103 protein-coding genes and 1 tRNA gene (2 of these 104 running past the window's edge) are annotated in these 113,924 nt (G+C 71.0%); 39 read left to right on the forward strand and 65 right to left on the reverse strand.

Features of this window, described 5'->3' with window-relative positions; translation table 11 throughout:
• Positions 1–839, reverse strand: the 5' portion of a protein-coding gene (pyk, locus tag MJ607_RS07995) for a pyruvate kinase (protein WP_243075032.1). It extends 592 nt beyond the left edge of the window; 839 of the gene's 1,431 nt are visible here — the first part of the coding sequence; the start codon lies at positions 837–839; its stop codon lies off the left edge, out of view.
• A 325-nt stretch (positions 840–1,164) separates the two neighbouring features.
• Between pyk and nirB the strand changes: the two genes are divergently transcribed.
• Genes nirB through MJ607_RS08015 form a run of 4 tightly spaced genes read left to right on the forward strand, consistent with a single transcriptional unit; the run spans position 1,165 to position 6,555 of the window.
• Positions 1,165–3,744 carry a nitrite reductase large subunit NirB gene (gene nirB / locus MJ607_RS08000; protein ID WP_243075033.1) on the forward strand — a complete coding sequence of 860 codons (2,580 nt, stop codon included), beginning with the start codon at positions 1,165–1,167 and terminating at the stop codon, positions 3,742–3,744.
• On the forward strand, positions 3,741–4,181 hold the full coding sequence (gene nirD, locus MJ607_RS08005; RefSeq protein WP_243075034.1) for a nitrite reductase small subunit NirD: 441 nt from the start codon (positions 3,741–3,743) through the stop codon (positions 4,179–4,181). The genes nirB and nirD overlap by 4 nt, the downstream gene beginning before the upstream one ends.
• Positions 4,178–5,410, forward strand: a complete 1,233-nt coding sequence (gene cobA, locus MJ607_RS08010) for a uroporphyrinogen-III C-methyltransferase (protein WP_243075035.1) — start codon at positions 4,178–4,180, stop codon at positions 5,408–5,410. Before nirD ends, cobA begins: the two co-directional genes overlap by 4 nt.
• Positions 5,407–6,555, forward strand: coding sequence for a uroporphyrinogen-III synthase (locus MJ607_RS08015; protein WP_243075036.1), 1,149 nt, complete (start codon positions 5,407–5,409; stop codon positions 6,553–6,555). Before cobA ends, MJ607_RS08015 begins: the two co-directional genes overlap by 4 nt.
• Before the next feature lie 64 nt (positions 6,556–6,619).
• Here the strand turns inward: MJ607_RS08015 and trmD are convergent, their stop codons facing one another.
• Complete coding sequence (trmD, locus tag MJ607_RS08020; RefSeq protein WP_243075037.1) at positions 6,620–7,294, reverse strand: tRNA (guanosine(37)-N1)-methyltransferase TrmD; 675 nt, start codon at positions 7,292–7,294, stop codon at positions 6,620–6,622.
• Between the two features lie 165 nt (positions 7,295–7,459).
• On the opposite strand from trmD, the gene MJ607_RS08025 reads away from it, so the two are divergent.
• The gene (locus tag MJ607_RS08025; RefSeq protein ID WP_243075038.1) at positions 7,460–8,878 is read left to right on the forward strand and encodes an MFS transporter; all 1,419 of its coding nucleotides are present in this window, start codon (positions 7,460–7,462) and stop codon (positions 8,876–8,878) included.
• Positions 8,879–9,209: 331 nt separating this feature from the next.
• Here the strand turns inward: MJ607_RS08025 and MJ607_RS08030 are convergent, their stop codons facing one another.
• The 4 genes from MJ607_RS08030 to rpsP form a co-directional block, all read right to left on the reverse strand.
• Complete coding sequence (locus MJ607_RS08030; protein ID WP_243075039.1) at positions 9,210–13,331, reverse strand: bifunctional nitrate reductase/sulfite reductase flavoprotein subunit alpha; 4,122 nt, start codon at positions 13,329–13,331, stop codon at positions 9,210–9,212.
• A gap of 106 nt (positions 13,332–13,437) precedes the next feature.
• A complete protein-coding gene (rimM, locus tag MJ607_RS08035; protein ID WP_243075283.1) occupies positions 13,438–14,001 on the reverse strand; it encodes a ribosome maturation factor RimM in 564 nt (187 codons plus the stop codon).
• Positions 14,002–14,083: 82 nt separating this feature from the next.
• Positions 14,084–14,314, reverse strand: a complete 231-nt coding sequence (locus MJ607_RS08040) for an RNA-binding protein (RefSeq protein ID WP_243075040.1) — start codon at positions 14,312–14,314, stop codon at positions 14,084–14,086.
• Positions 14,315–14,318: 4 nt separating this feature from the next.
• Positions 14,319–14,744, reverse strand: a complete 426-nt coding sequence (gene rpsP, locus MJ607_RS08045; RefSeq protein WP_243075041.1) for a 30S ribosomal protein S16 — start codon at positions 14,742–14,744, stop codon at positions 14,319–14,321.
• 242 nt (positions 14,745–14,986) lie between these two features.
• Between rpsP and MJ607_RS08050 the strand changes: the two genes are divergently transcribed.
• Positions 14,987–16,147, forward strand: coding sequence for a glutamate--cysteine ligase (locus MJ607_RS08050; RefSeq protein WP_243075042.1), 1,161 nt, complete (start codon positions 14,987–14,989; stop codon positions 16,145–16,147).
• Between the two features lie 276 nt (positions 16,148–16,423).
• Entirely contained in the window at positions 16,424–17,263 is an 840-nt protein-coding gene (locus MJ607_RS08055; RefSeq protein WP_243075043.1) for an endonuclease domain-containing protein, read from the forward strand.
• A 98-nt stretch (positions 17,264–17,361) separates the two neighbouring features.
• On the opposite strand, the gene ffh is transcribed toward MJ607_RS08055, so the two are convergent.
• Both ffh and MJ607_RS20185 read right to left on the reverse strand, forming a co-directional pair.
• Positions 17,362–18,936, reverse strand: coding sequence for a signal recognition particle protein (gene ffh / locus MJ607_RS08060; RefSeq protein WP_243075044.1), 1,575 nt, complete (start codon positions 18,934–18,936; stop codon positions 17,362–17,364).
• Between the two features lie 89 nt (positions 18,937–19,025).
• Positions 19,026–20,066 carry a TetR family transcriptional regulator gene (locus MJ607_RS20185; RefSeq protein ID WP_243075045.1) on the reverse strand — a complete coding sequence of 347 codons (1,041 nt, stop codon included), beginning with the start codon at positions 20,064–20,066 and terminating at the stop codon, positions 19,026–19,028.
• An 89-nt stretch (positions 20,067–20,155) separates the two neighbouring features.
• Between MJ607_RS20185 and lipB the strand changes: the two genes are divergently transcribed.
• The gene (gene lipB, locus MJ607_RS08070) at positions 20,156–20,794 is read left to right on the forward strand and encodes a lipoyl(octanoyl) transferase LipB (RefSeq protein WP_243075046.1); all 639 of its coding nucleotides are present in this window, start codon (positions 20,156–20,158) and stop codon (positions 20,792–20,794) included.
• On the forward strand, positions 20,791–21,825 hold the full coding sequence (gene lipA / locus MJ607_RS08075) for a lipoyl synthase (RefSeq protein ID WP_243075047.1): 1,035 nt from the start codon (positions 20,791–20,793) through the stop codon (positions 21,823–21,825). The genes lipB and lipA overlap by 4 nt, the downstream gene beginning before the upstream one ends.
• 24 nt (positions 21,826–21,849) lie before the next feature.
• Here the strand turns inward: lipA and MJ607_RS08080 are convergent, their stop codons facing one another.
• From MJ607_RS08080 to smc, 6 genes are all read right to left on the reverse strand, one after another.
• A complete protein-coding gene (locus MJ607_RS08080) occupies positions 21,850–22,350 on the reverse strand; it encodes a DUF2004 domain-containing protein (RefSeq protein ID WP_243075048.1) in 501 nt (166 codons plus the stop codon).
• Positions 22,351–22,418: 68 nt separating this feature from the next.
• Positions 22,419–23,291 carry a signal recognition particle-docking protein FtsY gene (gene ftsY / locus MJ607_RS08085; RefSeq protein WP_243075049.1) on the reverse strand — a complete coding sequence of 291 codons (873 nt, stop codon included), beginning with the start codon at positions 23,289–23,291 and terminating at the stop codon, positions 22,419–22,421.
• A 65-nt stretch (positions 23,292–23,356) separates the two neighbouring features.
• Entirely contained in the window at positions 23,357–24,040 is a 684-nt protein-coding gene (locus MJ607_RS08090) for a hypothetical protein (RefSeq protein WP_243075050.1), read from the reverse strand.
• Positions 24,040–24,711 carry a hypothetical protein gene (locus tag MJ607_RS08095; RefSeq protein ID WP_243075051.1) on the reverse strand — a complete coding sequence of 224 codons (672 nt, stop codon included), beginning with the start codon at positions 24,709–24,711 and terminating at the stop codon, positions 24,040–24,042. Before MJ607_RS08095 ends, MJ607_RS08090 begins: the two co-directional genes overlap by 1 nt.
• Positions 24,712–24,788: 77 nt before the next feature.
• Complete coding sequence (locus MJ607_RS08100; protein WP_243075052.1) at positions 24,789–25,421, reverse strand: hypothetical protein; 633 nt, start codon at positions 25,419–25,421, stop codon at positions 24,789–24,791.
• Positions 25,418–28,933, reverse strand: coding sequence for a chromosome segregation protein SMC (gene smc / locus MJ607_RS08105; RefSeq protein WP_243075053.1), 3,516 nt, complete (start codon positions 28,931–28,933; stop codon positions 25,418–25,420). The genes MJ607_RS08100 and smc overlap by 4 nt, the downstream gene beginning before the upstream one ends.
• 488 nt (positions 28,934–29,421) lie before the next feature.
• On the opposite strand from smc, the gene MJ607_RS08110 reads away from it, so the two are divergent.
• The 3 genes from MJ607_RS08110 (at position 29,422) to MJ607_RS08120 (ending at position 34,081) form a co-directional block, all read left to right on the forward strand.
• Positions 29,422–30,510, forward strand: coding sequence for a GNAT family N-acetyltransferase (locus MJ607_RS08110; protein ID WP_243075054.1), 1,089 nt, complete (start codon positions 29,422–29,424; stop codon positions 30,508–30,510).
• Positions 30,503–31,597 (forward strand): GNAT family N-acetyltransferase, encoded by a 1,095-nt coding sequence (locus tag MJ607_RS08115; RefSeq protein WP_243075055.1) that lies wholly within the window; start codon positions 30,503–30,505, stop codon positions 31,595–31,597. The genes MJ607_RS08110 and MJ607_RS08115 overlap by 8 nt, the downstream gene beginning before the upstream one ends.
• 147 nt (positions 31,598–31,744) lie before the next feature.
• Positions 31,745–34,081 (forward strand): glycoside hydrolase family 5 protein, encoded by a 2,337-nt coding sequence (locus MJ607_RS08120; protein ID WP_243075056.1) that lies wholly within the window; start codon positions 31,745–31,747, stop codon positions 34,079–34,081.
• A 6-nt stretch (positions 34,082–34,087) separates the two neighbouring features.
• On the opposite strand, the gene mutM is transcribed toward MJ607_RS08120, so the two are convergent.
• The 6 genes from mutM to MJ607_RS08150 all read right to left on the reverse strand — a co-directional run bounded on the left by mutM (position 34,088) and on the right by MJ607_RS08150 (position 39,285).
• Positions 34,088–35,002, reverse strand: coding sequence for a bifunctional DNA-formamidopyrimidine glycosylase/DNA-(apurinic or apyrimidinic site) lyase (gene mutM / locus MJ607_RS08125; RefSeq protein ID WP_243075057.1), 915 nt, complete (start codon positions 35,000–35,002; stop codon positions 34,088–34,090).
• Positions 34,995–35,720, reverse strand: a complete 726-nt coding sequence (gene rnc, locus MJ607_RS08130; RefSeq protein ID WP_374238039.1) for a ribonuclease III — start codon at positions 35,718–35,720, stop codon at positions 34,995–34,997. The genes mutM and rnc overlap by 8 nt, the downstream gene beginning before the upstream one ends.
• 16 nt (positions 35,721–35,736) lie before the next feature.
• A complete protein-coding gene (gene rpmF / locus MJ607_RS08135) occupies positions 35,737–35,946 on the reverse strand; it encodes a 50S ribosomal protein L32 (RefSeq protein ID WP_243075058.1) in 210 nt (69 codons plus the stop codon).
• A 42-nt stretch (positions 35,947–35,988) separates the two neighbouring features.
• A complete protein-coding gene (locus tag MJ607_RS08140; protein WP_374238040.1) occupies positions 35,989–36,516 on the reverse strand; it encodes a DUF177 domain-containing protein in 528 nt (175 codons plus the stop codon).
• 75 nt (positions 36,517–36,591) lie between these two features.
• Positions 36,592–37,086 (reverse strand): pantetheine-phosphate adenylyltransferase, encoded by a 495-nt coding sequence (coaD, locus tag MJ607_RS08145; protein ID WP_243075059.1) that lies wholly within the window; start codon positions 37,084–37,086, stop codon positions 36,592–36,594.
• 42 nt (positions 37,087–37,128) lie between these two features.
• Complete coding sequence (locus MJ607_RS08150) at positions 37,129–39,285, reverse strand: ATP-dependent DNA helicase RecG (RefSeq protein ID WP_243075060.1); 2,157 nt, start codon at positions 39,283–39,285, stop codon at positions 37,129–37,131.
• A 50-nt stretch (positions 39,286–39,335) separates the two neighbouring features.
• Here MJ607_RS08150 and rsmD point away from each other — a divergent pair, with 50 nt between their 5' ends.
• The gene (rsmD, locus tag MJ607_RS08155) at positions 39,336–39,929 is read left to right on the forward strand and encodes a 16S rRNA (guanine(966)-N(2))-methyltransferase RsmD (protein ID WP_243075061.1); all 594 of its coding nucleotides are present in this window, start codon (positions 39,336–39,338) and stop codon (positions 39,927–39,929) included.
• Here rsmD and MJ607_RS08160 read toward each other — a convergent pair.
• Entirely contained in the window at positions 39,896–41,275 is a 1,380-nt protein-coding gene (locus tag MJ607_RS08160) for a serine hydrolase (RefSeq protein WP_243075062.1), read from the reverse strand. The genes rsmD and MJ607_RS08160 overlap by 34 nt on opposite strands.
• Positions 41,276–41,321: 46 nt before the next feature.
• Positions 41,322–42,317 carry a thiamine-phosphate kinase gene (gene thiL / locus MJ607_RS08165; protein WP_243075063.1) on the reverse strand — a complete coding sequence of 332 codons (996 nt, stop codon included), beginning with the start codon at positions 42,315–42,317 and terminating at the stop codon, positions 41,322–41,324.
• A 71-nt stretch (positions 42,318–42,388) separates the two neighbouring features.
• Here thiL and MJ607_RS08170 point away from each other — a divergent pair, with 71 nt between their 5' ends.
• A complete protein-coding gene (locus MJ607_RS08170; protein WP_243075064.1) occupies positions 42,389–42,883 on the forward strand; it encodes a DUF3515 family protein in 495 nt (164 codons plus the stop codon).
• Here the strand turns inward: MJ607_RS08170 and MJ607_RS08175 are convergent, their stop codons facing one another.
• The 7 genes from MJ607_RS08175 to MJ607_RS08205 all read right to left on the reverse strand — a co-directional run bounded on the left by MJ607_RS08175 (position 42,884) and on the right by MJ607_RS08205 (position 50,524).
• Complete coding sequence (locus tag MJ607_RS08175) at positions 42,884–43,975, reverse strand: D-alanine--D-alanine ligase family protein (RefSeq protein ID WP_243075065.1); 1,092 nt, start codon at positions 43,973–43,975, stop codon at positions 42,884–42,886.
• Positions 43,875–45,008 (reverse strand): NAD(P)H-dependent glycerol-3-phosphate dehydrogenase, encoded by a 1,134-nt coding sequence (locus MJ607_RS08180; RefSeq protein ID WP_243075066.1) that lies wholly within the window; start codon positions 45,006–45,008, stop codon positions 43,875–43,877. Before MJ607_RS08180 ends, MJ607_RS08175 begins: the two co-directional genes overlap by 101 nt.
• On the reverse strand, positions 44,998–45,768 hold the full coding sequence (locus MJ607_RS08185) for a 1-acyl-sn-glycerol-3-phosphate acyltransferase (RefSeq protein ID WP_243075067.1): 771 nt from the start codon (positions 45,766–45,768) through the stop codon (positions 44,998–45,000). Before MJ607_RS08185 ends, MJ607_RS08180 begins: the two co-directional genes overlap by 11 nt.
• A gap of 3 nt (positions 45,769–45,771) precedes the next feature.
• Positions 45,772–47,142, reverse strand: coding sequence for a UDP-N-acetylglucosamine 1-carboxyvinyltransferase (gene murA / locus MJ607_RS08190; protein WP_243075068.1), 1,371 nt, complete (start codon positions 47,140–47,142; stop codon positions 45,772–45,774).
• Between the two features lie 82 nt (positions 47,143–47,224).
• On the reverse strand, positions 47,225–47,821 hold the full coding sequence (gene leuD, locus MJ607_RS08195) for a 3-isopropylmalate dehydratase small subunit (RefSeq protein WP_243075069.1): 597 nt from the start codon (positions 47,819–47,821) through the stop codon (positions 47,225–47,227).
• 1 nt (position 47,822) lies between these two features.
• The gene (leuC, locus tag MJ607_RS08200; RefSeq protein WP_243075070.1) at positions 47,823–49,286 is read right to left on the reverse strand and encodes a 3-isopropylmalate dehydratase large subunit; all 1,464 of its coding nucleotides are present in this window, start codon (positions 49,284–49,286) and stop codon (positions 47,823–47,825) included.
• Positions 49,287–49,447: 161 nt separating this feature from the next.
• On the reverse strand, positions 49,448–50,524 hold the full coding sequence (locus MJ607_RS08205) for a TerC/Alx family metal homeostasis membrane protein (RefSeq protein ID WP_243075071.1): 1,077 nt from the start codon (positions 50,522–50,524) through the stop codon (positions 49,448–49,450).
• Between the two features lie 266 nt (positions 50,525–50,790).
• On the opposite strand from MJ607_RS08205, the gene MJ607_RS08210 reads away from it, so the two are divergent.
• Complete coding sequence (locus MJ607_RS08210) at positions 50,791–51,345, forward strand: RNA polymerase sigma factor (RefSeq protein ID WP_243075072.1); 555 nt, start codon at positions 50,791–50,793, stop codon at positions 51,343–51,345.
• Positions 51,342–52,520 carry a DUF4349 domain-containing protein gene (locus MJ607_RS08215; protein WP_243075073.1) on the forward strand — a complete coding sequence of 393 codons (1,179 nt, stop codon included), beginning with the start codon at positions 51,342–51,344 and terminating at the stop codon, positions 52,518–52,520. Before MJ607_RS08210 ends, MJ607_RS08215 begins: the two co-directional genes overlap by 4 nt.
• 59 nt (positions 52,521–52,579) lie before the next feature.
• Here MJ607_RS08215 and MJ607_RS08220 read toward each other — a convergent pair.
• From MJ607_RS08220 to MJ607_RS08230, 3 genes are all read right to left on the reverse strand, one after another.
• Positions 52,580–52,664 (reverse strand) — tRNA-Leu (locus MJ607_RS08220).
• A gap of 70 nt (positions 52,665–52,734) precedes the next feature.
• Positions 52,735–53,832: a VIT1/CCC1 family protein gene (locus MJ607_RS08225; RefSeq protein WP_243075074.1), complete on the reverse strand. Its 1,098-nt coding sequence runs from the start codon at positions 53,830–53,832 to the stop codon at positions 52,735–52,737.
• A gap of 128 nt (positions 53,833–53,960) precedes the next feature.
• Positions 53,961–55,802, reverse strand: coding sequence for a DEAD/DEAH box helicase (locus MJ607_RS08230; protein WP_243075286.1), 1,842 nt, complete (start codon positions 55,800–55,802; stop codon positions 53,961–53,963).
• A gap of 168 nt (positions 55,803–55,970) precedes the next feature.
• Between MJ607_RS08230 and MJ607_RS08235 the strand changes: the two genes are divergently transcribed.
• Entirely contained in the window at positions 55,971–56,831 is an 861-nt protein-coding gene (locus MJ607_RS08235) for an SGNH/GDSL hydrolase family protein (protein ID WP_243075075.1), read from the forward strand.
• A 23-nt stretch (positions 56,832–56,854) separates the two neighbouring features.
• Here MJ607_RS08235 and MJ607_RS08240 read toward each other — a convergent pair whose 3' ends face one another.
• Positions 56,855–57,661, reverse strand: coding sequence for an RNA methyltransferase (locus MJ607_RS08240; protein ID WP_243075076.1), 807 nt, complete (start codon positions 57,659–57,661; stop codon positions 56,855–56,857).
• A 75-nt stretch (positions 57,662–57,736) separates the two neighbouring features.
• Between MJ607_RS08240 and MJ607_RS08245 the strand changes: the two genes are divergently transcribed.
• The 3 genes from MJ607_RS08245 to MJ607_RS08255 are packed head-to-tail and all read left to right on the forward strand — an operon-like array spanning position 57,737 to position 59,622.
• Positions 57,737–58,588 (forward strand): Sir2 family NAD-dependent protein deacetylase, encoded by an 852-nt coding sequence (locus tag MJ607_RS08245; RefSeq protein ID WP_243075077.1) that lies wholly within the window; start codon positions 57,737–57,739, stop codon positions 58,586–58,588.
• Between the two features lie 46 nt (positions 58,589–58,634).
• Complete coding sequence (locus MJ607_RS08250) at positions 58,635–59,240, forward strand: histidine phosphatase family protein (protein WP_243075078.1); 606 nt, start codon at positions 58,635–58,637, stop codon at positions 59,238–59,240.
• Between the two features lie 10 nt (positions 59,241–59,250).
• Positions 59,251–59,622, forward strand: coding sequence for an iron chaperone (locus tag MJ607_RS08255; RefSeq protein ID WP_243075079.1), 372 nt, complete (start codon positions 59,251–59,253; stop codon positions 59,620–59,622).
• A 6-nt stretch (positions 59,623–59,628) separates the two neighbouring features.
• Here MJ607_RS08255 and MJ607_RS08260 read toward each other — a convergent pair whose 3' ends face one another.
• From MJ607_RS08260 to MJ607_RS08270, 3 genes are read right to left on the reverse strand one after another with little or no spacing between them, the layout of a single operon-like run.
• Positions 59,629–60,438, reverse strand: coding sequence for a CoA ester lyase (locus MJ607_RS08260; protein ID WP_243075080.1), 810 nt, complete (start codon positions 60,436–60,438; stop codon positions 59,629–59,631).
• The gene (locus MJ607_RS08265) at positions 60,435–60,983 is read right to left on the reverse strand and encodes a MaoC family dehydratase (RefSeq protein WP_243075081.1); all 549 of its coding nucleotides are present in this window, start codon (positions 60,981–60,983) and stop codon (positions 60,435–60,437) included. The genes MJ607_RS08260 and MJ607_RS08265 overlap by 4 nt, the downstream gene beginning before the upstream one ends.
• A 10-nt stretch (positions 60,984–60,993) precedes the next feature.
• Entirely contained in the window at positions 60,994–62,148 is a 1,155-nt protein-coding gene (locus MJ607_RS08270; protein WP_243075082.1) for an acyl-CoA dehydrogenase family protein, read from the reverse strand.
• A gap of 117 nt (positions 62,149–62,265) precedes the next feature.
• Here MJ607_RS08270 and MJ607_RS08275 point away from each other — a divergent pair, with 117 nt between their 5' ends.
• Positions 62,266–62,862 carry a TetR/AcrR family transcriptional regulator gene (locus MJ607_RS08275; protein ID WP_243075083.1) on the forward strand — a complete coding sequence of 199 codons (597 nt, stop codon included), beginning with the start codon at positions 62,266–62,268 and terminating at the stop codon, positions 62,860–62,862.
• A gap of 25 nt (positions 62,863–62,887) precedes the next feature.
• A complete protein-coding gene (locus MJ607_RS08280; protein ID WP_243075084.1) occupies positions 62,888–64,717 on the forward strand; it encodes an alkaline phosphatase family protein in 1,830 nt (609 codons plus the stop codon).
• Positions 64,718–64,759: 42 nt separating this feature from the next.
• Here MJ607_RS08280 and MJ607_RS08285 read toward each other — a convergent pair whose 3' ends face one another.
• The 3 genes from MJ607_RS08285 to pdhA are packed head-to-tail and all read right to left on the reverse strand — an operon-like array spanning position 64,760 to position 68,315.
• Positions 64,760–66,175 (reverse strand): dihydrolipoamide acetyltransferase family protein, encoded by a 1,416-nt coding sequence (locus MJ607_RS08285; RefSeq protein WP_243075085.1) that lies wholly within the window; start codon positions 66,173–66,175, stop codon positions 64,760–64,762.
• Positions 66,172–67,182, reverse strand: coding sequence for an alpha-ketoacid dehydrogenase subunit beta (locus tag MJ607_RS08290; protein ID WP_243075086.1), 1,011 nt, complete (start codon positions 67,180–67,182; stop codon positions 66,172–66,174). The genes MJ607_RS08285 and MJ607_RS08290 overlap by 4 nt, the downstream gene beginning before the upstream one ends.
• Positions 67,179–68,315, reverse strand: coding sequence for a pyruvate dehydrogenase (acetyl-transferring) E1 component subunit alpha (gene pdhA, locus MJ607_RS08295; RefSeq protein ID WP_243075087.1), 1,137 nt, complete (start codon positions 68,313–68,315; stop codon positions 67,179–67,181). Before pdhA ends, MJ607_RS08290 begins: the two co-directional genes overlap by 4 nt.
• A gap of 167 nt (positions 68,316–68,482) precedes the next feature.
• On the opposite strand from pdhA, the gene MJ607_RS08300 reads away from it, so the two are divergent.
• The gene (locus tag MJ607_RS08300) at positions 68,483–68,956 is read left to right on the forward strand and encodes an Lrp/AsnC family transcriptional regulator (RefSeq protein WP_243075088.1); all 474 of its coding nucleotides are present in this window, start codon (positions 68,483–68,485) and stop codon (positions 68,954–68,956) included.
• On the opposite strand, the gene MJ607_RS08305 is transcribed toward MJ607_RS08300, so the two are convergent.
• Positions 68,928–69,902 carry a DMT family transporter gene (locus MJ607_RS08305; RefSeq protein WP_243075089.1) on the reverse strand — a complete coding sequence of 325 codons (975 nt, stop codon included), beginning with the start codon at positions 69,900–69,902 and terminating at the stop codon, positions 68,928–68,930. The two genes, MJ607_RS08300 and MJ607_RS08305, sit on opposite strands and share 29 nt — an antisense overlap.
• Before the next feature lie 70 nt (positions 69,903–69,972).
• Between MJ607_RS08305 and MJ607_RS08310 the strand changes: the two genes are divergently transcribed.
• The gene (locus MJ607_RS08310; protein WP_243075090.1) at positions 69,973–70,527 is read left to right on the forward strand and encodes a CGNR zinc finger domain-containing protein; all 555 of its coding nucleotides are present in this window, start codon (positions 69,973–69,975) and stop codon (positions 70,525–70,527) included.
• On the opposite strand, the gene MJ607_RS08315 is transcribed toward MJ607_RS08310, so the two are convergent.
• Complete coding sequence (locus MJ607_RS08315) at positions 70,487–71,386, reverse strand: alpha/beta fold hydrolase (protein ID WP_243075091.1); 900 nt, start codon at positions 71,384–71,386, stop codon at positions 70,487–70,489. The two genes, MJ607_RS08310 and MJ607_RS08315, sit on opposite strands and share 41 nt — an antisense overlap.
• 91 nt (positions 71,387–71,477) lie before the next feature.
• On the opposite strand from MJ607_RS08315, the gene MJ607_RS08320 reads away from it, so the two are divergent.
• Complete coding sequence (locus MJ607_RS08320) at positions 71,478–72,194, forward strand: exonuclease domain-containing protein (RefSeq protein WP_243075092.1); 717 nt, start codon at positions 71,478–71,480, stop codon at positions 72,192–72,194.
• Between the two features lie 67 nt (positions 72,195–72,261).
• Here MJ607_RS08320 and MJ607_RS08325 read toward each other — a convergent pair whose 3' ends face one another.
• The 3 genes from MJ607_RS08325 to glgA form a co-directional block, all read right to left on the reverse strand.
• Positions 72,262–72,516: a type B 50S ribosomal protein L31 gene (locus tag MJ607_RS08325; RefSeq protein ID WP_243075093.1), complete on the reverse strand. Its 255-nt coding sequence runs from the start codon at positions 72,514–72,516 to the stop codon at positions 72,262–72,264.
• A gap of 125 nt (positions 72,517–72,641) precedes the next feature.
• A complete protein-coding gene (locus tag MJ607_RS08330) occupies positions 72,642–73,430 on the reverse strand; it encodes an ABC transporter ATP-binding protein (RefSeq protein WP_243075094.1) in 789 nt (262 codons plus the stop codon).
• Positions 73,431–73,439: 9 nt separating this feature from the next.
• Positions 73,440–74,633 carry a glycogen synthase gene (gene glgA / locus MJ607_RS08335; protein WP_243075095.1) on the reverse strand — a complete coding sequence of 398 codons (1,194 nt, stop codon included), beginning with the start codon at positions 74,631–74,633 and terminating at the stop codon, positions 73,440–73,442.
• Between the two features lie 77 nt (positions 74,634–74,710).
• Between glgA and MJ607_RS08340 the strand changes: the two genes are divergently transcribed.
• The 3 genes from MJ607_RS08340 to MJ607_RS08350 are packed head-to-tail and all read left to right on the forward strand — an operon-like array spanning position 74,711 to position 77,382.
• Positions 74,711–75,955 (forward strand): glucose-1-phosphate adenylyltransferase, encoded by a 1,245-nt coding sequence (locus tag MJ607_RS08340; protein ID WP_243075096.1) that lies wholly within the window; start codon positions 74,711–74,713, stop codon positions 75,953–75,955.
• A 57-nt stretch (positions 75,956–76,012) separates the two neighbouring features.
• Complete coding sequence (gene serB / locus MJ607_RS08345; RefSeq protein WP_243075097.1) at positions 76,013–76,654, forward strand: phosphoserine phosphatase SerB; 642 nt, start codon at positions 76,013–76,015, stop codon at positions 76,652–76,654.
• 32 nt (positions 76,655–76,686) lie between these two features.
• On the forward strand, positions 76,687–77,382 hold the full coding sequence (locus MJ607_RS08350; RefSeq protein ID WP_243075098.1) for an alpha/beta fold hydrolase: 696 nt from the start codon (positions 76,687–76,689) through the stop codon (positions 77,380–77,382).
• Between the two features lie 24 nt (positions 77,383–77,406).
• On the opposite strand, the gene fabG is transcribed toward MJ607_RS08350, so the two are convergent.
• The gene (gene fabG / locus MJ607_RS08355) at positions 77,407–78,117 is read right to left on the reverse strand and encodes a 3-oxoacyl-ACP reductase FabG (protein ID WP_243075099.1); all 711 of its coding nucleotides are present in this window, start codon (positions 78,115–78,117) and stop codon (positions 77,407–77,409) included.
• A 111-nt stretch (positions 78,118–78,228) separates the two neighbouring features.
• Between fabG and MJ607_RS08360 the strand changes: the two genes are divergently transcribed.
• From MJ607_RS08360 to MJ607_RS08375, 4 genes are read left to right on the forward strand one after another with little or no spacing between them, the layout of a single operon-like run.
• A complete protein-coding gene (locus tag MJ607_RS08360; protein ID WP_243075100.1) occupies positions 78,229–78,705 on the forward strand; it encodes a DUF4190 domain-containing protein in 477 nt (158 codons plus the stop codon).
• Between the two features lie 60 nt (positions 78,706–78,765).
• Positions 78,766–79,155, forward strand: a complete 390-nt coding sequence (locus MJ607_RS08365) for a DUF3099 domain-containing protein (RefSeq protein WP_243075101.1) — start codon at positions 78,766–78,768, stop codon at positions 79,153–79,155.
• Positions 79,152–79,370, forward strand: a complete 219-nt coding sequence (locus MJ607_RS08370) for a hypothetical protein (RefSeq protein WP_243075102.1) — start codon at positions 79,152–79,154, stop codon at positions 79,368–79,370. The genes MJ607_RS08365 and MJ607_RS08370 overlap by 4 nt, the downstream gene beginning before the upstream one ends.
• Positions 79,367–80,236, forward strand: a complete 870-nt coding sequence (locus MJ607_RS08375) for an SURF1 family protein (RefSeq protein ID WP_243075103.1) — start codon at positions 79,367–79,369, stop codon at positions 80,234–80,236. The genes MJ607_RS08370 and MJ607_RS08375 overlap by 4 nt, the downstream gene beginning before the upstream one ends.
• 93 nt (positions 80,237–80,329) lie before the next feature.
• On the opposite strand, the gene MJ607_RS08380 is transcribed toward MJ607_RS08375, so the two are convergent.
• Positions 80,330–81,928 carry an ABC-F family ATP-binding cassette domain-containing protein gene (locus MJ607_RS08380; RefSeq protein ID WP_243075104.1) on the reverse strand — a complete coding sequence of 533 codons (1,599 nt, stop codon included), beginning with the start codon at positions 81,926–81,928 and terminating at the stop codon, positions 80,330–80,332.
• Positions 81,929–82,113: 185 nt separating this feature from the next.
• Between MJ607_RS08380 and MJ607_RS08385 the strand changes: the two genes are divergently transcribed.
• Both MJ607_RS08385 and MJ607_RS08390 read left to right on the forward strand, forming a co-directional pair.
• Positions 82,114–83,430 carry a hypothetical protein gene (locus MJ607_RS08385; protein ID WP_243075105.1) on the forward strand — a complete coding sequence of 439 codons (1,317 nt, stop codon included), beginning with the start codon at positions 82,114–82,116 and terminating at the stop codon, positions 83,428–83,430.
• A gap of 3 nt (positions 83,431–83,433) precedes the next feature.
• A complete protein-coding gene (locus tag MJ607_RS08390) occupies positions 83,434–83,751 on the forward strand; it encodes a PAAR domain-containing protein (protein WP_243075106.1) in 318 nt (105 codons plus the stop codon).
• Between the two features lie 24 nt (positions 83,752–83,775).
• On the opposite strand, the gene MJ607_RS08395 is transcribed toward MJ607_RS08390, so the two are convergent.
• The 8 genes from MJ607_RS08395 to MJ607_RS08430 are packed head-to-tail and all read right to left on the reverse strand — an operon-like array spanning position 83,776 to position 91,410.
• The gene (locus MJ607_RS08395) at positions 83,776–84,486 is read right to left on the reverse strand and encodes a hypothetical protein (protein ID WP_243075107.1); all 711 of its coding nucleotides are present in this window, start codon (positions 84,484–84,486) and stop codon (positions 83,776–83,778) included.
• A complete protein-coding gene (locus MJ607_RS08400) occupies positions 84,483–85,046 on the reverse strand; it encodes a phage tail protein (RefSeq protein WP_243075108.1) in 564 nt (187 codons plus the stop codon). The genes MJ607_RS08395 and MJ607_RS08400 overlap by 4 nt, the downstream gene beginning before the upstream one ends.
• A gap of 1 nt (position 85,047) precedes the next feature.
• Positions 85,048–87,000, reverse strand: a complete 1,953-nt coding sequence (locus tag MJ607_RS08405; protein WP_243075109.1) for a putative baseplate assembly protein — start codon at positions 86,998–87,000, stop codon at positions 85,048–85,050.
• A complete protein-coding gene (locus tag MJ607_RS08410; RefSeq protein ID WP_243075110.1) occupies positions 87,000–87,407 on the reverse strand; it encodes a GPW/gp25 family protein in 408 nt (135 codons plus the stop codon). The genes MJ607_RS08405 and MJ607_RS08410 overlap by 1 nt, the downstream gene beginning before the upstream one ends.
• 8 nt (positions 87,408–87,415) lie before the next feature.
• On the reverse strand, positions 87,416–89,224 hold the full coding sequence (locus MJ607_RS08415; RefSeq protein WP_243075111.1) for a VgrG-related protein: 1,809 nt from the start codon (positions 89,222–89,224) through the stop codon (positions 87,416–87,418).
• Positions 89,211–89,969, reverse strand: coding sequence for a peptidase M23 (locus MJ607_RS08420; RefSeq protein ID WP_243075112.1), 759 nt, complete (start codon positions 89,967–89,969; stop codon positions 89,211–89,213). The genes MJ607_RS08415 and MJ607_RS08420 overlap by 14 nt, the downstream gene beginning before the upstream one ends.
• Positions 89,970–89,972: 3 nt before the next feature.
• Positions 89,973–90,410, reverse strand: coding sequence for a phage tail protein (locus MJ607_RS08425; RefSeq protein WP_243075113.1), 438 nt, complete (start codon positions 90,408–90,410; stop codon positions 89,973–89,975).
• Positions 90,411–90,420: 10 nt separating this feature from the next.
• Complete coding sequence (locus MJ607_RS08430; RefSeq protein ID WP_243075114.1) at positions 90,421–91,410, reverse strand: hypothetical protein; 990 nt, start codon at positions 91,408–91,410, stop codon at positions 90,421–90,423.
• A gap of 283 nt (positions 91,411–91,693) precedes the next feature.
• Between MJ607_RS08430 and MJ607_RS08435 the strand changes: the two genes are divergently transcribed.
• Positions 91,694–92,770 (forward strand): hypothetical protein, encoded by a 1,077-nt coding sequence (locus MJ607_RS08435; protein ID WP_243075115.1) that lies wholly within the window; start codon positions 91,694–91,696, stop codon positions 92,768–92,770.
• A 260-nt stretch (positions 92,771–93,030) separates the two neighbouring features.
• On the opposite strand, the gene MJ607_RS08440 is transcribed toward MJ607_RS08435, so the two are convergent.
• From MJ607_RS08440 to MJ607_RS08490, 11 genes are all read right to left on the reverse strand, one after another.
• A complete protein-coding gene (locus MJ607_RS08440) occupies positions 93,031–93,186 on the reverse strand; it encodes a DUF6760 family protein (protein WP_243075116.1) in 156 nt (51 codons plus the stop codon).
• On the reverse strand, positions 93,183–93,608 hold the full coding sequence (locus MJ607_RS08445) for a hypothetical protein (RefSeq protein ID WP_243075117.1): 426 nt from the start codon (positions 93,606–93,608) through the stop codon (positions 93,183–93,185). Before MJ607_RS08445 ends, MJ607_RS08440 begins: the two co-directional genes overlap by 4 nt.
• 4 nt (positions 93,609–93,612) lie before the next feature.
• On the reverse strand, positions 93,613–94,059 hold the full coding sequence (locus MJ607_RS08450; RefSeq protein WP_243075118.1) for a phage tail protein: 447 nt from the start codon (positions 94,057–94,059) through the stop codon (positions 93,613–93,615).
• Between the two features lie 44 nt (positions 94,060–94,103).
• Positions 94,104–95,657, reverse strand: a complete 1,554-nt coding sequence (locus tag MJ607_RS08455) for a phage tail sheath subtilisin-like domain-containing protein (protein ID WP_243075119.1) — start codon at positions 95,655–95,657, stop codon at positions 94,104–94,106.
• A gap of 144 nt (positions 95,658–95,801) precedes the next feature.
• Positions 95,802–99,107 (reverse strand): hypothetical protein, encoded by a 3,306-nt coding sequence (locus tag MJ607_RS08460; protein WP_243075120.1) that lies wholly within the window; start codon positions 99,105–99,107, stop codon positions 95,802–95,804.
• Between the two features lie 14 nt (positions 99,108–99,121).
• Positions 99,122–99,847, reverse strand: a complete 726-nt coding sequence (locus MJ607_RS08465) for a DUF4157 domain-containing protein (protein ID WP_243075121.1) — start codon at positions 99,845–99,847, stop codon at positions 99,122–99,124.
• Positions 99,848–99,980: 133 nt separating this feature from the next.
• Positions 99,981–102,029, reverse strand: coding sequence for an ATP-binding protein (locus MJ607_RS08470; protein WP_243075122.1), 2,049 nt, complete (start codon positions 102,027–102,029; stop codon positions 99,981–99,983).
• Positions 102,026–102,649 (reverse strand): DUF4255 domain-containing protein, encoded by a 624-nt coding sequence (locus tag MJ607_RS08475; RefSeq protein WP_243075123.1) that lies wholly within the window; start codon positions 102,647–102,649, stop codon positions 102,026–102,028. The genes MJ607_RS08470 and MJ607_RS08475 overlap by 4 nt, the downstream gene beginning before the upstream one ends.
• A 10-nt stretch (positions 102,650–102,659) precedes the next feature.
• On the reverse strand, positions 102,660–106,916 hold the full coding sequence (locus MJ607_RS20190; RefSeq protein WP_243075124.1) for a choice-of-anchor L domain-containing protein: 4,257 nt from the start codon (positions 106,914–106,916) through the stop codon (positions 102,660–102,662).
• A 109-nt stretch (positions 106,917–107,025) separates the two neighbouring features.
• A complete protein-coding gene (locus tag MJ607_RS08485; RefSeq protein WP_243075125.1) occupies positions 107,026–107,649 on the reverse strand; it encodes a LuxR C-terminal-related transcriptional regulator in 624 nt (207 codons plus the stop codon).
• Positions 107,650–107,752: 103 nt separating this feature from the next.
• The gene (locus tag MJ607_RS08490) at positions 107,753–110,305 is read right to left on the reverse strand and encodes a LuxR family transcriptional regulator (RefSeq protein ID WP_243075126.1); all 2,553 of its coding nucleotides are present in this window, start codon (positions 110,303–110,305) and stop codon (positions 107,753–107,755) included.
• Between the two features lie 216 nt (positions 110,306–110,521).
• On the opposite strand from MJ607_RS08490, the gene MJ607_RS08495 reads away from it, so the two are divergent.
• The 4 genes in view from MJ607_RS08495 to MJ607_RS08510 are tightly spaced (at most 2 nt apart) and all read left to right on the forward strand, a layout consistent with a single transcriptional unit that may run on beyond the window.
• Complete coding sequence (locus tag MJ607_RS08495) at positions 110,522–111,565, forward strand: iron-siderophore ABC transporter substrate-binding protein (RefSeq protein WP_243075127.1); 1,044 nt, start codon at positions 110,522–110,524, stop codon at positions 111,563–111,565.
• Between the two features lie 2 nt (positions 111,566–111,567).
• Complete coding sequence (locus MJ607_RS08500; RefSeq protein ID WP_374238045.1) at positions 111,568–112,608, forward strand: FecCD family ABC transporter permease; 1,041 nt, start codon at positions 111,568–111,570, stop codon at positions 112,606–112,608.
• Entirely contained in the window at positions 112,605–113,630 is a 1,026-nt protein-coding gene (locus MJ607_RS08505; protein ID WP_374238041.1) for a FecCD family ABC transporter permease, read from the forward strand. The genes MJ607_RS08500 and MJ607_RS08505 overlap by 4 nt, the downstream gene beginning before the upstream one ends.
• Positions 113,627–113,924 carry the 5' portion of an ABC transporter ATP-binding protein gene (locus MJ607_RS08510; RefSeq protein ID WP_279234431.1) on the forward strand. It continues 545 nt past the right edge of the window, so the window shows 298 of its 843 coding nt (coding positions 1–298); the start codon lies at positions 113,627–113,629; the stop codon falls past the right edge of the window. Before MJ607_RS08505 ends, MJ607_RS08510 begins: the two co-directional genes overlap by 4 nt.

The raw sequence follows: 113,924 nt of genomic DNA on the forward strand, positions 1-113,924 counted from the left end.
GACTCGAGCATCTGCGTCGCGACGATGACGGGCTTGGCCCACCGGCGGCACAGTTCGACGGCGCGCTTCTGCACGATCGGCACCGCCTCGAGCGGAAGCTCGACGCCGAGATCGCCGCGCGCGACCATGACGCCGTCGAACGCGTCGATGATGTCCTGGAGCCGGTCGACGGCCTCGGGCTTCTCGATCTTCGCGATGATCGGGATGCGGCGCCCCTCTTCCGCCATGATGACGCGGGCGCGCTGGACGTCCTTCGGGTCGCGCACGAACGACAGCGCGATGAGGTCCGCTCCGAGGCGGAGCGCCCAGCGCAGGTCGGCCTCGTCCTTCTCGCTGAGCGCGGGCGCGCTCACGGCGACGCCCGGCAGGTTCAGTCCCTTGTTGTTCGAGACGGCGCCGCCGACGACGACCTCCGTGCGCACGCGCACGCCGTCCGTCTCGAGGACGCGCAGGCGCACCTTCCCGTCGTCGACCAGGATCGTGTCGCCTTCGACGACGTCCTGCGCGAGCTGGGGGAACGTCGTGCCGACGAGTTCCTTCGTCCCCGGGACATCCTCCGTCGTGATCGTGAAGATGTCCCCCGGCGCGAGCACGTGCGGGCCGTCGGCGAAGCGCGCGAGCCGGATCTTGGGCCCCTGCAGGTCCACGAGCACTCCGACGGCGCGGCCCGTCGCGTCGCTCGCGCGGCGCACGTTGGCGTACGCGAGCTCGTGCTCGGCGTACTCGCCGTGGCTGCGGTTGATCCGGGCGACGTCGAGCCCGGCCCGCACGAGCGCTTCGATGGTCTCGTAAGCGGCGGTGGCGGGGCCCAGAGTGGCGACGATCTTTGCGCGGCGCACGATGGCGCTCCCTTCTTCGAGGACCGCCAGTCTCGCCCGCCCGCGCGTCGGGGCGGTTTCCCCCCGGTAACGCTTCGGTGTCGCTCGATCTCACAGCGCAGCGGAGGCCTCCGTGAGCGAAACGTTCGCTCGGAGTAATGGAAGTCCGCCGGGCGACGAAACACCCCGCTTCTAGCGTGTTGGGCATCCAGAGCCCGCTTCGCAGATCGGAGACGTCATGACCGAGGCATCACCCCGAGGCGCGAGGTCCGTCGCAGGACGAGCCGTCGACAACCCGAAACAATCCGCTGACAGCGGCGCAACATCGGCCGCGTACGGTGTCGCCATGACCAGCATCCCCGCAGCAGGCTCCCACGTCGTGGTGGTCGGTGCGGGCATGGTCGCCCACCGCTTCGTCGACAGCCTCCTCAGCCGTGCCGAGGACGACCTGCGCGTCACGGTGATCGGCGAGGAGCCGCGGCATCCGTACGACCGTGTCGGGCTCACGGGATTCTTCGCGGGGGCGTCACCCGACGACCTCACGCTCGATCGCGACGTGCTCGACGATGCGCGCGTCACGTTCCTCCGCGGCGACGCCGTGACCCGCATCGACCGCGCGGGCCGCGCGGTCAAGACGGCGAGCGGCCGCGTCGTCGCGTACGACCGGCTCGTTCTCGCGACGGGTTCATACGCGGCGAAGCTCGCGGTCGACGGCTTCGGGCACGAGGGATGCTTCGTCTACCGCACGCTCGATGACGTCGAGCGGCTGCGCTCGTTCGTCGAGGCCCGCTCGCGCGAGCTCGGGCGCCCCCTCACCGGCATGGTGATCGGCGGGGGACTGCTCGGCCTCGAGGCCGCCGGTGCGCTGCAGGGGCTCGACGTGTCGTGCACCGTCGTCCAGTCCTCCGAGCGGCTCATGTCGGCGCAGCTCGACCTCCCCGGCGGCAACGCCCTCCGCCGCCTCATCGAGGCGCGCGGCATCAAGGTCAAGACGGGCGCCATCACGACGCGTCTCGACGCCGACCGCGGCGGGCGGGTCGTGGGCCTCGAGTTCCGCGACGGCGACTACGCGCCAGCCGACGTCGTCGTCTTCACGGTCGGCGTGCGTCCGCGCGACGAGCTCGCCCGCGAGGCGTCGCTCGACGTGCACCCGCGCGGCGGCGTGCTCATCGACGCGGGCTGCCAGACCTCCGACCCGCACATCCTCGCCGTCGGCGAGGTCGCCAACTTCGACGGCCTGGCCGTGGGCCTCGTCGCACCCGGCTACGCGATGGCCGAGGTCGCCGCGACGCGCCTGCTCGGCGGCGACGCATCCTTCCCCGGCTACGACCTCTCGACCAAGCTCAAGCTCTCGGGCGTCGACGTCGCGAGCTTCGGCGACGCGTTCGCCGAGACCCCCGGTGCGCTCGACGTCGTCTACGTCGACCCCGTCGCGGGCGTCTACAAGAAGCTCGTCCTCTCGGACGACGCCAAGACGCTCCTCGGCGGCATCCTCGTCGGCGACGCGTCGGCGTACGGATCGCTGCGTCCCCTCGTCGGCGGCGCGCTCGGCGGCGACCCGGCCGCCTACCTCATGCCCGAGGGCGGCGTCGCCGCCCCGACGGGCGAGCTGCCCGACGAGGCGCTCGTGTGCTCGTGCAACAGCGTCACGGCGGGCGCGATCCGCACCGCCGTCCACGACGAGGGCTGCACCGACGTCACGAGCATCAAGGCCTGCACGAAGGCCGGAGCCGCGTGCGGGTCGTGCGTCATGATGGTCAAGAAGATCGTCGGCACGGAGCTCGCGAAGTCGGGAGCCGCGCTCAGCAACGCCCTGTGCGAGCACTTCGAGATGTCGCGCCGGCAGCTGTTCGACGCCGTCCGCGTCTCGGGACTCACGACCTTCAGCTCGGTCATCGAGCGGTTCGGCGTCGGCCGCGGCTGCGACATCTGCAAGCCCGCGCTCGCGAGCATCCTGTCGACCCTCGTCGGCAAGCACGTGCTCGAGGGCGAGAACGCGACGCTGCAGGACACGAACGACCACGTCATGGCGAACCTGCAGAAGGACGGCAGCTACTCGGTCGTCCCGCGCATCCCGGGCGGCGAGATCACCCCCGAGGGTCTGCTCGTCATCGGCCAGGTCGCCCAGGATTTCAACCTCTACACGAAGATCACCGGCGGCCAGCGGATCGACCTGTTCGGCGCGCGGCTCGAGCAGCTCCCCCAGATCTGGAAGCGCCTCGTCGACGCGGGCTTCGAGTCGGGTCACGCGTACGGGAAGTCGCTGCGCACCGTCAAGTCGTGCGTCGGGTCGACGTGGTGCCGCTACGGCGTGCAGGACTCGGTCGGCATGGCCGTGCAGCTCGAGCTGCGCTATCGGGGCCTGCGCTCGCCGCACAAGATCAAGCTCGGCGTCTCGGGCTGCGCGCGCGAATGCGCCGAGGCTCGCGGCAAGGACGTCGGCGTGATCGCGACCGAGGCCGGCTGGAACATGTACATCGGCGGCAACGGCGGCTTCACGCCGCGCCACGCCGTGCTCTTCGCCGAGGGGTTGAGCGACGAAGCGCTGCTCACGGCGATCGACCGCTTCCTGATGTACTACATCTTCACGGCCGACCGCCTGCAGCGCACGGCGCCGTGGTTCGAAGACCTCGACGGCGGCATCGAGGGCCTGCGCTCCGTCATCTTCGATGACAGCCTCGGCATCTGCGCCGACCTCGACGCAGCGATCGCGACCCACATCGACGGGTACGAGGACGAATGGAAGGCGACGATCGAGGACCCCGAGAAGGTCCGCCGGTTCGCGTCGTTCGTCAACGCCCCCACGACCCCTGACCCCTCCCTCGCCTATACCGTCGAGCGCGGCCAGCCGCGCCCCGCGACGGTCGACGAGCGCGAAGGCGGCCGGGTCCTTATCGCCGGAACGACACTGGAGGTGCGCCGATGACACTCGCCGACACGGAACGCGCGCTGATCGGCCCCACGCCCACTCCGGACGGCGCTGACGCGCCGTCCGGAGCCTCCGGGCGCGTGGACCCGACCGCCACCTGGGTGCTGATCTGCGCGGTCTCCGACCTCGAAGTCGAGCGGGGGCGCGCCGCGCTCCTGGGCGACGACCAGGTCGCGCTCTTCCTGACGCACGAGGGGCGCGTCTTCGCGGTCTCCAACCTCGACCCCTACAGCGGTGCGCACGTCATCTCGCGCGGCATCGTCGGGACGAAGCAGGATGCCCCGACCGTCGCATCGCCCATGTACAAGCAGGTGTTCGACCTGCGCACCGGTGCGTGCCTCGACACCCAGGGCAAGGACGCGAAGTCCCTCGCCGTGTGGCCCGTCGCGGTGCGCGACGGCGACGTCTACCTCAAGGCCGGCGCGCAGTCATGACCACGATGCTCGGAGTCGCGCTGACGGGTCGCGAGGTGCTGCTGGTCGGCGCGGGCCCCGTCGCGGCGCGGCGGCTGCACCGCTTCCTGGAGGACGGCGCGCGCGTGCGCATCGTGGCGCCGGAGCTCTGCGACGACGTCCGCGACCTCGTCGAGCGGCACGACCTCGAGTGGACGCCCCGCGCCGCACTCGACTCCGACATCGACGGCGCATGGCTCGTCCACACGGCGACGGGCGACCCGCGCGCGGACGCCGCGATCGCCGCCGCGTGCGAGCAGCGCCGGGTCTTCTGCGTCAACGCGTCGGACGGCGCGCACGGCTCGGCCCGCCTGGCCGCCGAAACGCGCTCGGGCGATGTCGTCGTCGGCGTCGTCTCGGACGCCGGCGTCGACCCGCGGCGCGCGGGGCGGCTGCGGGATGCCGTCGCCACGCTCCTGCGCGAGGGCCGGCTCCCCCTCCGCCGCCGTCGCGCGACGGTCTCCGGCCGCGTCGACCTCGTCGGCGGCGGCCCCGGCCCCACCGACCTCATGACGATCCGCGGCCGGCGACTGCTCGCCGAGGCCGATGTCGTCGTGGCCGACCGTCTCGGCCCCACCGACGTCCTGGACGACCTCGACCCGGATGTCGAGGTCATCGACGTCGGCAAGCGGCCTGGACACCACCCGGTCCCGCAGGACGAGATCAACCGGATCCTCGTCGAGCACGCCCGCGCCGGCAAACGCGTCGTGCGGCTCAAGGGCGGCGACCCGTTCGTGTACGGCCGCGGCGGCGAAGAGGTCGCGGCATGCCTCGCCGCCGGCATCGCGGTCGACGTCGTCCCCGGGCTCACGAGCGTCGTGTCGGTCCCGCAGTCCGCCGGCATCCCCGTGACGCACCGCGGTGTCGCCGCGGGCCTCCACGTCATCAACGGCCAGGCTGAGACGACCGCCTCGGCCGCGGCCGTCCTGGCCGACCCCGCCGTCACGACCGTCGTCCTGATGGGCGTCGCGGGCCTCCCGCGCCTCGTCGAGACGGCGCTCGCCGCAGGCGCGCCGAACCAGCGTCCCGTCGCGATCGTCGAGAACGGGCACACGCCGCGTCAGCGGACGACCCGCACGACCCTCGGAAGCGCCGTGGCGGATGCCGCGGCCGCGGGTGTGAGCAATCCCGCCGTCATCGTCATCGGCGACGTCGCCGCGGCCGATCTGCTGCTGCCCGAACGGGTGCGGACGGGTGACGCCGCACGGTGACCGAACTGCCCCCTCGCCCCACCCTGTCGTCCGCTCTGGACGGCTGCACCATCGTCATCGCCGTCGACCGCCGCTCGGGAGAGCTCGCCGCCGCCCTCGAGCGCCACGGAGCGACGGTGCGACACGCGCCGGCGCTCACGATCGTGCCCCACATCGACGACGAAGCGCTCATCGCCCGCACCCGCGAGCTGATCGCGCATCCGCCCGAGGTCGTCGTCGCGACGACCGGCGTCGGCTTCCGCGGCTGGATGGAGGCTGCCGACGAGGCAGGCCTCCTCGACGACCTGCACGCCGCCTTCGCGGGCGCCCAGATCATCGCGCGCGGCCCGAAGGCGCGCGGCGCGATCCAGCAGGCGGGACTCACGGCCGACTGGGTCGCCGAGTCCGAGACCTCGGCCGAGCTCGGCGAGTACCTCGTCGCCGAGGGCGTCGCGGGCCGGCGGATCGCCGTCCAACACCACGGCTCGGGCGCCGACGGGCTCGACGAGCTTTTCGAGGGCGAAGGCGCCGACGTCGTGAGCCTCACGGTGTACCGCTGGGGACCCCCGCCGGATGCCGAAGCCGTGCGCCGCTCCGTCCTCGCGACGGGAGCCGGCGAAGTCGACGCCGTCCTCTTCACCTCCGCGCCGGGCGCCGAGGAATGGGTCGCTGCGGCGCGCCGGGAAGGCGTCCTCGAAGACATCCGCGCACTCGCACAGGACGAGCGCGTCCTGATGGCGGCCGTCGGACCGATCACGGCAGGACCCCTCGACCGCGCGGGCCTCGTGCCGCTCGTCGCCGACCGGGGCCGCCTCGGATCACTCGTCCGCGCCGTCGTGACGCACTTCGGCGGCGGTCGGGCCCCTTCGCTCGACACCTCGGCCGGTCGCATCGAGCTGCGCAGCTCCGGCGCCGTGCTCGACGGACGCTTCATCCCGCTCTCGCGCACGGGCGCCGATCTCCTCGGCGTCCTCTTCGACGCGGGCGGCTCGGTCGTCTCACGTCAGGCGCTGCAGGGTGCACTCCCCCGCTCGGGGGACAACACGCACGCCGTCGAGATGGCCGTCGCGCGCGTGCGCGAGGCACTCGGCATCCCGGATCTCATCAAGACCGTCGTCAAGCGCGGCTATCGCCTCAACGTGCTCGAGCCCGTCGGCGCGGACTGACGCGCCGCCTGCTGCAGCGGGACGGCCGCGCGAAAGGATGCGCCCGCTCGAACCGGTGCGCCCGCTAAAGCAGGTCCGGGCGGCGCTCGCGCGTGCGCTCGAGGCTCTGCGCGCGGCGCCACTCGGCGATCGCGCCGTGGTTGCCGCTCAGCAGGATCGCGGGCACCTCGAGTTCGCGCCACACCGGCGGCTTCGTGTAGCTCGGGTACTCCAGCATCCCGTCCTCGTGCGATTCCTCGACGAGACTCTCGGGGTTGCCGACGACGCCGGGCACGAGCCGCGAGACGGCCTCGATCATCGCCATCGCAGCGACCTCTCCCCCGTTGAGGACGTAGTCGCCGAGACTCACCGAGCGCACCCGCCCTCGGCTCGCGTAATGGTCGATGACGCGCTGGTCGATGCCCTCGTAGCGCCCGCACGCGAAGACGAGCTGCTGCTCCAGCGCGAACTCCCTCGCGAGACGCTGCGTGAAGAGCTCTCCGGCCGGTGACGGCACGATGAGCAGCGCATCCTCCGACAGCACTCCGTCGAGCGCCTCACCCCACGGCTCGGGCTTCATGACCATGCCCGCGCCGCCGCCGTAGGGCGTGTCGTCGACGGTGCGATGGCGATCGTGGGTCGAGTCCCGCAGATCGTGCACCCGTAGATCCAGGATGCCGCGTCCCCGCGCCTTCCCGATGAGCGAGACGTCGAGCACATCGAAGAAGGCGGGGAAGATCGTCACGATGTCGATGCGCACGGCTTCGAGTCTAAGCAGGAGGGCGTGTTTCGCGTCTGTGACGAAGGCCTAACCCGCGGTCGCGGCACGGCGTGACGGACATGTGATGAAGAGGTAACCGGACGGGCAGGAGCGCGGAAACACGCGGTCCCTAGCTTGTAGTCACACCCTCCCGAAGGAGATGCGATGACATCGACCGTGACACCCACCGTCGGCGCAGACGCCGCCGCCACCGGCTCCACCTCCGTAACACTCACCCGCCGCCCCGGTCGCTGGATCGACGGCTGGAATCCCGAGGACTCCGCCTTCTGGCAGTCCGAGGGACGCCCGATCGCCCGCCGCAATCTCGGCTGGTCGATCTTCGCCGAGTTCCTCGGCTTCATCATCTGGCAGCTCTGGAGCATCGTCGTCGTGATGCTGCCGGCCGGCGGATTCACCTTCACGAGCTCCGAGGCCTTCTGGCTCATCTCGCTGCCGAGTCTCGTCGGCGCCACGATGCGGTTCCCGTACACCTTCGCCGTCGCGAAGTTCGGCGGCCGCAACTGGACGATGATCTCGGCGGGCCTGCTGCTCATCCCCGCGATCCTCCTCGGCATCGTGGTGGGCAACCCCGAGACGCCGTTCGGCGTCATGCTCGCGGTCGCGGCGCTCGCCGGCTTCGGCGGCGGCAATTTCGCGAGCTCCATGGCGAACATCACCTACTTCTTCCCGCAGAAGGAGAAGGGCTGGGCGCTCGGGCTCAACGCCGCCGGCGGCAACATCGGCACGGCGGTCGCGCAGTTCGCCGTCCCGATCGTCGTCACGATCGGCGCCGCTGCGACCCTCAACCTCTCGCTCGCGGGCTGGATGTGGGTGCCGTTCATCCTCCTGGCGATCTGGGGCGCATGGCGCTACATGGACAACCTCGGCAACGCGAAGGCCGACGTCGCGGGTTCCGCGGCGGCGCTGCGCGAACCGCACCTGTGGATCATGGCGCTGCTCTACATCGGCACGTTCGGCTCGTTCATCGGCTTCGCGAGCGTCTTCCCGAAGCTCATCGCCGACCAGTTCCCCGAGTACTCGACCATCCAGGTCGGAGGGGCCGCGATCACGCTCGCGTTCCTCGGCGCGCTCGTCGGCTCCCTCGCCCGTCCCTACGGCGGAAAGCTCGCCGACAGGATCGGCGGCGCCCGCGTCACGGTCGGCGCGTTCTCGGTCATGGCGCTCGGCGCGTTCGCCGTCATCGGGACGATGCAGCTGCAGAACTTCTGGGTCTTCCTCGCGTGCTTCCTCGTGCTGTTCGCGGCGACGGGAGTCGGCAACGGCTCCACCTACCGCATGATCCCGAGCATCTTCGCAGCTCGCGGCATCGCGACCGGGGCACTGCCGGGGACCCCCGCAGGCACCAAGATCCAGCGCAAGGCGGCCGCTTCGCTCGGCCTCATCTCGGCGATCGGCGCGTACGGCGGGTTCGTGATCCCGCAGGTGCTCAACCTCTCGCAGACGACGACCGGCGCCTACACGGCGGCCTTCTACGGCTTCATCGGAGCGTATGTCGTGCTCATGCTCGTGACGATCCTCGTCTACATCGTGCCGCGCAAGTCGCTCGCCGGGCAGCGCATCTGACCGTCTGAACGAAGAAGCGGGCCGCATCCTCCGGGGTGCGGCCCGCTTCTTCGTGTGCAGGGCGGTGCGGCGTTCGGGATGCCGCGCGCGAAGCTCTCCGCCGGGCATGAGTTCGGCAATGCTTCGGGATGCCGCCACGGCGCCGCACGCCCCGTACCTGCCGAGCTCGGTTCGGGATGCCGCGCCGAGGTCGCACGCCGGGCGCCGGCACCCCGCCGCAATGTCGGAGATCTGCGCAGCGCAGGGTGTCCGTGGCAGGGGTGCTCCGACGAAACGGCGATCTGCGGCGCTGTGGCGCGCGAGAACGGTGCGGACGGGCCGGGCGCGCGGCTCAGTACACGTCGCGGACGTAGCGCTTCTGCGCGACGAGGCTCTTCTTGAACTCGACGGCGTCCTCCTCCGACAGCCCGCCGTGGCGGCGGGCGATGGTCGTGAGGGTGTCGTCGACGTCCTGGGCCATGCGGCTCGCATCGCCGCACACGTAGAAGTGCGCGCCGTCCTGCAGCCAGCGCCAGAGCTCGACGCCGTGCTCCAGCATCCGGTCCTGCACGTAGATCTTCTGCCGCTGATCGCGCGAGAACGCGACGTCGAGGCGGGTGAGGAAGCCGTCCTCGTGCATCGCGGTCAGCTCGTCGCGGTAGTAGAAGTCGGTCTCCTCGTGCTGCTCTCCGAAGAAGAGCCAGTTGCGGCCCGTGTGGCCGTCGGCGCGACGATCGTGCAGGAAGCCGCGGAACGGCGCGATGCCCGTGCCGGGACCGACCATGATCATGGGCGCATCGGAGGCAGTGGGCGGCCGGAAGTGCGACGACTTCTGCAGGTACACGGGTGCCGGCGACTCGGCTCCCGCGTCGGCGAGGAACGTCGAGCACACACCGCCCCGGCGCAGGCCCGTCTCGGTCTCGAATCGCACGACCGAGACGGTCAGCTGCACTTCGCGGGGGCTCGTCTTGGGGCTCGACGAGATCGAGTACTGGCGAGGCTGAAGGCGCTTGAGCACCGAGACCCATTCGTCCGCGTCGGCCCGCACCGGGAACTCGCGCAGGACGTCGACGGCCTGCATGCTCCACAGGTACTGCTCGAGCTTGGCCTTGTTCTCGCGGCGCAGCAGCCCCGCGAGCCGCGAGTCCGCGCTGCGCTCGGCCACGAACGTCAGCAGATCGGACGACACCTTCGTGATGTCGAGGTGCGCCTCGAGGGCGTCGTCGAGGAAGCGCTCCTCGCCCTCGAGCTCGATGACGGTGCGCGGGGCGAGTCCCGTCGCGTCGAGCCACTCGGCGACGACGACGGGAGAGTTGACGGCGACGACGCCGAGCGAGTCGCCGGCCTCGTACGTGACGCCCGCGTGCGAGAGGTCGAAGCCGAACTGGCGGACCTCCTTCGCCGACCCCGCGCCGCTCAGGAGCGTGTTGGTGACGAGCTCGGCCCGCACGGGGTTGGTGCGCGTGAAGAGTCGGCGCGTCGCGGGTGCCGCCGGCAGGGCCACCGGCTCAGCCGATGCGTCGAGCTTCGCGATGATCTGCTCGAGCCACGCCGCGGCGGGCTCGGCGTAGTCGGGCTCGCAGTCGACGCGCGGCAGGAGCGCCGTCCCTCCGAGGTCGCCGAGGCGCGTGTCGATGCCCCGGCCGTGGCCGCAGAAGTCGTCGTAGCTCGGGTCGCCGATCGCGAAGACGGCGTAGTCGAGCCCGTCGAGCGCGGGCACGTCGTCGCCGTTCAGGCGGTCCCACAGGTCCGCGGCGTTGTCGGGCGGACCGCCGTCGCCGAACGTCGAGGTGACGACGAGCAGCCGGCGCACCGCGGCGAGCTCCGCGACCGACATGTCGATCATGTTGACGGCACGGGCCGGGATGCCGCGGGCCGTCAAGGTCGCGACCGAGACGGCCGCGAGATCCTCGGCGTTGCCCGTCTGCGACCCCCAGAGCACCGTCACCTCAGCCTGCGCGGCGTCCCCGCCCGTCGAGGTCGCAGCGCCAGGCGCCGCGAGGGCCGTGCGCGAGTAGAGCCCCGCGAGGATCCCGTCGAACCACGCGCGCTGCAGCTCCCGCAGCGGCGCCGCGGCGGGCAGCAGCGGCACGGTGCCGGTCGCGACGGGAGCCGTCTCGAGCGCTGAGAGGAAGCCCGAGACGTAGGCGCCCTCGGTCTCGCTGAGCGCGGGCGTGGGCGAGCCGTCGAGGCCGGCCTGCGCGAGCACACCGCGCACGGCGGCGGGCTGCGGCATCCCGCTCTCCGTGTCCTCTTCGACGCGGGAAGCGGGCCCGACGCGCCGCAGCGCGACGGCGGCGAACTTGAACTCCGGCTGCAGCGACGCCTGGTCGACGGCGTCGCTCGTGACGGCGTTGACGGTGAGGTACTCGCCCTGCTCGTCGTTCCAGTGGAACGGTGCGAAACACCCGCCCGGCTGGACGCGGTCGGTGACGACGGCGGGCAGCACGACCCGGCCGCGCCGCGACGAGATCTCCACCTCGTCCCCTTCGGCGATCCCCTGCGCCTCGGCGTCGAGCGGGTGGATCTCGACGAACGGCTTCGGGTTGAGCTTGACGAGCTTGCCGACCTTGCCCGTCTTGGTCATCGTGTGCCACTGGTGCTGAAGACGCCCCGTGTTGAGGATCCACGGGTAGTCGTCGTCGGGCAGCTCGTGCGGGCCGAGATGCGGACGCGCGAAGAACTGGGCGCGGCGTGACGGCGTCGCGAACGCGAGTCGCGGCGTCGCGCCGTCGACCTCACGGTGCAGCGACTGGCTCACGCCGTCGTTGACGTAGCGGATCGGATGCCGGTCCTCGGCGTCGCCGGGAGGCGCGGGCCACTGCACGGGCCCGACGCGCAGCCGATCGTACGAGACTCCCCGGATGTCCCAGCCCGTCTGCGGATTCCAGAACCGGCGGATCTCGTCGAAGACCTCTTCGCTGCTCTCGAACGAGAAGCCCTCCTCGTAGCCCATCGCCTGCGCGACGCGGCAGATCGTGAGCCAGTCGGGCAGGGCGTCGCCGGGCGCCTCGGTCGCCTGCGGGACGAGCGTCATCGTGCGGTCGCTGTTGACCATGACGCCCTCCGCCTCGACCCACAGCGTCGCGGGCAGCAGGATGTCGGCGTACGCATTGGTCGCGGTGTCGGTGAAGACGTCCTGGGCGATCACGAGCTCGGCGGCCTCGAGCCCCGCGATGACGTTCCTGCGGTTCGCGACGGAGGCGACGGGGTTCGTGCAGATGATCCAGGCGGCCTTGATCTCGCCCGCCGCCATCGAGCGGTACATGTCGACAGTCCCGGTGCCCGCCTCGGCCCGGATCGCCCCGGGCTCGAGCCCCCACACCTCCTCGACGAAGGCGCGGTCGGCGGGGCTGAAGACGGCGCGCTGGCCGGGCAGCCCTGGTCCCATGTAGCCCATCTCGCGGCCGCCCATGGCGTTGGGCTGACCCGTGAGGGAGAAGGGACCGCTGCCCGGACGGCAGATCGCGCCCGTCGCGAGATGCAGGTTGCAGATCGCATTGGTGTGCCACGTGCCCTGCGTGGACTGGTTGAGCCCCATCGTCCACAGCGTCATCCACTCGCCGGCCTCGGCGATCCAACGGGCCGCCGTGCGGATGTCGTCCTCGGGCAGCCCCGTGACCTCCGCGACGCGCGCGGGCGGGTACTCGGCGAGGAACTCGCGCATGCCCTCCCATCCGTCGGTGTGCGCCGCGATGAACTCCTCGTCGATCGCGCCGTCTTCGACGAGCAGATGCAGGATGCCGTTGAGCAGCGCGAGGTCCGTGCCGGGCGCGATCGGCAGGTAGAGATCGGCGCGGTCGGCGGTGGCCGTGCGCCGCGGATCGACGACGATGAGCTTCGCGCCCTGCTTGAGCCGGTCGGCCATGCGCAGGAAGAGGATCGGGTGGCAGTCGGCCATGTTCGAGCCGATGACGAAGAACAGATCGGCGCGGTCGAGGTCTTCGTACGAGCCGGGAGGACCGTCCGCGCCGAGCGACTGCTTGTAGCCGGTCCCCGCCGAGGCCATGCAGAGCCGCGAGTTCGACTCGATGTGGAGGCCCCGCAGGTAGCCCTTCACGAGCTTGTTCGAGAGGTACTGGGCCTCGATCGACATCTGCCCCGAGACGTACACCGCCACGGCGTCGGGTCCGTTCTCGTCGACGATCGCGCGCAGGCGGGCGCCCGCCTCGGCGATCGCGGTGTCGAGCGGTGCGGGAACGGCCGTCTCGCCGCGCGCGGGGCGGATGAACGCCGTCGACATGCGCCCGGGGGCGTGCATGAGGTCGACGTGCGTCGCGCCCTTCGTGCACAGGCGGCCCGCGTTGGCGGGGTGGAGCCGGTCGCCGACGGTCTTCGAGACGCGCGTGCCGTCCGGCCCGTCGGCGGTCGAGACCGCGATGCCGCAGCCCACTCCGCAGTACGAGCACACGGCACGCAGGTCGGTGGCGGGCGCGTCGGGTCGCGTCACAGCCGGATCCGCGAGGAGGCTCATGCTCCGATGATCCCGGACGCATGTTCCGCGACTGGTCCTGGCGTGTTACCGCTCGATCACAGCAGACTCACGCTCTCCTGGGAGGAGGTGTGAGCGGCGGGGCGGGTCAGTCGCCTTCGACGGGCTCCGTCGGCGCGTCATCCGATCCGGGCAGCTCTTCGAAGAGCCCCGCGGGCGGCGTCACGACGACGCGGCCGGCGGCGATGTCGACCTCGGGCACGATCGCCTTGACGAACGGCACGAGCACCTCGGTGTCATCGGCGGGAGTCCGCACGATGAGCAGGTCCTGCGCGGGGAAGTGATCGACGCGGATGACGCGTCCCACGACCTCGCCGTCGCGGACGACGTCGAGGCCCACGAGCTGGTGGTCGTACCAGGCGTCGTCCTCGTCGGACACGGCCGCGGCATCCTGATCGATCCAGAGGATCGCGCGGATCAGGCCCTCGGCGGCATCCCGGTCATCGACGCCCTCGAAGAAGGCGACGGGGTGGCTGTTCATCCAGCGGAACTCGCGGACGGTCAGCGGCTTGCCGTGCCAGGGCGAGGCCTCGGGCACCTGCAGGGTGAACGTCGCCCCGGGCACGAAGCGGCCCTCGGGGTCGTCGGTGTACAGCTCGAGCTTGATTGCGCCCTTGAGCCCGTGCGCCTTCACGAGGCGGCCGACGCGCAGCTGCGCCTTGGCGGCCTTCGAAGCGCGCGTCGTGTCGTTCGCCGTCTCCTCCGCGGAGTCCGGCGTCACGTCGTCGGACACGTCAGTCGTCCGCGACGTCGACGCGCACGCGGCGGCCGTCGGCGAGCGCGGAGATGAGCGTGCGCAGGGCCTTGGCCGTGCGTCCGCCGCGCCCGATCACGCGACCACGGTCGTCGGGGTGCACGTGCACCTCGAGGACGTCACCGCGAGGCGACGTGGAAGAGTGGATGCGGACGTCGTCCGGGTGATCGACGATCCCCTTGACGACGTGCTCGAGCGCGGCGGCCAGCACGGAATTACTCGGCGTCTTCGGCCGGAGCGGCCTCGGCCTCGTCAGCCGAAGCCTCGGCGACGGGCTCTTCGGCCTTCTTCTCGGCCTTGGGCTTGACGACCGACTTCTTGGCGGCGTCGACCTCGAAGTCGACCTTGGTCTCCTTCGTGCGAACGGTCGAGACGGCGTCGGCGTCGCCCTGGAACTTGCCCCAGTCGCCCGTGAGCTTGAGGATGGCGGCGACCTGCTCGGTCGGCTGCGCGCCGACGCTCAGCCAGTACTGCGCACGCTCGGAGTCGACCTCGATGAACGAGGGCTCCTCGGTGGGGTGGTACTTGCCGATCTCCTCGATGACACGACCATCGCGCTTGGTGCGCGAGTCGGCGACGACGATGCGGTAGTACGGCGCGCGGATCTTGCCCAGGCGCTTGAGACGAATCTTGACAGCCACGATTCTCCTGAATGTGTGGGAAGTGAACGAACCGGTCGCCTGGAGCGTGGGGTGCACACCCGGCGGAAGCTCAAAGAGTGGACCTCGCCTCTGGATAGAGGGTCGAGAAGCTGGTCCGACCCACAATTATCCCATACCGCGGGCGGCACCGCGAACACCGCCGCCCCGGGCGCATTGCGTCGTGCGGCGGCAACCGGCCCGGCAGAGGTCGGCGCCCCGCCCCTGCGTGCCACAATGTGCGGATGACGGTGCCTTTCGCGACATCCGCCCGCTCGACGGTCGGTCTCGAGTGGGAGCTCATGCTCGCCGACGGCGAGACGGGCGATCTGGTGGGTCGCGCTCCCGAGATCCTCCCCACGCTCGAGGAGCGGACGGCGCTCGAGCGCTACACCGTCACGGGCGAGCTCCTGACGAACACCGTCGAGGTCACGAGCGGCATAGGCGACACCGTCGAGGCCGCGGTGGAAGACATCGCGGATGCGATCGCCGCGGTGCGCGAGGTGTCCAACCCCCTCGGGATCGAGCTGCTCTGCGCGGGGAGCCACCCGTTCGCGCAGTGGTACGACCAGCAGGTCACCGACAAGACGAGGTACCACACGCTCATCGAGCGCACGCAGTGGTGGGGTCGCAACATGATGATCTGGGGCATCCACGTGCACGTGGGTGTCGACAACGTCGACAAGGTCTTCCCGATCATCCACGCCCTGTCGGCGTACCTCCCGCACCTGCAGGCGCTGTCCGCTTCCTCCCCTTTCTGGGCCGGTGAGCGGACCGGCTACGCCTCTAACCGCGCCCTCGTCTTCCAGCAGCTGCCGACGGCGGGCCTGCCCTGGCCGCTGCGCGACTGGTCGGAGTTCGAGCAGTACCTCGACGGCATGGTCCGCACGGGCGTCATGGCCGACGCGACCGAGGTGCGGTGGGACATCCGCCCCGCTCCCCGCTGGGGCACGATCGAGGTCCGCGCGTGCGACGGCATGTCGACGCTGCCCGAGCTCGCCGCCGTCGCGGCGCTCGTCCAGGTGCTCATCGAGCACTTCTCCCGCGAGCTCGACGAAGGTCGCGAGCTCCCCGTCCTGCCGCCGTGGTTCGTCCGCGAGAACAAGTGGCGCGCCGCCCGCTACGGCCTCGACGCGCGCATCATCGTCGACGCCGAGGGCAAGCAGGAGCCCGTCCGCCAGCACCTGCGCGAGACGATGGAGCAGCTCGTCGACATCGCGGTCGAGCTCAAGTGCGCGCGCGAGTTCGCGGGCCTCGAGACGACGCTCACGCAGGGCGCCTCGTACGCCCGGCAGCTCGTCGTGGCGGATGCCGCGGACGGCGACCTGCGCGAAGTCGTGCACCACCTCATCCGCGAGTTCCGGGCGGGCCCGACGCTGCGCGAGCACCTCGCCCAGCTCGGCTGACCTCCCTCTCGCGTGGCTGCGCCATTCCCGCCCGGCGCGCATGGTCGGATCAGGTGATCTCACGGGGACAGGCCTGTGCGGCGCCAAATCTCCTGCCCCGGTGAGATCACCTGATCCCGCGACCGCGGCGAGGAGGGATGACTCACCGCCCACTCCTCCCCCGAGACCCCTCGCCCCGCCGCAGCCCACAGGCTTGCGCGTTCGCATCCCGCCACTCCCGAGCTCCGCGAACCTTGCACGATGGCAACGAACCGCTGGTCACAACCTCGCACCCGGATGCCCGTCACGACGTGGATCGATCAGCGGGACGGCGTCGCGCACTCGTCGCAGCTCCTCATCGCCGGGTACACGTATCGCGAGATCGCTGATGCTGTCGCCGCGACGGATCTGCGCCGGGTGCGCCGCTCCTGGCTCGTCCGACCCGACGCAGACGCGCGGCGGGTGAAGGCAGCAGAGGTCGGAGGGCGAGCCACCTGCATGAGCGCGGCCGGTCTGCAGGGACTCTGGGTTCCCGAACACACCGGCACTCACGTGGCCGTGCAGGCGACGGCATCCCGTAACGCCGCGAAGGGGATTCACCTGCACTGGGCGTCCGGGCCTGCCCCCGTCACGCGCACGATCGTGGAGGAACCCATCATCAACGTGCTCTTCCATGTTGCGCGTTGCGCCCCTCCACATGATGCCCTCGCGGTGTGGGAATCTGCGATTCGCAAGGGAAAGGCTCACACCGAGACGCTCCGACGCGTCGCCTGGCGGAGCACCGCGGCTGCGCGATTCGCTCAGGTCGCCGGCGAGCTCTCCGATTCGGGGCTCGAGACACGGTTCGTCCGCGGCATGCGAGAGGTCGGAGTCATGGTGCGGCAGCAGGTGACCATCGACGGGCACCCCCTCGATGGCCTCATCGGCGAAGCGCTGCTCGTCCAGCTCGACGGCTTCGAGTTCCACTCCTCGGCCGCGGACAGGCGCCGCGACATCGAGGCGGACGCCCGGCTCGCGCTCCGTGGCTTCACCGTCTTGCGCTTCGACTACTTCCAGATCTTCTTCGACTGGGACTACGTCGCCGAGACCGTGCTGACGGCGATCGCCCAAGGTCTCCACCGTCACCGGATCAGGTGATCTCACCGCTGCAGGACGATCATCGGCCGCAAGACCTGCAACCGTCAAATCACCTGATCTCGTCGCGATAAGAGCAGGGGCCGGATGCCCGGCCGGCGTCAGCCGTTGCCGAGGAGCTTCTGCAGCTGAGCCAGATCCTCGGCCGACGGGGCGCCGGTCTTCGCGGCGCCGCCGCCACCCAGGCCGAAGCCCGAGCCCGTAGGAGCCTCGATGGCCGCCTGCGACGCGACACCGGCGTTCTCGGCGGCGCGCTTGGCGGGGTTGCCCGAACGCGATCCGGCGCGCGACTTGACCTGCTTGCCGCGCTTGGCCGAGGCGCCCGGCCTGCTGCCGGGGATGGGACCCATGCCGGGGATGTTGGGCACACCGCCGCGAGCGACGGTCTTCATCATCTTGGCGGCCTGCTCGAAGCGGTTGACGAGCGCGTTGACGTCGGTGACGGTCATCCCCGAGCCGCGCGCGATGCGCAGGCGGCGCGAGCCGTTGAGCACCTTGGGGTTGCGACGCTCCCCCGGGGTCATCGACCGGATGATGGCCTCGGTGCGGTCGATCTCGCGCTCGTCGAAGTCGTCGAGCTGCTGCTTCATCTGGCCCATGCCCGGGAGCATCCCGAGCATCTTCTTCATCGAGCCCATCTTCTTCATCTGCTGAAGCTGGTCGAGGAAGTCCTCCAGCGTGAACTGGTCCTTCGCGAGCTTCTCGGCGACCTTCATCGCCTCTTCCTCGTCGAAGGCCTGCTGGGCCTGCTCGATGAGGGTCAGGATGTCGCCGAGGTCGAGGATGCGCTTGGCCATGCGGTCCGGGTGGAACGCCTCGAGGTCGTCGAGGCCCTCGCCGGTGGACGCGAAGATGATGGGCCGGCCCGTGACGGAGGCGACCGACAGGGCCGCGCCGCCGCGTGCGTCGCCGTCGAGCTTCGAGAGCACGACACCCGTGAAGTCGACGCCGTCCTGGAACGCCTTGGCCGTGTTGACGGCATCCTGACCGATCATCGCGTCGATGACGAACAGGACCTCGTCGGGGTTGGTCGCCTTGCGGATGTCGGACGCCTGCTTCATGAGCTCGGCGTCGACGCCGAGGCGGCCGGCGGTGTCGATGATGACGATGTCGTGCTGCTGGCGGCGGGCGAGCTCGACGCCGTCGCGTGCGACCTGGACGGGGTCGCCGACGCCGTTGCCGGGCTGCGGCGCGTAGACGGCGGCACCCGCCTGCCGTGCGACGACCTGCAGCTGGTTGACGGCGTTGGGTCGCTGGAGGTCGGCAGCGATCAGGAGCGGCGTGTGGCCGTCCTTCTCGAGCTGCTTGGCGAGCTTGCCCGCGAACGTCGTCTTTCCCGAGCCCTGCAGACCCGCGAGCATGATGACGGTCGGCGGGTTCTTCGCGAACTGCAGTCGTCGCTGCTCGCCGCCGAGGATCGCGACGAGCTCCTCGTTGACGATCTGCACGACCTGCTGCGCGGGGTTGAGGGCGCGGTTGACCTCGTCGCCGAGCGCGCGCTCGCGCACCTTCGAGGTGAATTCCTTGACGACCTCGAGGGCCACATCCGCTTCGAGCAGGGCGCGGCGGATCTCGCGCACCGTCCCGTCGATGTCCGCGGGCGTGAGCTGGCCCTTCTTGCGGAGGTTGCGGAAGGTCTCGGTGAGCCGATCGCTGAGTGTGCCGAAAGTCGCCATGATCCCCCGATTCTACGGGAGCGGATGCGGGAGCCCGCCGTGAGCCGCAGACCCCCGCGCCGTCCCTCAGCCAGCGACCGGGGGGCGGGCTATTCGGGTCCCAGCTCCTGGAAGAGAGTGACCTGCATTCCCCCCGGCGCGCGCAGGCGCGAGTTGAGGGAGCGCCAGGGTGTCGGACGAGCGGATGCCTCGAGCCCCGCACCACCCGCGACCAGCCGGTCGGTCGCCGCGGCCGAGTCGCGCACTTCGAACGCGATGCGCACGGGGTCGCTCGGCGCGTCGCCGTCGGTCTCGACACGGTCGATGAGGGCGACCTGTCCCGCGTTGGAGAGCTCGAGGGTCGCCTCCCCCGCCGCGAGGATCACGACGCGCGCATCGCCCTCCCCCTGGTACGACTCGCGTTCGACGAGCCCGAGGGCGTCGCGGTAGAACGCGAGCGCCTCGTCGAAGTCCTCGACGCGGGCGACGACGCGCAGCTGCCGGACGGCGGTCGGCAGCGTCGGCCGTGCGGCCTCGAGCGCGGTGTGGAGCGAGCGGGCCAGCGGTGCGCGACCCGCGCCGGCGCGCGCCCACGCGTCGATCGCGGCGAGCACGGCACCACCGTGCGCGGCGCCCGCGACATCGGCCGCGATGCCGTCCGCGCCGTCCGCGCGAAGGCGCGCCGAGACGGCGGCCGCGATCCTCGAGCGGCGGACGGATGCCTCCCGCTCGAGTTCATCGTCGAGGCCCATCGCCGTCGTGTTGACGAGGGCGAGTGCGAGGCTGTCGGGTGCGAAGTCGTCGCCGAGCGCCGCGAGCGCGGCATCCACGGCGGGTGCGGCCGGGCCCACGCGCCCGGAGGCTCCGGACGACGCGCCAGCGGCGTCTGAAGGGGGCGTGGGGCCTCGGCCGTCCTGCTCACCGAGGTGCTCCTCGAGCACCGCGATGCGCTCGTCGAGCGCCGCCCAGAGCACGTCCGACTTCGACGCGAAGTAGTTGAAGAAGCTCGAGCGGCTCACGCCGGCGCGCGAGGCGATGTCGGCGATCGAGGTCTGCTCGAAGCCCTGCTCGAGGAAGAGCTCGCACGCGGCCTCGGCGAGCGTCTCGCGCGAGGACGCGCGGGGCCTCCCGGTCCTCTGCTCGCGACTCACCCGCCCAGCCTATTGAGCGAGCCCTCGGAACCGGCGTGGGGCGTATTGTTGGACGCAATCCAACAACTCGCCACGAGCGAAGGAGCACTGTGCTCGACATCGTCACTCCCGGGTTCTCCCCCGACTTCGTCCCGTACCACGACGGCTGGGCGCTGCAGCGCAGCATCCATGCCGAGGTCGTCGCGGGCGAGCGGTCCGACACGCTGATCCTGCTCGAGCACGAGCCGGTCTACACGGCCGGCGCGCGGACGGCCCGTCACGAGCGGCCGACCGACGGCACTCCCGTCGTCGACGTCGACCGCGGCGGGAAGATCACGTGGCACGGACCGGGTCAGCTCGTCGGCTACCCGATCCTGCGGCTGCGCGAGCCGATCGACGTCGTCGCCCACGTGCGGCGCCTCGAGGGCGCGCTCATCGACGTGCTCGCCGGGTACGGCGTCGAGGGCTACCGCGTCGAGGGACGCAGCGGAGTATGGGTGCGCCGGCCGCTGTCGGAAGACAAGGTCGCCGCGATCGGCGTCCGCGTCCAGCGCGGCGTGACGATGCACGGCTTCGCCCTCAACTGCGACAACACGCTCGCGGGCTTCCGGGGCATCGTCCCGTGCGGCATCGAGGATGCCGGCGTCACGACCCTCAGCGAGCTCGTCGGCGCCGACATCCGCCCCATCGACGTCGTCGACTCCGTCGTCGCGCGCTTCCAGGCCGAGTACGCGGAGGTCGCGGCATGAGCGCCTGTGGCACGCCCGCCGCGGCATCCGGTCCCGCCTCGGCTCCTGAGGGTCGCAAGCTGCTGCGTCTCGAGATCCGCAACGCCGAGACGCCGATCGAGCGCAAGCCGGAGTGGATCAAGACGAAGGCCCGGATGGGACCGGAGTATCAGGCCCTGCAGACGCTCGTGAAGGGCGAGGGGCTGCACACGGTGTGCCAGGAGGCCGGCTGCCCCAACATCTACGAGTGCTGGGAGGACCGGGAGGCGACGTTCCTCATCGGCGGCTCGCAGTGCACGCGCCGCTGCGACTTCTGCCAGATCGACACGGGCAAGCCCGCCGACTACGACACCGACGAGCCTCGCCGCGTGGCCGAGAGCGTCGTGCGGATGCAGCTGCGCTACGCGACAGTGACGTGCGTCGCGCGCGACGACCTGCCCGACGGCGGAGCGTGGCTCAACGCCGAGACCGTGCGGCGCATCCACGCCGAGAACCCGGGAACGGGCGTGGAGCTGCTCGCGACCGACTTCAACGGCGAGCCCGCACTGCTCGCCGAGGTCTTCGACGCGCGCCCCGAGGTCTTCGCGCACAACGTCGAGACGGTGCCGCGCATCTTCAAGCGCATCCGCCCCGCCTTCCGCTACGAACGGTCGCTCGGCGTGCTGACGCAGGCGCGCGACGCGGGCCTCATCACGAAGTCGAACCTCATCCTCGGGATGGGCGAGGAGCCCGAGGAAGTCGTCCAGGCGCTGCAGGACCTGCACGACGCGGGCACCGACATCATCACGATCACGCAGTACCTGCGTCCGACCCCGCGTCACCTGCCCGTCGCGCGCTGGGTCAAGCCCGACGAGTTCGTCGAGTTCAAGGCCGAGGCCGAGCGCATCGGCTTCCTCGGAGTGCTCGCAGGGCCGCTCGTGCGCTCGTCGTACCGCGCGGGGCGGCTGTGGGCGCAGTCGATGATCTCGAAGGGCCGCGACATCCCGCCGCATCTCGCCCACCTCGCGCAGGACATCGCGCAGGAGGGGCTGCAGTTCTCGCAGGCGGTGTGAGCCGCACCGCCAGGGCGAGGTGGGTCAGTCGGCGCTCGTGACCGACAGGATGTCGCCGTCCGAACCGAGATTGACCAGCAGCACGTCGTCGGTCGCGTCGGGGTCGAGCGCGTACTCGAGCACCGCGAACGGGTCGGCGCCGCCGTGCTCGTCGGCGAGGATCGTCATGCTCATGAGCTGCAGCGACCGGATGATGTCGATGTGGGTGTCGCCCGACACGTCCACGAGGAGCTCTTCCAGCTCTTCGCCGAGCGACTCCTGCTGCTGGAGGATGTACTCCGTCACTTCGCTCGTGCGGTCGTCGAGCTCGGTCACCATGGCGTTGCGCGCATTGATGTCGATCGCCTCGAGCGACGACACGAGGCCCGCGGCGACATCGAGGGCCGCCTCCGACACGTCGTCCTGGTCGGGTGCCGTGAGATCGACCGTGACCGTCTGGTCGCCCAGCTCCACCGATTCCGACCAGAAGATCGAGCCGTCCGGTCCGGACTCCAGGAGCCCGAAGAAGTCGTGTTCGATCGCCATATCCCCATGAAACCAGCACTGCGCCCTCGGCGGTAGCCCGAAGCGCCGGGATGTCGGTGACTCGCGCGTCACTCCACCAGCGAGGCGGCGAAGACGTGCGGTGTGAAGCCCGTGAGGTCGCCGATCCCCTCGCCCTGACCCAGCAGTTTGACGGGGATTCCGGTGCGCTCCTGCACGGCCAGGACGAACCCGCCCTTGGCCGATCCGTCGAGCTTCGTGATGACGAGCCCCGTGACCCCCGCGTGCTCGAGGAACGCCTGCGCCTGCATGACGCCGTTCTGCCCCGTCGTCGCGTCGAGCACGAGCAGCACCTCGCTGATGGGGGCCTGCTTCTCGACGACGCGCCGGATCTTGGAGAGCTCGTCCATGAGGCCCTCCTTCGTGTGCAGCCTGCCCGCCGTGTCGACGATCACGATCTCGGTGCCCGTGCGCTTGGCGTAGTCGATCGTCTGGAAGGCGACGGATGCCGGATCCTGGCCCTCCTGCTGCGGCCGGACGATCGCGGCTCCCGCGCGCTCCGCCCACGTAGCGAGCTGGTCGACGGCGGCCGCGCGGAACGTGTCGGCCGCTCCGACGACCACCGAGCGGCCGTAGCGCTGCAGGAACTTCGCGAACTTGCCGATCGTCGTCGTCTTGCCGACTCCGTTCACGCCCACGACGAGCACGACGGCGGGGCGCTCGGTGAGCTTGAGGGTCGTGTCGAACTTCGAGAAGTGCTCCTCGAGGCTCTCCTTGAGCATGCGGTGCAGATCCTTGGGATCGGTCGTGCGATACCGGTCGACCTTCTCGCGCAGGTCGTCGATGATCCGCTCCGTCGTGGCAGGACCGAAGTCCGCCGTGAGCAGCGCCGTCTCGAGGTCCAGCCACGTCACCTCGGTGATCTCCGGCGCGGCGAACATCGTGCGGAGGGCGCGCACAAGGGACCAGGGGCTGTCTGCCATGCTCCCAGCCTAGGAGGGATGTCGCACTGCGACGGCCATCCGACGGGCTCGTCCGGCCTGCGAGCTCAGTCCTGACGCTCGCCGACGACGAGGCTGAGATGGTGGGCGGCAGCCAGCGTCTGGATCTCGTCCCTGCTGTTCGCGGTCGCCGGGCATGTGAGGAGGAAGAGCACCGCGACGTCGATCGCAGGGAATGCCCGCGCTCCCAGGATCGCGTTGGACCCATCCTCCCAGGCGGCCACGGCCAGCCGGATCGCCACCTCGCCGCCTCCGTCCCGATCGACGAAGCTGTCGCCGATGTAGGCGTCGAGTCCCTCGCCCGACCCCGGTTCCAGCTGGTCCGACAGCCAGCGAACGCCGTCGTCGGACGCTTTCCGAGGATCGTCGTCCGCAGAGAGCTCGGGGAGCACCTCGATGAACTCCGTCACGCACTGGCTGGCTTCGTCGCGATAGCTGCCGCGAGCGCCGAACCTCCCCGGCTCCGACGAGAAACCCTCAGCGTCGGCGAGCGAGTGGCCCCACTCGGCGGAGACGATGCGCGGGCTGTCGGCCGCCGCATCGAACGGGACGTCGCGGTCGTCGGCGTCACTCTGCTCCGCGGCAATCAGTGTCGGTGAAGGCTCCGACCCCGCGGCGCTGCCGCTCTGAGAGGTCGGTTCTGCCTGGCCGGTTCCCTGCGAGCATCCCGCGAGAACCAGTACGACGGCGGCGGCGAGCAGAACCGACGATCGGAACGTCGGCGAACGCATCACTCCCCCGCGGCTTCGGTCACGTGCATGCGGAGCCCCACCGGCCCGACCACCCGGTCGTGTTCGTCGTACGCGCTCACGCCCGCGGGGCACTGGATCGTGACGTATTGGATCGATCCGATGGCGTTGAAGAAGCGCGCCGAGTCCACCCAGCTCGACCCATCCGTCAGGTCGGCGCCGAGGCCCCAGAGCGACACCTCACCACCCTCCTGCGTCTGCTCGACCGGGAAGTCGTCGCCATAGGTCTCGACGATCTCCGCAGTGATCTGATCGTCCTTCGCCGCCGCGATCGCCGCGATGGCCGAGATCGTCGATGCCTCGTCGGTGGGTTCAGGGGCGAAATCCGTCAGCGTCCCCTGATAGAAGCCGACCGTGCATCCGTTGGTGTCGTCCGTGTACGACCACGAGCCGTTCCCCTCGTCGGGCGAGAGGAGGGAGAAGTCCGGATTGTTCGCGAAGGGATCGGTCCATTCGGCCGCGATCGACCCGGGTTCCAGGGCGTCTCCTTCCTCGAAGGTGAGCTCGAGGGGGATCGCTGGTTCGACGACTTCCGCGGCCGGCTCCTCGGTGGCGTCGGGCGGATCCGGCGACCCGGTGGGCTCGGACGCTCGACTGCCCGACGATGCGGCGCAGCCGGTGAGCAGGAGAAATGCGGTGGCGAGGGCAATCACGCCCACGCGCCTTTGCGCGGAGTGATACATGGCCGGATCATAGACCCGCGCATCTCGCGGCGATATGGCGTCGCTGATCAGCCCGCAGCGAAGACGAGGTCGAACGCGTGCTGCACCATGCCGAGCTTGGCCCATTCCACCGCGACGTTCTTGTCAGCAGGGCATTCGAGGGTCGCGACGAAGCCCGTGCCGAGCGCCGTGAAGGCGCGTGCCGCGATGAGGTACGTCGTGCCCGCGTCTGCGTCTGCGCCTGCGACCGCGCGTGTCTCGACGAGCTCAGACGGGGTGCGGAAGGGGCCGGCGTTCTGGTCGGCGTACGCGCCCAGCTCCTCAGGGGTCGCCCCGAACTGAGCGGCGAGCAGCGCATCGGAAGCTGCCGAGTCGCCGGACGCGGCATCCGTCTCGGCGAGAGGTCCGTGCCAGTAGCCGATCGTGCAGCCGGTGTCCTCGGCGGTGTACGACCAGGAGCCGTCGCCCTCATCCGTCGTGAGGACGGTGTAGCCCACCTGACCCGCGAGCGGGTCCGCCCATGCGGCCTCTTGCGACGGGTCGAGCAGATCGCCGTCGTCGAGCGTGATCTGGACGGTGGGCGTCGCATCCGACGTCGGGCTCGGGGACGACCCGGCACCGGAGGCCACCGGGCCCGCGGTGCAGCCCGTCACGAGCACGAGGAAGGCGGCGACCATTCCCGCGAGCGCAGCCTGCCTCACGACGCGACGCGCTCCCCCACGCGCTGGCCCACGACCGCCGAGACGCCGTCCTGGCGCATCGAGACGCCGTAGAGCGCGTCGGCGATCTCCATCGTGCGCTTCTGGTGCGTGATGACGATGAGCTGGCTCGACTCGCGGAGCTGCTCGAAGACCCCGAGGAGACGCCCGAGGTTGGCGTCGTCGAGCGCTGCCTCGACTTCGTCGAGGATGTAGAACGGGCTCGGCCTGGCCTTGAAGATCGCGGTCAGCAGTGCGACGGCAGCGAGCGAGCGCTCGCCACCCGACAGCAGCGAGAGCCGCTCGATCTTCTTCCCGACGGGCCGCACCGCGACCTCGATGCCCGTGGTCAAGGGGTTCTCGGGGTCGGTGAGCGAGATGCTCCCCGTTCCGCCCGGGAACAGCACGGGGAAGACCTCGCCGAACGCGACCTTGGTGTCTTCGAACGCCGCGAGGAAGATCGTCTGCATCCGCTCGTCGAGCTCCTCGATGATCGTCAGCAGATCCTTGCGGGTCTGGGTCAGATCGGCGAGCTGCTCGGTGAGGAACTTGTGCCGCTGCTCGAGCGCCGAGAACTCCTCGAGCGCGAGCGGATTGACCCGTCCGAGCTGCGACAGCTTGCGCTCGGCATCCTGCAGACGCTTGCGCTGCTGCGCACGGTCGAAGGGGACGGAGGATCCGGATGCCTCGTCCTCGCCGCCTTCGACGGGGATCGGCTGCGCGGGACCGTACTCGGCGACCAGGACCTCTTCGCCGAGTCCCAGCTCGGAGCCGACCCGCTCGAGCAGGCTCGTGACGTGGAGGCGCTTCTCGTGGATCTGCAGCTCGAGGCCGTGGACGCTCTCGGTCAGCCCCGCGAGCCGCTCGCGGACGGCCGACTCCTGCGCGCGGAGGCCGGCGAGCTCCTGCGTCAGGGCCGTGCGCGCCGACTCGGCCGTCGCGAGCTCGAAGCGCGCCTGCGCCACCGAGCGGTCGACGGAGTCGAGCAGCGCCGGCACCTGCCCCGCGACCTCGGCCGCGATCTCCCTCTGCGCACGGCGGATGACGGCGCGGCGCGCGGCTTCCGCGGCCGCCTCACGCTCGCGTTCGCGCTGCTTCTCGAGCTGCACGACGCGCGCTTCGCCCGCCCGGACGCGCTCGCGGAGCGTCTCGACGTCGAGGCGCGTGCGCATCTCGGATTCCCGCGCGACCTCGAGCGACGCGAGCAGTCCCTCGCGAGCCGAGGCGTCGAGGATCGGCCGCGGCGCTTCGAGCGCGACGGTGAGCTGGTCCTCCGCGACGCGCGCCGAGCCCTCCGCGTCGGCGACGGCGGCCTGCGCCTGCGCGACGCCCGCCGCGAGCCGGTCGCATTCCGCGATCGCCGCTTCGTGCCGGACTGTCGCGCGATTGACCTGCTCGGCATGCGCGGCCGCCGCGGCGTCGTGCGCGCGCAGTGTCTCGAGCGCCGTCCTGGTGTGCCGGCGCGCCGTCTCGAAGCCCTGCACGCGCTCGGCGAGCGCTTCGCGCAGCGAGTCGGCGACGACGACGATCTCGGCGAGACGTTCGGCGGCGGCATCCCGCTCCGCCGCGAGTTCGAGACGCGAGCGGCTCTGCCCCGACCCGGCGCGCACGGTCTGCGCCGTCACGATCTCGCCCGCGCGCGTCACGATCGTCGCCCCCGCCTGCGCGGCGGCGCGGCGCACCGCGCCTGCCGCGGCGAGGTCCTCGACGATCACGACGCGGCCGAGCAGCGCGAGGATGCCCTCGGGCGCCGTGACGACGTCCTTCGCCGCGACGGTCCCCTCGAGGGCGGGCATCGCGGGCTGCGCGTCACCCGCGTCGCCGATCGCGATGTCGACGACACCGAGGTCGCCGTCCCGCGCGATCTCCGCGACGGCGAACGCGTCGTCGTGCGAGCTGACGAGCACGCCCTCCGCGAGCGGGCCGAGGACGGCGGCGATGGCGGCTTCGTGGCCGGGCGTGACCTTGATGGCATCGCCGATGAGCCCGCGGACGCCTTGGCCGCCGCGCGCGACGATGTCGGCGGCGGCGTTGCGGACGTCGAGGGCGCGCGCGAGGGCGCGAGTCTGCGCCGTGAGCGACTCGACTTCGCGCTCCGCGGCGTGCAGGCGTTCACGGATGCCGCCGACGGCGGACTCCGCCTCGGTCGCCTCGCGCTGCGCACGCTCATACGCCGCCGAGTGCTCGGCCGAGGACTCCTCGGGCACGAGGTCGGGATCGATCCCGGCGAGCGTGTGCTCCGCCTCGGCGCGGCGCTGCAGGGCGGCATCGAGGGCGCGCTGCTGACGCTCGACGGCGGTACGGACGGCGGAGAGAGCGGATGCCGCGGCCTCCGCGGTGCCCCGCAGAGCCGTGATCCGCATGTCGTGCTTCGATACGAGCGCGCTCTGCGCTGCGATGTCGGCGTCGAGCGCATCGAGCTCGGCACGTGCGCGCATGACCTCGCGCGCCGCCTCGGCTGCGGCATCCTGCGCATCGCCCTGGCCCGCCGCGATCTCGTCGATCTCGTCGCGGACCTCGTCGATCATCGCCTGCGAGACCGTCGTGCGCCCCGCCGATTCGTCCTGGTCGTTGTCTTCGAGGAGCGCGAGGCGCTGCCCCGCGAGCGTGTAGAGGCCGCGGATGCGCTCCTGGACGCGCTCGAGCCCGAAGGCGACGCTGCGGGCGCGATCGACGGCTTCGGACCGCTGGTCGGACTCGAGCTGCTCGATGCGCCGCCGGTGGGCGTCGAGGTCGTCCTGCAGCACGACGCGCTGCGCCTGGCGCTCCTGCTCGCTGCGCGTGTGGTTCGCGAGCTCGGTGCGCAGCCCCACGAGCTCGTCTGCGTAGAGTCGCGCCTTGGCGTCGCGCACGACGGCGGCGATCGTCGCGGCCTCGCGCGCGATCTCGGCCTGCCGGCCGAGGGGCTTGAGCTGCCGCCGGAGCTCGCCGGCGAGGTCGCTCAGGCGCATGAGGTTCGCCTCCATCGCCTCGAGCTTGCGGAGCGTCTTCTCTTTGCGGCGGCGATGCTTCAGGATGCCGGCGGCCTCTTCGATGAACCCGCGCCGGTCTTCGGGAGAGGCCTGCAGAACGCTGTCGAGTCGGCCCTGGCCGACGATGACGTGCATCTCACGGCCGAGGCCGCTGTCGCTCAGGAGCTCCTGCACGTCGAGGAGGCGGCAGGACTCGCCGTTGATCGCGTACTCGCTCGCGCCGTTGCGGAACAGCGTGCGGCTGATGCTCACTTCGGAGTACTCGATCGGCAGAGCGCCGTCGGAGTTGTCGATCGTGAGCTGCACCTCGGCGCGGCCGAGGGGCCCGCGCGTCGCCGTGCCGGCGAAGATGACGTCTTCCATCTTGCCGCCGCGGAGCGTCTTGGCGCCCTGCTCACCCATGACCCAGGCGAGGGCGTCGACGACGTTCGACTTGCCGGAGCCGTTGGGTCCGACGATGCAGGTCACGCCGGGTTCGAGCGCGAACGTCGTCGGCTGCGCGAACGACTTGAACCCTTTGAGCGTGACGCTCTTCAAGTGCATGAGCGCGCCTCCGAGATGGATGTCCCGTCCACGGTAGCGGACGGGACATCCTAAGCTCCGGCGGCGGGCCGGGGCGGACTCACACGCCCGCGGCGGCGCTGGATCCCACGATCTCGACCATGGACGATCCCGCCGATCCCTTGACGCCGCCACTCCGCCTGCGCTAGCGTCACTGATCGCATCTGAAGTCGAGAGGAGGTCGCCATGATGACGAAGACCCGCACGCAGCCCACAGCGCTCGCGTTCCCGCGCATCGTCTCCGTCCCGGCGACCCGCTCCTTCTGCGCACTCTCCCACGCGGTCCGCTGATCCGCGCGTAGGAGGACTCTGCCCGCAGGCAGGAGCCGTCCGGGCATCCGTGCCGGACCGCCGCCCCTCCCGGGCATCCCTTCGCGCAGGCCGTGCGGGCATCATCCCCCGCCGCCGTCGCATGACGGCATCCGTTCGAATTCCGAACCCCCTCACTCGCCTCTGACAAGAGAGCAGAAATGAACACCACGACACTCACCGGGATCGAGTTCCGACCGCTCACGATCCCGGCGAACCTGGAATCCGCAGACGCACCCGACTTCATCGCGATGGTCGACGTGCGCAACCGCATCTATCGCGAGGTCGCCGGTCACGACGACCACTCGATGACGGCGGCCGAGATGATCCCCGTCTACCGGCCCGACGAGTACGAGCTCCGGCTCCTCTGGCTCGTCGTGCAGGACGGCGTCACCGTCGGACGCATCGGCGTCGACATCCCGTTCGAAGAGGGCTCGAAGGCCGCCTACTGGCTCGTCGAGCTGATCGAGAGCGCCCAGGGTCAGGGCATCGGCACCGCCGCCTATGCGCTCGTCGAGGAGACGGCGCGGAAGCACGGCAGGTCGGTGCTGCAGTCCTGGGCTCAGCACGACGCCGACGGAGAGCGCGTCATCGTGCCGCCCACGGGCTTCGGTGCGCTGCCGGACGACCGCCCCGCGCGCTTCTATCGCGCGAACGGCTACGCGCTCGAGCAGGTCGTGCGCAGCAGCGCCTTCGACCTGCAGGGAACGTTCGACGAGGTCGAGCGTCTGCTCGACGAGGCGCGCCGTGCCGCCGAAGGCTACCGCGTCCTGCAGTGGACCCTGCCGACGCCGGCCGAATACGTCGAGGGCTATGCGTGGATGAAGTCGCGCATGTCGACCGACGCACCCTCCGCCGGGCTCGAGTTCGACGAGGAGGTGTGGGACGCGGCACGTCTGGCGATCCACGACGCCTCGTACACGGACGCGGGACGCCACCTGCTCGTGACCGCCGCGCAGCACATCGAGAGCGGCGTGCTGTGCGCCTTCAACGAGCTCGTCATCGGCGAGGACCGCACTGCAGCATCGCACCAGGAGGACACCCTCGTGCTCAAGGAGCACCGCGGCCACAAGCTCGGGACTCTCGTGAAGTGCGAGGGCCTGCTGTCCTGGCGCGGCATCGCGCCCGACTCGCCCCGCATCATCACCTACAACGCGGAGGAGAACCGCCCCATGCTCGACATCAACGAGGCGATCGGCTTCGCGCCGATCGCCTACGAAGGCGCCTGGAAGAAGGTCCTCGATGACTGACATCGCACTGCCGCACCTCACCGTGAGCCGCCTGACCATCCCGGAGAGCCTGGACGCCCCCGACGCGGGAGCGTTCCTCGACTTCATCCGGATCGCGAACGCCGCCTGCCGGCGGGACGCGGGACACTCGGACCTCGACTATGAGGCCCACGGGGAGCTCGCGTGGTGGCACGACGAGAGCGACTGGGGGCATGCGGGCTTCGCCGCCGAGCGTGACGGGGTGATCCTCGGCTTCGCGAAGCTCGTCTATCCGAAGGAGGAGGACGCCGAGACTGCCGAGTTCGAGCTCTGGGTCGACCCTGACCGCTGGGGCGAGGGTGCCGAGGAGGCCCTCCTGCAGGCCGTGGAGGACGAGGCGCGCGCCATCGGCCGCGGCACGATCCAGATCTTCACGCTCCACCGCGCCGAGGCGAGCGGTCCGCCGCTCGTGCCGTCGACGGGGTTCGGTTCGGTCCCGGCCGAGGACCGGCAGACGGTATTCCAGCTCGAGAACGGCTACACGCTCGAGCAGGTGGAGCGCACGAGCGCCTTCGATCTGCAGGGATCGTTCGACACCGTCGAGCGGATGCTCGAGACGGCGCTCGCGAAGGCCGGCGCCGACTACCGGCCCATCGCGTGGACGTCGCCGACGCCCGAGCCGTATCAGGAGGGTCTCGCCTACGCGATGTCGCGCATGTCGACCGACGTCCCGCAGGGCGGACTCGTCGTCGACGAGCAGAAATGGGATGCCGAGCGAGTCCGCCGTCGCGACGCGCGCCTTCAGGCGGAGGGGCTCACGGTGTCGATCGCCTGCGTCGAGCACGTCCCGACCGGCACGATCGCGGCGTACAACGAACTCACGATCCAGGCCGATCACACGGCGGCGAGCTCGCAGTGGGGCACTCTCGTGCTCGCGGAGCACCGCGGTCATGCCCTCGGCACGATCGTGAAGTGCGTGAACCTCCTGCGCTGGCGCGAGCTCGTGCCGGAGTCGCCGCGGATCACGACGTTCAACGCCGAAGAGAACGAGCACATGCTCGCGATCAACGTCGCGCTGGGCTTCACGCCCGTGTCGTACGCGGGCGCCTGGAAGAAGATCCTGGATTGAGAAGACGGATGCCGCTCCCCGCCGCTCGCGCGGGGAGCGGCATCCGCTCCTCAGCGCTCGGCACCGAGTGCCACTCGGTTTGACATCGGGTTCCGGATCGCGGATGCTGTGCAGGCCCGAAACACCCTCTTGTCACGACGGAGTGCCATGAAGCCTGTCCGCCGCGCCCTCGTCGCCGTGTCCGCGACGGCGATCCTCGTCATCGCGCAGGCGATCCTCGACCCGACGGGACTGCTGGCGCTCGTGGGCTGGTCGGGCGCCGTGCCCTCGCTCGAGGCGGGCATCTGGCCGTTCGCCGCTTACGTCGTGTTCGTCCCCGTCCTGCTCGGGGTCGTGGCATGGGTCGCCGTGCGGGCGGGCGACCGGTTCTGGACTCTGGTGCCGGGCATCGTGCTGGCGGTGCTCCTCGCGCAAGCCGCCGCGTGCTTCGTCATGACGTGGAACCTCGGAGTCTCGGCGTGGGCTGCCGGGTACGTCACGGCCAAGGCGGTTCCGGCGGCACTCATCGTCGCGGCGGCGACGCGACTGCTCGGCGGGCGTTCCGTGCGTGAGCGACACGCGCGCGGAGCGGTGTGGATTCCTGCGATCGTGTTCGCCGGTCTCGCGCCGCTGCTCTCGGGACTGTGGTGGACGAGCGTCGCGTACGCCCCGGGAGTTCCGGCGCCGGCGTCCCACCGCGACCCGATCTCGATGATCCTGGGCATGCTCGTCCTCGCCGGAGCGACGGTTCTCTGCCTGCGGTGGATGCGACCGCGCGTGCGCGGCATCCTCGGCGGCTGGCTCGCCGCCGTCGCGGCCGGCGCGGGGCTCGGCCTCGTGCAGGCGATCGTCGGATTTGCCTTCGACCGCGGCGCGACGGGCGAGCTCTGGCCCCTCATGAACGCCTACGTGGCCGTCGCCGACGGCGCATCCTTCGGAGCCTGCCTCGGATGGATCGTCGGGGTGACCGCGGTGGTCGCGGACCGTGCGACCTCCCCGCGCGCAGCCCAGGCGCTTCGGCTCGCCGCCGCGCTCGTCGTCGTGGCGGCGACCGCGGCGGCCGTCATCCTGCCGTCGTCGACGGCCGCCGCATCGTCCGGCGCCGCGCAGCCCGCCCCGCCCGCCGGATACCTGCGCGCCGACGGCGGGATCATCACCGACGGCGAGGGCGATCAGGTGCTCCTGCGGGGCGTCAACGTCAATCAGCTCGTCGACTTCTTCCAGCCCGCTGCCAACCTTCCGGCCACGCGCCCGCTGACGGAAGACGACTTCGCCGGCATCGCCGAGCAGGGATTCAACGTCGTGCGCCTGGGACTGTCGTGGTCCGCGCTCGAGCCCGAACCCGGCACGATCGATGAGGCGTATCTCGAGAAGATCCAGGATGCCGTCGGCTGGGCGAAGAAGCACGACATCTACATCGTGCTCGACATGCACCAGGACGGCTGGTGGGCGGGCAACACGACAGCCGGCACGGTGTGCCGGCCCGGCACCGACCCGATGTGGGGCTATGACGGCGCGCCCGCATGGGCGACGCTGACCGACGGCGCTCCGCGCTGCTCCTTCACAGGCCGCGACATCTCGCCCGCCGGCGACCGCGCCTTCCAGAACTTCTACTTCGACACCGACGGCGTGCAGAGCGCACTCGTCGACACGTGGGGGAAGCTCGCCGCCGTCTTCAGCGACGAGCCGACCGTCGCCGGCTACGACCTGCTGAACGAGCCCGGCTTCGGCGAGACGGCGCCCGTGACGACGTCGCACCTGCTGGGGCGCTTCTACGGCCGTGCGATCGACGCGATCCGCGCAGCGGATGCTCCGCAGATCGTCTTCATCGAGCCGAGCATCTTCTGGTCGGGGCTGGGCTTCGACAGCGGGCCGACGCCGGGCTTCACCGATGACGACAACCTCGTATACTCCCCCCATCTGTATGCCGAGTCGATCACGATGGATCGCTCCCTGGGCCTGCCGCCCATCGTCGGCATCGAGGGCCAGTTCGAGCTCGCCTCCCGCGCCGCCGACGCCTACGGCATGCCGCTGTGGTCGGGCGAGTACGGCTACTGGGGCGACGACGCCGACCGCGTGGCCCGCCTCACCCGCTACGCCGCCGCGGAGGATGCGCACATCCTCGGCAGCGCCTACTGGGTCTGGAAGCAGGCGTGCGGCGACCCGCAGGGCTTCTCCACCGATATCAGCGACGCGCTCCAGCGCGAAGAGTGCGCGACCGGCAGCGCCGCCGCTCCGCGCGACGACCTGCTCGCGATCCTCAGCCGCGCATACCCGCGATCGGCGCCGGGCGCGCTGACGTCGCTGAAGGCGGACGGTGCGCGGGTCGAGCTCGCCGGCACGACCGAGGACGAGGGATGCGGTCTCGAAGTGTGGGTGCCGGGTTCTGCCGCGCCGGAGATCGACTCGTCGGGGGTCACCGCGCTCAAGACCGCACAGGTTGCGGGCGGGTGGCTCGTGACCGGCTGCGCAGAAGGCGACTACTCGCTCTCGACGGAGGGGTAGCCGCACTCAGCGCGGCCGCGGCGCCTTCTGGCAGTGCGGGCAGAAGTGGCTCGAGCGGTTCATGAACGAGACGCGGACGATGGGTCGGCCGCAGCGGGCGCACGGCTGCCCCGTCCGGCCGTACGCGTTGAGGGAGTGCTCGAAGTAGCCGGCCTGCCCGTTGACGTTGACGTACTGCGCGTCGAAGCTCGTGCCGCCCTCGGCGAGGGCCTTCTCGAGGACGGCGCGCACTTCGGCGAGCAGGCGCCCCGTTGCGCGGCTCGAGAGCGTGCGGGCGATCGCCTGCGGATGGATGCGGGATGCCCACAGCGCCTCGTCGGCGTAGATGTTGCCGATGCCGCTCGCGACCGTCTGATCGAGCAGGACGCGCTTGATCTCGGAGTCCTTGCGCGCGAGGACCGCGCGGAACTCCCGGTCGGAGAAGGCGGGGTCGAGCGGGTCGCGCGCGATGTGCGCGACCTGGCTGGGGACGGTCGGCGCCGCGGTTCCGCGGCCGCCGGGAGCGGCATCCCGTGTCGGAACCAGCCGGTCGACGGCGAGCGAGCCGAAGGTCCGCTGATCCGCGAAGACGACCGAGAGCTCACCGTGATCGGGATGCTGCAGATCGAGCCGCACGCGCTCGTGGCGCTCGGCGGGGGCGCCGGGTGCGCGGACGAGCAGCTGGCCGCTCATGCCGAGGTGACCCACGACCGCCTCGTCGGCGCCGTCGCCCCGAGGCGCGAGCGGAAGCCACAGGAACTTGCCGCGGCGGGCGGCTCCCTCGACGACGCGCCCCGTCAGGGTCGCCTCGAAGTCCGCCCCGCCGCCCTCGTGTCGGGTGAGGGCGCGTTCGTCGTGCACCGTGACCGCGACGATCATCGCGTGCGACACGGCCGGTTCGAGCCCTGCCCGGACGACCTCGACTTCGGGAAGCTCAGGCACGCCCGCTGAGTCCGCGCCACGCCGCGAGGGCCGCCGCGGCTTCCGCGTGCTTCTTGCTCGTGCCCGCGCCTTCGGCGCTGACATCGCCCACCGTCACGGTCGCGGTGAAGCGGCGATCGTGGTCGGGTCCTGTCGAGGTGACGGTGTAGACGGGCGCGGGAGACTGCCGGCGCGCGGCGAGCTCCTGCAGGCTCGTCTTGGGGTCCATCGCGGCGCCGTATCTGTCTTGGTCGGCGAACAGCGGCTCGATGAGGCGCAGCACGAGGGCCGTCGCGGCATCCGCCCCCAGAGAGATGTACGTCGCGCCGATGATCGCCTCGAGCGTGTCGGCGAGGATCGAGTCCTTGTCGCGGCCGCCCGTGAGCTGCTCGCCGCGCCCCAGGAGCACGTGCTCGCCGAGGCCGATGCGGCGCGCGACGTCTGCGAGCGCCACGGTCGACACGACGGCGGCGCGACGCTTCGCGAGCGAGCCCTCATCGAGGTCGGGATGCTCCGTGTACAGGCGCACCGTCACGGCCTGCCCCAGCACGGAGTCGCCGAGGAACTCGAGGCGCTCGTTGTGCGGGATCTGCCCGTGCTCGTACGCGAACGAGCGATGCGTCAGGGCGAGCGAAAGAAGCCCGGCGTCGATGTCGACGCCGAGCTCCTCGACGAGGGCAGTGCGGGGGGCCGGCTCGACCGGCCCCTCGGCAGTGCGCCCGAAAGTGACGTCCGTCACGTCGCCGTACCGGCGATCAGACGTCGGCGACCTTGCGGCCCTTGTACTCGAGGAACAGCTCGGTGCCCTGCGAGTCGGTGACGACCTTCGCCTGGTGCGGACGGCTGTAGACGACCTTGCCGTTCTCGATCGTGGTGGTCAGCGTGATGGGCGCTGCCTTCCACTGGGCGCGGCGCGAACGGGTGTTGGAGCGGGAGACCTTCCGCTTCGGGGGGTTACCTGCCATGGCATGCTCTCTTCTGTGTTCCGGGCGACGAGGCGCGTTGCTTCAGTCGTCGTGGTCTGGGGTGTAGTCCTGGAGCGCCGCCCAGCGTGGATCGAGGGGCTCGCGCTGCTCTGACCCGGTGCTCGCGGTCAGCCTCTCGCCCGTGACCGGATCGAGGCCGGGGCAATCCGGCTGACACACCGGCTGAAACGGAAGCGACAGGACAATCGCATCTCTGACCAGAGTTTCAAGATCCACGTGGTCGTCTTGAACCTCGAAGTCAGCTGCTTCCTCTCCAGGATACGCGAAAAGCTCCTGAAACTCGACTTCGAGCGGCTCGGCCACGTCGCGCAGGCACCGCCCGCACATTCCCGTGTACCGCGTGTCGACCTCGCCCGTGACGAGGATGCCCTCGTGGACCGATTCGAGCCGCACCTCGAGTGCGACGGGCTCGCCCTCGGCGATCGCGACGAGGCCCTCGCCCCATTTGGCGGGCGCGGGCAGCGCGAAGGAGTGCTCGCGCATCTCCCCCGAGCGGTGGACGATGTCGCGGACGGGGATGTCGAACGGTCCGGCGTGGCGATTCCTCACGGTCGTCCATGCTACCCGCGGGAGCCTGTGCACCCGCCGCGTGCGCGCCGGTGCGGGTCGCGTCGGAGGGCTTCGTCAGATGGCGGCGGGCGTACCGAGGAAGCGGGCGACGGCGGGCGGGACGAAGGGCGACACATCGCCGCCGAGCGCCGCGACCTGCCGCACGAGCGAGCTCGACACGAGGGCGTGCGCGGGGTCGGGCAGCAGGAACACGGTCTCGACGTGCGCGAGATGCCGGTTCACGATGGCCATCGGCGTCTCGTATGCGACGTCGACCTGCGACCGGATGCCCTTCACGAGCACTCCCGCTCCCACGTCGGTCGCGTAGTCCACGAGCAGCCCGACACTCCAGGACGCGACGACGACATCGCCCTCGACATCGCCTTCCGCGATCGACTGCTCGAGGAGGGCGAGCCGCTGGGCGATGGGCAGCATCGCCTCCTTGCCCGGGTTGTGGACGACGAGCACGTGAAGGCGGTCGTAGAGCTTCGCGGCCCTCCGGATGACATCGAGGTGCCCGAGGGTCGGCGGGTCGAATGATCCAGGGACGACGGCGATCCTGCTGCTCATGCCGCTCAGCCTAACGGCGGCCGACTATGACCCAGCCCTGAATCAGGTCTTCGCGAGCGCCGCGCGCTCTTCGACGCCGACGCGCCGCTCGATCGCCGCCGCGAGCCCCCTATGGCGGGCGAGCGCGGGGTCGTCCTCGAGGACCTGCTCGGCGGCATCCCTCGCCTCGGCGATGAGGTCGGCGTCCTTCACGACGCGCAGCAGGCGCAGCGACGAGCGCACGCCGGACTGCGCGTCGCCCAGGACGTCGCCCTCGCCGCGCAGCTCGAGGTCGACCTCGGCGAGGGCGAAGCCGTCGAGCGTCGCCGCGACGGCCTCGGCGCGCTCGCGCGCGGGGGTGCCCGCCGGCGCCTCGGTGACGAGCAGACACAGACCCGGGATGCCGCCACGGCCGACGCGCCCGCGCAGCTGGTGCAGCTGGGACACGCCGAAGCGATCGGCCTCGATGATCGCCATCGTCGAGGCGTTGGGCACGTCGACGCCGACCTCGACGACGGTCGTCGCGACCAGGACGTCGATGTCGCCGCGCGCGAACGCCTGCATGACGGCATCCTTCTCGTCCGACGGCATGCGGCCGTGCAGGATCTCGACCCGGATGTCGGCGAAGGCGGGCTGACGGGCCAGCAGCTCGGCGATCTGCACGACACCCCACCGCGTGCGCGTCGCGGCATCCCCCTCGACGGGCTCGTCGGCGGTGTCGTCCTTCGTCAGCGTCTCGGCGTCGATCGCGGCGCACACGACGAACGCCTGCCTGCCCTGCGCGACCTCCTCGGCGATGCGATCCCACACGCGGCCGAACCAGCCGGGCTTCTCGGCGAGCGGCGCGACGAAGGTCTGGATGCCCGCCCGCCCCGCCGGCATCGTGCGGATCGTCGAGACGTCCAGATCGCCGAACACCGTCATCGCGACAGTCCGCGGGATCGGGGTCGCCGTGAGGACGAGCGCGTGCGGCGAGGATCCCTTCGCGCGGAGGGCCTCGCGCTGCTCGACGCCGAACCGGTGCTGCTCGTCGACGACGACGAGGCCGAGGTCGGCGAACGTCGTCGAGGCGCTCAGGAGGGCGTGGGTGCCCACGACGATGCGCGCCTGGCCCGAGGCGACCCGCAGCGCCGCCTTGCGCCGCTCGGCCGCCGTCAGCTGCCCCGTGAGCAGCGTCGGCATGAGCTCGGGCGCGAGCTGCGGGCCCAGCATGCGCGCGATCGACCGCAGGTGCTGCGCCGCGAGCACTTCGGTCGGCGCGATGAGGGCGGACTGGCCGCCGCTCTCGGCGACCTGCAGCATCGCCCGCAGTGCGACGAGCGTCTTGCCCGAGCCGACTTCACCCTGGACGAGGCGGTTCATGGGCCAGTCGCCCTGCAGATCGAGCTCGATCCGGTCGCCGACGGAGATCTGGTCGGGCGTGCGCGCGAACGGCAGGGCCTCGTCGAACCGCGCGAGCAGAGCCCCCGGGGAACGCGTGGTCGCCGAGAGGGCGCGCACGAACTGTCGCTGCTGAAGGAGCGCCGCCTGCAGGACGAACGCCTCGTGCCAGCGCAGCGTCTCGCGCGCCTGCTCGATCTGGTCGTCGAAGTCGGGACGGTGGATGCGCTCGACGGCCGTGCGGGCATCGAGCAGGCCGTGCTCGGCGCGCAGCGCGTCGGGAAGCGGATCGTCGAGCGGACCGAGCCCGTCGAGCACGAGATCTGCGATCTTCTTGAACTGCCAGCTCGCGACGGTGCTCGTCGCGGGGTAGATCGGGATCGGCAGGTTCGAGTACGCCTGCGCGTTCATGCGCGCCGTGTCCTCGTCTTCGAAGAGCTCGTAGTCGGGGTGCGCGAGCTGCTTCGCCCCGCGGTACTCGCCGACCTTGCCTGCGAAGATGCCGCGGCGACCGGGCTGCAGATCCTTGATGCGCCACGACTGGTTGAAGAACGTCAGCGACAGATCGCCCTGCCCGTCGCTGATGACGACTTCGAGCAGCGACCCCTTGCGGTTCTGCATGCGCCGCTCGCTCGCGCGCCGCACTTCGGCCACGATCGTGACGGGCTCCCCGACGGGGAGCGACGAGATCAGCGTGAGCTCTCCGCGTCGCGCGTACCGGCGCGGATAGTGCGCGAGCAGGTCGCCGACGGTCTTCATGCCGAACGCGCGTTCGAGCGCCGACGCGGTCTTTCCCCCTACAGCGCCGTCGAGGCGTGACTCGAGAGCGAAGCCGGGCATGCGTCCACTCTAGACACGGCCTCGGACGCGGCGGTTTGTAGTGTGGACGCGTGACGCGCATCATCGGGGGTCGGGCAGGGTCCATCACGCTGGAGGTCCCGGACGCGGGTACGCGTCCGACGAGCGATCGGGTGCGGGAGTCGCTCTTCGGCGCTCTCGAGTCCGCCGACGCCCTCCGAGGCGCGGCGGTCCTCGACCTCTACGCCGGATCGGGGGCGCTCGGGCTCGAGGCCGTCAGCCGAGGCGCCGCGAGCGCCGATCTCGTCGAGAAGGCGCCGCGCGCGGCATCCGTCGTCCAGCGCAACGCGGCGCGGGTCGCGAAGTCTGTGGGACGGGATGCCCGCATCGACGTGCACCGGACCGCAGTCACGGCGTATCTGGGCGCTCGGCGGGGCCCGTTCGACATCGTCTTCCTCGATCCGCCGTACGACGTCTCGGAGACCGACCTCGCCGCCGTGCTGGAACTCCTCGTGCCGTGCCTCGCGCCCGAAGCTGTCGTGATCGTCGAACGCGCGGGCCGCTCCCCCCAGCCCGTGCTCCCGGCTGGACTCGTCGCGGGTCGATCGAAGCGCTACGGGGATACGACGCTGTGGTGGTCGAGCCCGGCGACTTACGAGGTGGAGCCCGAGGCCGAATCGGACTGATTCGGCGGCGGCGCCACGGGATCGCCGTCCCACACGTCGGCGCCCTCGAATCCGACATCGCGCGTGATCGTCAGGTGCCCGGTGGTGCCGAGCTCGAGACGGAAGGTCACGACATCCTCGAGCGCGCGAACCTGCGCGATGAACACCGGGCCGCGCCAGCCACCGGACACCGCGACCCGCGCGCCGAACACCTTCAGGCGCCGCAGCAGAGGCTCCGCCGACTCCACGACCCACGCGTCGGGCGCGAACGGCAGCGCGACGCCGTTGAGATCGAGCACGCCTCGAGCGAGGCCGAGGCGACGGATCGGTCCCTTGTAGGCGAAGGACGCCTCCGTGTCGCGCGCCTCGCCGCCGCTGGGCGCGATGGGGCGCGGCGCGGGAATCGCCGCGGCATCCTCGACGGTGTCGAAGGCCGGCAGCAGAGTGTTCCATACGGCGTCCAGAGCGGCGGCCATGTCGGACGTTCCACTCGTCATGGTGACGACAGCGTCCTGCGCAGGCAGGACAACGACGAACTGGCCGAACGCCCCGTCGGCGCGGTACGCGCCGTGCCGACACATCCAGAACTGGAACCCGTAGCCCTGACTCCAGTCGGACGCGGCGGACGGGTTGCCGTTGGCGATGTGACGGCTGGTCGCCTGATCGATCCAGTCAGCCGGTACGAGTTGTCGGTCGTGCCAGCGACCGCGCTGGAGCAGCAGCTGACCGAACACGGCGAGCTCCTCTGCGCGGAGCGAGAGTCCCCACCCCCCGGCGTCCACACCGGCGGGGCTCTGCAGCCAGGTCGGAGCGGCGAAGCCGAGCGGGTCGAACAGCCGCGGCGTCAAGTAGTCCAGGAGCCGCTCGCCCGTGCGCGTCTGCACGATCTGCGACAGGAGGTGCGTCGCGGGCGTGTTGTAGAGCCAGCGCGTACCCGGATCATGCGCGAGGTCGACGGCGAGGACGCCGCGGCTCCAGTCGCCCCGGCCGTCCGCCCACGGCTCCCTGTCGTGCCCTGTCGACATCGTGAGGAGGTGACGCACGGTGAGCGCGGCGAGCCGCGCGGACGGATCGGCCGGCGCGAAGTCGGCGAGCAACTCGACGACGCGGTCGTCGAGACTGAACAGTCCCTCCTCGATCGCGAGCCCCACGGCGATCGACGTGAAGCTCTTGCTCACGGAGTAGAGGGCGTGCGGGGCGTCCCGCGCATAGGGCTCTCGTGCGAACTCGGCGACGACGTGGCCGTGGCGCACGACGGTCATCGTGTGGACGTGCGGGATGGCATCGAGCGCATGCACGAAGCGGGCGATCGCAGCGGAGGGCAGGCCCTGGTCCTCGGGACGGGAGCGGCGAAGCAGGTGAGTCATCGCCGCCAGCCTACGGGCGTGCCAGCACGGCGCGCGGTCAGAGGGCTCAGCCGCGTCGGGCGTCCCAGTCCTGATAGGGGTCCCACCCGCCGCGACCCGCAGGCGGGACGCCGTCCACGAGGACGGGCGCCGCTCCGGATGCCTCGACGCGGCCGATGACGCGGAACCCCGGTGGAAGCGTCGTGTCCGCGGGGAACGTCGCGAGCAGCCCGTGGTCCTCTCCCCCGCTGAGCGCGGGTTCGGGGCCGATGGTCGCCCCGTCGAGGCTGATCGTGACTCCGGATGCCTCGGCCATCCGCGTCGCGTCCAGCACGAGTCCGTCCGACACGTCCATGAGGGCCGTCGCTCCCACATGGGCGGCGATCGCGCCGAGCGCGATGGGCGGCGCGGGCCGCAGCTGCGCCGCGAGATCCTGGGCCTCGGCGGCGCTCAGTGCCGCCGGATCCACCGGGATCGGCGCGCCTGCGGCATCCCGGAACCTCCCGAACAGGATCGCGAGCCCGCGCGCGGAGCGGCCCAGGTCTCCCGAGACGGCGACGACGTCGCCGGGGCGCGCGCCCGAGCGGAGCACGGGCTCCCGACCGTCGAGCGATCCGAGTGCCGTGACGGCGACCGTGAGAGTGTCGGAGACGGTGAGGTCGCCGCCCTCGACGGCGCAGCCCGGGGCGAGGGCGGCGCACGCGGCGGCGAGCCCCTCGGCGAGCCCCTCGACGAATGAGAGGCGGGTGTCGTCGGGCATCGCGAGGGCCACGAAGAGGGCAGTCGGACGCGCCCCCATCGCCGCGATGTCGGCGAGGTTGACGGCGGCGGACTTCCACCCCAGGTCGAACGCCGTCGACCACGCAAGCCGGAAGTCGGGACCGTGCACGAGGGTGTCGGTCGTCGCGACGACGCGCCCGTCGGGCGCCGCGACCACCGCGGCGTCGTCCCCCGGGCCCACGATCGCGACGGACGCGCCCAGCCGCGCGCGGATCGCCCGCAGGACGGCGCCCTCGGAGAGCGTCCCGACGGTGGGATCGGCGTCGGAGGGGCGAGCGGTCATCCCTCCAAACTAGCCGCCCGCCCGCACGGGCCGCGTCCGTGGACCGCCGTCGGCGCGGTTAGCCTGGAGGGATGACCGCGCCCCGCAGACTCCTCGCTGCGCTGCTCGCCGTCGCCGCGGCGGGAGCGCTTGCGGGCTGCAGCAGCAACGTCGCGCTCACGCCCGCGGAGCTCGCGAACGACCCGGCCTGCGCGGACGTCGTCGTGCGCCTCCCCGACACGGTGGACGGCCAGGAGCGGCGCTGGACTGATGCGCAGGCGACAGGCGCGTGGGGCGACCCCGCCGTCATCCTCCTGACGTGCGGTCTCGAGCCTCCGGGGCCCTCGACGCTGCGCTGCATCACGGTCGGCGGAGTGGACTGGCTCGTCGACGAGTCGGAGCCGCCGAGATACCGCCTCACGAGCTTCGGGCGCACACCCGCCGTCGAGGTGTACGTCGACAACGATGTCGTCTCGCCGAACGTCGTGCTCGATCAGCTCTCGATCGCGATCTCCCAGCTTCCTGAGACCTCCCAGTGCACGGCGCCCGAGGCGCCGATCACGGAGCAGGACGACGCGACGGGCTGATCAGGCCGTGCGCTCGAGCGCCGTGTCGACGAGCTCCGAGATGAGCTCGGGGTAGGTCATCCCGGATGCGAGCCAGCACTTCGGGAACATCGAGATCGGCGTGAAGCCGGGCATCGTGTTGAGCTCGTTGACGTAGAGACCCTCGGGCGTCAGGAAGAAGTCCACGCGCGCGAGCCCGCGCCCGCCGACGGCGTCGAACGCCTCGACCCCGAGCCGCTGGATCGCCGCGATCTCGTCGTCGGTCAGATCGGCGGGGCACACGACCTCGGCGCCGTCCCCGCCGAGGTACTTGCCCTCGAAGTCGTAGAACTCGCGCGTCGTGAGGACGATCTCGCCCGGCAGCGACGCGCGGGTCGCTCCCCCGCCGCGACCCTCGAGCACGGCGACCTCGACCTCGCGGCCCACGATCGCGGTCTCGATGAGCACCTTGTCGTCCTCGGCGAACGCGAGAGCGAGGGCGTCGTCGAGCTCGGAGGCGTCGTGCACCTTCGAGACGCCGACGCTCGACCCGGCGCGGGCGGGCTTGACGAAGACGGGCTCGCCCAGAGCCGCGGCATCCGCCCGGATCGCTTCCGGATCGGCAGCCCAGCGCGCCCGCGTGACCGTGACCCACGGCGAGACCGCGACACCGGCCGCCTGCAGCACGATCTTCATGAAGTGCTTGTCCATGCACAGCGCGGAGTCGAGGACCCCGCCGCCCGCGTAGGGAAGCCCGAGCGTGTCGAAGAAGCCCTGGACGGTGCCGTCCTCGCCGTGCAGGCCGTGCAGGATCGGCAGCACGACGTCGACCTCGCCGATCGGCTCGACCGAGCCGTCGGCCAGGCGCACGCGCAGCGTGCGGTCGGCGCCGCCCTCGGGCCAGACGATGCGCGTGCCGTTGTCGACGACCTCGGGCAGATGCGCCGCGTCGAGGGCGAACTTGTCGGGGTCGTCGTCCTCGAGCACGAAGACGCCGTCGCGCGTGATCCCGACCGGGATCACGCCGAAGCGGTCACGGTTGATCGCGCGGAGGACGCCGCCCGCTGTTGCGGAGCTGATCGAGTGTTCGCTGGATCGACCTCCAAAGAGCACCACCACCGCCGGCTTGTCCATTCTGCGTCCTCTCGCCCTTCGGCTCGTCGTCATCGGTCGTCAGGTGCGGGGCGATCTCGCGCGGATCCATCGTCCCGTCGAGCACGCGCTTGACCTGTTCGACGATCGGCATCTCGATGCCCGCCTCCTTGGCCAGCTGCAGCACGGGAGCGACGGACGCGAGGCCCTCCGCCGTCTGATTCATCTGCTTGACGACGTCGTCGAAGCGGTAGCCCTGACCGAGCAGGCGCCCGGCGGTGTTGTTCCGGCTGAGGGGCGACTGGCAGGTCGCGATGAGGTCGCCGAGGCCCGCGAGGCCCTGCAGCGTCTCGGGGTGCGCGCCCTGGGCGACGGCGAAGTCGGTCATCTCGACGAGGCCGCGCGTGATGATCGACGCCTTCGTGTTCTCGCCGTAGCCGACGCCGTCGACGATGCCGATCGCGACGGCGATGAGGTTCTTGAGCACGCCGCCGAACTCGGTGCCGATGACGTCGGTGTTGACGAAGGAGCGGAAGTACCGGTTGCGGGCTCGACGCGCGATGGCCTCGGCGGTCTCCTGGCTCGTCGAGGCGATGACGGCGGCTGTGGGCTGCTCACGCGCGATCTCGAGCGCGAGGTTCGGGCCCGAGGCCACGGCGATGCGCGAGGGATCGCAGTCGAGCTCCTGCTGGATGACCTGGCTCATGCGCAGGCCGGTCTGCCGCTCGACGCCCTTCATGAGCGACACGATCGGCACGTCGGACTTCGAGACGAGGGGCCGCACGGCCTTGAGGTTCTGCCGCAGCGCCTGGCTCGGCACCGACAGGTACACCTGCTCGGCGCCTTCGAGCGCCTCGGAAAGGTGGTGGGTCGCCGACATCTCGCGCGGCAGGTTGATGCCGGGGAGGTACTGGCTGTTGCGCTTGCCCTCGTCGATCTCGTGGGCGAGCTCGGGGCGTCGCGCCCACATCGTGACGCTTGCGCCACCATCGGCGAGGATCTTGCCGAACGTCGTCCCCCAGCTTCCCGCGCCGACGACGGCGATGCGGAGGGGCGGCTCCTGTCTACGGCTCAAGGCGACCCGTCTCCTTCTGCCCGTGATCGGCCGGATTCCAGCGTTCGGCAGGAGCCGGCTCGTCGCGCACTCGCGACAGCAGCTGCGCGATCGCGTCCATCACGACATCGGTCGCCGCCACGAGGCCCGCAGGCTGGCTGTCCTGCGCGCGGAACGCCGAAAGGTCGACGGGCTTGCCGATGATGACGCGCACGGGGCGACGAAGGGGCCACAGCTTGAGCTTGCCGTACCGCGGAAGCACCGCCTGGCAGCCCCACTGGGCCATCGGGATGAGCGGGATGTCGCCCGCGAGCGCGAGCCGGACGGCACCCGTCTTGCCGCGCATGGGCCACATGCCGGGGTCGCGCGTGAGCGTGCCCTCGGGGTAGACGATCACACCGCGGCCGAGCTCGACGAGATTCTCGGAGGTCTCGAGGGTCTGGCGAGCGGATGCCGCGGACGAGGATCGCGCGACGGGGACCATGCCCGTGACGCGCAGGATCCAGCCGAGCACGGGGATGCGGAAGAGCGATTCCTTGGCCATGAAGCGCGGGGCGCGCCCCGCCTTCCACACGGCGAGGGCGACCGCGAGCGGATCGGACTCGGAGTAGTGGTTGGGAGCCAGGACATAGGCGCCTTCGCGGGGCAGGTTCTCGGCGCCTTCGATCTCGAGCTTGAACACGAGCGCTATGAGCGGTGCGATGACCGCCGCGAGGGGCCAGAAGATGCTCGGGCGCGACTTCTCCGTCGACGCGCGCAGCCGTGGCGAGGACCCGGCCACCGTCTACTCGATGACGGTGAAGTCGGCGCCGAGCGCGTCGAGCTTGGCGAACAGCTTCTCGTAGCCGCGGCGGATGATCCCGACGTTGCGGACGACCGACTCGCCTTCGGCTGCGAGCGCCGCGATGACGTGGCTGTACCCGCCGCGGAGGTCGGGGACGACGATGTCGGCGCCGTGCAGGGGCGTCGGGCCCGTGATGACGGCGGCCTGCTCGAGCTCGCGACGCGGTACGCGGCGCGCCCCGCCCTCGAGTCCGTGCGGGTGCACGACGATGTCGGCGCCCATCTGTACGAGCGCCTGCGTGAAGCCGAAGCGGTTCTCGTACACGGTCTCGTGGACGATCGACTCACCCTCGGCCTGCGTCAGCGCGACGATGAGGGGCTGCTGCCAGTCCGTCATGAACCCGGGGTGCACGTCGGTCTCGACGATGACGGGCTTGAGCGCGCCCTCACGGCGGAACTGGATGCCGTCCTCGTGCACTTCGAACCAGCCGCCCGCCTTGCGGAAGACGTTGAGGAAGGTCAGCATCTCCTGCTGCTTGGCGCCGCCGACGAAGATGTCGCCGTCGGTCGCGAGCGCCGCGCAGGCCCACGATGCCGCCTCGTTGCGGTCGAAGATGCATCGGTGGTCGTACCCGCGGAGCGAGTCGACGCCCTCGATGACGATGACCCGGTTGGGCTCGTACGAGATGATCGCGCCCATCTTCTGCAGCACCGCGATGAGATCCATGATCTCGGGCTCGATCGCCGCGTTGCGCAGCTCGGTCGTGCCACGCGCGCGGACCGCCGTGAGCAGCACCTGCTCCGTCGCGCCGACGCTCGGGTACGGGAGCTCGATGTCGGCGCCGTGCAGGCCCTCGGGCGCCGAGAGGCGGATGCCGCTCGGGAGCTTGTCGACCACGGCCCCGAACGCGCGCAGCGCATCGAGGTGGAAGTCGATGGGCCGGTCGCCGATGCGGCAGCCGCCCAAGTCGGGGATGAACGCCTGACCGAGCAGGTGCAGCAGCGGTCCGCAGAAGAGGATCGGGATGCGGGAGGCGCCCGCGTGGGCGTCGATCTCCTCCATGTGGGCCGAGACCGCGCCGCTCGGGTCGAGGTGGAGGACGCCGTCCTCCTCGCCGTCGACGACCGCCACGCCGTGCACCTCGAGCAGAGAGCGCACGACCTGGACGTCGCTGATGTCGGGCACATCCCGCAGCGTGCTCGTCGTCTCGCCCAGGAGCGCCGCGACCATCGCCTTCGTCGCGAGGTTCTTCGCGCCCTTGACCTCGACGCGACCTGTGAGGGGCCGGCCGCCGCGGATCGCAATGGTGTCGCCGGACAATTCCTTCTCCGCTGCCTTCGGATGCGCCGAGTCGCTCAGGAGTGTGTTCATCCGGTGGGACCTCACTTGTCGGTGTCGAGGGGCGCGGCTCGCCCTGGTGGGGCACAGCCTCGCGAGACGTGAACGTCTCAGCTTACGGAATCGGGAGGGTGCGAGGCCGCCACGCCTCGCGCCGAGCCTCGAACTGGGAGATCCTGTCCTCGTTGCGCAGAGTCAGCCCGATGTCGTCGAGACCCTCGAGAAGGCGCCACCTAGTGTAGTCGTCGATCTCGAATGACACCCGGAGATCGCCGATCGACGCCGTACGCGACTCGAGGTCGACCGTCATCTCGATTCCCGGCTCCGCGTCGATCGCAGCCCAGATCGCCGCGAGATCCGCGTCGGAGATGACCCCCGTCACGAGGCCCTGCTTGCCCGAGTTGCCGCGGAAGATGTCGGCGAAGCGGGGGCTCAGAACGACCCGGAAGCCGAAGTCGCGCAGTGCCCAGACAGCGTGCTCACGGCTCGAGCCGGTGCCGAAGTCCGGTCCCGCCACGAGGATCGACGCGCCGGCGTAGGCCGCCTGGTTCAGGACGAACTCGGGGTCCTGCCGCCAGCTGGCGAAGAGCGCGTCGTCGAAGCCGGTCTTCGTGACCCGCTTGAGGTACACGGCCGGGATGATCTGGTCGGTGTCGACCGCGGAGCGCTGCAGGGGCGCCGCGATGCCGGTGTGCGTCGTGAACTTGTCCATGTCAGGCCTCCGCTCCGACCAGAGCCGGCAGATCGCCGGGACTCGACAGCGTGCCGCGCACGGCGGTCGCCGCGGCGACGAGCGGCGAGACGAGGTGCGTGCGTCCGCCCTTGCCCTGGCGGCCCTCGAAGTTGCGATTGCTCGTCGAGGCGCACCGCTCGCCCGGGGCGAGCTGATCGGGGTTCATGCCCAGGCACATCGAGCAGCCGGCGAACCGCCACTCGGCGCCGAACTCGGTGAAGATCTTGTCGAGACCCTCGGCCTCGGCCTCCAGCCGCACGCGCGCGGAGCCCGGCACGACCATGACGCGGACCCCGGGGGCCTTCGTGCGGCCCTGGATCACCGAGGCGAACGCGCGGAGGTCTTCAATGCGGCTGTTGGTGCACGAGCCCATGAAGACGGCGTCGACGGGGACGTCCTTCAGTCGGGTGCCGGCCTTCAGGTCCATGTACTCGAGCGCGCGCTCGGCGGCGGCGCGCTCGTTCGCGTCGCTGAACTGCTCGGGCGCCGGGACGACGTCGCCGAGCGACACGCCCTGCCCCGGGTTGGTGCCCCACGTCACGAACGGCTCGAGTTCGGCGGCGTCGAGGAAGACCTCGGCGTCGTACACGGCGCCCTCGTCGCTGGGGAGCGTCCGCCAGTACGCGACGGCGTCGTCCCAGTCCTGGCCCTTCGGCGCGTGATCGCGGCCCTTGACGTACTCGAACGTCGTCTCGTCGGGGGCGATCATGCCCGCGCGGGCGCCGGCCTCGATCGACATGTTGCACATCGTCATGCGCCCCTCCATCGAGAGGGAGCGGACGGCGCTGCCGCGGAACTCCAGGACGTAGCCCTGGCCCCCGTTGGCGCCGATCTTCGCGATGATCGCGAGGACGACATCCTTGGCCGTGACCTCGGGCTTGAGCTCGCCCTCGACCGTGATCGCCATCGTCTTGAAGGGCTTGAGCGGCAGCGTCTGGGTCGCGAGGACGTGCTCGACCTCGCTCGTGCCGATGCCGAAGGCCATCGCGCCGAAGGCTCCGTGCGTCGAGGTGTGCGAGTCGCCGCACACGACCGTGATACCCGGCATCGTGAGTCCCAGCTGCGGGCCCACGACGTGGACGATGCCCTGCTCCTTGTCGCCGAGCGAGTGCAGGCGCACGTCGAACTCGGCGGCGTTGCGACGCAGCGTCTCGATCTGCGTGCGGCTCGTGATGTCGGCGATCGGCTTGTCGATGTCGAGCGTCGGCGTGTTGTGATCCTCGGTCGCGATCGTCAGATCGAGCCGCCGGACGGGTCGGCCCTCGGCGCGGAGGCCGTCGAAGGCCTGCGGGCTGGTCACCTCGTGGACAAGGTGCAGGTCGATGTAGATGAGGTCGGGCTCGCCGTTCTCGCCCTTGACCACGAGGTGGTCGTCCCAGACCTTCTCGGCCAGCGTGCGGGGGCGATCGGGGATGCCGGCCGCGTCGGAAACAGGGGTGCTCATTGCTCTGTCGTTCTCCTCGAATGGGGGATCAAGCCCGCAACGGACTCCGCGACGAGGAGGGGCTCAGAACGAGGTCTCGTCGCGGCCGCTAAGGAGAAGACGAGCGATCCGCACCCGGAAAGATTACCACCGGGTGCGGATCGCTCGGAGCGCGAGGCGCGTCAGTCCTTGTCGTCGACGCTCGGCGGCTGCGCCACGGTGGGCGGCGTGCCCTTCTCTGCGGCGACCGCGGAGGCCGCGGCATCCGCCGTCGTCGCCTTCTTCTCCCGCGAGGACGAGATGAGGCTCGCGATCGTCGCGACCGTCATCGACAGGATGATCACGACGAGCGACGTCCACGTCCCGATCTCGGGCGCCCACTCGACGGGCTCGCCGCCGTTGATGAACGGGAGATCGTTCGTGTGCAGGGCGTGGAAGAACAGCTTCACGCCGATGAACGCGAGGATGAACGCGATGCCGTAGTGCAGGTACTTGAGGCGATCGAGGAGACCGCCCAGCAGGAAGTAGAGCTGCCGCAGACCCATGAGCGCGAAGAGGTTCGCCGTGAAGACGATGAACGGGCTCTGCGTGATGCCGAAGATCGCAGGGATCGAGTCGATCGCGAAGATCAGGTCGGTGAACCCGATCGCGACGAACACGAGGATCATCGGCGTGAAGATCTTCTTGCCGTTCACGACGGTGCGGAGCTTCGCGCCGTCGTAGTGGTCGCTGATCTCGACGAAGCGACGCGTGAAGCGGACGATGCCCGCCTCGGCGGCCGCGTCGTTCTCGTGCGCCTTCGGGAAGGCCTGGCGCCACGCCGTGAAGACGAGGAAGGCGCCGAAGATGTAGAAGATCCAGCTGAACTGCTCGATGAGCGCGGCGCCCAGCATGATGAAGATCGCCCGCAGGATGAGCGCGATGATGATTCCCACCATCAGGACTTCCTGCTGGTAGCGCCGCGGCACGGCGAACTGAGCCATGATCAGCACGAAGACGAAGAGGTTGTCGATCGACAGGCTGTACTCGGTGAGCCAGCCCGCGAGGAACTCTCCCATCGCCGCGGGGCTGTCGGTCACCATGTAGAGGATCACGGCGAACACGAGCGCGAGCGACACGTAGAAGACGACCCACAGGGTCGCCTCCTTCATCGTGGGGATGTGTGGCCGCTTGAGGATGATCAGAAGATCGGCGATGAGGATCAGGGTCAGCACGACGAGCGCGATGACCTGGAACCAGACGGGGATCTCGTAGGTCATGAAAGCCTTTCGGAGAGGGTCGCAACGGACCGAAAGTCTCTCCCCCGCCGAAGCGGCGCGCGCCCGGGGCACCAGCAGCGGGTGCCCGTGATGACGGACGCGCGAGAACGGGATACTCCCTCTCGATCGGTTCAGGATACCGGCACGGACGCCCCGGCGGGTTTCGCGCAGATGACGGATGCCGCTTCCGCGTGAGACGACGAGCCCCGTTCCGACACCTGATGTGTGAGAGACAATGAGGCGCAGGCCTCGCTGAACGGACAGGGATGACCGAGATCGACGACACCGACAGGCAGTTGGTGCAAGCGGCTGCGGGTGGCAGCGAGATCGCCTTCCGCACGCTGTACCGCGCGTACGTCCGCCCCGTCTACTGGATCGCGCACGGTCTCGTGGGCGATCCCGCGGACGCGGAGGACGTCACGCAGGAGACGTTCCTCGCGGCGTGGCGGAAGCTCCCGGGCTTCGAGCTCGCAGGCGAGTCGCTGCTGCCGTGGCTCGCGACGATCTGCCGCTTCCAGGCCGCGAACCGCATCCGGCGCCAGCGCCGCGACCGCGACCGGACTGCCGGCGAAGCCGACGAGAACCTGCCCGCGACGGTCGACGTCGAGCAGCAGGTGATCGACGCCGACCTCGCCGACCGGATCCTCGCCGCCGTCGCGGTGCTCAGCCCGCTCGATCGCGAGATCTTCCGCCTGTGCGCCGCCGAGGGCTACGCCTACCAGGCTGCCGCCGACGAGCTCGGCGTCGCGCACGGCGTCGTCCGCAATCGTCTCTCCCGCCTCCGCACGCGACTGCGGACGACCGTCGAGGAGAGCTCATGAACACGACACACGACGACACACCCGCATCGGCCGGACCCGACCTCGGCCTGCCGGAGCTGTCCGACGAGAGGATCGAGCGCATCGAGTCGCGGGTCTTCGCGGGGATCGCGCACGATCGCGTCGCCGCACGCACGCGGCGTCGACGCTGGTGGATCGGCGGGTCCGCGGCTGCGGCCGTCATCATCGTGGCCGCCGTCATCGCGCCCTCGGTCGGCTCGCTCGTCTCGGGCACCGTGGGGAGCGCGGGCAGCACGACGGACGAGGCCGGCTCGGCCCCCCTCGCACCCGACGTCGCGGGCGGCTCCGACCTCACGCAGGAGAGCGCTCGGGACTCGGGGCAGCTCGACGGGGCATCCCTCCCCCTCGCCGACCAGGCCGCGGCGCCCGATCGCGCGATCATCACGACGGCGTCGGCGACGGTCGTCGTCGAGGACGTCTCGGGGGCGGCCGGCGAGATCGCGGCCTCGGCCGAGGCGCACGGCGGCTACGTCGAGTCGATGAGCATCGGCCAGAGCGGGCAGGTCTACCCCGTCGACCCGAACGGCGTCGTCTACGACTCCACGTATCCGTACCCCTATCCGTCACCCGACGGCGCGTGGATCACCGTGCGCGTGCCCGCCGACGAGCTCTCGACGATGGTCGACGAGCTTTCGGGCCTCGGCGAGGTCACGGCGTCGACCGTCAGCCGACAGGACGTCACGGAGCAGACGATCGACCTGCAGGCGCGGATCGACGCGGCACAGGCATCCGTCGATCGCCTCATCGAGCTCATGGCGCAAGCGGGCGACCTGTCCGACCTCATCGCGGCCGAGGCGGCGCTGTCGGAACGGCAGGCGACCCTCGAGTCGTATCAGCAGCAGCTCGAGTCGCTCGAGGGCCAGGTCGACATGGCGACGCTCTCGGTGACGCTCGTGCCGGAGTCCGAGCCGGTCGAAGCCGATCCCGCGGGGTTCACAGACGGTCTCGTGGCCGGCTGGAACGGCCTCGTCGCGACGCTCAACGGCATCGTGGTGGCCGTCGGCTTCCTGCTCCCCTGGCTCGCCGTCGCGGCCGTCCTCGCGCTCGCCGTGTGGGGCATCGCGCGGGCCGTGAAGCGGCGCCGGACGCAGCGCAGGGCGGCTCGCGCAGCAGAACGCGCGGCCGAAGCTGCAGAGGCGTCCAAGCCCGCGGAATGACCTGAGAAGCATCCAGAAATGAAGAAGGGCCCCCTCTCGGGGGCCCTTCTTCATTTCTGTGCGCGAGGGGGGACTTGAACCCCCACGCCCTATGCGGGCACTAGCACCTCAAGCTAGCGCGTCTACCTATTCCGCCACCCGCGCATTCAGTTTTTTCGGTTTCGCAACCGAGGAACGACACTATCACGCTCCGCGCCAACCGAAGAATCGACGGTCAGCCCATCGTCACTCCGAAGGCGAGTCCGAGCAGGTACGTGACGGCGGCCGCGCCGAATCCGATCGCGAGCTGGCGCAGCGCGCGACGAAGGGGCGGGGCGCCCGAGAGGAGGCCCACGGCCGCACCCGTCGCGAGCAGCGCGAGCCCGACGAGCAGCAGCGCCAGGAGGATCGCCGCGAGGCCCGACAGCCCGAAGATCCACGGGAGGACCGGGATGATCGCGCCGGAGCTGAAGAACAGGAAGCTCGAGAGCGCGGCGCCCCACGCGCCGCCGACGACATCGTGCCCCGCGGTCGTCGCGACGGGGCCCGTGTAGGTGCTCTGGGCGCTCTGGGTGTCCTGCGTGCGGGCGGCCTCCACGACACGGCGCGCGCGGGCGAGCGCGTCGACCTCGGTCATGCCCCGCGTGCGGTACACGAGGGCGAGCTCGTTGGCGTCGATGTCGAGATGCGGCAGCGCTGCGTCCGCGTAGCCGTTCGGCTCGGTCGCCTCGAGCAGTTCGCGCTGCGAGCGCACCGAGACGAACTCGCCCGCGCCCATCGAGAGGGCGCCCGCGAGGAGTCCCGCGACGCCGCTGAAGAGGACGAACTGCGACGAGACGCCCGTCGCCCCGATGCCCATGACGAGCGCGAGGTTGGACACGAGGCCGTCGTTCGCGCCGAAGACGGCGGCGCGGAAGGTCCCGGACAGCCGGCGGCGTCCGCGGGCGGCGAGGCCCCGCACGACCTCGTGGTGGATCTTCTCGTCCGCGGCCATCGTGGGCGTCGCGAAGGGCTCGTCGTCGTACGGCGATCGCCCCTCGGCGTTCTGTGCGAGCGCGAGCACGAAGATCGACCCGAACCGCCGCGCCATCCAGGCGAGCAGGCTCGTGCCCAGCCCCGGTCGAGGGAGCCTCGCGGGCTCGCCGCCGAGCAGCCCCAGCCAGTGCGCCTCGTGCCGTCCCTCGGCCTCGGCGAGTGCGAGGAGGATCTCGCGCTCCTCCCCCACCCTGCGGGCGGCGAGTTCTCGGTAGACGCGCGCCTCGGCACGCTCGCTGACGAGATACCGCGCCCAGCGACGTCGATCACGGGCGGTGGGTGCTGCGGGCACGCTCAAGGAAGCCTCCGAAGGCTGCGATGCGGGTGGGATGCCTCCACGCTAGTGAGGCCGCGCGAGCCTCGAGCGCGGAAAGCCCCGATTGACAGCATTTCGGGACTCCGAACCTGCCGTCCCGAAGACCCCGCTCAGGACCGGACGCGGGCTCGCAGCACGTCGATCCGGGCCTGCAGCTGAACGACGGTCGAGTGCGCGACGTCCGGTCCTCCGCACACGCGGCGCAGCTCGGCGTGGACGGCGCCGTGCTGCTCGCCGGACTGCCGCGCGTAGAGGCCCACGAGGCTGTTGAGCAGCTGCCGCTGCTCTTTGAGCGTGCGGTGCAGGGCCTGCGGCGGCGCGGGGGGCGCGTCGGCGCCGGGAGCGGCATCCCGAGCCTCTCGGGCCGTGCGGTGCCTGCCCTGCCGCGCCTGCCGCTGCATGAGCAGATCGTGCACGTGCTCGGGCTCGAGAAGGCCGGGGAGCCCGAGGAACTCCTCCTCCTCGGGCGTGCCGGGCACGGCGAGCTGCCCGAACTCGCGCCCGTCGTACAGGACGCGGTCGAAGTGCGCCTGTGAACCGAGCGCCTGGTAGGTGAACTCCTCCGTCAGAGCGTCGGAGGCCTTGTCCTCGCGCTCCGCCGCGTCCATGAGGTCTTCTTCGGCGTTCCAGTCGTCTTCGCCGTCGCTGTCGCGGTCGAGAGCGTGGTCGCGCTGCCGCTCGAGCTCGTTCGCGAGCCCGAGAAGCTGCGGCACGTTCGGCAGGAAGACGCTCGCGGTCTCGCCGCGCCGCCGCGCGCGCACGAAGCGCCCGATGGCCTGCGCGAAGAACAGCGGCGTCGAGGCGCTCGTCGCGTAAACGCCGACCGCGAGTCGCGGCACGTCGACGCCCTCGGACACCATGCGCACCGCGACCATCCAGCGCGAATCGCCCTGCGAGAACGCGTCGATCCGCGAGGACGCCTCGGCCTCGTCGGACAGCACGACGGTGGGCTGCTCCCCCGTGATGCCCCGCAGGATCTCGGCGTAGGCGCGCGCCGCGGTCTGATCCGTCGCGATGACGAGCCCGCCGGCGTCCGGCACCTGCGCACGCACCTCGGTCAGGCGCCGGTCCGCCGAGCGGAGCACCGCCGGGATCCAGTCGCCCTCGGGATCGAGCGCCGTCCGCCACGCCTGGGACGTGATGTCCTTCGTGTTGTCCTGGCCGAGCTGGGCTTCCATCTCGTCGCCGGTCTTGGTGCGCCAGCGCATCTGCCCCGCGTACACGAGGAAGATGACGGGACGCACGACGCCGTCCTCGAGCGCGCGCCCGTAGCCGTAGGCGTAGTCGGTCCGCGAGATGCGGATGCCCTTCTCGTCGGGGTGGTACTCGACGAACGGGATGGGGGCCGTGTCGCTGCGGAACGGCGTGCCCGACAGCAGCAGGCGTCGCGTCGCGCGGTTGTACGCCTCGCGCAGCGCGTCGCCCCAGCTCAGCGCGTCGCCACCGTGGTGCACCTCGTCGAGGATCACGAGCGTGCGCGCATCCATGACGAGGCGCTGGTGGACGGATGCCTTGACCGCGACCTGCGCGTACGTGACCGCGACGCCGTGGTAATGCCGGGCGGGTGCCGCGTGGCGGTTGCTGAAGGCCGGATCGAGCCGGATGCCGACGCGGGCGCCCGCGTCCGCCCACTGCGTCTTGAGGTGCTCGGTCGGGGCGACCACGACGATGCGGTCGATGATGCGGCGGCGCAGCAGCTCGCTCGCGAGGCGCAGGGCGAAGGTCGTCTTGCCGGCGCCCGGCGTCGCGGCGGCGAGGAAATCGCGCGGCCCGCCGCCGACCCCGTCGGGGCCGTCGAGCCCGAAGTACAGGTCGAGCGCTTCGGCCTGCCACGCGCGCAGGCGCTGGGCCGTGCCCCACGGCGCGCGCTGCGGGTACGAGGGCGAGAGGTGCTCGGCGGCGAAGCTGCCGAGGTGCGGGCGGTCGTGGTCGCCGGAATCGAGGCCCGCGATCTCGTCGGGCGCCGTCGCGAGCGATGCGTCGTCGTGCAACCGGCCTCCCCTCCGTTGCGCCCGAAGGCACGAGTGACCACGATAGACGAGCCCGACGACACGGGGGTGCATGCGCACGCGGAACGCGGACGTTACCCTGGTTAACGGTCATAAACCGAAGGAGGACGGATGCCGCACAGCGACGATCACCGCACCCCGTTCATCGCAAATGCGGAGGCCCACCCGTGGCGGCGCTACGTCGCGATCGGGGATTCGTTCACGGAGGGCGTCGGCGACCCCGAGCCGACCGCCCCCAACGGGTTCCGCGGATGGGCGGACCGCACGGCGGAGGTGCTCTCGCAGCAGGTCGACGACTTCGCCTACGCGAACCTCGCGGTGCGCGGCCGGCTCATCGGCCAGATCGTCGCCGAGCAGGTCGAGCCCGCGCTCGCCCTCGCGCCCGATCTGATCACGTTCTCGGCGGGCGGCAACGACGTCATCCGCCCCGGCGCCGACCCGGACGCCGTCGCGCAGCAGTTCGAGGACGCCGTCGTGCGCCTCAGCAGCGAGGGCGCGACCCTTGTGGTGTTCACGGCCATCGACACGAACTTCACACCGGTCTTCCGCGGCATCCGCGGTCGCGTCGCGATCTACAACGAGAACATCCGCGCGATCGCCGACAGGTACGACTGCATCGTGGCCGATCAATGGGGCCTCCGAGAGGTGCAGGACATGCGCTTCTTCGACGACGACCGTCTGCACTACAACCGACTGGGACATCACGAGGTCGCGCGCATGGTGCTGCGCGCGCTCAACGTGCCCAACGACCTCCAGCCGATGCAGCCCGACCCGCTCCCCACGCGCACGTGGCGCGAGGCTCGCGCTGTCGACCTCGTATGGGCACGCGAGTACCTCGTCCCGTGGGTGCTGCGGCGGGTGCGGCACCAGTCCTCGGGCGACGCCATCACGGCCAAGCGCCCCGCTCCCCTGCCGATCACGACCATCGCACCCGGGCGCGACGACTCCGCTCCCCCGGACGAGCAGGTCTGACCCGCGGCATCCCACGAGCCCTGTCAGCGGACGCGGAGCTCCCACACGGCGACGGCGGAGGCCGCCGCGACGTTGAGCGAGTCCACGCCGCCCGCCATCGGGATCGTCACGACGGTGTCGGCGACGGCGAGTGCGCCGCGGCTCAGACCGTCGCCTTCGGCGCCGAGCAGCAGGGCGACGCGTTCGGGCGCCGACGCCGCGAACTCGTCGAGCGGCACGGCATCGTCGGCGAGCGCGAGCGCCGCGAGATGGAAGCCGAGTCCGTTCAGGATGCCGCGCGCCTCAGTCCACCTCGGCAGACGCGTCCACGGCACCTGGAAGACGGTCCCCATGCTCACCCGCACGGACCGCCGGTACAGCGGATCGGCGCAGCGCTGCGAGACGAGCACGGCGTCGGCGCCGAGCCCCGCCGCGGCGCGGAAGATCGCCCCGACGTTCGTGTGGTCGACGATGTCCTCCAGGATGACGACCCGCCGCGCTCCCGCAACGACGTCGGCGATCGAGGCGAGCTCGGGGCGGTGCATCGCGGCGAGCGCGCCGCGATGCACGACGTACCCCGTGATGCGCTCGGCGACGTCGGAGGACGCCACGTAGACGGGCACGTCGGGCTGCTCCGCGAGGATCGGCGCGAGGTCGTCGAGCCACTTCTCCTGCACGAGGACCGACCGGGGCCGGTGCCCCGCGGCGATCGCCCGCGCGATGACCTTGGCCGACTCGGCCATGTAGAGGCCGCCCTCGGGCTCGAGGACGCGGCGCAGCGCGACATCCGTCAGATCCCGATAGTCGGCGAGCCGCTCGTCGTCGGCCGAATCGACAGGGATGACACGCATCCGTCCACCTTCCCATGCGCATCTCGTAACACGCCCGAAAACCGGCGGGCGTACTCTCGGACGCGAAAGGGAGCCATGACGATCGTGACCGGGTTCGACGCGCAGACGACGGACTCCCTCGCGCGCGCCGTCGACGCCCTCGCCGGACGCCGCGTCGCGATCCTCACGGGTGCGGGCGTCTCGACCGATTCCGGCATCCCGGACTATCGCGGCCGCGGTGCGCCCGTGCGCACCCCCATGACCGCCGACCGCTTCCTCTCGAGCGAAGAGGCCCGCCGGCGGTACTGGGTCGGCAGCCACCTGGGCTGGAAGGCGTTCGCGTCGGCCGCTCCCAACGATGGGCACCTCGCGCTCGCGCGACTCGAGGGCTCCGGCGTCGCGACGGGCGTCGTGACGCAGAACGTCGACGGACTGCACGTGCGTGCGGGCAGCCGCCGCGTCGTGGAGCTGCACGGCACGATGCGGCGCGTCTTCTGCACGCACTGCGGCCAGGTCTTCGACCGCCGCGACCTCGCCGAGCGCGTCGAGCGCGACAACCCCTGGATCGCGGTCCCCGCGAACGTCAAGCTCGGCCCCGACGGCGACGTGCTGCCCGAGAGCACCGACGGCTTCCTCGTGCCGGAGTGCAGCGTGTGCGCCGGCATGCTCAAGCCCGACGTCGTCTTCTTCGGCGAGTTCATCCCCGCCGAGAAGTTCCGCGAGGCCGAGCAGCTCGTGCGCACGAGCGAGGCGCTCGTCGTGGCGGGATCGTCGCTCGTCGTCAACTCCGGCATCCGGCTCGTCGAGCGCGCGCGCCGCCGTCGCCTCCCGGTCGTCATCGTCAACCGCGGCGAGACGCGCGCCGACGCACGCGCGACCGTCAAGATCGACGCCGGCACGAGCGACATCCTCCGCGCCTTCGCCGACACCCTCCCATCGCTGCGGTGACGGGCGTGCGGCGCATCCTCCCAGACGCGCCGGATAGGCTCGAAGCGTGACGACTCTCCTCCTCGTGCGCCATGGCGAGACCGACTGGAACCGCGATCGACGCATCCAGGGTTCGACCGACATCCCGCTCAACGACACGGGCCGCCAGCAGGCACGGGATGCCGCGGCCGGCCTCCGCGAGAAGCTCGACCCCCGGCTTCCGGCCGTCGTCGTGGCGAGCGACCTGTCGCGGGCGCGCGAGACCGCCGAGATCATCGCCGGCGAGCTGGGCCTGCCGGCACCCCGCCTCTACCCCGAGCTGCGCGAGCGCGGCTACGGCGTCGCCGAGGGCATGAGCGTCGAGGAGTACTTCGCGCAGTGGGGCGACTGGCACGGGACGGACGTCCCCGAGGCCGAGACCCGGGAAGACCTGCGCGAGCGCGCGCTCGCGGGGCTCACGAAGGTCGCGCACGACGTGCGCCGCGCGACGGCGCCGGGAGCGGCATCCGTCATCGTCGTGACCCACGGTGCGCTCATCCGCGAGGTGATCCGCCACGCGAGCGGCGGCGAGCTGCCGCTCGAGGGCGAGCGGCTCGCGAACGCCTCGGTGCACACCGTGCTCTTCGAGCGCGAGCGGCTGAGCCTGCTGTCGTACACGCCGATCGCCGCATAGTCTCGGCGGCATGGCAGCTGCGGCGACGGTCGACGAGTACATCTCGGGATTCCCGCTCGACGTCGCGGAGCGCCTGACGCGGATCCGCGCCATCGTCGTCGCCGCGGTGCGCGACGGCACGGGCGCGGAGCCCGAGGAGAAGGTGCGGTACGGCATCGCCGCCGTCATGCTCGGCGGGCGCTACGCCCTGCACTACGCGGGCTGGAAGAAGCACATCGGGCTGTACCCCGTGCCCGCGCTCTCCGAGCCGCTCGAGGCGCAGGTCGCTCCCTACCGCGCCGAGAAGGACTCGGTGACCTTCCCGCACGCGCAGCCCCTGCCCGACGAGCTCATCGCGCGGATCGCCGCCGAGGTCGTGGCGCAGCGCGGCGCCGCCTCGTAGGCCGGATCACTCCCCCGCGCGACGCACGAGCGCGCGCGCATGCCGCAGGACGGGCTCGTCGACCATGCGGCCCGCGTGGACGAAGACGCCGCGCTCGTTCGCGGCCGCCGCGAGGACGGCGCGCGCCCACGAGACCTGCGCCGCATCGGGCCGATAGGCCGCGCGGATGATCGGGACCTGGCTCGGGTGGATGCACGCCGTCGCGGCGAAGCCCGTGGCAGCGGCATCCGTCGCCTCGATCCTCAGGCGCTTCGCGTCGGCGATGTCGAGGTGCACGGCGTCGATCGCGGCCTTGCCCTCGGCGCCCGCGGCCAGCAGCGTGCGCGCCCGGGCGTAGCGGGCGATGTCGCGGTACCGGCCGTTGGGCTTGCGGCTCGAGGTGCCGCCGAGGCTCGCGACGAGGTCCTCCGCACCCCACATGAGCGCCACGACGCGGTCGAGCGAGGCGATGCGCTCGGCGTGCGCGACGCCCTTCGCCGTCTCGAGCAGGGCCACGACGGTGAAGCGCGCGTCGATCTTCGCGATGCGCTTGGCGGACTCCGCCTTCGCGAGCATGATCGTGCGGTAGTCCGTGTTCGACAGGGTCTTGAGGTCGGCGTCGAAGTCCCTCGTGCCGACGGGGTTGACGCGCACGATGACCCGGTCGGGGTCGAGGTCGGACTCGATGAGCGCGCCGCGCGCCGCGGTCTTGTCGCCCGATGCGACGGCGTCCTCGAGGTCGAGGATGACGGCGTCGGCGCGGTCGAGCGCCTTGCCGTAGCGCTCCGGGCGGTCGGCGGGGCAGAACAGGATCGCGGGTCCGAGGTCGAAGCTCATGCGGTCCCCTGCTGCTGCGTGTCGGCGTCGGCGTCGGCGCACCACATGAGCGCGACGCGCGTCGCGGTCGCGACGACCACGCCGTCCTGGTTGCGGCCCGTGTGCTTCATCGTGACGACCCCCTGACCCGGTCGCGACGCCGAGCGCCGCTTCTGAAGGACTTCGGTCTCGGTGTAGAGCGTGTCGCCGTGGAAGAGCGGAGCGGGGAACGCGACATCCGTCATCCCCAACTGGGCCACGAGCGTGCCCTGCGTGATCTGCGCGACGGATGCCCCGACCATCGTCGAGAGCGTCCACATCGAGTTCATGAGCCGCTGTCCGAACGGCTGCGTCGCCGAGAAGGCGGCATCGAGGTGCAGCGCCTGGCCGTTCATCGTGAGGGACGAGAACAGGACGTTGTCGGCCTCGGTCGCCGTCCGGCCGGGGCGGTGGACGTAGCGGACGCCGACCTCGAGCTCTTCGAAGTAGAGCCCCCGCTGGAGCACCTCGCGCGGAGGCGCCTCATGGCTCGCGTCCCACCCCGTGCCGTCGCCCGCCTCGCTCACGCTCGCCACGCTACCCGTGGAGGCCGAGCGCGCGCGAGATCACGAGCAGCTGCACCTCGGTCGTGCCCTCGCCGATCTCGAGGATCTTCGAGTCGCGGTAGTGACGCGCGACGGGGTACTCGTTCATGAAGCCGTTGCCGCCGAACACCTGCGTCGCGTCGCGCGCGTTGTCCATCGCGGCGTCGCTCGCCGTGAGCTTCGCGATCGCGGCCTCGGTCTTGAACGGCTTGCCGGAGTCGCGCAGGCGCGCCGCGTGACGCCACGCGAGGCGCGCCGTGTGCACGCGCGCCTGCATGCGCGCGATCGTGAACTGGATGCTCTGCCGCGACGAGAGCGGCTCGCCGAAGACCGTGCGCTTCTTCGCGTAGTCGACGGCCGCCTCGAGGCATCCCTCCGCCGCCCCCGTCGAGAGCGCCGCGATGGCGATGCGGCCCTCGTCGAGGATGTGCAGGAAGCTCGCGAACCCGCGGCCGCGCTCGCCGAGGAGGTTCCCCTCCGGCACGCGCGCATCGACGAAGGTGAGCGGGTGCGTGTCGGAGGCGTGCCAGCCGACCTTGTCGTACGGCGCCTCGACCGTGAAGCCCGGAGTGCCGTTGGGCACCATGATCGTCGAGATCTCCTTGCGCCCTTCACGCTCGCCGGTCACTGCCGTGACCGTCACGAACCGCGTGATCGCCGTGCCGGAGTTGGTGATGAACTGCTTCGATCCGTTGATCACCCATTCGCCGCCGTCGAGGCGCGCCGTCGTGCGGGTCGCGCCCGCGTCGGAGCCCGCCTCTGGCTCGGTCAGGCCGAACCCGGCGAGCGCGCGGCCCGCGAGCAGATCCGGCAGCAGCTCCTGCTTCTGCGCGTCGGTGCCGAACCGGAAGACGGGCATCGCGCCGAGGCTCACCCCCGCCTCGAGGGTGATCGCGATCGACTGGTCGACGCGGCCGAGCCCCTCGATCGCGAGGCAGAGCGCCATGTAGTCGCCGCCCTGCCCGCCGAACTCCTCGGGGAACGGCAGGCCGAACAGCCCCAGCTCCCCCATCTGCGCGACGACGTCGAGCGGCAGGGTCTTGGTGCGGTCGGCCTCGTACGAGGCGGGCGCGACCACCTCGTCGGCGAACTCGCGCACGAGCCTCGCGAGCTCGTTCTCGTCATCGTTCAGGTCGTGCTGGTGCATCCTGCGCTCCGTGTCATCCTCGTCGACGTCACGATCCCATCACAGCCGTTGTCGCGATGCGCACGCACTGGTTAGGGTTCACTAACTGGTTATCCAGGTTAGCGAGGATTAACTGAAATGACAAGCGGTCTCACCGAGCGCGACCGTGCGAAGGCCGATCGCCAAGCGGCGATCCTCAACGAGGCCGCTCGCCTGTTCGCCGAACGCGGCTTCAGCGGCGTCAGCCTCGAAGAGCTCGGCGCCGCCGTCGGCGTGAGCGGGCCGGCGGTCTACCGCCACTTCGCCAACAAGCAGGCCCTCCTCGGGGCGATCCTCCTCCGCGTGAGCGAGAGCCTCCTCGGCGGCGGGCGCGACGTGCTCGCGCGCGACACCGAAGCGGGCGCCCGACTGCGCTCGCTCGTCGCGTTCCACGTCGACTTCGCCCTGCGCGACGCGGACGTCATCCGCGTGCAGGATCGCGACCTCGCGAGTCTGCGCGACGATGACCGCCGCCGCGTGCGCCGCCTCCAGCGCGAATACGTCGAGCTGTGGATCGGCGTCCTCGCCGAGCTGCATCCCGACCGCGAAGAGGCCGACCTGCGCGTGCGCGCCCACGCGTGCTTCGGACTCATCAACTCCACGCCGCACAGCATGCGCGGCGTCCGCCAGCCCGCCTCGGACCGCACTGTCCGGCCCATCCTGGAGTCCATGGCCCTCGCCGCCCTCTCGGCGTGAGCCCGGTCGCTACGCTGGACCCACGATGTCGCGGGACGGCCAGGACCCCGATGACGGCGCGGACGGGGGCACGGCCGCGCAGGACGGGACGGATGCCGCTGCCGGCGCGCGCCCACGCGACGATTCCGCGAGCTCTCGCCGCGACTTCCTGAAGTACGGCGGGATCGCGGCGGCGGGCCTCGTGGTCGGCGGAGCCGTCGGCGCCGCGGCGGGCACCTCGATCGGCACGACCCTCGGCCACCGCGAAGGGGCGGAGGACTACGGCGCCCTCACTCCGCGACGCGAGCCCGGATTCGACCACGTCGTCGTCTTCATGGGCGAGAACCGGTCCTTCGACAACATGCTCGGGTGGCTCTACACCCGTGAGACGCTCGCGGCGGGCGAGACGTTCGACGGCCTCGACTTCGGCGACTACGCGAACACGGCCCCGGACGGCACGCGCGTCGCCGCGCACGCGTATTCGGGACCGACCGACGTCGTGATGGGCTCACCAAACCCCGATCCCGGCGAGGAGTACCCGCACGTCAACACGCAGCTGTTCGGCACGGTCCGCCCCGCCGCCAACGCGACGAGCCAGATCGGCGACATGCAGGCGCCGTTCAACGCTCCCGCCGCGGACGCGGCGCCCACGATGGACGGGTTCCTGCACGACTACGTCAACAACATCGCGCGCCTGCGCCACGGCGCGGCGCCGACGCCGGACGAGGCATCCCAGATCATGGGCGGCTTCTCGCCCGAGCAGCTGCCCGTCCTCTCGACGCTCGCGCGCGAGTTCGCGGTGTTCGACGCGTGGTTCGCCGCCGTGCCGTCGCAGACGTACTGCAACCGCTCGTTCTTCCACGCGTCGACGTCGCACGGCTTCGTCACCAACAAGCACGGCGGCGGGTACGACAAGTGGCTCGACGCGGATCCCGCGCCGACGATCTTCGACCGCCTTGAGGAGGCGGGCGTCTCGTGGCGGGTCTACTTCGACGAGATGCAGCTCGTCTCGCTCACCGGGATCCTGCACGCGCCCGCCGTCGAGCGGTACTGGCGCACGAAGCGATTCATGCACATGTCGCAGTTCTACGAGGATGCCGCGAAAGGCGAGCTGCCCGCCTACTCGTTCATCGAGCCGCGCCTCGTGTACAACCACAACGACTTCCACCCGCCCTTCGGCGTGCTCCGCGCGAGCGACATCGACGGCAGCGCGGTCGTCGACTCCGCCGTCTCCGACGTGCGCGCGGGCGAAAAGGTCGTCGCGGGCATCTACGACGCCATCAAGTCCAGCGCGAGCCCCCAGGGTTCGAACGCGATGAACACGCTCCTGCTCATCACGTTCGACGAGCACGGCGGCACGTACGACCACGTGCCCCCGCCCGCCGCGACGCCGCCGCACGAAGACGCGCCGCCCGGCGAGATGGGCTTCGCATTCGACCGCCTGGGCGTGCGGGTGCCGACGATCGCGGTGTCTGCTTACACGCGCGCCGGCACGATCATCCACGACGAGATGCACCACGGGTCGGTCATCGCGACGCTCTCGCGCCTGCACGGCCTGCGGCCGCTCACGCGGCGGGATGCAGGGGCGAACGACCTCTTCTCGGTCGTCAACCTCGACACGCCCCGCGACCCGGCCTCGTGGCCCGCCGTGCACCCCATGTACGTGCCGCCGAACCCCCACGAGGACTCGTTCTCGGAGCTCCACTCCGGCGCGCACAAGGACAAGCCCCTGAGCCCGCCCGGACGCGGGCTGCTCGGCCTCCTGCTCGCGCGCTACGACCGCACGCAGGAGCATCCCGAGCCCGAGACCTACGCGGACGCCTATCGCATCCTGCAGGCGCACGGCCTGGGGCTGTTCTACCCCAAGATCGACTGACGCCGCGGCCCCGCAGAGCGGGGCCGCGACATCACCTCCCCGTCAGCGCAGCAGCATCGCGCGCCCGGGCTCCCGCAGGACCGCGCCGACGTCAGTGAGCAGGCGCGCGCCCTGCGCGCCGTCCACGAGGCGGTGGTCGAACGAGAGGGCGAGCGTCGTGACGTCGCGCAGCGCGATCTCGCCGCGGTGCTCCCACGGCTGGCGCCGGACGGCGCCCAGCGCGAGGATGCCGGCTTCCCCGGGATTGAGGATCGGCGTGCCGGCGTCCACTCCGAAGACGCCGACGTTCGTGATCGAGAACGTGCCGCCCATCATGTCGGCGGGCTGCGTCTTGCCCGAGCGCGCCGTCTCGGCGAGGGCGCCGATCGCGTCAGCGAGCTCGACGAGCGACATCGTCTCGGCGTCGCGGATGTTGGGGACGACGAGCCCGCGCTGGGTCGCCGCCGCGATGCCGAGGTTGACGTAGCCGAATTCGACGATCTCGCCGTGCTCCTCGTCCCACCGCGAGTTGAGCTCGGGCGTGCGGGCGAGCCCGAGGCACACAGCCTTCGCTACGACCGCGAGCATCCCGATGCGGTGCCCCTCGAGCGCACGGTCCGCCTTGAGCGACGCGATGAGCTCGGTCGTGGCGGTGACGTCGACCGTCAGGAACGTCGTGACGTGCGGTGCCGTGAAGGCGCTGCGCACCATCGCCTCGGCGGTGTGCTTGCGGACGCCGCGGATCGGGATGCGGCGCTCCCGCTCGACGCGACCGCCGACGAGGGCGGCCGGCGACGACGGGGCAGGCTCGGCGACGGGCTCGGCGGCCGCGGGCGCCGAGGCGCCGATGCGATCCGCGTAGGCCTCGACGTCGGCGCGCGTGACGAGTCCCGTCGCGCCCGTCGGTTCGACGAGTGCGAGGTCGACGCCGAGGTCCTTCGCGAGCTTGCGCACGGGCGGGGTCGAGCGCGGCCGCTCGAGCGGCGCCTCGACGGTGTCAGGCGCGTGCAGCACGTCGTGGGGGGCAGCTTCCAGCACTGCCGTGTCGGCGACGGCGGAGGAGACGGATGCCGCGACGGTCCGCGCGCGCCGCGTCGGGCGTCCCGCTGACTGCGGGGCGGCCCCATAGCCGACGAGATTGGGGGTCGCCGCGGGCGCTGGAATATCGGGTCCCGCGGCGGCCCCCACCGATGCCGCGTCGGCTGCGCTCCCGGACTGCGGAGCACGCGCGGCATCCTCCCCCAGGACGTCGAAGACGATCAGCACCGACCCCACCGCGACGACATCGCCCGCGGCGGCGTGCAGCTTCGAGACGACCCCGGCGTACGGAGAGGGCAGTTCGACGACGGCCTTCGCCGTCTCGACCTCGGCGATCGTCTGGTTGAGCGTGACGGTGTCGCCCTCGGCGACGAGCCACTGGACGAGCTCGGCCTCGGGGAGGCCCTCGCCGAGGTCGGGAAGGCGGAACTCGGTGATCAAAGCTCCACCCCCGACATGCTGTTCGGTCGGTCGAGCACCCGGTCGACGCCGTCGAGGATCCGATCGAGATCCGGCAGGTGGTGCTTCTCGAGCTTGGCCGGCGGATACGGGATGTCGTGGCCCGTGACGCGCACGGGCGCGGACTCGAGGTAGTGGAAGCACTTCTCGGTGACGCTCGCGATGAGCTCGGCGCCGACGCCCGCCTCGCGTGCCGCCTCGTGGGTCACGACGACGCGTCCCGTCTTGCGGACCGAGGCCGTGACCGTGCGGTAGTCCACGGGCGAGATGGAGCGCAGGTCGATGACCTCGATCGAGATGCCGTCGTCCTCGGCGGCGGTCGCGGCATCCATCGCCGTCTGCACCTGCGCGCCGTAGGTGAGAAGGGTCACGTCGCTGCCTTCGCGGGCGATGCGGGCGAGCCCCATCGGCGGGGCGTCCGCGAGGTCCGCACCGAGGTCGACCTCGCCCTTCGTGTGGTACAGGCGCTTGGGCTCGAAGTACACGACGGGGTCGTCACTCGCGATCGCCTGTCGCAGCATGATGTAGGCGTCCTGCGGGTTCGAGACCGCGACGACGCGCAGGCCCGACGTGTGCACGAAGTAGGCCTCGGGCGACTCGGAGTGGTGCTCGGCGGCTCCCACTCCCCCCGCCCACGGGATGCGGATCGTGAGGGGCATCTTGACGTTGCCGCGCGTGCGGTAGTGCAGCTTCGCGACCTGGCACACGATCTGGTCGAACGCGGGGTAGACGAAGCCGTCGAACTGGATCTCGACGACGGGCCGGTAGCCGCGGAAGGCGAGGCCCACGGCGGTGCCCATGATGCCGGACTCGGCGAGCGGCGTGTCGACGACGCGCTGCGCGCCGAACTCGTCGAGCAGACCGTCCGTCACGCGGAAGACGCCGCCGAGCTTGCCGATGTCCTCCCCCATGACGAGCACCTTGGGGTCGTCGGCCATGGCGCGGCGAAGCCCCTCGTTGATGGACTTGGCCATCGTGAGCTGCGTCATCGCCCGACCTCCGCGTCGCTCGGCGCGAAGCCGGAGAGGTAGGCGGCGAAGTGCTCGCGCTGCTCGGCGAGGCCCGTGTGCGGCTCTTCGTAGACGTGGTCGAAGATGCCGATCGGCTCGCGCGAGACGGCGCCGAGGGCCGCGGCGCGCACAGCGGCGCCGAGGCGGTCGGCGTCGGCCGCGACATCCGCCTGGAAGTCCTCGCCGAACTCGTTCTGCGAGCGCAGGAGCGCCTCGACGCGCGCGATCGGGTCGCGGCGGCGCCAGCGCTCGACCTCGTCCTTGGCGCGATAGCGGGTCGGGTCGTCCGACGTCGTGTGCGGGCCCATGCGGTAGGTGACGGCCTCGATGAAGGCGGGGCCCTTGCCGCTGCGCGCGTGCGCGATCGCCCAGCGCATCGCCGCAAGGCTCGCGAGGACGTCGTTTCCGTCGATGCGCAGGCTCGGGATGCCGAATCCCGGCGCGCGGCCCGCGATCGGGAACCTCGCCTGGACCGTGACGGGCTCGGAGATGGCCCACTGGTTGTTCGTGCACACGAACACGACGGGAGCGCGGAACGAGGAGGCGAACACCATGGCCTCGTTGACGTCGCCCTGGCTCGATGCGCCGTCGCCGAAGTACGCGGCCGCGACCTGATCCGTGCCGTCGCGCTGGATGCCCATCGCGTAGCCGACGGCGTGCAGGCTCTGCGCGCCGATGATGATCTGCGGCGTCGCGGTGCCGATGTCGTACGGGTTGTAGGTCGAGTGCTCCTCGCCGCGCCATGCGATGACGAAGTCGGCGGGCTTCGCGCCGCGGACGTGCTGCACGCCGATCTCGCGGTAGCTCGGGAAGGCGAAGTCGTCGCGGCGGAGCGCGCGGGCGGTGCCGACCTGCACCGCCTCCTGCCCCTGGCACGGAGCCCACAGGCCCAGCTGGCCCTGGCGCTGCAGGGCGATACCCTCGGAGTCGATCCTCCGCACGAGCATCATGTCGCGGTAGAGCCCGCGCAGCGCCTCGGCGTCGATGTCGGCGACCCAGCGGTCGAGCTCCGGATCGGGGATGCGGTCGCCGTCCTCTGTGACGAGGCGCGCGACGTCGTCGACGTCGGTCGCGTGATCCGTGTGCGGTGTGAGGGTGTGCATCTTCGTCATCCCTTCGTGAGGCGATCCGCCCTCGTGAGGCGGTCGTCTTCCGAGCGCCGGCAACGTCGCCGACAATGCCGAGATTACGTCGATCTTGCACCTCGCTCAAGCATCACTGAGATCTCTGAGCATGTTGCGTAGTTAGGTGCACCTGTGCCGTGCTAATCTTTCGCACTATGAGCACCCTCGATCGAGTCGACCTGGAGCTTCTGTCGGCGCTGTCAGATGACCCCCGGGCCACGGTCGTCGCCCTCTCCGACAAGCTCGGCCTCTCGCGCAACACCGTCCAGGCGCGCATGGGCCGCCTCGAGCGGGCAGGCGTCTTCCTGTCCTACGAGCGCGCGATCTCGTCGGCCGCGCTGGGCTTCCCGATCGAGGCGTTCGTCAACGTCATCGTGCGCCAGGCGGATCTGCCGCGCATCGGCCACGAACTCGCGCACATCCCCGAGATCGTGCAGGTGCACGGCCTGAGCGGGCAGGTCGATCTGCTCGTCCGGGTCGCCTGCCGCGACACGCAGCACCTCTTCGACACGGACGCCCGCATCCTCGCGATCGAGGGGGTCGAGCGCACCGAGACGTCGCTCGTGATGGGCGAGGTGATCGGCTACCGCGTCGCGCCGCTCATGGAACTGGCACAGCAGGAGTCGTGAGCGCGTCCTCGCGACGGTCGGCGTCGAGGCGCACGAGCACGACGCCCGCGAGGATGAGCGCGCCGCCGAGGAACTGCACCGGCGCGGGCACCTCGCCGAGGAAGAGCCACGCGAAGCCGAGGGCGAAGAGCACCTCGGACAGCCCGACGAACGAGGCGACGCGCGCACCGATCCGCGGCACCGCCATGACGCCGAAGGCATAGCCGACTGTCGTCGCGACCGCCGACACCCACAGGATGGGAAGGATGCCGGGCACCGTCGAACCCGCGAGCACGACTTCGACGTCCGGGGCTGCGAAGGGCAGGATGCCGGTCACGCACAGGACCGCCATGAGGGCAGCGCCCACGAGGAGTCCCCCGGAGGCGAGCGCGAGGGGCGGCAGATCGTCGCCCGTCCGCTCGGAGATGAGGAAGTACGCCGCGACGCACACGGCGGCGCCGAGCGCGAGGATCGTGCCGATGAGGTCGAAGGACGCGCCCGAGATGTCGACGACGAGCACGAGACCCGCCATCGCGACGACCGAGCCGATCGCGACGAGTCGCGACGGGGCCTTCTTGGTGCGCACCCATGCGAGGCCCACGAGCAGGACGGGGGCGAGGTACTGGATGAGCAGCGCGACCGCCACCGGCATCCGCTGCATCGCCGAGAAGAAGAGCAGCTGGCACCCCGCGACGGGCACGAGTCCGAAGGCCAGGAGCATGCGCCAGTGCCGGCGGATGAACGACCGCTCGCGGCGGATCGCGAGGACGAGCGCGGGCGCGAGGATGAGCCCCGAGATGCCCATGCGCAGCAGGAGCGCCGCGCCCAGCGACCACCCCGCCTCGAGCAGCGGCTTGACGAAGGGGCCGCTCGAGGAGAACGCGAGGGCGGATGCGACAGCCATGACGAGACCGCCTGTGCTGACGCGCCGAGGCGAGAGGTCGAGGCGTGTCGCGGTCGCCGTCATGCCATCCGCCTGTCAGGAGTGTCGATCATTACACTGGTGACAGTAGTCGGAAGCGACGTCAGGAGTCAACATGGTGTTCATCCGTGACACGAGTCGATCCCTCGTGGCGGTCGTCGACCTCGTCAACACCCTCCCCGGGCACGACGATCCCGACCGCTTCGTGACGCTCGAAGACTTCGACCGCTACCTCGTCGCGAACCCCTACACGGGCCGGATCAGCCGCACCGAGGCGGAGCTCGAGGCGATCCGCGACATCCGCGCACGCGTCCGCCGGCTGTGGGATGTCGGCCGCGACGAGGCGGTCCCGATCGTCAACGAGATGCTGCGCGACGGCGGCGCGCTCCCCCAGCTGCTGAGGCACGACGAGTACGACTGGCACATCCACGCGACCTCGGACGACGCCCCGCTCGCGGTGCGCATCCTCGTCGAGGCGGCGATGGCGTTCGTCGACATCATCCGGTCCGACGAGTACGACCGCGTGCGCGTGTGCTCGGCCGACGACTGCGACGCCGTCTACATCGACTACTCGCGCAACGGGTCCAAGCGCTACTGCGACACCGGCAACTGCGGCAATCGCATGAACGTCAACGCGTATCGCGCGCGGAAAGCCCGAGAAAGCGCCTGATCGCCTCCGCCGCGGGCAGCGGCGTCTCGTAGTGGATGAGATGCCCGACATCTGGGATCTCCACGAGCTCAGCCGAGGGGAAGAGCTTCGCCAGCCGCCGCTCCGCCTCGATGGGCGTGATGTCGTCCTTCTGCGCCGCGACGAGGAGCGTGGGCTGCGCGATGCGCGGGGCGAACTCGCTGACGTCGTGCGACACCGACGTCACGAACGCGTCCCGCAGCACGTCGCGGTCGGCGAAGCGCGAGAAGTACGTGTCGTGCTGATCGTGGATGAACCGGCGCAGATCGCGGTCGCGCGTCTTGGCCATCGAGACGCTCATGACGCGGACGATCGCCGGACTGCGCAGCAGCGCGTCGCCGATCCGCTCGGGCAGGCGGGATCCCGCCCAGTAGTAGAAGACGGCGAGACGGGTCAGGATGCCGCGCGGACCCTCGAGCGCCGGGGCGCCGATCGGGTTGACCAGCACGAGCCGCGGCGTCGCGAAGCCCTCGGCGACGGCTGCTGCCGCAACGATCGAGCCGAACGAGTGGCCCAGGATGACGGCGCCCGGCGCGACAGCGCCCGCGAAGGCGGTGAGCCAGTCGGCGTAGGCGGCGAGGTCGTGGCGACGGCCCGGGAGAGGCGGCGTCTCGCCGAACCCCGGGAGATCCGGTGAGATGATCCGGATGTCGGGCAGGTGCGCCACGATCGGCTCGAGTCCGTGGTGCTCGCCGCGGAAGCCGTGCACCGCGACGACGGTGGTCGCGGCATCCTCCGGTCCGTACGTCCAGTACGCCGTCGTGCCGCCGAGCACCTCGACGTCGCTTCGGACGACGGGGATCTCCGCGAGGAGCGTCGAGTAGGGGCTGGAGACGGGCACCCCCCGAGTCTACGGAGCCCGCCTGAGCCCCCGCCGTCCGCGACAGCGCGCCTCGCACGGGATGTCGGAGCCGGCGCATACCGTGAACGGCATGGAGCGCCTCGCCCTCTTCGATGCCCCCGAGTGGAGCCGACTGGTCGGCGTCTTCGACCTCGAGACGACGGGCGTCGACGTCACGTCCGACCGCATCGTGACGGCGCACGTCGGGGTCCTGGATGCCGCGGGCCAGGTCATGAGCGCGCGCGACTGGCTCGCCGATCCCGGCGTCGAGATCCCCGAGGGTGCGACGGCCGTGCACGGCGTCACAACGCAGCAGGCGCGCACGCAGGGCCGGCCGGCGGCCGTCGTCGTGGCGGAGGTCGTCGACGCGGTCCGCGGCATCCTGGATGCCGGCATCCCGGTCGTCGCGTACAACGCCGCGTACGACTTCTCGCTGCTCAAGTACGAGGCGCTGCGGCACGGCGTCACCCCGATCGCGGATCCGGCGCCCGTCGTGGATCCGCTCGTCATGGACAAGCGCTACGACAGGTACCGGCGGGGCAAGCGAACGCTCTCCGTCGTCGCGGAGCACTACGCCGTCCGCCTCGACGGCGCGCACGAGGCGTCGGCGGACGCCGTCGCGGCGGGCCGTGTCGCGCAGGCCCTCGCCCAGCGCTACGCCGCGTGGCTGCCGCCCACGGCTGAAGAGCTGCACACGAGCCAGATCGGCTGGGCGCGCGCGCAGGCGGCGAGTCTCACGGAGTACTTCATCAGCATCGGACGGATCGACCCCGGCGAGACGCTCGACGGCAGCTGGCCGATCCGCTGAGGCGGCCGCAGCGTCATGGAACGAGGAAAGCCCCGACGATGTCGGGGCTTTCCTGGAAGAGCTGGGCTTACTTGGCGCCGCCGAAGCCCTTGAAGCGCTGGTTGAACTTCTCGACGCGACCGGCCGAGTCCATGATGCGCTGCTTGCCCGTGTAGAACGGGTGCGAGGCGGACGAGATCTCGACGTCGATGACGGGATACTCGACACCGTCGAGCTCGATCGTCTTGTCGCTCGTGACCGTGGAGCGCGTGAGGAAGGTGTCACCCGAGCCGAGGTCGCGGAACACGATGGCCTTGTACACGGGGTGGATGTCAGTCTGCATGAGAAGTCCTTTGAGGAGTGATGCCCTGGATTTTGCCAGCGCGGTCAAAGTCTGCGGTGCGAGCGCACCAAAGATAGATTCTAACAGCCCTGAGGGGATGCTGCAGAACCGGCCGTCCGCAGGGCTCAGGCGCTCGTGGCGCGTGCCGCGTGCCGGCCGTCCTCGGAGGTCAGCGTGATCGGCAGCCCGAAGGTCGCCGTGAGATTCTCGGCAGTGAGCGTCTCGTCGATGGGGCCGGCCGCGACGATGCCGCCGTCGCGCAGCAGCAGCACGTGCGTGAAGCCGACCGGGATCTCTTCGACATGGTGGGTCACCATGATCATCGCGGGCGTCGTGGGGGCCTGCGCGTAGCCGCCGAGGAGCTGCAGCAGCTCTTCGCGCGCACCGAGGTCGAGGCTCGCGGTGGGCTCGTCCAGGAGGAGAAGCTCGGGATCGGTCATTACGGCGCGCGCGATCTGTACGCGCTTCTGCTCGCCGTCCGAGAGCGTGCCGAACGTGCGATCGGCGAGGTGGTCGAGCTTCCACTCGGCGAGCACGCGCAGCGCGCGGCGCTCGTCGATGTCCTCGTAGTCCTCGTTCCAGCGCCCGAGGACCGAGAACGCCGCCGTGAGCACGACGTTGATGACGGTCTCCTCCGGCGGCACGCGCTTGGCCATCGCGGACGACGCGAAGCCGATGCGCGGGCGCAGCTCGAAGACGTCGGTGCGGCCGAGCCGCTCGCCCAGGATGCTGACGGTCCCCGAGGTCGGGTGGATCAGCGTGTCGGCCAGCTGCAGGACTGTCGTCTTGCCTGCCCCGTTGGGCCCGAGGATCACCCAGCGCTCGTCGTCCTCGACCGACCAGTTCAGCCGATCGACGATGTCACGGGCGTTTCGGCGGACGACGACGTCGGAGAACTGGAGGACTTGCGCCATGCCGCCAGCCTATCGGGCCGCGCGAGCGACCTCCGCGTACAGCTCCTCGGTCGTCTGCGCGATCGAGCCCCAGCTGAAGTCGTCGGCGGCGCGCTGCCTGCCCGCTCTTCCGTAGGCGGCGGCGCGCTCGCGGTCGGAGACGACCTCGGTCAGGACGCGGGCGAGATCGTCGACGAATCCATCCGGATCGATCGGGGTCCCGGTGCCGTCCTGCACCTGCTCGATGGGGACGAGGCGGCCCGTCACGCCGTCCACGACGACCTCCGGGATGCCGCCCGTAGCGGTGCCGACGACGGCGGCTCCGCACGCCATGGCCTCGAGGTTCACGATGCCGAGCGGCTCGTAGACCGACGGGCAGACGAACGTCGTCGCGGCGCTCAGGATCGTGCACAGCTCGTGACGCGACAGGAGGCGGTCGAGCCACACGACGCCCTCGCGGGTCGTCTGGAGCCCGCGGACGAGCTCCTCCACCTCGGCGAGGATCTGCGGAGTGTCGGGCGCGCCCGCGCACAGCACGAGCTGGACGTCGGGCGGCAGCTGCTCGGCCGCGCGCAACAGGTACGGCAGGCCCTTCTGACGCGTGATGCGCCCGACGAACACGATCGACGGCTTGGATGCGTCGATGCCGAGCTCCGCGAGCAGCGGAGCGTCTTCGACGGGATGCCACGCCTCGACGTCGATGCCGTTGTAGATGACGCGCACCTTGCCGGGATCCAGCGACGGATAGCTGCGCAGGATGTCGGCCTTCATGCCCTCGCTGACCGCGACGATCGCGGCAGCGCCCTCGTACGCCGTCTTCTCGATGTAGCTCGACACGGCGTACCCGCCGCCGAGCTGCTCGGCCTTCCACGGCCGCAGCGGCTCGAGGCTGTGCGCCGTAACGATGTGCGGGATCCCGTGCAGGAGCGAGGCGAGATGCCCCGCGAAGTTCGCGTACCAGGTGTGGCTGTGGACGACGTCGGCGCCCGCGACATCCGTCACGATCTCGAGGTCGGTTCCGAGGGTCTGGAGGGCCGCGTTCGCCGAGGCGAGCTCGCTCGGCACGCCGTACGCCGTCGTGTCGGGCTCGTCGCGCGGTGCGCCGAACGCGCGCACCTGCACCTCGATCGAGGCGCGCAGCGCCTTGACGAGCTCGGTCGCGTGAACACCCGCGCCACCGTAGATCTCGGGCGGGTACTCCTTCGTGATGATGTCGACGCGCATGCCACGAAACCTAGTACACGAGACACCCCGGGCACACCTGCTACCCCGGTTCCGCCGAGCCCCCTAGTGTGGGTGCCATGCCAGCAGCGCCGAAGGTGTTCGGAATCATCCTTGCCGGTGGCGAGGGAAAGCGATTGATGCCCCTGACGGCGGATCGGGCCAAGCCCGCCGTGCCGTTCGGCGGGCAGTATCGGCTCATCGACTTCGCCATCTCCAACCTCATCAATTCAGGGCTGAGACAGATTGTCGTCCTGACGCAGTACAAGTCGCACAGCCTCGACCGCCACATCTCGCAGACGTGGCGCATGTCGGCGCTGCTCGACTCGTATGTGACGTCGGTGCCGGCGCAGCAGCGACTCGGCAAGCGCTGGTTCTCGGGTTCGGCCGACGCGATCCTGCAGAGCCTCAACCTCATCAACGACGAGAAGCCCGACATCGTCGTGGTGATCGGCGCCGACCACGTCTACCGCATGGACTTCCGTCAGATGCTCGCGGCGCACATCGAGTCCGGCGCGCAGGCGACGGTCGCCGGCATCCGTCAGCCGATCTCACTCGCGAACCAGTTCGGCGTCATCGACGTCTCGGCGGACGACCCCGCGCGCATCAACGAGTTCCTCGAGAAGCCGCAGAACCCCACGGGGCTCGCGGACTCGCCCGGCGAGGTGCTGGCGTCGATGGGCAACTACATCTTCGACGCGCAGGCGCTCATCGACGCGGTCGAGGCCGACGGCGAGCTGCCGACCTCGAACCACGACATGGGCGGCGACATCGTCCCCTACTTCGTGGGCCGCGGCGAGTCGGGCGTGTATGACATGAAGCGCAACGACGTGCCGGGCTCGACCGATCGCGACCGCGACTACTGGCGCGACGTCGGCACGATCGAGTCGTTCTTCGACGCCCACCAGGACCTCATCTCGACGCTCCCGATCTTCAACCTCTACAACATGGAGTGGCCGATCCACTCGCAGACCGTCAACTCGCCGCCCGCCAAGTTCGTGCGCGACGGCGTGGGCCGCATGGGCAACGCGATCGACTCGATCGTCTCGCTCGGATCGGTGCTCTCGGGCACGCATCTCGAGCGCAGCGTCGTCGGGCCGTGGACGCTCTCGGGCGGCGGCGCGACGATCACCGACTCGGTGCTGTTCGACCACGTGCGGGTCGGCGCGGGCGCCCGCGTGCACCGTGCGATCCTCGACAAGAACGTCGTCCTCGCTGACGGCGCGACCGTCGGGGTCGACCGCGAGCGCGACCTCCAGCGGGGGTTCACCGTCACAGACACGGGCATCACCGTCGTCGGGAAGGGCGCGGTCATCGACCGCTGAGCCGCACACGGCGGCGGTCGTCATCGGCCGTCGCCATGCGCCGCTACGGTGGAAGGCGTGTCCGCGCCATCCGCTCGCTTCCTCGTCGTGCTCGACGCCGACTCGACCCTCATCCGCAACGAGGTCATCGAGCTCATCGCCGACGAGGTGGGCCGCGGCGCCGAAGTCGCTGCGGCGACCGAGGCCGCGATGCGCGGCGAGGTCGACTTCGCGACGAGCCTGCGCTCGCGCGTGCGCGCACTCGCGGGCGTGCCGGTGGCAGCCTTCGCGCACGTCCTGGCGCGGATCGAGCCGACTCCCGGCGTGCGCGAACTGACCTCCGCCGTGCACGAGCGCGGTGGGCTCGTGGGCGTCGTCTCGGGCGGATTCCACGAGATCCTCGACACGATCGCGCCGCAGCTCGGCGCCGATGTGTGGCGGGCGAACCGCCTCGCGGTGTCGGGCGGCGTGCTCTCGGGCGAGGTCGACGGCGGAATCGTCGACGCCGAGGTCAAGGCTCAGACCCTGAGCGGCTGGGCGCACGACGCAGGGGTCGCACTGGGCCGCACGATCGCGATCGGCGACGGCGCGAACGACCTGCGCATGATGGAGGTCGCGGGGCTCGGCGTCGCTTTCAACGCCAAGCCCGCCGTGCGCGCCAAGGCCGACCTCGTGGTCGGCCCCGTCGACCTGCGAGAGGTCATCGCGCTCCTCCCCTGACCGACGTCCGAACCCCCGGGTAGCGTCCAGGCATGGACATCATCCTGGTTCCCGGTCTCTGGCTCGACTCCTCTTCGTGGGAGGCGGTGACGCCCGCGTTGACGAGGGCGGGGCACACGGCGCATCCGCTCACGCTGCCGGGCCTGGGCGTTCCCGCGCCGGCCTCGGAATCCATCGGCATCGCCGACTGGGTCGACGCCGTCGTCGCCGAGATCGACGCTCTCGAGGGCGACGTCGTGCTCGTGGGGCACTCCGGCGGCGGCAACGTCGTGTGGGGCGCCGCCGACGCGCGGCCCAATCGCGTCGCCCGCGTGGTCTTCGTCGACGCGGTGCCGCCGCCGCCAGGGCGCGGGATCTCGGAGTTCGACGTCGTCGACGGCGTCGTGCCGTTCCCCGGCTGGGACTCCTTCGACGCTCCCGACGTCGCCGATCTCGACGCCGCGACGCGCGAGACGTGGGCCGCGCGCACGGGGTCGGTGCCGGCTCGCGTGCCGACCGATCCGATCCACCTCGGCGACGAGCGACGTCGCACGGTGCCCGTGACGATCCTGTCGGGCAACGCGAACGAAGAGGAGTTCCGTGCCGAGCTCGCGAACTGGGGACCGTGGGCCGACGAGTTCGAGGCCATCGAGGACGCCGAGATCATCAGGCTCGGCTCCGGTCACTGGCCGCAGTTCTCCCAGCCCGACGCCCTCGCGCGCGCGATCATCGCCGCCGTGGAGCGCTGACGTCGCTGTCGTGGCTCGGCGGGGTCAGTGCCCCATGCCGAGGCCGCCGTCGACCGGGATGACCGCACCCGAGATGTAGGCGGCGTCATCCGACGCGAGCCATGTGACGACACCGGCGACCTCGTCGGTGCTCGCGAACCGGCCCGCGGGGATGTTGCTCTTGTACTGCGCCTGCGTCTCCTCGGGAAGCGCAGCTGTCATGTCGGTCTCGATGAAGCCGGGCGCCACGACGTTGGCCGTGATCCCGCGACCGCCGAGCTCGCGCGTGAGTGAGCGGGCGAAGCCCACGAGACCGGCCTTCGAGGACGAGTAGTTGATCTGGCCCGGCGAGCCGTAGAGACCCACGACGCTCGAGATCAGGATGACGCGTCCCCACTTCGCGCGGAGCATGCCCTTCGAGGCGCGCTTGACGACGCGGAACGCGCCGCCGAGGTTCGTCGCCACGACGCTGTCGAAGTCGTCCTCCGTCATGCGCAGCAGGAGAGTGTCCTTCGTGACGCCCGCGTTGGCCACGACGATGCCGATCGGCCCCAGGGCCGCCTCGACCTCAGTGAAGGCCGCGTCGACGGCCGCGGCATCCGTCACATCCGCGCGGACCGTGAGCGTGCCCTCGGGACCCTCGCCGGATCGCGCCGTGACGGCGACCTTGTACCCCTCGGCGACGAAGCGCTCGGCGATGGCACGGCCGATGCCGCGATTGCCGCCGGTGACGAGGACGACGCGATCAGTGGACATGGAGGCTCCCGGTGAGTCAGGGGGTGGACCGCACCAGCCTATCGGCGAGGCGTTTGACACTCCTTCGCGACGCTGGAACCCTGGGAGGGAACTCGACGGAAGGGTCCGACCATGAGCGATGCACCCCGCGACCCCGCGCAGCCTCCCGCCTACGGACAGCAGCCGCCGCAGCCTCCCGCCTACGGACAGCAGCCGCCGCAGCCGCCCGCGTATGGGCAGCAGCCGCCCGCGTATGGGCAGCAGCCGCCCGCGTACGGCCAGCCGTATGGAACGCCGGCATACCCGGCCGCCGCGCCCGCGTACGGCGCGCCGCCCGCGACGAAGACGAACACGCTGGCGGTCGTCTCGCTCATCTCGTCGCTCGTCGGGTTCTTCGTCATCCCCTTCCTCGGATCGATCACCGGCATCATCACGGGCCACATGTCGCTCAGCCAGATCAAGCGCACGGGCGAACAGGGACGCGGCCTCGGGCTCGCCGGCACGATCGTCGGCTGGGTCGGACTCGTGCTCGCCATCATCGGGACGATCATCCTCGTCGCGTGGTTGAACTGGTTCGCGGTCAACGCCGGCACGATCCTCTCGAACTAGCGTCCGCAACGAGGCTGAGGGGGCGCTGGCCTCCTCCACGCGGCGTACCCTGGAATCATCGTGAAGCACTCGAACGGAGCACAGTCCGCGACGTCGCTCCCCCAGGCGCCGCAGGATGAGGTCGGCGCGCGCGAGACCCGCTACCTCGTCACGATGGGCATCCGCATCGCGTGCATCATCCTCATGATCGTCATCACGCCGTACGGCTGGTACACGTGGGTGCTCGCCGTAGGAGCCGTGGTCCTTCCCTACATCGCCGTCGTGGCGGCGAACGTCGGGCAGGACGGTCGCCGCGTCAGGCGCGAGGACCCCGAGCGGGCTCTTCCTGCGACCGCGCGCGTCACGAGCACGGTGGAGACGCCGCGAGTGATCCGGGTCGAGGAGCAGAAGCCGCTCCCCCACGAAGCCGACGGGTCCGCCCCGGCAGCGAAGCCGGACGACGCGGCATGAGCGATACGGTCGAGACCGCGATCTGCTCGCGGGCGGGATGCCGCGCGGTCGCGACATGGCGCATCGAGTGGCGCAATCCCCGCATCCACTCCGCCGATCGGCGCAAGGTCTGGGTCGCGTGCGACGAGCACCGCGACTACCTCCACGACTTCCTGGCGACCCGCGACTTCCCCGTCCAGGTCGCCCCGCTGCAGACGACGATCGAGACCTCATGACGAGACGGGATGCCCCCGCCGCGGTCCGCTGGACCGCCTACATCGCCGTCGCGATCGTGTTCGCGATCGCGTGCGCGTTCCTGTCGGACTGGCAGTTCACACGCAATGCGCACCGGACCGAGCAGCTCGAACTCATCGAGCAGAACTACGACGCGCCGCCCGTCCCGCTCGAGCAGGTCATCCCCGCGGGCGACGAGCTGTCGGCGGCCGAAGAGTGGCGGCCCGTCGTCCTCACGGGGGCCTACCTGACCGACGACCAGCTCCTCGCGCGCAACCGCGCGCACGGCGGCACTGCCGCGTACGAGGTGCTCGTTCCCTTCCGCCTGGACGACGGCCGCGTGCTCCTCGTCGACCGCGGGTGGGTCCCGCCGGGCGAGGAGCAGGCAGAGCCCGACGACATCCCTGCGGCTCCGGAGGGCGAGGCGACGGTCATCGTGCGGCTCCGCCCCGGCGAGCCGCTGCCCGGCTCGGGGCGGTCCGCACCCGAGGGTCAGGTGCCCACGATCCATCTGCAGACGGTCGCCGATGCGGTCGACCCCGCGACGGCGGATGCCCTCGAGCTGAGCGCCTACGGGATCATGGTCTCGGAGGATCCGGCGCCCGCGACGCGGCCGCAGGCGCTCGAGTCGCCCTCGGCCGACCCCGGCCCGCACCTGTCGTACGCGATCCAGTGGATCCTGTTCGCGCTCATGGGCTTCGTCTTCATCGGCTACATCATCCGCACCGAGCGCGCGCATCGTCGCGAGGACGCCGAGGATGCCGCGGCCGCGCGTGCGGGCGAAGCGCCCCCGACGCGCCCCAAGAAGCGCCGACGCGATGCGGACGCCGCCGCCGAGGACGAACTCGTCGACACCGCCGGGCGGTGATCGCCGGCTGCGAAGCCTGAGGGCTACGCGAGCGTGATGCGTTTCGATACGCCGCGGCTGAAGCCGCGGCTACTCAACGACCGTACTTCTTGATCACGCAAGCGTGATCAAGTCCGCGTAGTCGCGGCCCCAGATGTCCTCGACGCCGTCCGGCAGGATCAGGACGCGCTCGGGGTTGAGGGCGTGGACGGCCCCCTCGTCGTGCGAGACGAGCACGACGGCGCCCTCATAGTGCGCGAGCGCGCCCAGGATCTCTTCGCGCGATGCCGGGTCGAGGTTGTTCGTCGGCTCGTCGAGCAGCAGCATGTTCGCCGACGACACCACGAGCGTCGCGAGCGAGAGTCGCGTCTTCTCACCGCCGGAGAGCACACCGGCGGGCTTGAGCACGTCGTCGCCCGTGAACAGGAACGAGCCGAGCACCTTGCGCGCCTCGGTCGCGTTGATGTCGGGCGCGGCCGACATCATGTTCTCGAGCACGGAGCGGTCGACGTCGAGGTTCTCGTGCTCCTGCGCGTAGTAGCCGATCTTGAGGCCGTGTCCGGGCTCCAGCTGACCCGTGTCGGGCTGGTCGACGCCCGCGAGGATGCGCAGGAGCGTCGTCTTGCCCGCGCCGTTGAGGCCCAGGATGACGACCTTCGAGCCGCGGTCGATCGCGAGGTCGACATCCGTGAAGATCTCGAGCGAGCCGTACGACTTCGAGAGCCCCGATGCCATGAGCGGCGTCTTCCCGCACGGCGACGGCTTCGGGAATCGCAGCTTCGCGACGCGCTCCTCCTGGCGCACGTCGTCGAGGCCCGAGAGCATCTTCTCGGCGCGAGCCACCATCTGGTGCGCGGCGGCGGCCTTCGAGGCCTTCGCGCCGAAGCGCGCGGCCTGCAGCTGGAGCGCCGTCGCCTTCTTCTCGACGTTGACGCGCTCCTTCTTGCGTCGCTCCTCGTCGGCCACCCGCTGACGGAGGTAGTTCTTCCAGTTCATGTTGTAGACGTCGATGACCTGGCGGTTCGCGTCGAGGTAGAAGACGCGGTTGACGGTCTCGCCGACGAGCTCGACATCGTGGCTGATGACGATGAGCCCGCCCTTGTAGTTCTTGAGGAACTCGCGCAGCCACACGACGCTGTCGGCGTCGAGGTGGTTGGTCGGCTCGTCGAGGATCATCGACTGCGCGTCCGAGAAGAGGATGCGCGCGAGCTCGATGCGACGGCGCTGACCGCCCGAGAGGGTCTTGAGCGGCTGGTCGAGGATGCGGTCGGGCAGCGAGAGATTGTGGGCGATGGATGCCGCTTCCGCTTCGGCCGCATAGCCGCCGAGCGCTTCGAACCGCTCCGTCAGGTTGGCGTAGCGCCGCATCGCCTTCGCGGCCACCGCGGGGTCGTCGGCGCCCATCTCGAGGGACGCGTCGTGCATGCCGAGTGCGAGCGTGCCGAGTCCGCGGGCGTCGAGGATGCGCGTGCGCGCGAGCATCTCGGGGTCTCCCGAGCGCGGGTCCTGCGGCAGGTAGCCGAGCTCGCCCGAGCGGTCGACGCGGCCGTCCGCGGGCAGCAGGTCGCCCGCGAGCACCTTCGTGAGGGTGGTCTTGCCGGCGCCGTTTCGCCCGACGAGGCCGATCTTGTCGCCGTCCGAGACGCGGAACGACACCTCCGACATGAGGACGCGGGCGCCTACGCGGATCTCGAGGTCGTGCACGGCGAGCACAGCGGACGTCCGTTTCTTAGAGGTGGAGGCGGCCGACCGGCCAGCCACTCAGTATATTCGCCCCGCCTGAGAGGCCGGCTCGGCCCGAACGTGCAACCGGACGCGCCGAAGGGGCACCGCCTCTGCACGCGATGCGGGCCTCGCGCACGGTGCCGCGCGGGCGCGGCGACCCTAGCGTCACAGCTATGGCAGTCGCCGTGTCCATCGAGCCCGCCGCGGTCGCGGCGACACCCGGCACGCCCGTCGAGGTCACCGTCACCGTCCGCAACGACAGCCAGATCGTCGAGGAGTACCGGCTGCTCGCCTCGGGGCCCGGGGGCGGCTGCGTCACGCTCGAGCCCGACCACGTCAGCGTCTACCCGGGACGGAGCGAGACCGTCGTCGCGCGCATCCTCGTGGCGCGCTCCCCCGGCATCCTCGCGGGAGAGCTCGACGTCGCGATCCAGGTGATGCCGACGGCCGTGATCCCCGAGGACGTCGAGCCGGAGATCACGCGCACGACGGTCGGCGAGGTCGCCGAGCTCATCATCACCGTCGAGGCCTTCGCCGCCGTCGCCGCCGAGATCGTCCCGAAGGTGTCGCGCTCGCGCGGCCGCAAGCGCGTCCGCCTCGCGATCGACAACAACGGCAACGCGCCGATCGCGGCATCGCTGATCGGCGCGGGCTCAGAGCGGCTCACGGTGAACCCGCGCGAGCCCGAGGTCGTGATCGACCCGGGGCACGCGCAGTTCGTGCGCGTCACGCTGGCCCCGCGCCGACGCGTCTGGCGTGGCCAGGCGGCGAGCCATCCCTACTCGGTCGTCGTGACGCCGAGCGCGGGTGAGCCGATCGTCGCCGACGGCATCCACATGCAGGAGCCCGTCTTCCCCTCGTGGTTCTGGAAGGCGCTGCTGGCACTCGCCGCCCTCATCGCGCTGCTCATCCTGCTGTGGAATCTGCTGGTCAAGCCGACCGTCGAGGAGGCCGCCCGCGAAGCCGTCGCCGAGCCGCTCGCCGAGGTGCAGGGACAGGCCGAGGCGGCCGAGCAGGCCGCCGCCGAATCCGCGGACTCGGCGAAGGCGGCGCAGGAGGCCGCAGAGGCGGCCGCGACGGGAACCCCGGCTCCCGTGCCGCCCCCGCCCGCACCGACCGTCGCCAACCAGACGAACGTCATCACGCTCACGGCCGGCGCCGGCGCCGCGCCTGTGCGGCGCGGCCTTCCCGACCCCGTGCCGGACGGTTCGACCCTGCGCATCACCGACCTGGTCGTGCAGAACCCGCAGGGCGACGTCGCGACGCTCACCCTCGGCTATGGGACGACCGTGCTGCTGACCCTCAGCACCGAGAACTACCGTGACCTCGACCTCCACTTCGTGACACCCATCGAGGTGCCGGCGGGCCAGACCCTCCAGGCGCAGCTCTCGTGTCTCATCGTGGGCGATCCGCCTGGCCGCACACCCGAGCGGTGCCTGTCGTCGATCCTGGTCACGTCGCAGCTCGTGACGCCTCCCCCTGCGGGGTGACGGATGCCGACGGGGCCGGCCCTCCGCGCGGGAGACACCGCGATGTGCCCCCTGTCGGACGGCCCCAAGCCGCACGTCGGCGGCCCCATCTCACCCGCGGCCGCGGTGCCGACGGTGCTCATCGGGGGCATGCCCGCGGCCGTTGCGAACGCCACGCCGGGCGGGATCATGTGCGTCTCGCCTGCGCCGAACGGCATCGCGCAGGGCAGCGTCACGGTCCTCATCGGCGGGTTCCCGGCGGCGCGGGTCGGTGATCTGTCGATGCACGGATCCCCCATCGTCCCCGGGCCGGGCTGCCCGACCGTCATCATCGGCGGATGACCCGGGACGGACCGGGTGGCCGCGTCACCCGGACTGGGAGGAGAAGACGTACCCGACGATCGTCTCGACGAATCCGATGACGACGTCACGGTTGAGCCACGCCACGACGATGAGCCCCAGCAGGACGGCGAGCACGATGACCGCCGTGAAGGGGAATCGCGTGCTGCGGCCCTTGGGGCGCGAACCCGCGGCGGGCTGCGCCGATGTGTCGGCGGCGCGCGGAGCGGCGAGGGGCGCGGCGCAGCGGCGGCAGAAGCGGCGCTCGGGTCGGTTGCCCGCGCCGCACGCGGGGCAGCGGACGTCACCGGGGCCGGGCGGCGGCTCGGCGGGGAGCGGAGCGGGCGCGGGTCGGCGATGCGGGGCGGCGGGGGCCGTGGGCTTGCGCATCGCGAGCCCCTCCGGCTCCGCTGTCGGCGGGTCGGCGGTATCCCAGGTCCACAGAGGCTTCACGGGCACCACGGCCGGGGTCGACTCGGTAGGGGTCGCGGCGGGAGCACCGGCCGGAGCCGCGGGGTCGACCGGCTCGGTGGCGGACGGGCGCGCCTCGGGCGAGCCTGCCTCCGCCGCGGAGTCGGCGCGGGGAGCGGCATCCGTCGCCTCCGAAGGCGTCCCCCCGGACGTCGCGGCGTCGCCCTCCCACGCGAGGTAGGCGCCGCACTCGCCGCAGAAGTCCTCGCCCGGACGGTTGCGGGCGCCGCACTCGAGGCAGACGATCTGGCCGGCGGTCGTGCTCATGACTGCTCCTCTGATGCCGTCGGGACGAGCGTCCACGGGACGTGTGCGGGCGCCACCGCGACGAGGACCCGCGCGATACGGCCCCGGAGCTCGGGATCGTCCGCCCCCGTCACGGTCACGCGCAGTTGGGGCTCGGGCGACCCCGGCGGGTCCGTGCCGGGGGTCACCGACCACGCCACCGCACCGCTGTCCTCGACGGACACCTCGGCATCGGGCCCTGCCGCGAGCTGCACGGCGTCGCGGATGCCCTCGAGCGTCCCGGCCCGGTGGTGCAGTCCCGCGGCGTGCGAGACGATCGCGCGGCGCTGCTCGAGCGTCCACCCGCCGTCCATCGAGACGTCCACCCAGGTCGCGAGCCAGTCGACGAAGTCGGACGGCGCGAGGCGCGGGTCGACGTATGCGGAGAGGTTGTCGAGCGTCGCGATCGTGGGGGCCAGGGAATCGTCGAAGGCCCTCAGGAATCGGGGGAAGAAGTCGGCGTCGTCGACATCCTGGTACACCCCCGGCAGTCGCTGGAGCATGGGCGACGGGCTCGCGAGCCCAGGGACGAGGCGGCGCACGTCACACCCCCGAGACGGCGCGGACGCTGTGACGGTAGGAGTACACGAGGGCGTTGGCATCGAGGTCGATGCGCATCGTCGGCTCGCCCGCGCGCTTGCCCGTGACGGGGTCCGCCTCCCACAGCTTGAGGTCGTCGACGAGCTCGACGCCGCGCACAGCCTGCAGGACGGCGTAGACCTCGCCCGCGAGGACGGGACGGCCGAACGCCCAGCCGGTGCCGTCAAGGCCGCCCAGCACGGGATCGAAGTGGCGGTAGAGCGCGGCGAGCGCCCGCTGCTCGACGACGTCGTGTACGCCGCCCGGCCGCACGATGAGGCGCGCGACGATCGTGATGCCCCGGTAGAACGGCGGCTCGACGATGACGCGGGCGCCCACCGCCCTGCGCTCGTCGATCTCGGCGGCGATGCCCGCGAGCAGCTCTTCGCGGGGCTCGAGGTCGGCGAAGTCGACGTGGCCGTCGGGTCCCGCTGCCGCGGACGGCACGACGAGCAGGCGCACGGCGGAGTCGTGACCGGATGCCGGGACGCAGCGCACGCGTGCGATCCCCGGTCGGGCGGCTTTCGCGAGCTGCTCGTAGTCGTGCGCCGTGACGGCGCGGTCGCGCGTGCGCAGAGCGAGGGGTCCGCGCCGCTTCGCCTCGTCGAGCGTCTCGCCGTCGTTGCCGCCCAGCGCGGCCGTGAGGTTCTCGACGGATCGCACGTACGGGACCGTCGTCCGCAGGACGGCGAGGGCGCCGGCGCCGACGTTGCCGCGGCGGCCGCCACCGACGCGGTAGCGGGGCACGCGCAGCGGGGCGCCCGCCGCCGGGACGGCTCCGTACCTCGTGAGCGTCCCGTCCGCCTCGCGGACGGCGGGTGGGAACGAGATCTCGCCGCGCGCGCGGTCGACCGTCAGGATCCGCTCGTCCTCGGCGTGACCCGCGAAGGAGTCGACCTCGATCCACTCCTCCCACCCCGCCCCGCCCGCGACCTCTACGACGATGTCGTCGCCGTCCGCCACGATCGGCGCCTGCGTGAGCGCGAAGACCTGACCCGGCACGCCCTCGCTGAGCCCCAGCACCTCCCCGGCGACCGTCTCGGCGTGCGTCGCGTCGACAGCGCCGCCGACGACGGATGCCGCTGCCCGGTGCACGAGCGGAGAGGACGTGTACGCGGGCTGGCGGTCGTGCGCCGGTTCGGTCACGACGCACCGGATCCAGCCGGCCCGCACGCCGCCGACGACCGAGACGACGTGCTCGCGCGGGAGCAGGACCTCGACCTCGCCGTCCTTGTTGAGGCCGCCCGTGCCGTCCGACACGACGCGGCACGGCTTCCACGAGCGACCCGTCCACGCCTGCCACTGCCACGGCGGGTCGGTCGGGTCGACGCCGACGCCCCGCACGCTGCAGTCGAGCGCGAGCGCGACGAGGCAGCGCGGCGCGGCGTCGTCGAGGCCGAACAGGAGGGCATCGCCCGGTGCGGGCTCTGCACCGAAGGCCTCGAGCGTCCCTTCCCCGGGCAGGGCGTTCTCAGCGTGCACGACCCGCACGTCGACGGGCTCGCCCCGTCCGATGTGGGTGAGCGTCCGTGGCGGGATGACGAGCTCCTCGAGGGTCGCGAAGACGAGCGGCGGCTCCCCCTCGATGCGCTGCGTCCCCACCTCCGCCTCGGCGGGCACGACGACGGGCTCGGGTCGTGGGGCGGACAGCCGGAACAGGATGTCGGCGCGGGCCGGTGCCGGCGGGTGCAGCGTGACGCCGAGCAGGTCGAGGAAGGTGATGTAGAGGCGGTCGGGCACTCGGTTGAGGCGATAGTGCAGCTCGTCGACCATGAAGGCGAACGCCTCGATGAGGGTGACGCCGGGGTCCGACACGTTGTGGTCGCTCCACTCGGGGCAGCGCGCCGCGATGAGGCGCTTGGCGTCGTCGACGAGGTCCTGGAACCGGCGGTCGTCGAGGTTCGGTGCGGGGAGCATCACGCGCCCCCTTCCTCTCGAGGGATGACGTAGAACGGGAACACGAGGTTGCGCGGATCGTTGTCGCCTCGGATGCGGTAGCGGATGTCGATGAGCAGCCGTCCGTGCTCCGCTCCGCCGAAGTCGACGACGACCTCGTCGAGCTCGATGCGCGGCTCCCAGAACCGCAGCGACGTGCGGACGGCCTCGCCGATGGCGCCCGCGGTCGTCGCGTCGGCGGGAGCGAAGACGTAGTCGTGGACGGCGCAGCCGAATTCCGGACGCATGGGCCGCTCGCCGGGCGACGTCGCGAGGATCAGACGGATGCTGTCCTCGATCTCGCGCTCGTCGCGCGTGAGGAGGATGCGGCCGCTGCGGTCGGCGACGACGGGGAAGGCCCATCCCCTGCCGACGAACTCCTTCGACATGCCGCTCCTCAGTTGATCTTGACGATGGCGCCCTTGACGGTGACGGCGCCCGAGGCCGACAGCTCGGCCTGCGCGTCCGCCTTGACGGCGATCTGCGGCGCCGACAGCTCGACCTTCGCGGTCCCCTTCAGCGCGACCTGGGGCGCGCTGAGCTCGAGCTTCTCCTTCGCCGACAGCGTGATCGTGGATGCCGAGACCTCGACCTTCCCCGTGTCGGTCGTGACCTTGACATCCGTCTTGGCCGTCACCGAGACCGGCCCCTCCGACACGATTTCGACGCCCTTGCCACCGTCCTGACGCACCGTGATGCGCTGCGCCCCGTCATTCGTCGTCAGCTGCACCGACTCGGCCGAGCCGTCTTCCACGAGCTCGACCCGCATCCCCGTGCGGGAGACGAGCGCGCGCCGCAGCACGCCCTTCGAGTCGACGTATTTCCTCCATCCGCCGGCGGGGACGTCCTTGCCGTTGAAGAGTCCGCCCAGGACGATGGGGCGGTCGAAGAAGCCCTGATCGAAGGCGACGAGCACTTCGTCGCCGATCTCGGGCAGCACGACGAGTCCGCGCTCCTTTCCTGCGCCCGTGTGGACCGTCCTCGCCCAGCCGCTGACGTAGTCGTCCGATGCGAAGGGGAACTCGAGCTTGACGCGACCCGCGTCGTCGGGGTCCTGGTTGTCGGTGACGACGGCGGTGACGACCCCCGGGATGCGCGCCTCCTGCAGCGCGACCCCGGCGCCCGCGACCCCGAAGAGCGACCGATCGGACATGTTGGAGACGACCGCGGTCGTCGCGTACCCCGCGACCGACGAGAAGTCGTGGACGGTTTCGCTCACGGTGTAACGCCCGTCGAAGGGCGCGCCGAAACCCGTGAGGGTGACGGCGACGCCGCAGCGGATCTCGGGATTGCCCGTCACCTGCGCCTCGACCTCGGCGAAGCCGCCCGCGAGCCGGTCGGCGAGGGAGGCGGCGAGCTTGTCCTGCGAGGCAGCGCGTCCCTCGCCCGAGAGGTCGGCGAGCTCGCGCGACCCGACCTTCTTCGCGATCGCCGCGGGGGTGAGGCTCGCGATATCCGCGCTGCGCGTGCGGGCGTCGGCGGTCGAGACGACCACTTTCTTCGCCGCCGGATCCCACCCGCGCACCGAGACCCGCGAGACCTGCTCGGCGGCGGTCACGACCGCCCGCACGTACTGGGCGTTGGCGCCGTGCTCGATGACGACGGGGTTGTCGCGGGCGCTCGACGCCGCGGGCGCATCGCGCGCAGGCGTGGGTGGTCCGAAGTCGAGCCGCTTGCCCGTCACCGTGAACGTCGCGCCCGCGATGCGCGCGAGGCGCGCGAGGAAGGTCCAGTCGCTCACGTTGTCCTGCGCGACGTGCGGCAGCACGCCGCTCGGCGCCTCGACCGTGCCGACCGTGAGACCGGCGTTCTGCGCGACGCGCCGGACGATGTCGGCGATCGTGCTGTCGACGAAGGCCGCGACCCGCGTGCCGCGCATGAGGCGCGCCGCGCCGTCGAGGCCGCGCACGCGCGTGTGGAGGGATCCCCCGACGTCCTCCCGTTCCAGAGCAGTCACCTCTCCCTCGAAGAGCACGCGCTCGGGTGTCGGGCCGTTCTGCGACACCTTGAGCTTCACGGCGCCCGCGATCGGGAACTTCGGCGCGACGATGCCGTGCTCGTCGGCGAAGTCCAGCTCGAACGAGTCCGGCAGTCCGACGCCGTCCGTGATGCGCCCGCGGACGAGCAGGCTGGAGACGTCGGTGGGCAGGTCGCTTCCGTCGACCTGCACGACGAGGAGCGATGTGTAGGTGTCAAGTGCGGGCACCGGCCACCTCCCGCTTCGCGACGACTCTGGCGTCGGCATCCTCCAACTCCCCCGCCGTGGGGAGGAAGACCGTGCTGCCCGGGCGCACGCGCATGGGGTCGTCGATGCCGTTGACGTCGGCGAGCGGCCGCCAGAGCGCCGCGTTGCCGTACTCGCGGTAGGCGAGCACGGCGAGCGAGTCGCCCTCGCGCATCGTGTGGACGCGGCGCGGCTGGAGTCCGCCCGAGGTGGGGTTCTGCTTGCCCTGCTCGGACGGCAGCTCTTCGAGCGCGACGGTGCACACGGCACGCAGCGGGCGCCCATCCGAGCCGAAGAGGGTGTACTTCGCCGACACCGACTTCACGTACCCGAGGAAGCCGCTCAGCGGCCCCCACCCGAACTTCACCCACGGCGGCGACGGCTTGGTCTGCCGAGAGGCCTCGGTCGGCACGAGCGTCTTGAAGAGGTCCTCGACATCCTTCACGACGCTGCCGCCGGAGGTCTGGGTCGCATCGAAGAACATCTCGAGCGTCATCTTCTGCGGCTCGGGGCTCGTGTAGCTCGCGGGGGGCGCCGACCCCGACTTCTTCTGGTTCTGCGAATCCCACTTGGCGGCCTTCGTGACCGTCAGCTCCTTCGGGTTGAAGTGGAACTCGATCTGGCCCATGCCGGCACCCGGCTTGCCGGGAGCGGGGCCGGGCTCGAACAGCTCGAGACGCGCGTGGACGAGTTTGGCCGAGTCGCTGGATGTCTGGGTGAGAGGCATGCGTCACCCCTTCACCTGGAAGCCGTGGTGCGCGAGCTCGAGGGTCTCGATCGCGACCTTGGACGACTCGGCGTTGAGCGACGGGCCCGTCCAGCGGACCGGGAGGACGCCCGTCAGCTCCCAGCTGAGGACGGGATCGCCTCGGCTGTCCATGGCCGTGATGACTCCGCTGCTGTGCTTCCGCTCGTCGGCGAAGCCCAGGATCCAGCGGACGACCTTTCCCGACTCGGCGCTCAGCGGACGGGTCAGCTTGATGTTCGGGAACTTGAGGCGGCTCGCGAACTGCCACGGGAAGGCGTTGTTGCCGCCTTCCTCGCGCGTCTCGAGGACGACCTCGACGCCGAGGCCCTCGCACGTCGCGAACGCTCCGAGGGTCTCTTTGTCGAGCATCACCTCGTACGAGACGGTGAGGGCCCACGCGGGGGCTTCCGTGCCGGGCATCGCGTCCTCCTCAGATCCGGTCGATCCGGACGCCCCGCCGCTCGCGGTCGAGCAGCAGCTCGGCCTTGAGCCGGCGGACGATGGGGGCGTAGATGCGGTCGACGAGCTTCTCGACCTGCGCGGGCTGCTCGGGGATGTCGAGGCCCGGTGCGGCGGCGGCCGGCGCCGCACCCGGCGCCGGGGCGCTCGCGGGAGGCGCCTCGGGAGGTGCCTCCGGCGGCGGCGCCTCGAGCTCCTCAGCACGCTGGACGGGCTGATCGGGGGTCGCTTCGGCGCGCTCCGCGCTCACGCGCGCCGCGTTGGTCGCGAGGATGCGCTCGATCGTGGGCAGCGCGGCTGCGCCCGCGAACGACGGGACGGATGCCGTCGCCCGCTGCACCTCGGCGGCCGGCGCGGAAGCGGCGGGGCCGAGGGCAGCGGCTCGTGGGGCGGCGAGACCCCACGAGCCGGCCGGCGAGGCCTGGAGGGAGCGGGGGTGCGCCGATCCTTGAGAGGAGTGATCCAGGGCGGGTCCCGGTGACAGCGGGTGCGGCGGGTCGGGAAGGCGCTGGATGCCGCGCTGCGCGTCGGGAAGGTGATGGGTGTCGCTCGGTGCATCGGGAAGGCGCTGGAGGTCGCGCGGCGGCGCGGGGAGCGACGTGCGCTGCGGGTCGAGCATCGCGCGGGGTTCGTCCATGAGCACGGTGCCCGGCGCGACGACGCGCGCGGGGACTGCTGGGCCGGCGGGCGACCCCGCTCGGCCGGGAGACGACGCGCGGGACAGAGGAGCGATCGCCGGCTCGATGCGGCGCTGAAGCAGGAGCGAGCGCACGACGGGGGGCGCGACGGGCAGAGGTGCGAAGGGGTGGGATGCGGGGTGCGCAGATGTGATGCCGGGCGGTGTCGATGGGGCGATCGGCTCGTCGACGGGAGGAGGGCTCGCATCCACGGCGCCGAGGGCGGGACGGCTCTCGGGGTCTGCCGACGACAGGTCGATCGGCTGGTCGGGCTCGACGGACACGTGCCGTTGCAGCGGGAGAGCCGGGGCCTGCGCGGGAGACCCAGGAGGTCGGAGCGGCGGCTCGGCGTCGGCTGCCTGCCGTTGCAGCGGGAGGCCAGGGGCCTGGACGCGTGACGACGGCGTGATGGGCGGTGGACCGGGCTCCCGCGCGGCGGGTGCGGCGGGCTGGACCGGACCTGAGCCCGCGAGCCGGCCGGAGCTCCGGATCGGCTCAGGACTCCGGTCGGCGTTCAGGCGCTGCGCCGTCGGAGGGGTGGGATGCGCGGTCGAGGCGGGTCTCGCGATGGGATTCTCACCCAGCGTCGGGCTCACGGAGGGACTCGACTGCAGGCTGAGAGCGCTCGTCGCCGAGCCGGCAGCGGGAGGCCGGCTCGTGGTCGGCGTGGCGACGGGATTCGGACTCTCGCTGGCCGTCGGTGTGACCCCCGGACTCGACTCAGCCGGTGTGCGAGCGGACGACGGCACACCGCCGGCATCCCCTGCGCTCGCCGCACTCTCGGCGCGGTCCACCGATCGAGCTCGCTGCACGATCGGCGCGTCCGGACGCCGCCCGCCCGGCGGAACCGTCGCCTCGGCCACCGTCTCGGTCGTCCGCGACACGATCGGCATCGCGTCACCCGCGCTCAGAAGGGGCGCGATCTCGGCGACCGCATCCGCTCGATCCGACGGTGCGGGGGGCGGGGCCGCATCAGACGTCGCGACGGGAGGCGTCGAAGCGGGCGAGACCGAATCGACAGGAGCCGACGGGCTCGCCTCACCGCGCGCCGTGTCGCTCGCCGGAACTCCGGCATCGTGCACGCCCGGCCCTCCCTCGACGCCGCGTGGGGCGGGTCCTGCCTCCGCGCTCCGCTGCACCGCCCCCGCCATGTCAGCTGGCGGCTTCAGCGGCGCTCCGAGGCCCAGCGCGGGCCGAACAGGGCCCGGTGCCGCCGATGGGGCGGTGGCGACGGCATCCGTCGACTGCTTCTCAGCCGAGGGAGTCGACCGGTTCTCGCGCGCCGACCCGGGTGCGTCGGGCATCGCGGTGCGCTGCGCGACAGGATGCTCGCTCGCCGGCGCCGAGGCCCCCTGCCGACCCGCCAGGGGCGCGGGAGCGGCACCGAGCGTCGCACGCTCCTCCGGAAGAGCGTGGGGCGTGCCCGCGGGCACTTCCGCCGAAACCTCCGGCGCCTCGGTCTGCGACGGCTCTGCGACGGCCACAAGCTCGTCCGGCGGCATCCCGGCATCCGTCTCCTCCTGCGCACTCGTCGTCCGCGACACCGTGGGCGACGCGGGCTTCGCGGTCGGATGCGGCGCGGAGCCGAGGACCAGCTCGGCAGGCGCGACGGCGCGCTGCAGCCCGACCTCCGTGCTGATGTGAGCGATCCCGATCGTCGCGGCCGGAGCATCCGGGCTCACGAGATGGCCGAGTGTCGAGAGGTGGGTCGGCACGGTCCGCGTCGGGATGCGCTGGACGAAATCCGCGTGCAGCTGCGTCGGCGCAGGGGGCGGCGGCCCCACGAGGGGCGGGAGGAACGCCCATCCCGCGGGCGACGGCGGGGCGGCAGCATCCGTTCGCCCCTGTGTGGGGGGCGTCGGCGCCGAGCGCTGCCACGGCCATCTCATCGTCGTGCCCCCTCGTCAGCCTTCTCGCAGTCGTTCGTTGATGCGCGCGATCTCGCCGACGTAGCGGAGGCGATCCGGGTGCTCGAGGGCGAGGATGTCGTCGAGCGGCCAGTGGAAGTGGAACGCGATGTACGAGATCTCCTCGACGATGCGGTCGGCCCCGTACGTCACGATTCCCCCAGGCGGCTCCCGGCGAGGTCGGCAGTGAAGCGGTGGGAGCACGCGGGGCATGTCACGGCGATGCGCGTGTGCCCCTCGGCGTTGATGCGGCGATAGAAGTCCTGCAGGAACGCGACGTCCGTCGCGAACATGTTCTCGACGATCGTCGCGTCGATGCTCGTGAGCGAGCCGAGGCGCGTGATGACGCGCGCGAGCAGCACGACCGTCGTGTACGCCGCGTTCTCCTGCACGCGCACGTCGTACAGCGGCAGCAGCTCGTCGCGGGCCGTCGCGAGGCGCATGACGCCCTCGCGGTGGACCGTGCCGTCGGCGGCGACATACCCGCGCGGGAGCTCGAACGGGAACTCCGTCCGCATGCGCTCCTCGTCGAGCGGGTCGCCCGCCGAGGGCCGCGTCGCGATCACGCGCTCCATGGCGTCACGCCACGCTGGATTCGTCGAAGCAGATGACGGCCTTCTCGGTCGCCTGCTCCGTCGAGCCCGCCTTGAGCGAGTTCACCTCGACCGAGCGCACCCAGCAGTTCGTGAAGTTGAACGTCTTGATGGTCTCGCCCTTGTGGTCGAGGATGTTGACCGCCGCCGTCTTGCGGGCGCCGACCAGGTCGCCGTTCATGACGGTCTTCAGCCAGTCGACGACCGTGCGCGAGTCGGTGAGTCCGCGCGTGATCGTGAACTCGCCGGTCTTGACGCGACCGGGGATCTGCGTCGCGACGTACTTCCCGTCGGCCGCCATCTGCTGCTTCGAGTCGATCTTGTCGACCTCCATCTTGACGCCGCTGACCTCCATGACGAGCGGCATCTGCACGCCGTCGATCGTCACGCTGAAGTTGTAGGCGGGGGCGTTGTCGAACTGGTCCAGAGCCATGGTTTCCTCCTGATCGGATGCTCAATCCCGGGCCGCGGGACGCTTCACTCTTCGACGGCGCCCGTGCCGCCGGAGTACTGCGAGAGCTGGAAGATGACGAACTCCGCGGGCTTCACGGGCGCGACGCCGATCTGGCAGACGACGCGGCCCGAGTCGATGACGTCGGTCGGGTTCGTCTCGTCGTCGCACTTGACGAAGAACGCCTCCTCCGGAGTGCGCCCGAAGAGGGCTCCGCCGCGCCACTCCCCCATGAGGAACGCCGTGATCGAGCGGCGCAGCTTGCCCCACAGGGCCGGGTCGTTCGGCTCGAAGACCGCGAACTGCGTCGCCAGCAGGATGGACTTCTCGAGGTAGTTGAAGAGCCGCCGCACGTTGATGTACCGCCATGCCGGGTCGCTCGAGAGCGTGCGCGCACCCCATACCCGGATGCCGCGGCCCGGGAAGCCCCGGATCGCGTTGATGCCGACGGGGTTGAGGCCCTCCTGCTCGGTGCGCGTGATCTTCGTCTGCAGGTCGACGGCGCCGCGGACTATTTCGTTCGCGGGAGCCTTGTGGACCCCGCGCTCGCTGTCGTTGCGCGCCCATACGCCCGCGAGATGCCCCGACGGAGGGATGAACCGCGACGACCCCGTGACGGGATCGAGCACCTTGATCCACGGGTAGTACAGCGCCGCGAACTTCGAGTCGAGGCCCGAGTCGTTCGTGCGCCACTTCGCGACCTCCTGCACGTTGAGTCCGGGAGGCGGATCGAGCACCGCAACGCGGTCGCCCATGAGCTCGCAGTGCGCGACGATCGCGAGCTGCACCCCTTTGACCGTCTCGAGGTCGATCGCGCCCTGCTCGTACGCCGCCATGAGGTCGGGGACGGAGACCATCGTGACGTCCTCGATCTCTTCGAGACCGCTGAAGCCCGTGCGATCGGCCGCATCGCCGATGTAGTTCTTCGCCGACACCAGGTGCTTGTCGAGCACGATGGGCTCGTTCTTCGGCTCCGGGATCGCAAGCGCCGTCGTGCCCATCTTCGGCTTCGTCTGCACCTCGGGGGCGACGGCCTCGACGGTCACGAGCTTCGACTCGCCGCCCACGCGCTGGACGACATAGGCGTCCGAGTCCGCCTTCGACGAGACGTTGCCCCACACCTCGGGGGGCTTCCCCTCCGCCGTCACGGTGACTTTGAACTCGTCGTCGGGAGCGCCGTCGCCGTCGGCCGGGCCGACCTCGACGGTGATCGCCTTCGCCGCGGAGCTCTTCGCAGTGAAGACGAAGTTGCCGACGGTCGCGGACTGCGCCGCTGCGACCTGCTTCGGCTTGCCCTGCGCGGGCGACGCCGGCTGATCGGCGCCGATGCGCACGATGTAGCAGCGCCCGCCGCCGTTGAGGAAGTACCCGTACACGGCGTACGCGAGATACGACCCCGGCTCGATGTCGCCGAACTGCTCGACGTACTGCGTCCAGTTCGTGACGAGCGTCGGCGCGTTCAGGGGCCCTCTCGGGGCGAACCCGACGAACGCCGCGACCGCCGTTCCGACCCCCTCGATGGGGCGCGTGCCGGCGTCGAGCTCCTGGATGTAGACACCGGGTGAGAGGTACGTGGGCATCAGCCGCTCCTTCGCTCGCACGCGGCGCCTGCGCCGGCACCGCGAGTGCTTTCAGGATCGATCCGGGGATGCCTCGGCCCTGAGTCCGCGCGGGCTTACCCAGGGGTAGCGGATCGTGCGCGTTGGGGATGCGCGAAAGGGCAGCTAGAAGCGCCGCACAACAATATGCAAACCCGCACTCGCGATGACGGCATCAATTTCGGCTTGCTGCTTGGCTGTTGGATTCCCAGGCCCGATTAGGACTTCGAGGCGTCGATCCTGCAGATCCTTCACCGTGACGCCTTTGAGCGTGTCATCTGTGAACGCCTTGAGGTCGCGTACATGCTTCCGCAGAGTTTGACGCACGGCCTCCGGAGATCTCGGGACGCGAGTGAGCTTCGTCAAAAGGTCCAGGCTCTTCATGCTGATTCCGAGCGATTTGGTGATCTCTGTCGAGACCCACTTCCCGTTGGCGTCGCGCGTGGTCTTGACGATGCCACCGCTGATGAAGTCGATCGCCCAGAACGTGGCCGGGACACGCTGGATAGGCAGTCCCTCCTTGCGGAAGACCTTCGCCATCGCGCCCTCGATAATCATGCCGCGTTGACTCCATGGCAGCTCCCAAGTCGCGTCCGTCCCGCCACTCAGTTGCTGGTAGGGGTGGTGGGTGGGCGCCTCAGTCGTGCGATTGATAGTCGCAGCAACGAACCACTTGCCATCACGGCCAACCGCCTGAATCGCATCCAATCCGTACGCGAGCTTCACAGCGGTCAGAGCGGGCCCGGTCAGCGGCTGAGCGAATCGGCTCTTTGGGATCCGGTTCAGCACCGAAGCTCCCCTTTCAGCCGCCTTTCGCTCTTTGGCTCTCGCCTCGGCGGGGGTCTTCTCCTTGATGCCGAGCTTCTTCTTGATCCCGCCGACGACCTTCTTGCCGAAAGTCTTCGCCTTGCTCAGGAGCTTCTTTCCAAGCGCCAGTGCCTTCTTGCCGAAGGTGACGGCCTTGCCGACGACCCAGTCGATCGCCTTGCCTACGGGCTCCTGGATCTTCTCGAGGATCGCCTTGATCTTGCCCGAGATGCCCCCGAGCCCCAGCAGCGACGCCATGAAGCCGATGATGATCGGCACCATGCGCCCGAGGGTTTTCTCGATGTAGCCCGCGACGGCGCCGACACCGCCGCCCGCGATCGATTCGACGGAGTCCAGGATGCTGTCGACGAACTCCTTGATCTGCGAGGCCTTCTCGACGAAGAACATGACGACGTCGTAGATCATCTTGCAGGCCTTCACGAAGGCCGATGCGGGGTTGAGCATGGAGATGAGCCACACGATGCCGGCCTTGATGATCTCGACCGAGACCATCTCCTTGACCTGGTTCAGCACCATCTCCTTGATGTCGCCGAGCTTCTGCAGCAGCAGCTGCCAGATCCCCGATATCCCCGCCGTCATGATCGTCTTGACGATCCCGAAGCCCTTCTCGACTGCCTCGAGGGCGCCCGGCGGGAGCTTCGCGGCGATCCGGGCGCGCACCTTCGCCCATGTGAGGCCGAGGATCGAGAGGATGAGCTGAAGCACGCCCTTGAAGTCGAACTTCTCGGGCAGCTCGATCCCGCCTTCGGCGAGCGCCCCGAACAGCCACGACTGCAGCCCCGCCTTGAGGTGGGTCGCGATGTTGGTCCCGAACTGCTGGATGCCGCCCTTGACGGCGTTCACGAGGTTGCCGAGGAATCCGATCGGGTCCTTGATGATCTTGTCCACCGCGGCGGCGGCTCGCGCGAGCACCTGGGTGAGCATCGCGGCGAGGTTCTTGATCGTCGTGACGACGCCGACGACGGCCGCCACGGCCCGCCCGACGAGCCCCTTGCTCTCCTCCTGCATCTTGGTGATCTCGGCGTCGACCTCGCCCTTCGCGGCGACGTACTTCGCGGCGAGATCCTCGACGACCGACTGCGACTTCTCGTCGACCAACTGCTCGAGCTGGTCGAACTGCGCCGTGAATCCCTGCGCGGCCTTCGCTCCCTCCGTGCGAAGAGCCGGCGCGAGCCCCGCCACGTAGCCCGCGATCTGGTCGCGGCCCTTCGTGACCCGGTCCTTGGCCTCGGTCAGCTTCTTGCCGACGGTGTCGGCGATGCCGCTGATGACCCTCGTCATCTCGTTCTGGTAGAACGAGCGCGACTTCTCGAAGACCGCCTTCGCGCCCGGCGGAGGGCCGAAGAGCAGGTCCTTGCCCCACGCGAGCGGATTCCAGCCGTACTCGCGCTCCTTGAACGCCGACATCTCCCGCTCGTGGAACGACTTGAAGGCGGTGCGCGCCTCGGACTCGCCTTTCGTGAAGTCCGCCTCGACCGTCGTGTCGATGCTCGCGAGGATCGCCTCGACGTCGGTCTTGGTCTTGTCGAAGATCCCGCGAAGATCGGCGTTGACCTTGGCACGGGCGCCTTCCTGTGCCGTCTTCGCCTGCTGCTGGCCGCCGAGCAGCTTGGTCGCGCCGGCCGCCTTGCTGGAGGCGAGTCCCGCACCGCCTGCGATACCCGTCGCAGCGGCATCCTGCTTGGCACCGGCGATGATGCCGGCCTCCTGCTCGCGCAGCGCCGCAGGAGCCGTGGCCGCGTGCGTCGAGGCCTCCCCCTTCGCGGCGAGCGCGTCGGTGAACTCGGGCTCGTTCGAGGTGCGCAGCTGCTCCTCCGAGACGCCGGCCTCCGACATCTCCTGGTCGACCTGCGCGGGTCCGTGGTCGAGGTTGGTCTGCTCCTGCGGCGCGGGGACGGGCGCCGCGCGCCCCGCGGCGAGCGCGGGCGCGACGGCCGGCGGTGCTACCGCGAGCGGCGTCCCGGGGGTGAGGGTGGCCCGCGACGTATCCGGCGGCTGCGCTGTCGCTTCACTGAGTGGCCCCGTCGAGGCGGACTTGCTCTGTCCGACGCGCCCCTTCACCTCGGCGCCGACCGACTCCGCCTTGCCCGACGACCCGAACTCCGCGGCATCCTCAAGCGTCTTCGGCGTCTGCTTCGCGATCGCGGCGTTGACGGCGGCGATGAAGGCGGCTTTGTCGAACCCCGGGGTCGGCGCGTTGCCGATCGTCGCGGCGCGCTCCTGCTTGGCCTGGGCCTCCGCCTCATCGGACACAGGCTCGACGGCCTTCTCCGCGGTTCCCACAGCGGCCGTGGGCGACGGATGCCGCGACGCGCGCGATGCCGCAGACTTCACGCTCGCCCGCACGGCGCGCAGACCGGGGTGCGCGGCAGGCTCGATGGGTCCTGGCGCGACCGGCGGCGCCGGCATCCGTCCGCCCTCGACGAGTCGCTGCGCCGTGCGCGGTCTCGTCCCCTCGGCGAGGAGCGAGGCGATCGCGGCGTTGCCGACGAGCGGCTGCAGGGCGAGCATCTCGTTCGGTGCGCGGATCGGCGCATCCCTCGCCGGCGCGGAGCGGGTCAGGCGTCGCGCCGGCGCCGCCTCGAGGATGGGAGCGGCGGACATGGCGGGGAAAGGCCTCAGCCGGAGGCCTCTTCCTCCTCCGCCTCTTCCTCGCGCTGCACGAACATCCCCTGCACGGCGGCGGACTCGTCGGGCTCTTCGTCGGCGTCCTCGGCGCGCTGGACCGACGGCGCCGACGGGTCGACCGACCGCTGCACGCCGGCCGCGGCATCCGGTGTGCTCATGGCCCGGTCGGCGTTCTCGGCCGCCGCGCGCTCGAACCGGTCGCCGGGATCGCTGACGCTCACGCCGCCTCCCGTCGGGGTGCCGTCGACGGGTCCGCTGCGCTGCTGCATGACGTGGGTCAGCTCGTGCGCGAGGGTCGTCCGCCCGGCGGTCGACGACGGCTCGAACGCGTCGCGCTGGAAGACGACGTGCGAGCCGACCGTGTAGGCGTGCGCCCCCACGGACTTCGCCGAATCGTGCGCCGCGGCGTCATTGTGCACGCGGACGTCCGAGAAGTCGGCGCCGAGTCGCTGCTCCATGTCGGTGCGGACGTCGCCGTCGAGGCTCGAACCGCCCCCCGACACGACGTCGAGCACGGGCGAGCGCTCCTGCTCCTGCTCGGCGAGCTCGGCTACGGCGCCGTTGCCCGCCTCGCGCTGCAGTCGCAGCATGCCCGCAGGTCCCAGGACGTCGAGCCGTCTCTCGCGCAGTCCCGTCGCGGCGGCGGCGTCGGCGTGCCGCTCGTCGCGCGGACGCCGCGCGACGCTCTCGGCCGCCTCGTAATCGAATGTGGACATGGCCCCTCCAGTCCCCTCTCTCCTGCCTACCTCCGCGCGCCCCCGTGGGTCGCGACGTGTGATGCGGACGAAGGGGACGCGTGACCTGCCCGATCGGGCAGGGGCCGCATCCCGGCATCCGTTCCGCGTCCGTTCATGCGCCGACCTTCGGCCAGTACCGCCCGAACTCGCTCTCGACGAGCAGTCTGCCGAGCTTGCGGTACTCCCGCTCGACGGCGGCCACGAGGTGGCGCATCAGGACGATGCCCTCGGCCGCGGCGGCGAAGTACCCCGCCGTCACGGCCGCCGACCGGATGGACCCGCCGGAGAGCTCGAACGCCGACCCGAGGAACGCGAGGTCGAGATCGTCGCCGCGCGCGATCGCGGGGCCCAGGCAGCGGTCCCAAAGCTCGGTGCGCAGCGCGGCGTCGGGCATCGGGAAGTCGATGATGAGGTCGAGCCGCCGCGTGAACGCCTCGTCGATGTTGGCACGCAGGTTGGTCGACAGGAGCGCGAGCCCGTCGAACCGCTCGATCCGCTGCAGCAGATACGCGCTCTCGACGTTCGCGTACCGGTCGTGCGCGTCGCGCACTTCGGACCGCTTGCCGAAGACGGCGTCCGCCTCGTCGAAGAGCAGCACGCCGTTGGTGCCGGCGGCCGCCTGGAACACGCGCTCGAGGTTCTTCTCCGTCTCGCCGACGTACTTGTCGACGAGCGTCGAGAGGTCGATGACGTAGAGGTCGAGGGCGAGCTCGCCCGCGATGACCTCGGCCGACATCGTCTTGCCCGTGCCCGAGTCGCCCGCGAACAGCGCCACGACCCCGTGCCCGCGGCCACCGCCGGGGCGCATCGCCCAGTCGCCCAGCACGCGCTCGCGGAACCGCGCCCGCACCGCGACCTCGCGCAGCGATTCGGCCGTCCCCACGGGGAGCACGAGGTCCTCCCAGCCGACCGTCGGGGCGATCCGTCGCGCGAGCCGGTCGAGGGTCGATCCGTTCTCGGCGCGCGCTCCCGCGCCGAGGTGCGCCGCCGTGAGCAGACCGTCGGAGGTGACGGATGCCTGGGTCCGAGCCGTCTGCGCGGCGCGCACGACCTGCTCGGGGCGCAGCCGGTACGGCGCCGTCGCGGATTCGATGTCGAGCATCTCGATCCCCGCTCCGAGGCTCTCGCGCCACAGCCGGACGCGCTCGTCGACAGTGCTCGCGGGAACGTCGATGACGGCGGGGAGATCGCGCGTCCATCCCGGGTCCCACGTGTCGGCGCCGACGAAGATCGTCGGCATCGGCGATGCGTCGAGCGCCGCGAGCACGTCGGGGGCGGCGTCGCGGGCGACGGGCCCCGCGATGAGACCCTGTCCGCGCAGGCGCACCTCGCGGACCGCGAGCCGCGCCTCGTCGACGCCGTGCTCCGAGCCGAGGCGGTCGAGATCCAGGTGCACGGCGCCGCGACCTAGTGCCGCGAGCGCGCGGGCCGCCACGACCGTGCCCGATCCGGTCGCCGACTCGCGGACGTAGAGGGAGCGGATGCCGCGCCGCAGCGCCGCGACGAGGGCCGAGGCATCCCCCCACTCGATCTCGGGCGCGTGCGAGATGAGTCCGTCGAGAGCGGAGTCGGGCGTGTCGTCGCCCAGGAGGTGCGCCACGACGCGATCGGGGACCCGCAGGGCACGGCTCGGCAGCGCGCGATCGGGATCGTCCATGACGAGCAGCCCCGCGGAGACGAGCGGCCCGTGCGCTAGCCGGGAGCGGTCGCGCGCCGACGCGAGCGGGACTCCGCACAGGTCGAGCGTCAGCGCGACAGAGGGGCGCCGACGGCTCACGTCGTCGTTGAGATAGCCGAAGAACCGCTCGAACCGCGGATCGAGGTCCGCCGCGAGCGCGATGACGAGCATGTCGACATCGAGATCCGTGAGGTCGAAGGTCTCGGCGAGGTCGCGGAGCCGGATGCGGGAGCCTGCGTCGACTGCCTCGTCCGCGGCTCGCTCGCACGCCTCCCGGCGGCCCGACGCATCCGTCCACGCCGCCGAGCCCGGCGCGTCCTCGAAGAGGCGGTCGATCATCTCCTCGCTGAGGTAGAGACCTCGGAAGGGGTCGTCGGGGTGCGGGTCGTCGGCGCGCCGCGCGAGGATGAGCGCGCGGATGCGGTCCTCCATGACGCCGAGCCGCGCCAGCAGGTGGGTGACGCTCGGATCGTCGAAGGTCATCGCTCCCCCGGTGATCGGTGTGCGCGCTGCTCGGAGACGCCCGCCGCCAGGAGGTCGACGAAACCCGCCTCGACGCCCGCCGTGACGGGCGGGCCGGCCTCGTACACGACGCCCGTGGCCATGGGGACCGTCACGACGACGTCGAGTGACGGCTTGAGCTCGCCGCCGAGCGACGACCAGACGTCGGCGAAGGCGCGGTCCTCGGGAGGGGGCAGCGCGACCGTGAGCGACACGGGGCGACCCACCTCGGCAAGGGTGCCCCGCATGAGCTGGTCGGGAAGTGCGTCGAACGGGAGGAGAGCCCGGAGGAGCCCGTCGAGCAGGCGGTGCTCGTCCTCGGGGCGCTGCGTCCACGCCGTCACGAGATAGGACAGCTTGAAGAAGCGCGGACCGGGCGCGCGGCTCACGATGATGCCGCGGTCGTCACGCGTCTCGACGAAGCCGCGCTCGCGGCGGCGGAGGTCCTCGCGGATGTCGTAGAGGTACAGGTTGACGGTCGGTGCGTTGCGGCGCGCCGCCCAGTCCTTCGTCGGCGCGTCGAACACGACGTCGACGTCCTTCGGGACCCCCGGGATCTCGCGTACGAGTTCGCCGAGGGCCTGGTCGACTTCTGCGATCATCGCCGCTCCTCTATCCGCCGCGCCCGACGAGCTCGTCCGCGACCGTGCTGCGAGGCACGACGAGCAGCTCGCGCGCGGGGTCGAGCGTGCCGAACCGGCCGTCGGTGCTCGTCACGATGAGGCCGCGGACTCCGAGAGCCGCGCGCCGGACGATGAGCAGGCGCTGCTGCCCGATCGTGACGTCAGCGGGAAGGATCCGCTCGGCCACCGTCAGCTCGGGCCACGTCGACCACGCCATCGTCAGCGAGGCGCCCGGAGGGAAGTCCTCGAGGAAGACCGTGACGACATCGCCCGGCCGGGCCACGCCGGGGACGATCGTGGCCTTGGGCTGGAGGACGCGGACGCGCACCGAGTCAGCGCCGATCCAGTCCGGCGGCAGTTCGACGATCACGGGCTCGGGCGGCTCGACATGGATCGCGACCGTCGCACCGGGAGACTCGTCGACGCCGTCGTTCGACGTGAACGTGAAGAAGTCGGAGCCGCTGAATCCGGTGGTCGGCGTGTACACGAGGTTCGGCCCGGTGCCCGACAGCACGCCGTGCGCCGGTGGGGCGACGACGTCGTAGGTCAGCTCGTCGCCGTCGGCATCGCTCGCCGACAGCGTCACTCCGACCGCCTTGTCGAACGCCGTGGTCACGGACTGGTCGGCTGCGACCGGCGGACGGTTCGACCGCAGGCTGCCCGCGGCGATGAAGACCTGGCTGTCCGATTCCTCCGCGACAGTGTCGGCGATCGCGATCTTCATCGTGTTCGTGGCGTTCGGCGTGACCTCCGCCGCGCATTGCAGCACGGTGGTCAAGCCGTCGGCCTCGAGGTCGAGGGGCCCTGACGTCGGCTCGGAGTCGTTGAACACGGGGGCGTTGTCTCGGTACAGCTGCTCTCTCTGCGCAGCGCTCTCGAGCGATCCGCCGTTGATGGTCTCGACCGAGACGGGCTCTTCGTCCTCATCCGGCGTGATGGCGCAGTTGACCCCGTTGACGAAGATCGCGAAGACGCCGTGAGTCTCGAGCGCGGCGTACTCGCTGTACTCCTCGCTCGCGAAGACGAAGTCCAGGAAGACCTCCGACGACGTCGGAACGAACCTGAACGTGAGTACGCTGGCATCCCGCGTGTCCCAGCCGAAGAGCTTCTCGAGATCGCTGTCGCCAAGCGCGCCGAGATCGCCGGTCGTCGTCTCACTGTCGTTCGGGCCGGGAGCCTCGTCGGCGTAGCCCGAGCTGAGGATGACGCCCTCCGAGAATCCGAGGACGTCGAACCCCGAGAAGCGCCCCGCCCCGACCTCGCTCCCCGTGTACGCGACGTTGCTCGTCGCGATGCCCGGGCCGACGAGGGCGTCGACGAGTTCCTCGGGCCCCAGCGTGGAGAGGTCCGTGACCGTCTGACCGGTCGAGGCGAGTCCCACGGAAGGCGCCGAGATGCGTTCGATCATCGTGAAGCTCGACGTCGAGATCGAGATGTCTACCGGCTCCTCCTCTTCCTCGCCATCGCCCTCCTCCTCGGCCGGCAGTGGCATCTCGGGAAGCGCCAGGTACGACAGGGCGAGACCGCTCACGCGGATCGTCCCCTCCACCGGATACGCCGACGGTTCGGCATCGAACGGCTCGACCGACGGCATGTCGAAGGCGACCGTGATCGTCCGCTCGGCAGCGTCGGGACCGAGACCCGTGAGCCGGCACGCGCCCCCCGCGACGATGTCGTCGCAGCCGCCGATCGCGCGCGGCGTCAGGAAGAACGGCCAGTCCAGGATGAGGTCCGCCGTGAGACCGGGGAGCGTGCCGGGGATCTCGCTCTCATATCCCACGGTCGCGGTCGCCGTGATCGGCTGCCCGCCTGTCCACCCCGTCTCGCTGTCGACGGTCAGGTCGATCGTGACCTCGGGCTCGAGGACGGCGAACTCCTCGGCATCCGACCCGATCCAGTCCGACGAGAGCTCGCTGCAGTCTGTGGGCGGTCCGTCGCACAGCTTCACACCGACCGCCGAGATCTCACCCGCTCCGGGGGCGTCGTCCGGCATGTCGAACCACAGCTCGACGACCTGGGTCGCGCCCACGATCGGGTCGGTGAGGAAGCAGATGTCGTCGACGATCTCGCAGCCGAACATGCCCGGCGGATCGACGAGCTCGAGGAAGTCCGGCCAGGTGATCGCGAGCCCCACGGCGTCGATGTCGGATTCCTCCGCCACCTCGTGGTCGTACGTGACCTCGACGGCGACGTGGAGCCGGAGCCCGCCGACGGTGCTGACGCTGCGGTCCAGGATCACGTCGACGGGGAACACATTCTCATCGAGGACGAACCGTGCACTGCTGGGCTCGATCCAGCTCCCGGGAAGGGACCGGGCCGCGCCGTCCGCGTTCTCGACCTCCAGCGCGACCCCCTCCATCGCGAAGTACCCCGCGAGACCCTGGGCCTCAGCCTCGGTCGGCAGTGCGAACTCCATCACGAACTCCGCAGCCGACCCCGGCAATCCGAGACCGCCGATGCGGCACACGCCGCCGTGACCGTCCCCGTTCGGGACGAAGTCCTCGCACGGACTCGCAGGATCGCTCCGCGGAGTCAGGAACTCCGGCCACGTGACCTGCACGACGGCCGTCGCGTCGGCGAACCGGAAAGCGCTCGATTGCCGGTGCGACACCCGGAACGTCGCGGTGACGTCGTCTCCGCCGGGAATCCCGTTATCCGCACTGAGCTCGACCGCAGTCACGATCGGCGGTTCGAAGACGGAGAACTCCTCGGCGCTTCCGATCAGCGCTGAGGCGGGAAGCGTCTCCATCAGAGATTCGCCTTCACTCGTGGCCCAGAGTTCGATGTTCGACGCGGTCACCGCGATCTCGCCCGAGTTCGGATCCGGCAGCTCGGCGGGCATCGTGAGCCGGAATCGCACCGTCTGGGTCTCGCCGGGCGGTGATGTCGCGAAGCGCAGCACGCAGATCTGGTCGGCGCCTCTCCACTCCACGCATCCGTCGGGTGTCGCGCTCAGGCTGAGGAACGGAGGCCAGTCGAGTCGAAGCTCGACCGCGACGTACGGCCCATAGCCCCGGTTCTCCGCGATGATGTCGAAGCCCTCGATCTGACGCACATCGATCTCGACCGCGACCTCTTCGCCCGCGACGATGCCTTCGCGCTCGCTGAGCCGCAGGTCGGTGTCGAAGATGTGCGCGACGAGCGTCGAGTCGTCCGCGTCGCCCTGGACCCAGCCCTCCGGCATGTCGTCGGGACTTCCCTCGGACGGGACGTACGTCGCAGTCAGCGGGGTCACGGATGTCGTGACCACGAGCGAATCGCCGGGGATCGTGCGCGGCGCCACCAGCTGAAGGTAGACGAGGTAGTAGCAGCTCGAACCGGAGAAGCACGAATACGGCGGAGGACCCGGCGTCCCGGGGATCTCGCCATCCGCGTCTTGGATCGGGGGGCAATGGGATTCCTCGCAGGACGCGTCCTGGAAGATCTCGAGATCGCAGAATCCATCGTCGACCGCTGTGCTCGCGTTCGCGCACAGGCCGCTGTCGTCGAGAGTCTCCCCGGTCCTCGCGAGCGTGAGCTCGTCCGGCCAGTCGAGGCGCCACACGGTCTGCGTCGACGACACCTGCAGGGGCGATTCGCTCGATGCGATGTTCGGGATGTCGATGACGAACGATGTCGAGGCGGGGTCGGGGTCGCCCGCCCACGAATAGTCGAAGGCCTGGACCGCGCCCTGGTACAGCGCGCCCCATGTGACGACGGGGGCGACGGATGCCGGTGGCACGACCGTCTCGCCGATGACCACGGGGATCTCGCCCGTGCCGATCTCCACGAGCCGGTCGATCGTCAGCGCGAGCGCGGCCGGCTCGGGCAGCGGGGAGGCCTGCGGCTCGAGCGTCGACTCGAAGTACAGCGTCACGGATCCCCAGCCCTGGGCCACGACGTCGGCGCTGAGGACGCACTCCTCCCCCGAGACATGGTCGTCGAGCTCGGACCAGGCCACGTCCTCACCGGGACGGATGTATCCCCGGCAGCCCGAGGCGTCGACGAGGTCGATGCCCTCCGGCCAGGTGACGCGCACCGCAACCCAACCGGGTCCGGCGAACTCGGCATCCTGCAGACGGATGTCGAGGTCCCAGCGGAACTGCTCCCCCGGGCGCGCATCGCCGCCGACATCGAGTGCCGAGATGGAGAACGGCGAGGTCTCGGCCGGGTCCACGATCTCCGCCGCGGCAGGCGCAGCCGCGACCGCGCCGCCCAGCACGAGGGCGGCGGTCGCGAGCGCTGCTGCGAGGCGTCGGAGTATCACGGTGATCCTGCTTCCGCTTCCATCGTCGCGAGCCCGCGCGCGTGTCCCGCGCGTGCCCGGGGCATCCGTCCGTGCACCGCCGCATGCCCGACCGGGCACGCGGCATCCGTCAGATCAGTCCCTCGCGCATCGCGTACGCGACAGCATGCGAGCGGTTGCGCAGCTGCAGGCGGGTCGTGATGTCGTGCAGCACGTTCTTGACGGTGCGCTCGGAGTACGACAGCTTGTGCGCGATCTGGGCGGTGTCCCAGCCTTCGGCCACGAGTTTGAGCACCTCTACCTCGCGAGCGGCGAGACCTGCGAAGGCGATGCCACGTGGGTCGAGCACCGTCCGCTGCAGGCGACCCACCTCGTCGAGCAGACGGCCCAGCAGGTCGGGGGGAACCGTCCCCTCCCCCGCGGCGGCGGCGCAGATCGCCGCGACGAGCCGGTCGGGGCGCGCCTCGGATCGCCGCACGAGCCCGACGACGCCGGTCTCCACGGCACGCACGAGGTCACCGTCGCTCAGCTGCGTCGCGACGAGGACCGTGCGGGACTCGCCGTGTCGCTGCAGGAACCGCAGGGTCGTGAGCGTCTCGTCGTCGACGATGTCGGCCACGACCACGACGACTTCCGGGGTGATCTCCTCTTCGACGCTCACGACGCGCACTTCCGGTCTCGGGCGCAGCTGGCTCACGATGCCCGCCTCCGAGATCGGATCCCGTGCGTTGACACGCACCGATGTTCGGCTCATGGTTGTCCCACTCTCAGCAGTCCAGGTCGCCCGCCCCCGCGTGCGCCCGGCTTCCCATGGCCTCCCCCCGAACCAGTGTCCGCCCGCCGACGGCAGGTCGGTGCTACGTACCCGTCGGACTACGTAGCGCGATCCCGGGCTCGAGACGCCGGGCGAGTTCTGTCCGGCTCCGGATGCCGAGCTTGTGGTAGATGTTCGACAGGTGGGTCTGCACTGTCCGGATCGACAGCCCCGTCTCGGCCGCGATCTCGGCGTCGGTCCGGCCCGCCGCGGCGCGGCCGGCGATCTCGGATTCCCGCGCCGTCAGGACGGTGGCCGGGGCGTCCGGCACGACGGGGCTGCGCAGCGAGGGGCATCGCGCCCGGAGGACCGCGAGCGTGGCCGCGTCTGCGCCCGTCACGACGGCGAGGGCTGCCGTCTCGAGCGCGCGCCACAGCAGCCTGCGCTCGGCGAGATCCCGCGCGCGCGCGTCGAGCGCGATCGCGTCGCGGTCGAGCCAGCCGTGCGCGAGGGCCTGGGAGCCGGCGAGCGCGGCGTCGCCCGCGGACGGCCTCAGCCGGAGCAGGGCGCGCGCGGCGGCATCTGAGCCGTAGCGGACTGCCTGGTCGAGGGCGACCCGCCCCCGCACGAACTGGCCGCGGGCGACGGCGTGGACGGCCGCCTGGGCGAGACGCTCCGCCGCGTCGGGAGCGTGACCGCCTGCCGCCGTCGTGACGGCGGCAGCGCGCGCGAGGTCGAGGTCGTAGAGGGGGGAACGGGGCCGTCTGCCGGCACGGGCGAGGTGCTCCGCCGCCTCGTCGCGCCGCCCCGCGAGCGCGAGGGCCTCGATGAGCGTCGCCTCCGTGCGCGCTCGGAACGCAAGCGCCCACGCGCCGTCCGCGACGACGGCGCCGACGGCGAGTGGGAGCGCCTCGTCGGGAGCGCCGCGCTCGAGGGCGATCCGCGCGAGCTGGTGCGAGTGCTGAGCGCGCATGCCGTCGTCCTGACCTGCGAGCGAGCCCTCGTACGACCCGCGTGCGAGGGCCTGCGCGGCATCCAGCGCCTCACGCGCCTCCGACAGCGCGGACTCGTCGATGATCCGCGCGAGCTCCATCCCCTGCGGCAGCAGATCCGCCGCGCGAGAGATCAGCTCGTTGCGTCGCGACCGGAGCGCTTCGTAGTCCGCGATGCGGCCCCCGTGCACGAGGGCGGCGCTCAGCGCGAGTGCCGCGTGCGCCTGCGCCTCCGTCGGCGCCTCGGCCTCGTCGAGCACGGACGCCCCCATCCGGACCGCGGCCCGGATGTCGCCGAGCTGCAGGAACGCCGATGCGAGGTGGGCGCGTGCGAGCGGGTCGTCGATATGACGGCGCAGAAGCTCCACGGCCCGAGCGGGATCGTTCGCGGGAAACATCGCCACGAACGCGTGCACGATGTCGCGCCGACGCCCCACCTCAGCCGGAAGATCGGCCGCCGCGAGCCCGGAGAGCAGCGCCTCCGCGTCGTCGAGCCGCTGCAGATGCGTCAGCAGCGTCGCGAGCTTGAGCGTGTCGGCAGGCTGCCGCACCCGCGCGATCGCGGCATCCACGAGCGCCTCGGCCTCGGCGGGGGCGACGGTCGCCGAGCCCGCGATCGCGTCCAGCAGGTCGTCGACCCGCACCCCGAGCCCCAGCTCGATGCGCCACAGGACGACGCGTCCCGCGAGCCGGGGATCCGGCGGCAGGGTCGGGTGCGCGTCGACGAGCTCCTGGATGAGACTCAGGCGGGCGGCGACGGGCAGGTCCGCCACGAGCGACTCTCCGAGCCACGGATGCCGCGGCTCGAGCACGATCGCGTCTGCGGCCCGTCGGAACCGGAGGAGTCCCGCCGTCTCCGCCTCCTCGACGGCCTGCGCCGTCGCGAGCCCGCGCATGATCGCGAGCGGGAGCGACTGGGCGAGCGCCGTGAGGCGAGCCGCGTGCAGAGCGGCCGACGAGACGCGCGGCTCCGAGCCGCTCGCAGGCACCGTGCGCCGCGGCGCGCCGGCGCCGACCACGTACGCCGTCCCCACCTCATACGCGATGCGGTCGGCGTCGATGAGGCCCTGCAGCGTCTCCTCCGCGTACTGCGGGATCCCCTCCGACCACTGCCGCACCATCGACATGAGCCCGGGGTCGGGCATGGCCGCGACCCGCGAGCGCACGAGCCGTGCGAGCTCGCCGTCCGAGAGGGGGGCCAGCGACATCCGCGCGGGCGCGTGGTGCCGCTCGATCGCCTGCACGGCCTCGTCGATCGGCTGCCCGTCCCGGACGCTCAGCAGCAGGGGCACGTCGGCGCGGGCGAGATCCAGCAGGACGGCAGCCGAGGCCGCATCGAGCAGGTGCGCGTCATCGACCGTGATGAGCGGCATCCGCTCGACGAGAGTGAGCCGCAGCCGCGTCGCCGCCTCGAACGCGCTCTCGACGCGATCGATGACGGGAAGGAACAGGCCGAGCGGCATGGATGCGGCGGCCCGCGTGGCCGCGAGCCGGCAGACGGGCCGGTCGCGCTCGACGAGGTCGGCGACGTGCTGGAGCAGATGCGAACGCCCGATGCCCGCGGGTCCGGCCACGAGCCGGGTCTCGCCGTCGCGGGCCGCTCGGGCGAGTTCTTCGACGAGCGCGCCGCGGCCGACGAAGATCCGATGGGGAACGCGGCTCATGTGAACTCCCGAAGGGCTGCCCCAGCACCCGCGCCAGGGCTCGGCGGCTCCTCCCCTGGGATCAGTGTGGCCTCATCGCACGACTGTCCGGTATCGGTGAGGCGCCGATCTTTCCCGTACCCACGCCAGGACGTGGTCAGAAACGCCCCTCGATTCGCCATGGAAGGGTCACCTAAGTAAAGTAAGGCTGTCCTTACCCCAAGCTTGGAGGATCCTGTGCCCCACTTCCGCCCCGCCGCCCTCGCGCTGACCGCGATCGCCGCGCTCGCGCTGACCGGCTGCGCCACTGCGACCGCCTCCGACGCCGACACGGCAGGCGCCGATTCGTCCTCGGGCTCGGGTGAGTTCCCCGTGACGATCGAGCACGCGTACGGCACGACGACGATCGCCGAGAAGCCGGAGCGCATCGCGACGGTCGCATGGGCCAACCACGAGGTCCCGCTCGCCCTGGGTGTCGTGCCCGTCGGGATGAGCAAGGCCACCTGGGGCGACGACGACAGCGACGGCGTCCTGCCCTGGGTCGAGGACAGGCTCGAGGAGCTCGGCGCCGAGACCCCCGTGCTGTTCGACGAGACCGACGGCATCGACTTCGAGGCCGTGGCCGACACGGCGCCCGACGTCATCCTCGCGGCCTACTCGGGGCTCACGCAGGAGGAGTACGACACGCTGTCGAAGATCGCGCCGGTCGTCGCGTATCCGGATGTCGCGTGGGGCACGTCGTACGAAGACATGATCCGCCTCGACGCCGCGGCCATCGGCCTGGCGGCGGAAGGCGACCAGCTCATCGAGGACCTGCACGCGGAGGTCGACGCGGCACTCGCCGAGCACCCCGGGCTCGCCGAGTCGAACATCCTCTTCTCCTACATCGACCCGTCGGACTTCAGCCAGGTCGGCTTCTACACGAGCCACGACACGCGTCCCGGCTTCCTCTCGAGCCTCGGGCTCCCCCAGCCGGCGATCGTCGAGGAGGAGACGGCCGGCACCGACCAGTTCTACGTGAGCGTGAGCTCGGAGCAGGCCGATCGGTTCGCCGACGTCGACGTCTTCGTGACCTACGGCGAGCCCGACGGCGCGATCATCGCGCAGCTGCAGGCCGACCCGCTCCTCTCGCAGATCCCTGCGATCGCCAACGGGCGGATCGCGATCCTCGAGAACTCGACGCCGCTCGCGGCGTCGGCCAACCCCTCGCCGCTCTCGATCGGCTGGGGCATCGACGAGTACTTCGCCCTCCTCGCGAGCGCGCTCGAGCCGAGGGCTTGAGCATCACCCTGACCCGCACGCCGCTGCCGAGCACCGCACCCCTGCGGCGCTCGGCGGCGGTGCGGATCGCGTGGCTCGGCGGATCGGTCGTCGTGCTCGCGCTCCTCTGCATCGCCTCCATCGCGCTCGGGGTGCGCGCGGTCGGCCTCGACGACATCCTCGCGGGGCTCGCGGGGAACGCGCGCACCGTCGAAGAGGCGGCGGTCGTCGCACGGATGCCGCGCACCGTGCTCGCGATCCTGGTGGGCGCCGCGCTCGCCATCGCGGGCGCGACGATGCAGGCCGTCACGCGCAATCCTCTCGCCGACCCCGGGATCCTCGGAGTCTCGGGCGGCGCGGCACTCGCGGTCGTCGTGGGCATCACCCTCTTCGGCGTCTCGGCGCCCTACCCCATGATGGGCTTCGCGATCGCGGGCGCCGCAGCCGCCGCGGTCTTCGTCTACGCCGTCGGCTCGCTCGGCCGCGGCGGGGCGACGCCGCTCAAGCTCGCGCTCGCGGGGGCTGCGGCATCCGCTGCCTTCATGTCGCTCGTGAGCGCCCTCATGCTCCCCCGCGTCGATCTCATGGAGACGTTCCGCTTCTGGCAGGTGGGCGGCGTCGGCGGGGCGACGTGGGACCGCATCGCGGCCGTCCTGCCGGTGCTCCTCCTCGGCGCCGTCGTGTGCCTGCTGACCGCTCGCGGCATGAACTCGCTCGCGCTCGGCGACGACGTCGCGACGGGGCTCGGCGAACACGTCGCCCGCACGCGGCTCGTCTCGTCGGCCGGAGCCGTCATCCTCTGCGGCGCGGCGGTCGCCGTCGCGGGTCCCATCGCCTTCGTCGGGCTCGTCGTGCCCCACCTCTGCCGCCTCCTCGTCGGCACCGACCACCGCTGGCTGCTGCCCTTCGCGGCGCTCGTGGGCGCGGCGCTCCTCGTCGCCTCCGATGTCGTCGGCCGCGTGGTCGCCCGCCCCGAGGAGATCCAGGTCGGCATCGTGACGGCGTTCATCGGCGCCCCCTTCTTCATCTGGATCGTCCGTCGTCAGAAGGTGCGTGAGCTGTGAGCCTGCAGACAGTCCGGTCCGGGCATCGCCGCCGCCTGCGGAGCCGCGGCCGCGCGGTCTGGATCCTGGCCGCCGCGACGGTTGTCGTGTTCGCCGTGACGCTCATGGTCGGCCAGACCTTCTACTCCCCCTCCGAGGTGCTCGGCGTGATCCTCGGCGAGACGGTGCCCGGCGCTTCGTTCACGGTCGGCGAACTGCGGCTGCCCCGCGCGATTCTCGGCCTGCTCGCGGGCTTCGCCTTCGGCATCGCGGGCGTCACGTTCCAGACGATGCTGCGCAACCCGCTCGCCTCGCCCGACATCATCGGCATCAACACGGGGGCGAGCGCCGCGGCGGTCGTCGGCATCGTGCTGCTCGGCCTCGACGAGACGGCCGTCTCGTTCCTCGCACTCGCGGGCGCCCTCCTCACCGCGGTGGCGATCTACCTCCTCTCGCATCGCGGGGGCTTCGCGGGCGCGAGGCTCATCCTCATCGGCATCGGGGTCGCCGCGATGCTGCAGAGCGTCGTCACCTACGTGCTCTCGCAGGCCGCCGCGTGGGACCTCCAGTCGGCGATGCAGTGGCTCACGGGCAGCCTCAACGGCGCGACCTGGACCGCCGTCACACCCCTCGCGATCGCGTCCCTCATCCTCGTCCCCGTGCTCCTCGCGCAGGCGCAGGGGCTCGACATGCTCCGCCTCGGCGACGACACCGCCGCGAGCCTCGGGGTCGACGTGCCCCGCACGCGCATCCTGCTGATCCTCGCGGCAGTCGGGCTGCTGGGCTTCGCGACGGCCGCGACGGGACCCATCGCCTTCCTCGCCTTCATGGCGGGTCCCATCGCCGCGCGCCTCGTGGGGCCCGGCGGCTCGCTCCTCGTGCCCGCCGGGCTCGTCGGCGCGCTCCTCGTGCTCGTCGCCGACCTCGTCGGACAGTTCGCCTTCGAGCACCGCTACCCCGTCGGCGTCGTCACGGGAGTGCTCGGCGCGCCCTACCTCGTCTACCTCCTCATCAGGACGAACCGCTCCGGAGGCTCGCTATGACCGCACTGCACACCCTGTCGGCGCAGGCGCTGACCCTCGCCTACGGCGAGCGCCCCGTCGTCGAGGGCATGGACCTGCAGATCCCGCCCGGCCGCATCGCGGCGATCGTCGGAGCGAACGGATGCGGCAAGTCGACGCTGCTGCGTGCGCTCGCCCGGCTCATCACGCCGCGGTCGGGCCAGGTCGTCCTCGACGGCAAGGCGCTGCACGGCCGCCCGACGAAGGAGGTCGCGAGGACGCTGGGGCTCCTCCCCCAGAGCCCCGTCGCGCCCGAGGGCATCGCCGTGGCCGATC

The organism is Microbacterium sp. SS28, assembly GCF_022761035.1.
In the GTDB taxonomy this organism is placed as follows: domain Bacteria; phylum Actinomycetota; class Actinomycetes; order Actinomycetales; family Microbacteriaceae; genus Microbacterium.

Excerpts from the sequence above, each read along its gene's own strand:
- MJ607_RS08240 (WP_243075076.1), bottom strand. The coding sequence starts at position 57,661 with ATGCGTGTCATCCCTGTCGATTCGGCCGACGACGAGCGGCTCGCCGAC.
- MJ607_RS08175 (WP_243075065.1), bottom strand. The coding sequence starts at position 43,975 with ATGGACAAGCCGGCGGTGGTGGTGCTCTTTGGAGGTCGATCCAGCGAA.
- MJ607_RS08030 (WP_243075039.1), bottom strand. The coding sequence starts at position 13,331 with ATGAGCCTCCTCGCGGATCCGGCTGTGACGCGACCCGACGCGCCCGCC.
- MJ607_RS08170 (WP_243075064.1), top strand. The coding sequence starts at position 42,389 with ATGACCGCGCCCCGCAGACTCCTCGCTGCGCTGCTCGCCGTCGCCGCG.
- MJ607_RS08475 (WP_243075123.1), bottom strand. The coding sequence starts at position 102,649 with ATGATCGCAGAAGTCGACCAGGCCCTCGGCGAACTCGTACGCGAGATC.
- MJ607_RS08325 (WP_243075093.1), bottom strand. The coding sequence starts at position 72,516 with ATGCAGACTGACATCCACCCCGTGTACAAGGCCATCGTGTTCCGCGAC.
- nirD (WP_243075034.1), top strand. The coding sequence starts at position 3,741 with ATGACACTCGCCGACACGGAACGCGCGCTGATCGGCCCCACGCCCACT.
- MJ607_RS08375 (WP_243075103.1), top strand. The coding sequence starts at position 79,367 with ATGACGAGACGGGATGCCCCCGCCGCGGTCCGCTGGACCGCCTACATC.
- glgA (WP_243075095.1), bottom strand. The coding sequence starts at position 74,633 with ATGCGCGTCGACATCATCACGAAGGAGTACCCGCCCGAGATCTACGGT.
- MJ607_RS08290 (WP_243075086.1), bottom strand. The coding sequence starts at position 67,182 with ATGACGCAGCTCACGATGGCCAAGTCCATCAACGAGGGGCTTCGCCGC.
- MJ607_RS08210 (WP_243075072.1), top strand. The coding sequence starts at position 50,791 with ATGACCGAGATCGACGACACCGACAGGCAGTTGGTGCAAGCGGCTGCG.
- MJ607_RS08485 (WP_243075125.1), bottom strand. The coding sequence starts at position 107,649 with ATGAGCCGAACATCGGTGCGTGTCAACGCACGGGATCCGATCTCGGAG.
- MJ607_RS08270 (WP_243075082.1), bottom strand. The coding sequence starts at position 62,148 with ATGCACCAGCACGACCTGAACGATGACGAGAACGAGCTCGCGAGGCTC.
- MJ607_RS08465 (WP_243075121.1), bottom strand. The coding sequence starts at position 99,847 with ATGTCCACATTCGATTACGAGGCGGCCGAGAGCGTCGCGCGGCGTCCG.
- pdhA (WP_243075087.1), bottom strand. The coding sequence starts at position 68,315 with ATGACGAAGATGCACACCCTCACACCGCACACGGATCACGCGACCGAC.
- MJ607_RS08110 (WP_243075054.1), top strand. The coding sequence starts at position 29,422 with ATGAACACCACGACACTCACCGGGATCGAGTTCCGACCGCTCACGATC.
- MJ607_RS08330 (WP_243075094.1), bottom strand. The coding sequence starts at position 73,430 with ATGGCGCAAGTCCTCCAGTTCTCCGACGTCGTCGTCCGCCGAAACGCC.
- MJ607_RS08450 (WP_243075118.1), bottom strand. The coding sequence starts at position 94,059 with ATGGCTCTGGACCAGTTCGACAACGCCCCCGCCTACAACTTCAGCGTG.
- MJ607_RS08460 (WP_243075120.1), bottom strand. The coding sequence starts at position 99,107 with ATGTCCGCCGCTCCCATCCTCGAGGCGGCGCCGGCGCGACGCCTGACC.
- MJ607_RS08340 (WP_243075096.1), top strand. The coding sequence starts at position 74,711 with ATGCCAGCAGCGCCGAAGGTGTTCGGAATCATCCTTGCCGGTGGCGAG.
- MJ607_RS08025 (WP_243075038.1), top strand. The coding sequence starts at position 7,460 with ATGACATCGACCGTGACACCCACCGTCGGCGCAGACGCCGCCGCCACC.
- MJ607_RS08160 (WP_243075062.1), bottom strand. The coding sequence starts at position 41,275 with ATGACTCACCTGCTTCGCCGCTCCCGTCCCGAGGACCAGGGCCTGCCC.
- MJ607_RS08445 (WP_243075117.1), bottom strand. The coding sequence starts at position 93,608 with ATGGAGCGCGTGATCGCGACGCGGCCCTCGGCGGGCGACCCGCTCGAC.
- MJ607_RS08055 (WP_243075043.1), top strand. The coding sequence starts at position 16,424 with ATGCCCGTCACGACGTGGATCGATCAGCGGGACGGCGTCGCGCACTCG.
- MJ607_RS08310 (WP_243075090.1), top strand. The coding sequence starts at position 69,973 with ATGGTGTTCATCCGTGACACGAGTCGATCCCTCGTGGCGGTCGTCGAC.
- MJ607_RS08425 (WP_243075113.1), bottom strand. The coding sequence starts at position 90,410 with ATGCCCGGCACGGAAGCCCCCGCGTGGGCCCTCACCGTCTCGTACGAG.
- MJ607_RS08455 (WP_243075119.1), bottom strand. The coding sequence starts at position 95,657 with ATGCCCACGTACCTCTCACCCGGTGTCTACATCCAGGAGCTCGACGCC.
- MJ607_RS08385 (WP_243075105.1), top strand. The coding sequence starts at position 82,114 with ATGGCAGTCGCCGTGTCCATCGAGCCCGCCGCGGTCGCGGCGACACCC.
- MJ607_RS08360 (WP_243075100.1), top strand. The coding sequence starts at position 78,229 with ATGAGCGATGCACCCCGCGACCCCGCGCAGCCTCCCGCCTACGGACAG.
- MJ607_RS08115 (WP_243075055.1), top strand. The coding sequence starts at position 30,503 with ATGACTGACATCGCACTGCCGCACCTCACCGTGAGCCGCCTGACCATC.
- nirB (WP_243075033.1), top strand. The coding sequence starts at position 1,165 with ATGACCAGCATCCCCGCAGCAGGCTCCCACGTCGTGGTGGTCGGTGCG.
- coaD (WP_243075059.1), bottom strand. The coding sequence starts at position 37,086 with ATGAGCAGCAGGATCGCCGTCGTCCCTGGATCATTCGACCCGCCGACC.
- lipA (WP_243075047.1), top strand. The coding sequence starts at position 20,791 with ATGAGCGCCTGTGGCACGCCCGCCGCGGCATCCGGTCCCGCCTCGGCT.
- MJ607_RS08390 (WP_243075106.1), top strand. The coding sequence starts at position 83,434 with ATGCCGACGGGGCCGGCCCTCCGCGCGGGAGACACCGCGATGTGCCCC.
- MJ607_RS08470 (WP_243075122.1), bottom strand. The coding sequence starts at position 102,029 with ATGACCTTCGACGATCCGAGCGTCACCCACCTGCTGGCGCGGCTCGGC.
- MJ607_RS08280 (WP_243075084.1), top strand. The coding sequence starts at position 62,888 with ATGTCGCGGGACGGCCAGGACCCCGATGACGGCGCGGACGGGGGCACG.
- rpmF (WP_243075058.1), bottom strand. The coding sequence starts at position 35,946 with ATGGCAGGTAACCCCCCGAAGCGGAAGGTCTCCCGCTCCAACACCCGT.
- MJ607_RS08205 (WP_243075071.1), bottom strand. The coding sequence starts at position 50,524 with ATGACCTACGAGATCCCCGTCTGGTTCCAGGTCATCGCGCTCGTCGTG.
- MJ607_RS08260 (WP_243075080.1), bottom strand. The coding sequence starts at position 60,438 with ATGAGCTTCGACCTCGGACCCGCGATCCTGTTCTGCCCCGCCGACCGC.
- smc (WP_243075053.1), bottom strand. The coding sequence starts at position 28,933 with ATGCACTTGAAGAGCGTCACGCTCAAAGGGTTCAAGTCGTTCGCGCAG.
- MJ607_RS08395 (WP_243075107.1), bottom strand. The coding sequence starts at position 84,486 with ATGAGCACGACCGCCGGCCAGATCGTCTGCCTCGAGTGCGGCGCCCGC.
- leuD (WP_243075069.1), bottom strand. The coding sequence starts at position 47,821 with ATGGACAAGTTCACGACGCACACCGGCATCGCGGCGCCCCTGCAGCGC.
- MJ607_RS08120 (WP_243075056.1), top strand. The coding sequence starts at position 31,745 with ATGAAGCCTGTCCGCCGCGCCCTCGTCGCCGTGTCCGCGACGGCGATC.
- fabG (WP_243075099.1), bottom strand. The coding sequence starts at position 78,117 with ATGTCCACTGATCGCGTCGTCCTCGTCACCGGCGGCAATCGCGGCATC.
- MJ607_RS08435 (WP_243075115.1), top strand. The coding sequence starts at position 91,694 with ATGGGATTCTCACCCAGCGTCGGGCTCACGGAGGGACTCGACTGCAGG.
- MJ607_RS08490 (WP_243075126.1), bottom strand. The coding sequence starts at position 110,305 with ATGAGCCGCGTTCCCCATCGGATCTTCGTCGGCCGCGGCGCGCTCGTC.
- MJ607_RS08300 (WP_243075088.1), top strand. The coding sequence starts at position 68,483 with ATGAGCACCCTCGATCGAGTCGACCTGGAGCTTCTGTCGGCGCTGTCA.
- MJ607_RS08420 (WP_243075112.1), bottom strand. The coding sequence starts at position 89,969 with ATGCCTCTCACCCAGACATCCAGCGACTCGGCCAAACTCGTCCACGCG.
- MJ607_RS08235 (WP_243075075.1), top strand. The coding sequence starts at position 55,971 with ATGCCGCACAGCGACGATCACCGCACCCCGTTCATCGCAAATGCGGAG.
- ftsY (WP_243075049.1), bottom strand. The coding sequence starts at position 23,291 with ATGGCAGACAGCCCCTGGTCCCTTGTGCGCGCCCTCCGCACGATGTTC.
- MJ607_RS08215 (WP_243075073.1), top strand. The coding sequence starts at position 51,342 with ATGAACACGACACACGACGACACACCCGCATCGGCCGGACCCGACCTC.
- thiL (WP_243075063.1), bottom strand. The coding sequence starts at position 42,317 with ATGACCGCTCGCCCCTCCGACGCCGATCCCACCGTCGGGACGCTCTCC.
- MJ607_RS08410 (WP_243075110.1), bottom strand. The coding sequence starts at position 87,407 with ATGTCGAAGGAGTTCGTCGGCAGGGGATGGGCCTTCCCCGTCGTCGCC.
- MJ607_RS08150 (WP_243075060.1), bottom strand. The coding sequence starts at position 39,285 with ATGCCCGGCTTCGCTCTCGAGTCACGCCTCGACGGCGCTGTAGGGGGA.
- MJ607_RS08090 (WP_243075050.1), bottom strand. The coding sequence starts at position 24,040 with ATGCGTTCGCCGACGTTCCGATCGTCGGTTCTGCTCGCCGCCGCCGTC.
- MJ607_RS08255 (WP_243075079.1), top strand. The coding sequence starts at position 59,251 with ATGGCAGCTGCGGCGACGGTCGACGAGTACATCTCGGGATTCCCGCTC.
- MJ607_RS08405 (WP_243075109.1), bottom strand. The coding sequence starts at position 87,000 with ATGCTCCCCGCACCGAACCTCGACGACCGCCGGTTCCAGGACCTCGTC.
- MJ607_RS08050 (WP_243075042.1), top strand. The coding sequence starts at position 14,987 with ATGACGGTGCCTTTCGCGACATCCGCCCGCTCGACGGTCGGTCTCGAG.
- leuC (WP_243075070.1), bottom strand. The coding sequence starts at position 49,286 with ATGAGCACCCCTGTTTCCGACGCGGCCGGCATCCCCGATCGCCCCCGC.
- MJ607_RS08245 (WP_243075077.1), top strand. The coding sequence starts at position 57,737 with ATGACGATCGTGACCGGGTTCGACGCGCAGACGACGGACTCCCTCGCG.
- ffh (WP_243075044.1), bottom strand. The coding sequence starts at position 18,936 with ATGGCGACTTTCGGCACACTCAGCGATCGGCTCACCGAGACCTTCCGC.
- MJ607_RS08320 (WP_243075092.1), top strand. The coding sequence starts at position 71,478 with ATGGAGCGCCTCGCCCTCTTCGATGCCCCCGAGTGGAGCCGACTGGTC.
- MJ607_RS08370 (WP_243075102.1), top strand. The coding sequence starts at position 79,152 with ATGAGCGATACGGTCGAGACCGCGATCTGCTCGCGGGCGGGATGCCGC.
- murA (WP_243075068.1), bottom strand. The coding sequence starts at position 47,142 with ATGAACACACTCCTGAGCGACTCGGCGCATCCGAAGGCAGCGGAGAAG.
- MJ607_RS08275 (WP_243075083.1), top strand. The coding sequence starts at position 62,266 with ATGACAAGCGGTCTCACCGAGCGCGACCGTGCGAAGGCCGATCGCCAA.
- MJ607_RS08080 (WP_243075048.1), bottom strand. The coding sequence starts at position 22,350 with ATGGCGATCGAACACGACTTCTTCGGGCTCCTGGAGTCCGGACCGGAC.
- MJ607_RS08305 (WP_243075089.1), bottom strand. The coding sequence starts at position 69,902 with ATGACGGCGACCGCGACACGCCTCGACCTCTCGCCTCGGCGCGTCAGC.
- MJ607_RS08350 (WP_243075098.1), top strand. The coding sequence starts at position 76,687 with ATGGACATCATCCTGGTTCCCGGTCTCTGGCTCGACTCCTCTTCGTGG.
- cobA (WP_243075035.1), top strand. The coding sequence starts at position 4,178 with ATGACCACGATGCTCGGAGTCGCGCTGACGGGTCGCGAGGTGCTGCTG.